General features: G+C 68.3%; 109 protein-coding genes (2 of these 109 running past the window's edge). 58 read left to right on the forward strand and 51 right to left on the reverse strand.

Features of this window, described 5'->3' with window-relative positions; all coding sequences use genetic code 11:
* A protein-coding gene (locus E0H75_RS00295; RefSeq protein ID WP_131511022.1) for an NAD(P)H-dependent oxidoreductase subunit E crosses the window boundary here: on the reverse strand, window positions 1-338 show its 5' portion. 157 nt of this gene lie to the left of the window's left edge; the window shows 338 of its 495 coding nt (coding positions 1-338); the start codon lies at window positions 336-338; its stop codon lies off the left edge, out of view.
* 125 nt (window positions 339-463) lie between these two features.
* On the opposite strand from E0H75_RS00295, the gene E0H75_RS00300 reads away from it, so the two are divergent.
* Window positions 464-964, forward strand: coding sequence for an SRPBCC family protein (locus tag E0H75_RS00300; protein ID WP_131511023.1), 501 nt, complete (start codon window positions 464-466; stop codon window positions 962-964).
* Window positions 965-970: 6 nt separating this feature from the next.
* Here E0H75_RS00300 and E0H75_RS00305 read toward each other — a convergent pair whose 3' ends face one another.
* The 3 genes from E0H75_RS00305 to E0H75_RS00315 all read right to left on the reverse strand — a co-directional run bounded on the left by E0H75_RS00305 (window position 971) and on the right by E0H75_RS00315 (window position 3656).
* A complete protein-coding gene (locus E0H75_RS00305; RefSeq protein WP_165553337.1) occupies window positions 971-2014 on the reverse strand; it encodes a TRAP transporter substrate-binding protein in 1044 nt (347 codons plus the stop codon).
* 102 nt (window positions 2015-2116) lie between these two features.
* Window positions 2117-2539, reverse strand: a complete 423-nt coding sequence (locus E0H75_RS00310) for a MerR family transcriptional regulator (protein WP_131511025.1) — start codon at window positions 2537-2539, stop codon at window positions 2117-2119.
* A gap of 64 nt (window positions 2540-2603) precedes the next feature.
* Complete coding sequence (locus tag E0H75_RS00315) at window positions 2604-3656, reverse strand: aminotransferase class V-fold PLP-dependent enzyme (protein WP_238162732.1); 1053 nt, start codon at window positions 3654-3656, stop codon at window positions 2604-2606.
* A gap of 108 nt (window positions 3657-3764) precedes the next feature.
* On the opposite strand from E0H75_RS00315, the gene E0H75_RS00320 reads away from it, so the two are divergent.
* A complete protein-coding gene (locus tag E0H75_RS00320) occupies window positions 3765-4808 on the forward strand; it encodes an aldo/keto reductase (RefSeq protein ID WP_131511027.1) in 1044 nt (347 codons plus the stop codon).
* Between the two features lie 22 nt (window positions 4809-4830).
* Here the strand turns inward: E0H75_RS00320 and E0H75_RS00325 are convergent, their stop codons facing one another.
* Window positions 4831-5262 carry a MarR family winged helix-turn-helix transcriptional regulator gene (locus E0H75_RS00325; protein WP_165553339.1) on the reverse strand — a complete coding sequence of 144 codons (432 nt, stop codon included), beginning with the start codon at window positions 5260-5262 and terminating at the stop codon, window positions 4831-4833.
* Window positions 5263-5323: 61 nt separating this feature from the next.
* On the opposite strand from E0H75_RS00325, the gene E0H75_RS00330 reads away from it, so the two are divergent.
* From E0H75_RS00330 to E0H75_RS00370, 9 genes are all read left to right on the forward strand, one after another.
* The gene (locus E0H75_RS00330) at window positions 5324-5728 is read left to right on the forward strand and encodes a VOC family protein (RefSeq protein WP_131511029.1); all 405 of its coding nucleotides are present in this window, start codon (window positions 5324-5326) and stop codon (window positions 5726-5728) included.
* A 66-nt stretch (window positions 5729-5794) separates the two neighbouring features.
* The gene (locus E0H75_RS00335; protein ID WP_131511030.1) at window positions 5795-6001 is read left to right on the forward strand and encodes a hypothetical protein; all 207 of its coding nucleotides are present in this window, start codon (window positions 5795-5797) and stop codon (window positions 5999-6001) included.
* A 62-nt stretch (window positions 6002-6063) separates the two neighbouring features.
* Window positions 6064-6264, forward strand: a complete 201-nt coding sequence (locus E0H75_RS00340; protein ID WP_131511031.1) for a hypothetical protein — start codon at window positions 6064-6066, stop codon at window positions 6262-6264.
* 62 nt (window positions 6265-6326) lie between these two features.
* Complete coding sequence (locus E0H75_RS00345) at window positions 6327-7337, forward strand: LacI family DNA-binding transcriptional regulator (RefSeq protein ID WP_238162733.1); 1011 nt, start codon at window positions 6327-6329, stop codon at window positions 7335-7337.
* A 73-nt stretch (window positions 7338-7410) separates the two neighbouring features.
* A complete protein-coding gene (locus E0H75_RS00350; protein WP_131511032.1) occupies window positions 7411-8697 on the forward strand; it encodes an extracellular solute-binding protein in 1287 nt (428 codons plus the stop codon).
* Between the two features lie 15 nt (window positions 8698-8712).
* Window positions 8713-9657, forward strand: a complete 945-nt coding sequence (locus E0H75_RS00355) for a carbohydrate ABC transporter permease (RefSeq protein ID WP_131511033.1) — start codon at window positions 8713-8715, stop codon at window positions 9655-9657.
* Window positions 9654-10481, forward strand: a complete 828-nt coding sequence (locus E0H75_RS00360) for a carbohydrate ABC transporter permease (protein ID WP_131511034.1) — start codon at window positions 9654-9656, stop codon at window positions 10479-10481. Before E0H75_RS00355 ends, E0H75_RS00360 begins: the two co-directional genes overlap by 4 nt.
* Before the next feature lie 28 nt (window positions 10482-10509).
* Window positions 10510-12009 carry an arabinosylfuranosidase ArfA gene (arfA, locus tag E0H75_RS00365; RefSeq protein ID WP_131511035.1) on the forward strand — a complete coding sequence of 500 codons (1500 nt, stop codon included), beginning with the start codon at window positions 10510-10512 and terminating at the stop codon, window positions 12007-12009.
* A 25-nt stretch (window positions 12010-12034) separates the two neighbouring features.
* Complete coding sequence (locus E0H75_RS00370) at window positions 12035-12664, forward strand: TMEM175 family protein (RefSeq protein WP_165553341.1); 630 nt, start codon at window positions 12035-12037, stop codon at window positions 12662-12664.
* Here E0H75_RS00370 and E0H75_RS43465 read toward each other — a convergent pair.
* The 3 genes from E0H75_RS43465 to E0H75_RS00390 form a co-directional block, all read right to left on the reverse strand.
* Complete coding sequence (locus E0H75_RS43465) at window positions 12650-13309, reverse strand: helix-turn-helix domain-containing protein (protein WP_202872784.1); 660 nt, start codon at window positions 13307-13309, stop codon at window positions 12650-12652. The two genes, E0H75_RS00370 and E0H75_RS43465, sit on opposite strands and share 15 nt — an antisense overlap.
* Window positions 13310-13556: 247 nt before the next feature.
* Window positions 13557-14195, reverse strand: coding sequence for a response regulator (locus E0H75_RS00385; RefSeq protein WP_131511038.1), 639 nt, complete (start codon window positions 14193-14195; stop codon window positions 13557-13559).
* Window positions 14192-15340 carry a sensor histidine kinase gene (locus E0H75_RS00390; RefSeq protein ID WP_165553343.1) on the reverse strand — a complete coding sequence of 383 codons (1149 nt, stop codon included), beginning with the start codon at window positions 15338-15340 and terminating at the stop codon, window positions 14192-14194. The genes E0H75_RS00385 and E0H75_RS00390 overlap by 4 nt, the downstream gene beginning before the upstream one ends.
* A 349-nt stretch (window positions 15341-15689) precedes the next feature.
* Between E0H75_RS00390 and E0H75_RS00395 the strand changes: the two genes are divergently transcribed.
* Both E0H75_RS00395 and E0H75_RS00400 read left to right on the forward strand, forming a co-directional pair.
* Window positions 15690-17447 (forward strand): ABC transporter ATP-binding protein, encoded by a 1758-nt coding sequence (locus E0H75_RS00395; protein ID WP_131511040.1) that lies wholly within the window; start codon window positions 15690-15692, stop codon window positions 17445-17447.
* A gap of 195 nt (window positions 17448-17642) precedes the next feature.
* Entirely contained in the window at window positions 17643-18485 is an 843-nt protein-coding gene (locus E0H75_RS00400) for a serine/threonine-protein kinase (RefSeq protein ID WP_131511041.1), read from the forward strand.
* Here E0H75_RS00400 and E0H75_RS00405 read toward each other — a convergent pair.
* Both E0H75_RS00405 and E0H75_RS00410 read right to left on the reverse strand, forming a co-directional pair.
* The gene (locus tag E0H75_RS00405; protein WP_131511042.1) at window positions 18433-18912 is read right to left on the reverse strand and encodes a GNAT family N-acetyltransferase; all 480 of its coding nucleotides are present in this window, start codon (window positions 18910-18912) and stop codon (window positions 18433-18435) included. The genes E0H75_RS00400 and E0H75_RS00405 overlap by 53 nt on opposite strands.
* A 10-nt stretch (window positions 18913-18922) precedes the next feature.
* Window positions 18923-19255 (reverse strand): SIP domain-containing protein, encoded by a 333-nt coding sequence (locus E0H75_RS00410; protein ID WP_165553345.1) that lies wholly within the window; start codon window positions 19253-19255, stop codon window positions 18923-18925.
* An 88-nt stretch (window positions 19256-19343) separates the two neighbouring features.
* On the opposite strand from E0H75_RS00410, the gene E0H75_RS00415 reads away from it, so the two are divergent.
* A complete protein-coding gene (locus E0H75_RS00415) occupies window positions 19344-21938 on the forward strand; it encodes a GNAT family N-acetyltransferase (protein ID WP_131511044.1) in 2595 nt (864 codons plus the stop codon).
* Between the two features lie 37 nt (window positions 21939-21975).
* Window positions 21976-22224, forward strand: a complete 249-nt coding sequence (locus E0H75_RS00420) for a hypothetical protein (protein ID WP_131511045.1) — start codon at window positions 21976-21978, stop codon at window positions 22222-22224.
* Window positions 22225-22246: 22 nt separating this feature from the next.
* Here E0H75_RS00420 and E0H75_RS00425 read toward each other — a convergent pair whose 3' ends face one another.
* Window positions 22247-23065, reverse strand: a complete 819-nt coding sequence (locus tag E0H75_RS00425) for an SAM-dependent methyltransferase (RefSeq protein WP_131511046.1) — start codon at window positions 23063-23065, stop codon at window positions 22247-22249.
* 251 nt (window positions 23066-23316) lie between these two features.
* On the opposite strand from E0H75_RS00425, the gene E0H75_RS42830 reads away from it, so the two are divergent.
* A complete protein-coding gene (locus E0H75_RS42830; protein WP_165553347.1) occupies window positions 23317-23490 on the forward strand; it encodes a hypothetical protein in 174 nt (57 codons plus the stop codon).
* Between the two features lie 38 nt (window positions 23491-23528).
* Here the strand turns inward: E0H75_RS42830 and E0H75_RS00435 are convergent, their stop codons facing one another.
* From E0H75_RS00435 to glgX, 4 genes are all read right to left on the reverse strand, one after another.
* Window positions 23529-23726 (reverse strand): hypothetical protein, encoded by a 198-nt coding sequence (locus tag E0H75_RS00435; protein WP_131511047.1) that lies wholly within the window; start codon window positions 23724-23726, stop codon window positions 23529-23531.
* 157 nt (window positions 23727-23883) lie between these two features.
* Window positions 23884-25611, reverse strand: coding sequence for a malto-oligosyltrehalose trehalohydrolase (gene treZ, locus E0H75_RS00440; protein WP_131511048.1), 1728 nt, complete (start codon window positions 25609-25611; stop codon window positions 23884-23886).
* Window positions 25612-28008 carry a malto-oligosyltrehalose synthase gene (treY, locus tag E0H75_RS00445; RefSeq protein ID WP_131511049.1) on the reverse strand — a complete coding sequence of 799 codons (2397 nt, stop codon included), beginning with the start codon at window positions 28006-28008 and terminating at the stop codon, window positions 25612-25614.
* Complete coding sequence (gene glgX / locus E0H75_RS00450) at window positions 28005-30122, reverse strand: glycogen debranching protein GlgX (protein WP_131511050.1); 2118 nt, start codon at window positions 30120-30122, stop codon at window positions 28005-28007. Before glgX ends, treY begins: the two co-directional genes overlap by 4 nt.
* Window positions 30123-30579: 457 nt before the next feature.
* Between glgX and E0H75_RS00455 the strand changes: the two genes are divergently transcribed.
* The 3 genes from E0H75_RS00455 to E0H75_RS00465 all read left to right on the forward strand — a co-directional run bounded on the left by E0H75_RS00455 (window position 30580) and on the right by E0H75_RS00465 (window position 33902).
* Window positions 30580-31551, forward strand: coding sequence for a S1 family peptidase (locus E0H75_RS00455; protein WP_238162734.1), 972 nt, complete (start codon window positions 30580-30582; stop codon window positions 31549-31551).
* A gap of 114 nt (window positions 31552-31665) precedes the next feature.
* Window positions 31666-33249 (forward strand): flavin monoamine oxidase family protein, encoded by a 1584-nt coding sequence (locus E0H75_RS00460; protein WP_131511051.1) that lies wholly within the window; start codon window positions 31666-31668, stop codon window positions 33247-33249.
* The gene (locus E0H75_RS00465; protein WP_131511052.1) at window positions 33246-33902 is read left to right on the forward strand and encodes a Rid family hydrolase; all 657 of its coding nucleotides are present in this window, start codon (window positions 33246-33248) and stop codon (window positions 33900-33902) included. Before E0H75_RS00460 ends, E0H75_RS00465 begins: the two co-directional genes overlap by 4 nt.
* Window positions 33903-33950: 48 nt before the next feature.
* On the opposite strand, the gene E0H75_RS00470 is transcribed toward E0H75_RS00465, so the two are convergent.
* Entirely contained in the window at window positions 33951-34175 is a 225-nt protein-coding gene (locus tag E0H75_RS00470; RefSeq protein WP_131511053.1) for a hypothetical protein, read from the reverse strand.
* 104 nt (window positions 34176-34279) lie between these two features.
* On the opposite strand from E0H75_RS00470, the gene E0H75_RS00475 reads away from it, so the two are divergent.
* Window positions 34280-34654, forward strand: coding sequence for a cupin domain-containing protein (locus tag E0H75_RS00475; protein ID WP_131511054.1), 375 nt, complete (start codon window positions 34280-34282; stop codon window positions 34652-34654).
* A gap of 296 nt (window positions 34655-34950) precedes the next feature.
* Here the strand turns inward: E0H75_RS00475 and aceB are convergent, their stop codons facing one another.
* Genes aceB through E0H75_RS00505 form a run of 6 tightly spaced genes read right to left on the reverse strand, consistent with a single transcriptional unit; the run spans window position 34951 to window position 43113 of the window.
* Window positions 34951-36516, reverse strand: coding sequence for a malate synthase A (gene aceB, locus E0H75_RS00480; protein WP_131511055.1), 1566 nt, complete (start codon window positions 36514-36516; stop codon window positions 34951-34953).
* Between the two features lie 4 nt (window positions 36517-36520).
* Window positions 36521-38587, reverse strand: coding sequence for an alpha-amylase family protein (locus E0H75_RS00485; protein WP_131511056.1), 2067 nt, complete (start codon window positions 38585-38587; stop codon window positions 36521-36523).
* The gene (locus tag E0H75_RS00490; protein WP_131511057.1) at window positions 38584-40047 is read right to left on the reverse strand and encodes an alpha-amylase family protein; all 1464 of its coding nucleotides are present in this window, start codon (window positions 40045-40047) and stop codon (window positions 38584-38586) included. The genes E0H75_RS00485 and E0H75_RS00490 overlap by 4 nt, the downstream gene beginning before the upstream one ends.
* On the reverse strand, window positions 40044-40859 hold the full coding sequence (locus tag E0H75_RS00495) for a carbohydrate ABC transporter permease (RefSeq protein ID WP_131511058.1): 816 nt from the start codon (window positions 40857-40859) through the stop codon (window positions 40044-40046). The genes E0H75_RS00490 and E0H75_RS00495 overlap by 4 nt, the downstream gene beginning before the upstream one ends.
* The gene (locus tag E0H75_RS00500; RefSeq protein ID WP_238162735.1) at window positions 40856-41773 is read right to left on the reverse strand and encodes a carbohydrate ABC transporter permease; all 918 of its coding nucleotides are present in this window, start codon (window positions 41771-41773) and stop codon (window positions 40856-40858) included. The genes E0H75_RS00495 and E0H75_RS00500 overlap by 4 nt, the downstream gene beginning before the upstream one ends.
* A 35-nt stretch (window positions 41774-41808) precedes the next feature.
* Window positions 41809-43113 carry an ABC transporter substrate-binding protein gene (locus E0H75_RS00505; protein WP_131511060.1) on the reverse strand — a complete coding sequence of 435 codons (1305 nt, stop codon included), beginning with the start codon at window positions 43111-43113 and terminating at the stop codon, window positions 41809-41811.
* Window positions 43114-43247: 134 nt separating this feature from the next.
* On the opposite strand from E0H75_RS00505, the gene E0H75_RS00510 reads away from it, so the two are divergent.
* On the forward strand, window positions 43248-44279 hold the full coding sequence (locus E0H75_RS00510; protein ID WP_131511061.1) for a LacI family DNA-binding transcriptional regulator: 1032 nt from the start codon (window positions 43248-43250) through the stop codon (window positions 44277-44279).
* Here E0H75_RS00510 and E0H75_RS00515 read toward each other — a convergent pair.
* Both E0H75_RS00515 and E0H75_RS00520 read right to left on the reverse strand, forming a co-directional pair.
* On the reverse strand, window positions 44272-45129 hold the full coding sequence (locus E0H75_RS00515; protein WP_131511062.1) for an LLM class F420-dependent oxidoreductase: 858 nt from the start codon (window positions 45127-45129) through the stop codon (window positions 44272-44274). The genes E0H75_RS00510 and E0H75_RS00515 overlap by 8 nt on opposite strands.
* Window positions 45126-45689, reverse strand: a complete 564-nt coding sequence (locus tag E0H75_RS00520) for a TetR/AcrR family transcriptional regulator (protein WP_131511063.1) — start codon at window positions 45687-45689, stop codon at window positions 45126-45128. Before E0H75_RS00520 ends, E0H75_RS00515 begins: the two co-directional genes overlap by 4 nt.
* A 501-nt stretch (window positions 45690-46190) precedes the next feature.
* Between E0H75_RS00520 and E0H75_RS00525 the strand changes: the two genes are divergently transcribed.
* Together E0H75_RS00525 and E0H75_RS43865 are read left to right on the forward strand one after the other, a co-directional pair.
* Entirely contained in the window at window positions 46191-47252 is a 1062-nt protein-coding gene (locus E0H75_RS00525; protein WP_131511064.1) for a glycosyltransferase family 2 protein, read from the forward strand.
* Window positions 47236-48402 carry a hypothetical protein gene (locus E0H75_RS43865; RefSeq protein ID WP_238162919.1) on the forward strand — a complete coding sequence of 389 codons (1167 nt, stop codon included), beginning with the start codon at window positions 47236-47238 and terminating at the stop codon, window positions 48400-48402. The genes E0H75_RS00525 and E0H75_RS43865 overlap by 17 nt, the downstream gene beginning before the upstream one ends.
* Here E0H75_RS43865 and E0H75_RS00535 read toward each other — a convergent pair.
* The gene (locus E0H75_RS00535; RefSeq protein ID WP_131511065.1) at window positions 48373-48942 is read right to left on the reverse strand and encodes a TIGR03086 family metal-binding protein; all 570 of its coding nucleotides are present in this window, start codon (window positions 48940-48942) and stop codon (window positions 48373-48375) included. The two genes, E0H75_RS43865 and E0H75_RS00535, sit on opposite strands and share 30 nt — an antisense overlap.
* A gap of 74 nt (window positions 48943-49016) precedes the next feature.
* Between E0H75_RS00535 and E0H75_RS00540 the strand changes: the two genes are divergently transcribed.
* Both E0H75_RS00540 and E0H75_RS00545 read left to right on the forward strand, forming a co-directional pair.
* Window positions 49017-49970 carry an aldo/keto reductase gene (locus E0H75_RS00540; protein WP_131511066.1) on the forward strand — a complete coding sequence of 318 codons (954 nt, stop codon included), beginning with the start codon at window positions 49017-49019 and terminating at the stop codon, window positions 49968-49970.
* Window positions 49967-50311 carry a YciI family protein gene (locus E0H75_RS00545; RefSeq protein WP_131361628.1) on the forward strand — a complete coding sequence of 115 codons (345 nt, stop codon included), beginning with the start codon at window positions 49967-49969 and terminating at the stop codon, window positions 50309-50311. Before E0H75_RS00540 ends, E0H75_RS00545 begins: the two co-directional genes overlap by 4 nt.
* Before the next feature lie 119 nt (window positions 50312-50430).
* Here E0H75_RS00545 and E0H75_RS00550 read toward each other — a convergent pair whose 3' ends face one another.
* From E0H75_RS00550 to E0H75_RS00585, 8 genes are all read right to left on the reverse strand, one after another.
* Window positions 50431-50715 carry an antibiotic biosynthesis monooxygenase gene (locus E0H75_RS00550; RefSeq protein WP_131511067.1) on the reverse strand — a complete coding sequence of 95 codons (285 nt, stop codon included), beginning with the start codon at window positions 50713-50715 and terminating at the stop codon, window positions 50431-50433.
* A 12-nt stretch (window positions 50716-50727) separates the two neighbouring features.
* Complete coding sequence (locus E0H75_RS00555) at window positions 50728-51876, reverse strand: VWA domain-containing protein (protein ID WP_131511068.1); 1149 nt, start codon at window positions 51874-51876, stop codon at window positions 50728-50730.
* A complete protein-coding gene (locus E0H75_RS00560) occupies window positions 51873-54053 on the reverse strand; it encodes a DUF5682 family protein (protein WP_131511069.1) in 2181 nt (726 codons plus the stop codon). Before E0H75_RS00560 ends, E0H75_RS00555 begins: the two co-directional genes overlap by 4 nt.
* Window positions 54050-55132, reverse strand: coding sequence for an ATP-binding protein (locus E0H75_RS00565; RefSeq protein WP_131511070.1), 1083 nt, complete (start codon window positions 55130-55132; stop codon window positions 54050-54052). Before E0H75_RS00565 ends, E0H75_RS00560 begins: the two co-directional genes overlap by 4 nt.
* On the reverse strand, window positions 55129-56532 hold the full coding sequence (locus tag E0H75_RS00570; RefSeq protein WP_131511071.1) for a DUF5691 domain-containing protein: 1404 nt from the start codon (window positions 56530-56532) through the stop codon (window positions 55129-55131). Before E0H75_RS00570 ends, E0H75_RS00565 begins: the two co-directional genes overlap by 4 nt.
* Window positions 56529-57827 carry an SWIM zinc finger family protein gene (locus E0H75_RS00575; protein WP_131511072.1) on the reverse strand — a complete coding sequence of 433 codons (1299 nt, stop codon included), beginning with the start codon at window positions 57825-57827 and terminating at the stop codon, window positions 56529-56531. Before E0H75_RS00575 ends, E0H75_RS00570 begins: the two co-directional genes overlap by 4 nt.
* Window positions 57828-58045: 218 nt before the next feature.
* Window positions 58046-60325 carry an MFS transporter gene (locus E0H75_RS00580; RefSeq protein ID WP_238162736.1) on the reverse strand — a complete coding sequence of 760 codons (2280 nt, stop codon included), beginning with the start codon at window positions 60323-60325 and terminating at the stop codon, window positions 58046-58048.
* Between the two features lie 311 nt (window positions 60326-60636).
* A complete protein-coding gene (locus E0H75_RS00585) occupies window positions 60637-61488 on the reverse strand; it encodes a LysR family transcriptional regulator (RefSeq protein ID WP_165553349.1) in 852 nt (283 codons plus the stop codon).
* A gap of 88 nt (window positions 61489-61576) precedes the next feature.
* On the opposite strand from E0H75_RS00585, the gene E0H75_RS00590 reads away from it, so the two are divergent.
* Window positions 61577-62488: a TIGR03564 family F420-dependent LLM class oxidoreductase gene (locus E0H75_RS00590; protein ID WP_131511074.1), complete on the forward strand. Its 912-nt coding sequence runs from the start codon at window positions 61577-61579 to the stop codon at window positions 62486-62488.
* Here E0H75_RS00590 and E0H75_RS00595 read toward each other — a convergent pair.
* From E0H75_RS00595 to E0H75_RS00610, 4 genes are all read right to left on the reverse strand, one after another.
* Window positions 62451-63374, reverse strand: a complete 924-nt coding sequence (locus E0H75_RS00595) for an amidohydrolase family protein (protein ID WP_165553351.1) — start codon at window positions 63372-63374, stop codon at window positions 62451-62453. The two genes, E0H75_RS00590 and E0H75_RS00595, sit on opposite strands and share 38 nt — an antisense overlap.
* Window positions 63375-63608: 234 nt before the next feature.
* Window positions 63609-64499: an SDR family oxidoreductase gene (locus E0H75_RS00600; RefSeq protein ID WP_131511076.1), complete on the reverse strand. Its 891-nt coding sequence runs from the start codon at window positions 64497-64499 to the stop codon at window positions 63609-63611.
* A 27-nt stretch (window positions 64500-64526) separates the two neighbouring features.
* A complete protein-coding gene (locus E0H75_RS00605; RefSeq protein ID WP_131511077.1) occupies window positions 64527-65273 on the reverse strand; it encodes an SDR family oxidoreductase in 747 nt (248 codons plus the stop codon).
* Between the two features lie 101 nt (window positions 65274-65374).
* Window positions 65375-66301, reverse strand: coding sequence for a LysR family transcriptional regulator (locus tag E0H75_RS00610; RefSeq protein ID WP_131511078.1), 927 nt, complete (start codon window positions 66299-66301; stop codon window positions 65375-65377).
* An 88-nt stretch (window positions 66302-66389) separates the two neighbouring features.
* Here E0H75_RS00610 and E0H75_RS00615 point away from each other — a divergent pair, with 88 nt between their 5' ends.
* Window positions 66390-67484 (forward strand): serine hydrolase domain-containing protein, encoded by a 1095-nt coding sequence (locus E0H75_RS00615; protein WP_131511079.1) that lies wholly within the window; start codon window positions 66390-66392, stop codon window positions 67482-67484.
* A 58-nt stretch (window positions 67485-67542) separates the two neighbouring features.
* Here E0H75_RS00615 and E0H75_RS00620 read toward each other — a convergent pair whose 3' ends face one another.
* The gene (locus tag E0H75_RS00620; protein ID WP_238162737.1) at window positions 67543-67719 is read right to left on the reverse strand and encodes a hypothetical protein; all 177 of its coding nucleotides are present in this window, start codon (window positions 67717-67719) and stop codon (window positions 67543-67545) included.
* 224 nt (window positions 67720-67943) lie between these two features.
* Window positions 67944-68318, reverse strand: a complete 375-nt coding sequence (locus E0H75_RS00625; RefSeq protein ID WP_131511081.1) for a glyoxalase superfamily protein — start codon at window positions 68316-68318, stop codon at window positions 67944-67946.
* Between the two features lie 126 nt (window positions 68319-68444).
* On the opposite strand from E0H75_RS00625, the gene E0H75_RS00630 reads away from it, so the two are divergent.
* Both E0H75_RS00630 and E0H75_RS00635 read left to right on the forward strand, forming a co-directional pair.
* Window positions 68445-69263 (forward strand): sigma-70 family RNA polymerase sigma factor, encoded by an 819-nt coding sequence (locus E0H75_RS00630; RefSeq protein ID WP_131511082.1) that lies wholly within the window; start codon window positions 68445-68447, stop codon window positions 69261-69263.
* Entirely contained in the window at window positions 69260-69754 is a 495-nt protein-coding gene (locus E0H75_RS00635) for a DNA polymerase ligase N-terminal domain-containing protein (RefSeq protein ID WP_131511083.1), read from the forward strand. Before E0H75_RS00630 ends, E0H75_RS00635 begins: the two co-directional genes overlap by 4 nt.
* Before the next feature lie 19 nt (window positions 69755-69773).
* Here E0H75_RS00635 and E0H75_RS00640 read toward each other — a convergent pair whose 3' ends face one another.
* Both E0H75_RS00640 and E0H75_RS00645 read right to left on the reverse strand, forming a co-directional pair.
* Window positions 69774-70418 carry a nitroreductase family protein gene (locus E0H75_RS00640; RefSeq protein ID WP_131511084.1) on the reverse strand — a complete coding sequence of 215 codons (645 nt, stop codon included), beginning with the start codon at window positions 70416-70418 and terminating at the stop codon, window positions 69774-69776.
* A 12-nt stretch (window positions 70419-70430) separates the two neighbouring features.
* Window positions 70431-71393, reverse strand: coding sequence for a penicillin-insensitive murein endopeptidase (locus tag E0H75_RS00645; RefSeq protein ID WP_202872785.1), 963 nt, complete (start codon window positions 71391-71393; stop codon window positions 70431-70433).
* A gap of 115 nt (window positions 71394-71508) precedes the next feature.
* Between E0H75_RS00645 and E0H75_RS00650 the strand changes: the two genes are divergently transcribed.
* A complete protein-coding gene (locus E0H75_RS00650; RefSeq protein WP_238162738.1) occupies window positions 71509-72186 on the forward strand; it encodes a nitroreductase family protein in 678 nt (225 codons plus the stop codon).
* 3 nt (window positions 72187-72189) lie between these two features.
* Here E0H75_RS00650 and E0H75_RS00655 read toward each other — a convergent pair whose 3' ends face one another.
* Both E0H75_RS00655 and E0H75_RS00660 read right to left on the reverse strand, forming a co-directional pair.
* Entirely contained in the window at window positions 72190-72807 is a 618-nt protein-coding gene (locus E0H75_RS00655; protein ID WP_131511086.1) for an L-threonylcarbamoyladenylate synthase, read from the reverse strand.
* Window positions 72808-72818: 11 nt separating this feature from the next.
* Entirely contained in the window at window positions 72819-74018 is a 1200-nt protein-coding gene (locus E0H75_RS00660; protein ID WP_131511087.1) for an ROK family transcriptional regulator, read from the reverse strand.
* Between the two features lie 130 nt (window positions 74019-74148).
* On the opposite strand from E0H75_RS00660, the gene E0H75_RS00665 reads away from it, so the two are divergent.
* Genes E0H75_RS00665 through E0H75_RS00695 form a run of 7 tightly spaced genes read left to right on the forward strand, consistent with a single transcriptional unit; the run spans window position 74149 to window position 80753 of the window.
* Window positions 74149-75531: an ABC transporter substrate-binding protein gene (locus E0H75_RS00665; RefSeq protein ID WP_131511088.1), complete on the forward strand. Its 1383-nt coding sequence runs from the start codon at window positions 74149-74151 to the stop codon at window positions 75529-75531.
* On the forward strand, window positions 75531-76427 hold the full coding sequence (locus tag E0H75_RS00670; protein ID WP_202872786.1) for a carbohydrate ABC transporter permease: 897 nt from the start codon (window positions 75531-75533) through the stop codon (window positions 76425-76427). The genes E0H75_RS00665 and E0H75_RS00670 overlap by 1 nt, the downstream gene beginning before the upstream one ends.
* Window positions 76424-77317, forward strand: coding sequence for a carbohydrate ABC transporter permease (locus E0H75_RS00675; protein ID WP_131511089.1), 894 nt, complete (start codon window positions 76424-76426; stop codon window positions 77315-77317). The genes E0H75_RS00670 and E0H75_RS00675 overlap by 4 nt, the downstream gene beginning before the upstream one ends.
* Before the next feature lies 1 nt (window position 77318).
* Window positions 77319-77636 (forward strand): EthD family reductase, encoded by a 318-nt coding sequence (locus tag E0H75_RS00680; RefSeq protein ID WP_131511090.1) that lies wholly within the window; start codon window positions 77319-77321, stop codon window positions 77634-77636.
* A complete protein-coding gene (locus E0H75_RS00685) occupies window positions 77633-78718 on the forward strand; it encodes a Gfo/Idh/MocA family protein (RefSeq protein ID WP_131511091.1) in 1086 nt (361 codons plus the stop codon). Before E0H75_RS00680 ends, E0H75_RS00685 begins: the two co-directional genes overlap by 4 nt.
* A complete protein-coding gene (locus E0H75_RS00690) occupies window positions 78718-79929 on the forward strand; it encodes a Tm-1-like ATP-binding domain-containing protein (RefSeq protein WP_131511092.1) in 1212 nt (403 codons plus the stop codon). The genes E0H75_RS00685 and E0H75_RS00690 overlap by 1 nt, the downstream gene beginning before the upstream one ends.
* Window positions 79926-80753: a phosphoenolpyruvate hydrolase family protein gene (locus E0H75_RS00695; RefSeq protein ID WP_238162739.1), complete on the forward strand. Its 828-nt coding sequence runs from the start codon at window positions 79926-79928 to the stop codon at window positions 80751-80753. The genes E0H75_RS00690 and E0H75_RS00695 overlap by 4 nt, the downstream gene beginning before the upstream one ends.
* Here the strand turns inward: E0H75_RS00695 and E0H75_RS00700 are convergent.
* Complete coding sequence (locus E0H75_RS00700) at window positions 80746-82215, reverse strand: aminotransferase-like domain-containing protein (RefSeq protein ID WP_131511093.1); 1470 nt, start codon at window positions 82213-82215, stop codon at window positions 80746-80748. The genes E0H75_RS00695 and E0H75_RS00700 overlap by 8 nt on opposite strands.
* Before the next feature lie 110 nt (window positions 82216-82325).
* Here E0H75_RS00700 and E0H75_RS00705 point away from each other — a divergent pair, with 110 nt between their 5' ends.
* The 7 genes from E0H75_RS00705 to E0H75_RS00735 are packed head-to-tail and all read left to right on the forward strand — an operon-like array spanning window position 82326 to window position 88817.
* A complete protein-coding gene (locus E0H75_RS00705; protein ID WP_131511094.1) occupies window positions 82326-83615 on the forward strand; it encodes an ABC transporter substrate-binding protein in 1290 nt (429 codons plus the stop codon).
* A complete protein-coding gene (locus E0H75_RS00710; protein WP_131511095.1) occupies window positions 83612-84499 on the forward strand; it encodes a carbohydrate ABC transporter permease in 888 nt (295 codons plus the stop codon). The genes E0H75_RS00705 and E0H75_RS00710 overlap by 4 nt, the downstream gene beginning before the upstream one ends.
* A 5-nt stretch (window positions 84500-84504) precedes the next feature.
* Entirely contained in the window at window positions 84505-85329 is an 825-nt protein-coding gene (locus E0H75_RS00715) for a carbohydrate ABC transporter permease (RefSeq protein WP_131361598.1), read from the forward strand.
* A complete protein-coding gene (locus E0H75_RS00720; protein WP_131511096.1) occupies window positions 85326-86411 on the forward strand; it encodes a Gfo/Idh/MocA family protein in 1086 nt (361 codons plus the stop codon). Before E0H75_RS00715 ends, E0H75_RS00720 begins: the two co-directional genes overlap by 4 nt.
* A 3-nt stretch (window positions 86412-86414) precedes the next feature.
* Window positions 86415-86768, forward strand: a complete 354-nt coding sequence (locus E0H75_RS00725; RefSeq protein WP_131511097.1) for a cupin domain-containing protein — start codon at window positions 86415-86417, stop codon at window positions 86766-86768.
* Window position 86769: 1 nt separating this feature from the next.
* A complete protein-coding gene (locus tag E0H75_RS00730; protein ID WP_131511098.1) occupies window positions 86770-87987 on the forward strand; it encodes a Tm-1-like ATP-binding domain-containing protein in 1218 nt (405 codons plus the stop codon).
* Window positions 87988-87989: 2 nt separating this feature from the next.
* A complete protein-coding gene (locus E0H75_RS00735; RefSeq protein ID WP_131511099.1) occupies window positions 87990-88817 on the forward strand; it encodes a phosphoenolpyruvate hydrolase family protein in 828 nt (275 codons plus the stop codon).
* Here the strand turns inward: E0H75_RS00735 and E0H75_RS00740 are convergent, their stop codons facing one another.
* Both E0H75_RS00740 and E0H75_RS00745 read right to left on the reverse strand, forming a co-directional pair.
* Entirely contained in the window at window positions 88818-89477 is a 660-nt protein-coding gene (locus tag E0H75_RS00740) for a class F sortase (protein ID WP_238162740.1), read from the reverse strand.
* Window positions 89478-89515: 38 nt separating this feature from the next.
* A complete protein-coding gene (locus E0H75_RS00745; protein ID WP_238162741.1) occupies window positions 89516-90334 on the reverse strand; it encodes a DUF4397 domain-containing protein in 819 nt (272 codons plus the stop codon).
* A 254-nt stretch (window positions 90335-90588) separates the two neighbouring features.
* On the opposite strand from E0H75_RS00745, the gene E0H75_RS00750 reads away from it, so the two are divergent.
* Both E0H75_RS00750 and E0H75_RS00755 read left to right on the forward strand, forming a co-directional pair.
* On the forward strand, window positions 90589-91344 hold the full coding sequence (locus tag E0H75_RS00750; RefSeq protein ID WP_238162742.1) for a hypothetical protein: 756 nt from the start codon (window positions 90589-90591) through the stop codon (window positions 91342-91344).
* A 31-nt stretch (window positions 91345-91375) separates the two neighbouring features.
* Window positions 91376-92845 (forward strand): MFS transporter, encoded by a 1470-nt coding sequence (locus E0H75_RS00755; RefSeq protein ID WP_131511101.1) that lies wholly within the window; start codon window positions 91376-91378, stop codon window positions 92843-92845.
* 49 nt (window positions 92846-92894) lie between these two features.
* Here the strand turns inward: E0H75_RS00755 and E0H75_RS00760 are convergent, their stop codons facing one another.
* From E0H75_RS00760 to E0H75_RS00770, 3 genes are all read right to left on the reverse strand, one after another.
* Window positions 92895-93698: a M23 family metallopeptidase gene (locus E0H75_RS00760; protein ID WP_202872787.1), complete on the reverse strand. Its 804-nt coding sequence runs from the start codon at window positions 93696-93698 to the stop codon at window positions 92895-92897.
* Window positions 93699-93782: 84 nt separating this feature from the next.
* Complete coding sequence (locus E0H75_RS00765; RefSeq protein WP_131511102.1) at window positions 93783-94511, reverse strand: DNA alkylation repair protein; 729 nt, start codon at window positions 94509-94511, stop codon at window positions 93783-93785.
* Window positions 94508-95251 (reverse strand): SDR family oxidoreductase, encoded by a 744-nt coding sequence (locus E0H75_RS00770; protein ID WP_131511103.1) that lies wholly within the window; start codon window positions 95249-95251, stop codon window positions 94508-94510. Before E0H75_RS00770 ends, E0H75_RS00765 begins: the two co-directional genes overlap by 4 nt.
* A 311-nt stretch (window positions 95252-95562) precedes the next feature.
* Here E0H75_RS00770 and E0H75_RS00775 point away from each other — a divergent pair, with 311 nt between their 5' ends.
* From E0H75_RS00775 to E0H75_RS00830, 12 genes are all read left to right on the forward strand, one after another.
* Window positions 95563-95913 carry an STAS domain-containing protein gene (locus tag E0H75_RS00775; protein ID WP_131511104.1) on the forward strand — a complete coding sequence of 117 codons (351 nt, stop codon included), beginning with the start codon at window positions 95563-95565 and terminating at the stop codon, window positions 95911-95913.
* Between the two features lie 69 nt (window positions 95914-95982).
* Window positions 95983-97725, forward strand: coding sequence for an MBL fold metallo-hydrolase (locus E0H75_RS00780; RefSeq protein ID WP_131511105.1), 1743 nt, complete (start codon window positions 95983-95985; stop codon window positions 97723-97725).
* Between the two features lie 10 nt (window positions 97726-97735).
* On the forward strand, window positions 97736-99418 hold the full coding sequence (locus tag E0H75_RS00785) for an alpha-amylase family protein (protein ID WP_131511106.1): 1683 nt from the start codon (window positions 97736-97738) through the stop codon (window positions 99416-99418).
* Between the two features lie 10 nt (window positions 99419-99428).
* Complete coding sequence (locus tag E0H75_RS00790; RefSeq protein ID WP_131511107.1) at window positions 99429-100493, forward strand: LacI family DNA-binding transcriptional regulator; 1065 nt, start codon at window positions 99429-99431, stop codon at window positions 100491-100493.
* A gap of 164 nt (window positions 100494-100657) precedes the next feature.
* Window positions 100658-102028: a type 2 periplasmic-binding domain-containing protein gene (locus E0H75_RS00795; RefSeq protein WP_131511108.1), complete on the forward strand. Its 1371-nt coding sequence runs from the start codon at window positions 100658-100660 to the stop codon at window positions 102026-102028.
* A 1-nt stretch (window position 102029) separates the two neighbouring features.
* Window positions 102030-103001, forward strand: a complete 972-nt coding sequence (locus E0H75_RS00800) for a carbohydrate ABC transporter permease (RefSeq protein ID WP_131511109.1) — start codon at window positions 102030-102032, stop codon at window positions 102999-103001.
* Window positions 103001-103831, forward strand: a complete 831-nt coding sequence (locus E0H75_RS00805; protein ID WP_131511110.1) for a carbohydrate ABC transporter permease — start codon at window positions 103001-103003, stop codon at window positions 103829-103831. Before E0H75_RS00800 ends, E0H75_RS00805 begins: the two co-directional genes overlap by 1 nt.
* Before the next feature lie 2 nt (window positions 103832-103833).
* The gene (locus E0H75_RS00810) at window positions 103834-104814 is read left to right on the forward strand and encodes an ROK family protein (protein WP_131511111.1); all 981 of its coding nucleotides are present in this window, start codon (window positions 103834-103836) and stop codon (window positions 104812-104814) included.
* The gene (locus E0H75_RS00815; RefSeq protein WP_238162743.1) at window positions 104811-105404 is read left to right on the forward strand and encodes a D-sedoheptulose-7-phosphate isomerase; all 594 of its coding nucleotides are present in this window, start codon (window positions 104811-104813) and stop codon (window positions 105402-105404) included. Before E0H75_RS00810 ends, E0H75_RS00815 begins: the two co-directional genes overlap by 4 nt.
* Window positions 105401-107863 carry an alpha-mannosidase gene (locus E0H75_RS00820; protein WP_131511112.1) on the forward strand — a complete coding sequence of 821 codons (2463 nt, stop codon included), beginning with the start codon at window positions 105401-105403 and terminating at the stop codon, window positions 107861-107863. Before E0H75_RS00815 ends, E0H75_RS00820 begins: the two co-directional genes overlap by 4 nt.
* Window position 107864: 1 nt before the next feature.
* Window positions 107865-110321 carry a glycoside hydrolase family 2 protein gene (locus tag E0H75_RS00825; RefSeq protein ID WP_131511113.1) on the forward strand — a complete coding sequence of 819 codons (2457 nt, stop codon included), beginning with the start codon at window positions 107865-107867 and terminating at the stop codon, window positions 110319-110321.
* A complete protein-coding gene (locus E0H75_RS00830; RefSeq protein WP_131511114.1) occupies window positions 110312-112135 on the forward strand; it encodes a hypothetical protein in 1824 nt (607 codons plus the stop codon). Before E0H75_RS00825 ends, E0H75_RS00830 begins: the two co-directional genes overlap by 10 nt.
* A gap of 35 nt (window positions 112136-112170) precedes the next feature.
* Here the strand turns inward: E0H75_RS00830 and E0H75_RS00835 are convergent, their stop codons facing one another.
* Window positions 112171-113022, reverse strand: coding sequence for a hypothetical protein (locus E0H75_RS00835; RefSeq protein WP_131511115.1), 852 nt, complete (start codon window positions 113020-113022; stop codon window positions 112171-112173).
* Between the two features lie 10 nt (window positions 113023-113032).
* Window positions 113033-114306, reverse strand: the 3' portion of a protein-coding gene (locus tag E0H75_RS00840; RefSeq protein ID WP_165553353.1) for an FGGY-family carbohydrate kinase. The gene runs 79 nt beyond the window's last position; only the last 1274 of its 1353 coding nucleotides appear in the window; its start codon lies beyond the right edge, outside the window; its stop codon occupies window positions 113033-113035.

Genomic DNA, 114306 nt, shown 5'->3' on the forward strand with positions numbered 1-114306 from the left:
CAGCCGATACTGCGCTTGGCATGCTCAGCCAGGTCAGCCGCACCGACCGATCGGCAGGCCTCCGCCTGACAGATCGCGACCGTCGTCCGCCCGGCCGGTGCCCGGCGGAAGTCCTTGTAGAAGGTGACCACGCCGTGCACCTCGGCGACGGCGATGTTCAGTACGTCGGCGATGACCGGGATGTCGGTCTGGTCGACGTACTCCAACTCCTCCTGGACGGCGTGCAGGATCGGGATCAGCGCCCCCCGGAGCCCTCGCAGTTCGGTGGCTATCTCGCGTACTCGCTGGGCACGCCCGGGGACCGGGACGGGGGCTGCGGCCACGACCTCACTCGTCATGTATACAACATTCCGTCGCCAGCATCGCAGGGTCAAAGCAAAGCTGCCTATCACCTGATAGCCGGCGTCTATCAAGGCCGCTGGCGAAATGTCGAGGCCGACTGGCCGGGTACGACGTCCGGGGCATGAACGAACACGGAGTGACCGGTGCAAGCACCGAAGTCCAGGTGGTGTTGAGGGTTCCCGTCGAGCAGGTGTGGGCGGGAATCACGGCCGTCGATCGGTACGGCGAGTGGAGTCCGGAGTGCTACTACGGTGCCTGGCTCGACGACGACCGGCTCGCGGCCGGAGCGCGGTTCGAGGCCCGGAACAGGTTCGCGGACGGGTTCGAGACATACGTCACGTGCGTGGTCACGGTCGCCGACGAGCTGACCAGGTTCGGCTGGGACGTGTACGGCGACGAGGACGAGCCGTTAGCCCATTGGGAGTACGACCTGCGGCCGCAGGGTTCGCAGACGTTGGTGCACCAGACCTTCACCCACGGTCCTGGTGACAGCGGCCTGCGGGCGGGTGTCCGCAACGACCCCACCCAAGCGGCGCACGTCATCCAGGGCCGGCTCGATCAGCTCGCCGGCAACATGCGCAAAACCCTCACCGCGATGGAGGCTGCGCTCCTCCCTGGCTGACCCAGGTCACGGACACGGATCTGCCAGGTCCTGGGCGGGGACCTTGACGGACTGCTTCAGGGTGCGGATGCGCTCGATCTGCGCCTGGGTTTTGGCATCCTTCGCCAGTTCGGCGTACACGGGCTGGACGGCCTTGGTCAGCGCCGCGAGATCCGCGGTGCTGGCCGTGACGATCTTTCCCCCGAGGTTGCAGAACGCCACGGCATTGGCCGTCTCGGTGGTCCGGTTCGCGAGCACCCAGACCTGCAGGGCCTTCACCGAGTTCTGCAGGGCCGTCCGGTTGGCCTCCGACAACCCGGCGTACACCTCGGGGTTGATGACGAGGGTGTTCACCTTCTCGTTGAAGACGACGTTCCCGGCCGCGGTGGACGACGCCGGGAAGCCGCGGGCCAGCAGGAATCCCGCCTCGACGCCGGCCATCGACCCGTCCTGGACACCCTGGACGAAGGTGCTGTCGGTGACGTCGACCGGCTTTCCGCCGAGTGCCCGGAGGGTCGCCTCGGTGAGCACGGAATGAGGTGTCCGGATGGTCTGGAGGTTGTAGTCCTCGACCCGCACCAGCGCGTGCTTGAATCCGAACGTGTGCCGCGGACTCTCCGGCAGCAGCGTCAACCCCGTGACACCGGCCTTCTCGAGATCCGACATGAGCTCGGTGGACAGGTCGGAACTGGTGACGATCTTGTCGGCCAGCGCATCCGACGTGACCAGGAACGGAGCGTTGAGAGCACGGAAGGTGCTCACGCCTTCGGTGTCCCAGGCTCTGGCCGGGACCATCCCCATCCCGAGTTGCTTCTCCTTGACCATCCGGGCGATCTTCTGGTCCCACTCGACGGATTCCGGTCCGGACGCCTGCCAGACCGGATAGAGCAGCAGGTTCCCCTCGGAGCCTGTTCGGACCAGTTCGACCAGCTTCATGATCGCGATCCCACCAGGACTGTCCGGATCGTCGTCGGCCGTCCCGATCTGGATCGTCACCGGGCCGGCATCGGCCTCGGCGGCCTTGGTTTCAGGTGCATCGTCGCTGCAGGCCGCCCCCGCTCCCACCAGCATGAGTACCAGCGTGAAAATCCCCAGACGTCGCCTCGGATTCATGGCTCCCCCCACGAACCACAGTGGCACGGCGCAGGCCGATCCGCCAGGCTGTGCTGGGGCTCAGGAGGCGGCTGAGGTATCGGTGGGGCCAGGCGCTACCCAGAGGCAGTCGGCGGTGCCCTCGTCGAGACTCTCGGTATAGATGTCGACCTTGTGAGTGATCACGTTCAGGCACTCGTTGAGTTCCTGGATCTGCGCGCTGACGTAGTCCTGGTGGCTGCGAAGCAACGCCAACCGGTCCTGCTCGTTGCCCGGCCCCTGGCGCACGAGATCGGTGTACTTGCGGATCGTGTCGAGCGGCATACCGGACGAGCGGAACTTGATGCACATGTCCAGCCAGTCGACGTCGTCCTCGGTGTAGACGCGCCGCCCGTTCGACTCTCGCCGGACCGGGTCCGCGAGCAGCCCCTCCCGCTCGTAGAACCGCAGCGCGTGCACGCTCAGCCCGGTCCGCTCCGCCACCTGCCCGATGCTCAGACCCATGGGCCGCACCCTAACCCGGCGCCTGGACCCACCTCTAGGTCGTGGATGGATTGCCGGACACGGCCTAGCTGTTAAGCAAGGGCTTCAAGGCTGTGAGGGCCTGATGTACGTCGGCCCGTGTGGAATAGATGTGGAAGGACGCGCGGAGCTTGCCGTCGCGGACGGCGGCACGGATGCCGGCGGCCGCGAAGGCGTCCTCGGCTCCGGGGAGGTTGGTGCTGACGATCGCGCTGATCGACGGCGGCAGACCGAGGCCGGCGCGGAACTCGTTGGCCAGATCGACGTTGTGGCGGTTGATCGTCTCGATGCCGATCTCCTCGACCAACTCGAGTGCCGGAGCGGCACCGACGAAACAGAACCAGGCCGGCGACTGGTCGAACCTGCGCGCGCCGTCGGCGAGGTCCATCCGGGTCCCGTAGTACGAGCCGTGCACGTCCTGACCGGCGTACCACCCGGCGGCCATCGGGCGGCACCGCTCCTGGAGTCGCGGCGAGAGGTAGCCGAGCGTGGCGCCACGCGGCGACATCAGCCATTTGTAGGTATGCGCGATCAACGCGTCGACGCCGTCAACGGTCAGCGGCAGCCAACCGAGCGCCTGGCTCGCGTCGATCACCACGAGCGCACCGATCTCCTTGCTCGCGGCAACCACCGCGGGCAGGTCGAGGACGACGCCGGTCGACGACTGGACCGCACTCACCGCAACCAGGTCGACACCCGGACGAATCGAGGCGACCAACTGATCTCCTGGTACGCCGACGACCTCGATGCCACGGTCCTCGTGCACTTTCCACGGGAACACGTTCGACGTGAACTCGACATCGTCGGTGAGAACCTTCGCGCCATCCGGCAGTGCGGCCGCGATCGGGACCAGCGCGGCCGAAACCGTGCTGCCGACGAAGACATCGCGTACGTCGGCTCCGACCATGCGCGCGAACGACTCCCGCGAGCGGGTCGTGGATTCGTCCCACGGTTCCCAACTCGTGGCGCCGACCCGCCAGTCGGACAGCACGGCCTGCAACGCTTCCCAGGCCGGCCGCGGCGGCAACCCGTAGGAGGCCGTGTTCAGCCAGCCCGGCTCCGGATCCCACAACCCCGCGAACTTGTCGACACCGCCCACGTGCACTCCTCAACTCGGCTCTCGCCCCACCTTATGCGGGCTTGACCTAGACAGCGGTCTAGCTCCTAGCGTCCGGACATCAGGTCACGACACAGGAGGAGTTCGTTCATGCGTTATCGCACGCTGGGTGGGACCGGGATCGAGGTCAGTGTGCACTGCCTCGGAACCATGATGTTCGGTGCCGTCGGCAACCCCGACCACGAGGACAGTGTCCGGATCATCCACGCCGCCCTGGACCAGGGCATCAACTTCGTCGACACCGCGGACATGTACTCCACCGGTGAGTCCGAGGAGATCGTCGGCAAGGCTCTGAAGGGACGCCGCGACGACGTCGTACTGGCGACCAAGGTGCACTTTCCGCTGCACGACGGGAGCCGCAACCAGAGCGGGAACTCGCGGCGGTGGATCACCCGTGCGGTCGAGGACAGCCTGCGCCGGCTCGACACCGACTGGATCGATCTGTACCAGGTGCACCGGCCGGATCACACCACGGACATCGAGGAAACACTGTGGGTGATGAGTGATCTCGTCTCCCAGGGGAAGATCCGCGCGTTCGGGTGCTCGGCGTTCCCGGCCGACGAGATGGTGGAGGCATACCACGTCGCGGAACGGCGTGGGTACGGGCGTTTCCGCACCGACCAACCGCCGTACTCGATGATCAGTCGCGGGATCGAGCGCTCGGTGCTGCCGACCTGCCGGCGACTGGGCATGGGCGTGCTCACGTACAGCCCGCTCGCGTGGGGCTTCCTGTCCGGCAAGATCCGCAAGGACCAGCCGATCGACCTCACCACCGGCCGCGCAGCCCTTGCGCCGCACCGTTTCGACCCGTCACTGCCCGCCAACGCCGCGAAGTACGACGCTGTCGAACGACTGATGGAAGTTGCCGAGGGCATCGGAGTGACGCTCCCCGAGCTGGCGCTGTCGTTCGTCACCACGCACCCGGCGGTCACCTCGGTGATCAACGGCCCGCGCACGATGGAGCAACTGGAGGGCTTGCTGAAGGCCGCCGACCTGATCCTGGACGACACGGTCCTCGACCAGATCGATGAGATCGTCCCACCCGGCACCGACCTCTACGAAGCCGACGCCGCCTGGCAACCCCAGTCGCTCGCGGACCTCGCCCAGCGCCGCCGGCCCGCCGCGGACCGGTGAGGTCCGGCCCGCTGGCGGTCCATTAGTCCTGAGCTGAGTGTGTGCGGATCTTCGTCACCAGGGCGTGCAGCGTCGCGCGTTCGGCTGCCGTCAGCGGCTGCAAGGTCGCCTTCTCTACGTCGCGGACTGTCCGCTGCGCTGTAGTCAGGGCAGTCCGGCCTCTGGTGGTGAGCGTGATCCGGTAGCGGCGGCGGTCGGCCGGGTCGCGCTCCCGCTGGACCAGCCGCTTCTCGATCAGCGCGTCCATCAGGCGGACCATGTCGGCGGGGTCCATCCCGAGCGCGGCCGCGAGCATGTTCTGCGCCGACGGGCCGAGCTCGGCCAGCTCCGCCAATGCGGCGTACTCCCACAACGTGAGGCCGGGGCGCTCGGCCAGCCGGTCGGCGATCGCGCGCCGGCCGGCCACCGCCACCTTGTGCAGTACGAAGGTGGTCGTCCCGCTGAGCGTCTCCATCGCGCTATTGTAGGCTCGAACCAACTGTTGGTTATGCCCAACTAATTGGAGATGCTCATCCATGGACGCGCTCTACCCACGGCTGCTGGTCCGCGACTTCCCCGCCGCCGTCGACTTCTACCGGCCGGCACTGACTGAGCTGTACGGCGTTCAGCCGGTCAAGGTGATCCCCGAGGCGCAGTACGCGAACTGGGATCTGGACGGCCAAACCGGTCTGGTGCTGTTCGGCCGGGCGATGATCGCGAGCACCATCGGCACGGACGCACTGCCGGCCGAGGCGGAATCCCAGGACGCGTCGATGCTGGTGCTGAAGGTCGACGCCGTGGACCCCGCGGCCGAGATCCTGGAGAAGCTCGGCGCCACTGTTCTGGCACCGGCCCAGGATCGCCCGCAGTGGGGTCCGAACCTCCGCACCGCCCACCTCCGCGCGCCCGACGGCACCCTGATCGAACTCCAGTCGTACTGACCGCACTTTTCAATCGTTGGAAATCGGGCACCGGGGTGGGGTAGATCGGAAGAAAGAGTGAGGTCGATGGCACCCCTGCCGCAGTCCATCCGCAACGCCGCGGAACCCTGGACAGCACAAGAACTCAGCAAGCTCAAGGCACTCGCCGCAGAGAACCTGCCACCGTCGGTGATCGGTCTCCGGCTCGGTCGGCCGGAGGGAGCGATCCTCACCAAGGCGCTCCAGACCGGCATCACGCTCACCCCGCTGAACCGCCCGCCATACGGCACCTGACCGCCGGCGTCCCTGCGGCAACGTACCGTGGTGCTGCACGAACGGATCCCAGGGAGGGTGCCATGAGTTTCGACAGGCCCGGTCTGCCGCACGCCGGCCACGAACTGCCCGCGGAGGTCGACGAGACGCTGGCCGAGGAGGGCGTCGAGCTGACCGGCCACGAGGCCGACATCCCGGATCACCCGGGCGGCCCGTCGGCCGGGCCGCAGCCGAACCCGCCCCGGCGCCCACCGCACAACGTGCCGCCGTCGACCGACGACTGAGCGGTCCGGGCTGTCCCGTGCATTACCGTGTGTGCCCATGACCGGTGGTAGGGGGTGATGCCGTGGCAGTGACGATGCGTGACGTGGCCCGGCATGCCGGGGTGTCGCCGAAGACGGTCTCGAACGTGATGAACGGGTATCCGTACATCCGCGAGGAGACGCGCACCAAGGTGCTCGCCGCGATCGATGCGCTCGGCTACCAGATGAACATCTCGGCGCGGAACCTCAAGTCCGGCCGGACCGGCATCATCGGTCTGGCCGTGCCCGAGCTCAGCCTGCCGTACTTCGGCGAGCTCGCCGACGCGGTGATCGAGGCCGCCGAGCAGCACGGACTGACCGTGATGATCGAGCAGACCGGCGCGGACCGCGACCGCGAGCTGACCGTGATCAACCGGCCGCGCGGCCACCTGGTCGACGGCCTGCTGTACAGCCCGCTCGGCCTCGGGCAGGAGGACATCGGGCAGCTCACCACGTCCGCACCGATGGTCCTGCTCGGCGAACGGATCTTCCACAGCCCGGTCGACCACGTGATGATCGACAACGTGGCCGGCACCAAGGCCGCGGTCGAGCACCTGCTGCAACTCGGCCGCCGCCGGATCGCCGTCCTCGGCGTCCATCCCGGCGAGAAGGTCGGCACCGCCGCCATCCGGTACGACGCCTATGCCGAGGCGCTGACCGAGCACGGCGTACCGGTGCCCGAGGAGCTCGCCTTCAGCGCGGGCAAGTGGCACCGCTCGACCGGCGCCGAGGCAACCCAGGCCCTGCTCGCCTCCGGGCGGAAGTTCGACGCCGTCCTCGCCCTCAACGACACCCTCGCGCTCGGTGCGATCCGCACCCTCACCAAGCACGGCCTGCGCATCCCGGACGACGTGGCCGTCGCCGGCTTCGACAACATCGACGAGGCCCAATACAGCACGCCGACCCTCACCACCGTGGACCCCGGCCGCACCCAGATCGCCCGCACCGCGGTCGATCTCCTCGTCCGCCGGATGACCGGCGACGACTCCGAACACGAGGAGATCGTCGCGCCGTACGAGCTCCACACCCGCGAATCCACTCTCGGCACAGCCTGAGCCCTTGACGGTCCCAAAGGGTCCGGGCATCATCTCTACACCGATGTAGTACACCGATGTAAAGTAGGCTCGCATGCTTGACGACCGCCCTCCTCGTCCACGGCGCAGAGCAGTACTAGGTGGCATGCTCGGCGCCCTCGCGCTCACCGGTTGCGGCAGCCTCGGATCCCGGCCGCGGGTCCGGGAATGGAACCTGTTCGGCGGCGGTGACGGCGCCCGGCTGCTGCAGATCCATCAGCAGTACGTCGCCGAGCACCCCGACGTCGACTTCGAGGCGCACACGCTCGCCTGGGGTCCGCCGTTCTACACCAAGCTCGCGATGTCCGCGGCCGGCGGCCGCGCGCCCGAGGTCGCGACCCTGCATCTGTCCCGGCTGAAGGGATTCAGCCCGACCACGATGCTCGATCCCATCCCGGTCGACCTGCTCGAGGAGGCCGGCGTCCGCGAGTCCGACTTCCTGCCGGCGACCTGGAACCGCTGCATCGTCGACGGCAAGCTGTACGCCGTACCGCTCGACCAGCATCCGTTCGTCCTCTACTACAACACCGACGTCTGCAAGAAGGCCGGACTGCTCGGCCCGGACGGCAAGATCAAGCCGGTCAAGGGCGTCACCGAGTTCCTCGACATGCTCAAGGCGGTCAAGGAGACCACCGGCAAGTACGCCGCCTCGGTCGAGACCACGAACCCGTGGCGGATCTGGTGGACGCTCTACGGCCAACTGGAAGGCAAGTTCTTCAGCGACGACGGCACGCGGCTCGTCCTCGACGACGCCAAGGCGCTGGAAGCCCTGGAACTGATGGCGAAACTCGCCACCGACGGGCTGACCCCGAAGTCGTCGAACTACGCCGCCCTGGTCGCCCAGTTCACCAACGGCGACGCGGGTCTGAGTTTCAACGGTGAGTGGGAGGTGACGACGTACCAGACCGCGAAGACGCCGTTCAGCATGGCGCCGTTCCCGGTCGTGTACGACGTACCGAGTTTCGCCGGGGACTCGCACACGTTCGTGCTGCCGCACCAGGCCAACCGGAACAAGGACGACACCAAGGCGACGATCGAGTACATCGCCTGGATCCTCAAGCACAGTGCGGACTGGGCCGCCGGCGGCCACATCCCGGCGTACCAGCCGGTGGCGAAGAGCCAGAAGTACCTGGATCTCAAGCCACAGGCGGAGTACCGCAGCGTCGCGCCGGACGTGCTCTACGACCCGGACGGCTGGTTCAGCGGTTCGGGAGCGCAACTGGAGAACGAGGCCGGCGCCGCGTTCAGCGGAGTGTTCTCCGGCCAGGCGACCCCCAAGGCGGCGCTCGCGCAGTTCAAGGCCGCCACCCAGAAGCTCCTCGACACCCCGTCCCCGGTCTGACAGGAGGTCACGTTCATGGCCGTACAGACACAACCTCAGGTCACCACGAGTACGCCGCGCACCGCGGCGAAGCCGGCGGCGGGACAGCCCTGGAAGGAACGCTGGGGCGGGCTGTTCTTCGTCGCGCCGTTCCTGCTGCTGTTCGCCGTCTTCATGATCTGGCCGATCATCTCCGGCCTGTGGAACAGCTTCTTCAACACCAGTCTCGCCGGGGTGAAGCAGGAGTTCCTCGGGCTGCAGAACTGGCGGGAGATGTTCGGCGATCCGGCCGTCTGGTCGTCGCTGAAGAACACCCTCGTCTTCACCGCGATGAGTACTCCACCGCTGGTCATCATCGCGCTCGTGATGGCATTGCTCGCCAACCGCAAAGGCCTGCTCGGCTGGCTGCTGCGCTTCTCGTACTTCGCTCCGTTCGTCCTCCCCGCGACAGTGGTCACCCTGATCTGGGTGTGGATCTACCAGCCCGGGTTCGGTCTCGTGAACGGGCTGCTGACGGCCGGTGGGTTCGCCGAGATCGACTGGCTCAACACGGAGAACCGGGCCATGCTCGCGGTGGTGATCACGACGGTCTGGTGGACAGTCGGATTCAACTTCCTGCTCTATCTCGCTGCCCTGCAAGGGATTCCAGCCCAGGTCTACGAAGCGGCTGCGATCGACGGTGCGAACGGCCGGCAGCAACTGTTCCGGATCACGCTCCCGCTGCTGAGCCGGACCACCGGGCTGATCGTCGTACTGCAACTGGTCGCTTCGTTGAAGATCTTCGACCAGATCTACCTGATGACCAACGGCGGGCCGAACTTCGCGACCCGGCCGATCATCCAGTACATCTACCAGAACGGCTTCACCAACTACCGGATCGGCTACGCCTCCGCGATCTCGTACATGTTCTTCGCGGTCATCGTCGTGGTTGCGGTGCTGCAGTTCAGACTGTTCTCCGGCCGGAAGGAGGCCGGCCAATGAGAACGACCTGGACCTTCCCGAAGGTGGCGACCATCGTCGGCGCAGTACTGCTGGCCGTGCTCTGGCTGGTTCCGTTGCTCTGGGCCCTCGACACCTCGCTCAAGCCGGAGCCGGAGACGACCCGCTCGCCGATCACGTGGTTGCCAGCGGCACCAACCATGGCCGCGTACAGCAGCGTGCTCGACCAGGGCGACCTGATCCGATGGTTCTTCAACAGCACCGTCGTCTCGGTGCTGGTCACCGGGCTGACCCTGGTCGTCTCGGTGCTGGCGGCGTTCGGGTTCTCCCGGACCAGGTTCCCCGGCCGGCGGGTGCTGTTCGGCCTGATCATCGCGGGCATCCTGGTCCCGCCGCAGGTGCTGATCGTGCCGTTGTTCCAGGAGATGACCGGGCTCGGCCTGGTCGACACCTACTGGGGCATCGTGCTGCCGCAGGTGGTCGCGCCGGTGATGGTGTTCGTACTGAAGAAGTTCTTCGACGGTATCTCCCGCGACTACGAGGACGCCGCCCGGGTGGACGGCGCGACCCGGTGGCGGATCGTCTGGAGCGTGATGGTGCCGATGTCGCGGCCGATCCTCGTTGCCGTCGGCATCTTTACGTTCATCGGGGCCTGGAACAACTTCCTCTGGCCCTTCATCGTGACCACCGACCCGTCGATGATGACGATCCCGGTCGGACTCGCCAACGTGCAGGGCTCGTACGGCCTGCGCTACGCCCAGATCATGGCGTCCGCCGTGCTGGGCGGCCTTCCCTTGCTGATCGTCTACGCCTTGTTCCAGCGCCATGTGGTGCGTGGGGTCGGCGACGCCGGCATCAAGGGATGACCTCACCTCTGACGACAGGAGCCACCTGGTGACCTCTGCCCGCATCATCATCGACCCCGTGTTCACGGTTGCCCCGGTCAACCGGCGTACGTTCGGCACGTTCGTCGAGCACATGGGCCGCTGCGTCTACACCGGTATCTACGAGCCGGGGCACGCGACCGCCGACGAGGACGGCTTCCGCAAGGACGTGCTCGAGCTGACCCGGGAGCTCGGGGTATCCGTGGTCCGCTACCCCGGCGGCAACTTCGTCTCCGGCTACCGCTGGGAGGACGGCGTCGGCCCCCGCGAGGGCCGGCCGCGGAGGCTCGACCTGGCCTGGCACAGCGTCGAGACGAACGAGTTCGGCCTGGACGAGTTCATCACCTGGTGCGCGAAGGCCGGGGTGGAGCCGATGATGGCGCTGAACCTCGGCACCCGCGGCGTCCAGGAGGCGCTCGACCTGCAGGAGTACTCGAACCACCGCGGCGGTACGGCGCTGTCCGACCTGCGCGAGCAGCACGGCGCGTCGCCGTACGGGATCAAGTTGTGGTGCCTGGGCAACGAGTTGGACGGGCCGTGGCAGATCGGGCACAAGACCGCGGCCGAGTACGGGCGGCTCGCGGCCGAGACGGCGCGGACGATGCGGATGATCGAGCCCGATCTCGAGCTGGTCGCGTGTGGCTCGTCGTCGTCGCAGATGCCGACGTTCGGCACCTGGGAGCGCGAGGTGCTGCGGGAGACGTACCAGTTCGTCGACTACATCTCGTGCCACGCGTACTACGGCAACGACGACGGCGACACGGCATCGTTCCTGGCCTCGGCGGTGAACATGGACCACTTCATCGATGCCGTCACAGCGACCGCGGACCACGTCGGCGCGGAGCTGAAGAGCAGCAAGAAGATCGGCATCTCGTTCGACGAGTGGAACGTCTGGTACAAGGACCGGTCCCGGCTCACCGACGGACCACACGACCAATGGGAGGTCGCCCCGCGCCGGATCGAGGACGAGTACAACGTCACCGACGCCGTTGTCGTCGGCAACCTCCTGATCTCGCTGCTGCGGCACAGCGACCGGGTCGCCGTCGCCTGCCTGGCACAGCTGGCGAACGTGATCGCGCCGATCATGACCGAGCCGAACGGCCCGGCCTGGCGGCAGCCCACGTTCCACCCGTTCGCGATCACGTCACGACTCGCGTCCGGCCAGGTGCTGCGGCTCGAGACCGATTCGCCGACAGTCAGCACCGCCAAGTACGGCGACGTACCGGCAGTCGACGCGGTCGCGACATACTCCGAGGGTGAGCTGGCCGTCTTCCTGGTCAACCGCTCGTCCGAGGACACGATCGACGTCACCGTCGACGTCAGTCGCTCCGGCGTCACCACGATCCAGGAAGGCGTCATGGTGCACGACGCCGATCCACTCGCCACCAACTCCGCCGAGCACCCCGACCGCATCACCCCCAAGCCGGCCGACTCCCGCCTGCAGGACGGCCAACTGACCGTCACCCTCCCGGCGATCAGCTGGGTCGCCCTAAGGTTGTCGACCGACTGAGTTCGCGGTGTCAGACTGGGTGACCGTGGCCACCCAGTCTGACCTTGCGGACACCTCGCGGATCGAGGCCTTCAGCGACGGCGTGTTCGCGATCGCGATCACCCTGCTCGTCCTCGAGTTGCACATTCCCGAACCCGAACCGGACGAGCGGCTGTGGCCGGCGTTGGTGCAGGAGTGGCCGCAGTTCGCGGCGTACCTGACCAGCTTCGCGGTCCTCGGCATCATGTGGGTCAACCACCACTCGATGTTCCGGCAGATCCGGCGGGCGGATCGCGGGCTGATGTTCCTCAATCTGCTGCTGTTGCTGTGGACCGCGCTGCTGCCGTTCCCGACGAACCTGTTCGCCGAGTACCTGCGCGACGACACGATCGATGCCCATGTCGCGGCCGCTGTCTACAGCACCAACCTGACGCTGGCGGCGATCGCGTTCAGCCTGATCTGGTGGCACGTACTGCGGTCACACCTGGTCGACCACAACCTCACCCCGTCGGAGCAGCGCGCATCGGTCCTGCGCTACTCGATCGGCACGTTGTTCTACGCGGCCTGTATCGGACTGTCGTTCATCTCGGCCCCGGTCACGTTGCTCGTCCAGTTCGTCCTTGCCTTGTACTACGGCTTCGAGCAACTGCGGACCCGGTCGTCAGCCGTGGCCTGATCCGTTGTCGCTACCGGACTTGCCCTTCCCGGAGTTGCCGGAGTCGCCACCCTTCTCGTCACCCGGCTCGGTGGTGTTCGAGCCCTTGGTGGTCGTCGACGGTGCGCGGGTGCGATCGCCGCCCTTGTCATCGCCGCGCTCGATCGTCTTCGTTGCCGACGGCGTACGGGTGCGGTCGCCGCCGTGGTCGTCGGGACTCGGTGTCGGCGTCGGATTGACTGTGGCGCTCTGCGGGTTCACGGTGACAGGCGGCGGCAGCCAGAGCTGGGCCGGTGACTCGTTGGGGGTGCCGGGGTCGAAGGCTGTCCAGACGGCGGTGCCGCCCGCGACCAAGCCGGCGGCCGCGGCCAGGCCGAGCAGTCCGGTGCCGACCCAGGCCAGGTAGCGGGCCGCGCGGCCTTCGGGTCCAGCGGCGATCCGCCGGCCATCACCTCGCGGATGCCGGCCAGGATCACCTCGGGCTCGCTGTGCTTGAGCAGATACCCCTCGGCGCCCGCCTGCAGCGCGTCCAGGATCCGCGTCTGGTCGCTGAACGACGTCAGCACCACAACCCGCACCGACGAGTCCGCAGCCACGATCCGCCCGGTCGCCGCGAAGGCCGGTCCGGACGATCGCGTGATCGTCGGCGATCAGCACCCGGATCATCAGACCGGCACCTCGACGCGTCCCCCGAACAGGAGGCCTGCGCCCCGGTCTCCACCGCCATGGACCTCTACAGCCTGGGATGCACTCTCGCCGAGTGCCTGAGCCCTGGCACGGGCAGGGTCTGGCAGGTCGTCAATCGCCTGACCTCGACGGACCCAGCCGCCCGCGGCACCCGCACCGAAGCGTTGCTCGATCTGGCCGACGCCGCCGGAGATCTTCGACCCTGGCCGCAGTGGCTGGACCGCTTCTATTCCGGTGGCGGGAGTGCGTGACCGGGATGCCGTTGAGCCCAGAGCGCGGCCTGGGTCCGATCGGAGACGCCGAGGCGATGGAAGATGCTCGTCACATGAGCCTTGACCGTCCGTTCGCTGATGCCGAGGCGCTGGGCGATCGCACGGTTCGGCAGGCCGGAACCGAGCATCTCGAGCACCTCCTGCTCACGGGTCGTGAAGATCACCTCCTGGGGCGCCTGGCGTCGGCTGGTCAGGAACTCCCTGGCCGCCTTCGGATCCAGCGGTGAGCCACCGGCCACCAGGTGACGGATGCCCGCGAGAATCGCCTCGGTGCTGCTGTTCTTGAGCAGGTAGCCCTCCGCCCCCGCGTCCAGTGCAGCCATGATGCGGTCGTGGTCGCTGAACGAGGTCAGTACGAGAACGTGGATGCCGGGGTCGGCCGCGACGATGCGCTCGGTGGCGGCGATGCCGTCGGTGCCTGGCATCGACAGGTCCATCAGGACCACGTCCGGACGCAGCCGGGCCGCCATCGCGATTCCCTCCTCGCCGTCGGCGGCACCGCCGACCGGGTCGAGGTCTTCGGTGCCGGACAGCAACTGGCACAACCCGGTCCGCACGATGTCGTGATCGTCCACCACCAGGACGCGGATCATCCGACCGGAACCTGGACCTTCACCCGGGTCCCTCGGCCCGGTGTGGCCCGGACCCACAGCACGCCGCCACAGGCGGTCATCAGATCGCTGGTCGACCGCAGACCGAAGTGCCCGGCGTCGCGCCGTTCCCGCAACAAGGCCTCGTCGAACCCCTGTCCGTCGTCCTCGACGAGCAGAGTTGCCTGCCCACCCCGGCGCCCGGCCCTGATCAGTACTTCGTGGGCGCCACTGTGGGTGGCCACGTTCCGGACGGCCTCCTGCGCCGCGCGGAAGATGAGCGCCGAGGTGACCGGTGGCAGGCGCTCCGCCTGCGAGACCTCGAGCTGGACCTCCATTCCGGCCCGCTCGAGTCTCTCGGCCAGACCGGTCAAGGCCGAGCAGAGCCCCTGGCCGCCCAGATCCGGCGGATAGCTGTCGATCAGCAAGGTCCGGAGCGTGCCGATGCTGCGCCGCAACGAGGCGGCGCTGTCGGCGACGACCTCGCCGCGCTGGTCCGGGGACACACACCCCAGTCGCAACCGCTCCAGCGCGTAGTTGACGCCGGCAAGATCCTGCACCACTCCGTCGTGCAACTCACCGATGAGGCGGCGCCGCTCGGCCTCGCGAGCCCGCTCTTCGTGCCGGCGCAGCCGCTCCCGCTGCAGGCGCTGGTTCCGCCTGAGCAGTACGTAGGTCAGCGGGGCCGATCCCAACGCGATGGCCAGCAGGCCGCCGAGTACCGACCTGGCCGGTGTGCCCAGGACGTTCCGGCTCGCATCCACCACCCGGCCGTACCTGAAGTAGGTCTGGAAGAGCAGCCACTCGCCGGTCCTTGCCCGTACCGGCACGTGCACCTCGATCAATCGGGGGCCGGTCGACTCGAACCGGCTCTCGGACCGATCGAGGCCGCCCACCCCGGACCGGTCGCGATTCCCGGCCCACAACGCCTCGAGCTCGTCGGCCCGGAGCGGGATCCGCGAGCCGATCAGCCTCGACTCGTCGGAGTAGACGATCCGGCCGGCGGCGTCCCAGAGCTTCAGCCGAACAAGGTCGCCGATGAGAACGTAGCGACGCATCGCCCGGTCGAACGCGGCCAGCGCCGACCGTTGGCCCTCGATCACCTCGGCGCCCAGCCGCGGTTCGACGACACCCCGGGCCGTCGCCACCGTTTCTCGCTGCGCCGATCCGGCGGCTTGCAGCTTTCCGGCCTGCTGGGCAACAAATACGGCCGCTGCAATTCCGACTACGAGAATGACGAGTACCACAATTGCGGCTCGGCAGAGCAGACCTACGACGGGCGACGCCATCGGATCTCTTCGCCTGATACGGCGCAACTCCCCCATTGTTCCCCCATAGTCCCCAATTCCGGATCATAGGCGCTTTCGCGCCGGGCGCGCAGGTCTCAGGCATTTCCGGCATTCGCAGTAGTTAGGGGTGCACGGCAAGCAACCGAATGTCAGGTGCTAGCCCAAAAGTGCAATAGCGCAACAGTGGTCGCGCCGCGATGGTGGAACCATGAAGGCGCCGCTGAGCCTCAGCGTCGCGGGCCCGTCGGTCCGTCAGCATTCCCCGGCGCTGGCCGCCGCGGCGACCCTCGTCGTGCTGCAGGTGGGCGTCACCCTGCTCCGTCCGTGGCCGTTGGCACTGGCGGTGGACCATGCCCTCGGCGGCAGACCCCTGACCGGCCGCCTCAGCTCCCTGGCGGGGATGGAGCCGGCCGAGCTGCTGATGCTGGCCGGAGCCGCCTCGATCGTTCTCACCGTGGTCGACGGCCTGCTCGAGCTGATGATCCTGCAAGTTGCCGAAGGGGCGGCCGAACGGATCGGCACCGAGCTCAGGGCGACGATGTTCGAGCGGGCCATGACCCGATCGCTGCGCTGGCACGACCGAATGCGCAGCGGTGAACTCGTCTCCCGGCTGACCACCGACGTGGGCCGGGTGCTGGACGGCGTGGTCGCGCTCACCACCTCCTTCCTGCCCGACGCGGTGACGCTGGTCGGCGTCCTCGTCCTGCTGCTGGCCTTCGATCCGAGTCTTCTGCTGATCGGTCTGACCGTCGTGCCGGTGCTGGCCGGGCTGGCCGTGCGGCAGCGAGCCCGGATCAGAGCCGCGCAACAGGCTGCGCGCACGGAGTCCGGCCGCCTGGCCGGGGCGACCACCGACCTGTTGCGCAACGTTCGCGCGGTCCAGGCGTTCGGCCGGATCGATCACGCCTGCGGCGAATTCGCGGATCGCAACCGCGCGGTCCTCGAGGCCGAACTCAAGGCGGTCAGGGTGGACGCCCGCTGGACTCCGGTGGCCGACATCCTGCTCGCGATCGGCTCCGCGCTGGTGCTGGTGGTCGGCGGCCTGTCCGTACTGGACGGCACGCTGACCGTCGGCGAACTCCTGGTGGTGAGCTCGTACCTGCGGAGCCTGTACGCCCCGGTGCGCGGACTGACCCGCCTGTCGGCCGTGCTGGCCAAGGCCGGAGCCAGCGCGACCAGGGTGCGCGAGGTCCTGGAGTGCCCCGAAGCCGTCACCGATCGCGCCGGCGCCTGGGTTGCACCACCACTGGCGCAGGACGTCCGTTTCGAGAAGGTCGGGTTCCGGTACGAGCCGGACCAGCCGGTGCTCGACAACTTCAACCTCCGGATCGCCGCCGGCGAGACGGTCTGCCTGATCGGTCCCAGCGGCATGGGCAAGAGCACGGTCCTGCACCTGCTGCTCCGGTTGTACGACGTCAACACCGGCAGGGTTCTCATCGACGGAGTGAACGTGCGCTACTGCCGGCAACTGACGGTCCGGAGCCGGTTCGCCTATGTACCGCAGGATCCTTGGCTACTGGACGCGACAGTGGCGGAGAACATTGCCTTCGGCAACCCGGCGGCCACACGCGCCGACGTACTCGAGGCCGGCCGGAACGCTCAGGTGGACGAGTTCATCGGCCGGTTGCCGCACGGGTACGACACCTCCCTGGGAGAGAGCGGGATCCGGTTGTCGGGCGGCCAGCGTCGCCGCATCGCCATCGCCCGGGCGGTGGTCTCCTACGCGCCGATGGTCCTGCTGGACGAGCCGACGGCCTCACTCGATCCTCGGTCCGCGGCCGCCGTGGTCAACGCGATCCAGACCGCCACAGCGCATCGCACCGTACTGCTTGTCACCCACGACCGGGACCTGGCCGCCATCGCGGACCGGGTCGTCAGCCTGGCCGGCCCGGAGCTCCGGGACCGGCCGGCGAAGCCACCGATCGTGACGGATCTCCGACAGACGACGGCAGGAGGAAGGGGGTGAACACCATGCCTCGGATCGCACCGACGATGTATCACAAGCGGCACCGACGGCACCGGAAGCACAGCCGCTCCTGGAGCCGCAGCTGTAGCCGTAGTCGCAGCCGTAGTCGTAGCCGCTGCTGAGGCCCGGAAGTCCACCGGCCACCGGGGTCCGCCCGGCGGCCGGTGGTCGGCATCCGGGCTGGGGAGGAGGGGTATGGAACTGGTCGTCGACGCCGAGGACGGTCTGGCCGTGTGGGAGTTCGCGGAGGGCTCCACGCTCCCGGGCGGGAACCTCGCGATCGAACGCCTCGGTGTCGGGGTGCGTTGTGAGACCTGGCTCGTCTGGAGTCCCGAGCTCTGGAGTCCGGCGGTGCTGAAGCTTGCTCGGCCGCACCAGGTCGCCCACCCGCGAGCGGTACTGACTCTGCGCCGGGAAACCGCCGCGCTGACCGGGAATCTGCATCCCGCCCTGCCGCGGATTCTGGCCGACGGCACCGGTGATCCGGTGCCACACATCATGATCGAGTACGTCGACGGCCCGGCGCTCGACGAGGAGATCGACCAGAACGGCGCGCTCGCGGCGGAGCAGGCCGCCGTACTCGGCGCCCAGCTCCTTCCGGCGGTCGCCTCGTTGCACCGCCGGGGTCTGGCTCACCTCGACCTCAAGCCTGAGAACGTCGTACTGCGCGATGCCCGCCCGGTCCTGCTGGACTTCGGGACGGCCCGGCCGATCGGGTCCACGCAGCCCGCCGGTCATCCGGTCGGCACCACTGGGTACGTCGCGCCCGAGCAGGAGACCTGCGAGCCGGTCTCGGCCGCGATGGACCTCTACGGGCTGGGAATGGTGCTCGCCGAAGCGGTGACCGGCGTACCGATGGCGAAGGGTGCCGAGATCCCACCGTCGCCGCTGGCTCCTGTCATCCGGCAACTGCTGGCCGAGCGCCCTGATCGGCGCGGCACAACGGCTGAGGTGCTGGTTGCCCTGGCGGAGGTCGCCGGCGAGCTCAGGCCGTGGCCGCAGTGGCTGGATCGCTACGCAGGCGATGGAAGTGCGTGAGCTGCACTCCGGGGGCGATCGTGGTGCGGGAGGTCTCGGCGTATCCGCGGGACTTGTAGAGGGTGACGGCCGGGGTGTTCGCGCTGCCGGTCGAGACCAGGCTGGTCGGCCGTCGCTCCTGCTGATCGAGGTGGTCGAGCAGGGCTCGTCCGTGCCCGCGGCGGGCGTACGACGGATCGACGATCAGGCGGGAGATCTCGACCGTGTCGTCGTCCGGGAACTCGTACGCCACCGCGCCGACCAGGACGTCGCCGTCGTACCGGCCGAGCCAGTGTTCGGTGGACGACATCAGACCGGCGAGGTCCTCCTGCAGTGGCGGGATGCCGTCGAAGCCGATCAGCTCGGCCTCGACGGCGTACGCGGCGTGCTGGATCGCCAGCAACCGTTCGACAAGCGTGCGGTCGCTGAGGTCGAGTGGGCTGATCACGCCGGCCAGGCTACGCGGCCTTCCAGTAGCCCAGTGCCTTCACCCGGTGCTTCGGTACAGCGAGATCCTTCAGGACGTACGTCGTGAGCGCGCGGGTGGTGGCCGTGTCACAGGCTATCCAGACGTACGCGTCCGAGGCGTCGCCGAGGAGCTTCGGCAGATCCGTCTTGACGCTCGCGACGAGTTCCGGCCGTGGGATCGGACGGAGCTCGTGCCGCTCGGGATCGATCCGGAACGGCAGCGAGTGGTCGGCGTCGTGCGAGGTGCCGGCACCCGTCACGGTGAGGACGAAGTCCTTCCCGCGGAACAGCTTGAGCACCACACCTTCCCAGCCGTGCCCCACGAGATCCTCCCCTAGAGTCGATGCCATTGCGGCCGAAGAATCTGACTTGTAAGTTAGCGCAGCCTAACTAACTGAAACGAGGCCAGGAGTGAATGCTCGGGTGTTCCGGGACGCGTACGGCGTACCGCATCTGCGGGCTGGAGACCCGCTGGCTCTCGTCTACCTGCAAGGCACCAACGCCGCGGCCGACCGCGCCTGGCAGCTCGAGCTCGAGCGCCGCCGGTTCCTCGGCACGAGCGCGGCCTTCCTCGGCCCCGAGGCGGCGGGCTGGGACGTGTTCGCACGGCAGGCCCGGCTCGCCGACACCGCGCAACGCTGCTTCGAGGCGCTCGACGAGCAGACCCGCGAGTGGATCACGGCGTACGTCGAGGGCGTCAACCACGCGCTTCCCGGTGGAGCGGCCCGCGCCCCCGAGTTCGCCGAGACCGGGCTCACGCTGCAGGAGTGGGAGCCGTGGGCGCCGCTCGGCATCTGGCTCGCGGTGCACATCCTGTTCGCCGGTTTCCCGAGCAAGCTCTGGCGCACCCACGTCGCGCGGACCCTCGGCGACGACAAGATCGACCTGTTCACCTCGGAGGGGCCGCGGACGGCAGGCAGCAACGGCTGGATGATCCCGGGGTCGCTGTCCAGCAGCGGCCAGGCGATCGTCGCCGGCGACCCGCACCGCTACATCGAGAGCCCCGGCGTCTACCAACAGCTCCGGTTGTCCTGCCCCGAGTACGACGTACTCGGGCTCGCCGTTCCCGGGATCCCCGGAGTCGCGCACTTCGGCCACACCGGGGAGGTCGCCTGGGCGATCACCAACGCGATGGCCGACTACCAGGACCTGTACGCCGAGCAGCTCCGGCCGGCCGGGCCGGGACTGGAAGCGCTCGGCCCGGACGGCTGGAAGCCGGCCCAGGTCCACACCGAGGTCGTCGAGGTGGCCGGCGCGGATCCGATCGAGGTCGAGGTGATCGAGACCGAACGTGGTCCGGTGATCGTCAACGACTCGGCCCAGACGATCAGCCTGCGATACCCGCCGCGCGTGACCGGGCGGCTCGGCTTCGAGGTCATCCCCAGGTTGCTCCAGGCAACTACCGTGGCGGACATCGATGCAGCCGTCGGCGACTGGGTGGAGCCGGTCAACGTGATCCTCGCGGCCGACACCGCGGGCGGGTTGCTCCATCGCACCGCCGGGCTGGTTCCGCGACGTCACGCCGACAACATGCTGCGCGTCGTACCAGCGTGGGAAGCCGAGCACCAGTGGGACGGCTGGCACGACCCGATGCCGCGGGCAACTGTTGACGGACCGGCCGTGATGGCGAACGCGCGGGAACTCGCGGCCCCGCTCGGCGTGGAGTTCGCCGCGCTCCATCGATCTCACCGGATCCGTGAGCTGGTGACGTCACAGTCGAACTGGTCGGTGGCGGAGATGCCGTCGATCCACAAGGACACCTATCTCGGGTCTGCGGGGTGTCTGTTGGCCCTGCTGGTCGGCATGGAGGATCTGTCACCGGAAGCAGTTGCCTTGCGCACTGAACTGCTCGGCTGGGACCGGCGGATGGACGCGACGAGCAGCACGGCTTCGTCGTACGCCGCGATCCGGAAGGCACTGGTGTCCCGGCTGGCCGACCACTTCGGCGTACTCGAAGATGCGCAGGTCCCCGAGGTGTTCGTGCCGTGGATGGACGTGCTCACGCATGTCTCGTACGCGGTGGAGAACCTGCTCACGACCGAGCTGATCCCGGACGTCAACGTGTCCTGGCTGGCGCGCGAGGCATTGGAAGAAGTTGCCGCACGCAAGCGCCGCCCGCCGTGGGGTGAGACGCATCAGCTGTCGCCGTTGCACGCGTTGCGCGGCCCGGTGTTCGCGCCGGGCGAGGAACCGTTCGACCTCGGTCTTTCCGGTGACCATCACTGTGTGAGGTGTACGTCGTCCCTGCCGGGACTCACCGATGTGTGCGTGCGCGGCTCGGCTGCGCGCTATGCCTGGGATCTCGCGGATCGGTCGGCCAGCCGATGGGTGGTGCCACTGGGTGCGTCCGGCGTACTCGGCGAGCCGCATCATCACGATCAGCTGCCGTTGTGGTTGCGTGGTGAGCTCGCGCCGATCGTCACCGACTGGGATGCGCTCGAGCGGGAGGACCGGAGTTTCACCCACGAGATCGAGGGTTTCGGCACGGTCCGCATCGTCGAGGCGGATCCGTCGCGGGACCTCGACCTCATCCACGGTTGGGTCACGGCCGAGCGCGCGAGCTTCTGGGGCATGGGCGGGTTGTCCCGGGACGCGATCGCGGCGACCTACGAGTTCCTGGACTCGGTGCCCACGCATCACGTGTACGTCGTGCAGTTGGACGGCGTACCGATCGGGTTGCTGCAGACCTACGATCCACAAGCCGATCCGGTCGGGGCGGCGTACGAGATCCAGGCCGGGGACATCGGGGCGCACCTGCTGGTTGCGCCGGGCGATCCACGCCCGGGCTTCACCGGGAACCTGTTGCGGGCACTGGGCCGGTTCGTGTTCGTCCACCTCGGACATCCGCGACTCGTCGCCGAGCCCGACACGCGCAACGAACGGGCGGTCGACCGCTTGTACCGGTCCGGTTTCACCATCGGCCCGGAGGTCAAGATCACCCTGCCGGACGGCACCACGAAAACCGCACAACTCGGCTTCCTCACGGCGGAACGGTTCCTGAACTGACTGGCAGGTTCAGGTCCCGGCGCCGGGTGGCCACACCATGAGCTGGGGAGTTCCGAGCACGGAGGCGTACATCAACGAGGAGGTCGTGCTCAAGGGCATTCACGACCTCCGAGCCAGGTCGGCCGGTGTGCAGATGGGCTGCGGCAGCGTCGGCGTTCCCGGCGAGGGTCGCATGCTGGTCGACGACCGGTTCCCGTGCAGTGCGGTCGGGCAGAAGATCCGGGTGACCGTCATCGGGCCGGAAGACACCTACACGTCGAACCTCTTCGTGGGGAAGTCGGTCTGATCAGTCCCTGACCCCTGACCCCTCAGTCCTTGACCGCGAGCACGGCGGCGATCAGCGGCTGGTAGTCGGTGAGGTCCTCGACCGGCTCGCGGTTGCGCCACCTGACCGCCGGGACCAGGCCGGGCTCGAGGACGGTGAACCCGTCGCCGTACAGCGCGAGGATCTGCTCGTCGGTGCGCCAGCGGCCCCGGCCGAGTGAGCCCTGCAGGACCTGTTCCAACTCCTGGCTGCGCGAGTCGTTCTCGCTGCGGAAGTGGCTGATGAAGACGTGGCTGCCGGGCGCGATCCGGTCGTACCAGAACCGGACCAGGCCGGCCGGGTCCTCGTCGTCGTTCACGTGGTGCAGCGTCGCACTGAAGATGATCCCGACCGGCTGGCCGAAGTCGATCAGCGCGTTGGTGTCCGGGTGCTCGTAGATCGCCTTCGGCTCACGCAGGTCGGCCTGGATCACGGTGGTGTTCTCGTTCTCGGCCAGCAGGGCGCGGCCGTGGGCGAGCACGATCGGGTCGTTGTCGACGTACACGACCTTCGCCTCGGGCACGTACCGCTGCGCGACCTGGTGAACATTGTCCGCGGTCGGCAGGCCGCTGCCCAGGTCGATGAACTGCCGGACCGGCGTGTGGGTGATCATCTGCTGGACCGCCCGCACCAGCGCCCCGCGGTTGTCGTGGGCGATCACCGACGAACCGGGCAACTCCGTGATGAACCGGTCCCCGAAGGCGCGGTCGACGGCGAAGTTGTCCTTGCCGCCGAGCAGGTAGTCGTAGGTGCGGGCGATGCTCGGCCTGCTCACATCGAACTCCGCGTACGAACGCTTCCCCTGCTGGTCTGCATCGGCCATCGCGGCGGGTCCTTCCGATCCGGTGGTGACCTCAGTCACTCTATGCGACGCCCGATCTGTCCCGCTCTCACCCCGGCCAGTCTTCGCGGGCCCTGTGCGATCAGGTCGAAGTACGACGTGAGCGGCGGACCTGCCGCGGGATCGAGCTGATGGTCGCCTCCGGCAACCATTCGGCCGGTGATCAGGAGCAGCCCGGACGGGCTGTAGTTCTCGAACCCGACGGTCTTGGAGAACCGCGACGCGAGTCCCGGGTGGGTTCGAGCGTCTCCACCTACGTCCCGGCGGCGTTCGCGACCGTCGCTCCGTCGGGCGCTTCGGGCAGCGCGGAGCCGATGGTCGGACCGGCTCCGGGACAGCCCGCAGCGGCCGTCGGGTTCCGGCACGACGGCCGCTGTGGTGACTTCCGGCTGCTGTCGGTGACCTGATCTGGCGGGCCCTGTCACCGGTGTGTCAGCCCGGTTTCTCAGGCGAGGGCGGTCGTGGTCTTCTCGTGGTCGCGGCCGGCCGGATGCCGTTCGCGGGGTGATTCGTGCGCCGCGTGGTCAGCGGTTCGTGGGGCCGGGCACACCGGGCCGCGGCGGATCGGTCCGCCTCCCAGCCGCCGGCTCTTCCACTGCTTCTCTTCGTAGTCGTAGTAAGTGTCGACGCCTCCGACTGTCATCCAGATCCTCCCGTCAACCCCCCGGCTACACCCCTGGCGGTTACACAGTCCGCCTCCAGCGCGCCGGAGGCAAGCGATCCCGGAAATCACCATCGACGAACAGGCTCGAACGCCGGGTTGTGTTGGATTGCGCCGGAAATCGGGCCGTTGGAAAGTCTCAGACGATGACGATCGCGACGCCGTGACCCGCCAACCGGACGCCCTCGCCGACCGGTTCGGCCGGCAGGAACGCCATCAGCTGGTACGCCGGAACGCCGTCGACCGGGACCACGGACTCGGTCGCGGCCAGATTCACCACGACCCGCAACCGGCCCCGCGTGACCACGATCCAGTCCCCGTCGGCGTCGTACGCGATGCCGACGGACTCCATCCGGTCGTCGCGCAGGTCCGGGGTGCGGGCACGGAGGGCCAGCAGGTCGCGGTACCAGGCCAGCAGTTCGCGGTGCGGCGGCTCGTCGACCTCCGTCCAGTCGAGGACCGAACTGCGCCACGTCGCCGGATCCTGCGGGTCCGGGATCTCGTCGGCGTTCCAGCCGTGCGCCGCGAACTCCCGCCGGCGACCGGTCCGGACGGCCTCGGCCAGCGCCGGCTCGTCGTGGTCGGTGAAGTAGCGCCACGGCGTCGACGCTCCCCACTCCTCACCCATGAACAGCATCGGCGTGTACGGCGACGTGATCACCAGAGCGGCGCCGATCGCAAGCTGGCCCGGCGTCAGCGCCGGCCGGTCGCCCAGCGCGCGGTTGCCGACCTGGTCGTGGTTCGACGTGTACGCGAGGAATTCACTGCCGCGGTGCTTGGCCGGGTCGACCGGGTGACCCCAGTCCTTCCCGCGGAACGTCGAGTACGACCCGTCGTGCAGGAACACCTGGGTGAGCGTCTTCGCGAACACACCCGGCTCAGCGAAGTCCACGTAGTACCCGGCTCGTTCGCCGGTCAGCAGCGTGTGCAGTGCATGGTGGAAGTCGTCGCTCCACTGTGCAGTCATCCCCAGACCGCCCTCGGCCACCGGCTCCACCATCCGCGGGTCGTTCAGGTCCGACTCCGCCACCAGACCGAGTGGCCGTCCGAGCTCCCGCGACAACTCCGCGGTCTCCGTCGACAACTGCGCCAGCAGGTGCGTCGGGCTCTCGTCAGCCAGCGCATGTACGGCGTCCAGCCGCAAAGCGTCGAGGTGGAACGACCGGAACCACCGCAGTGCGTTGTCGCAGATCCACCGCCGTACCTCGGTGCTCCCGGTGTCGTCCAGGTTGACCGCGCGGCCCCACGGCGTCGTATGCCGGTCGGTGAAGTACGGGCCGTACATGTCCAGGCGGTTCCCGCTCGGACCGAGGTGGTTGTAGACGACGTCGAGGCACACGGCCAGACCGACCTCGTGACACCGGTTGACGAACCGCTGCAGCGCCTCAGGCCCGCCGTACGGCTCGTGAACGGCGTAGAGGTCCACACCGTCGTACCCCCAGCCGTGACGGCCGGGGAAGGCGGCGACGGGCATCAGCGAGACCACCTCGACGCCCAGCGCCACCAGGTAGTCCAGATGGTCGGCGGCCGCGTCCAGCGTGCCTTCCAGGGTGAAGGTCCCGACGTGCAGCTCGTAGAACACCGAGCCGCGCACGCCCCGGCCGGTCCAGTCGCCGTCGGTCCAGCGGAACCGGTCTTCGTCGAACACCCGGCTGAAGCCGTGCACGCCATCGGGTTGCCAGGGGCTCCGCGGATCCGCGAGCGGCTCGCTGCCGTCGACGGCGAAGGCGTAGTCGGTGCCGTGATGTGCCTCGACCACATCCCGCGTCCACCAGCCGTCCGCTGCCCAGCGCAGGGGCAGTACGCCGTCGCGCAACACCAGGTCGACCGACGACGCACTCGGCGCCCAGACACGGAAGGTATGCATTCAGCTCCTCACGAGCAGGGCCACCGGGAGGTCCTCCAGCAGCTCGTGGATCCGGGCTGCACCACTACCCACCTCGCGCCCGGTCAACACGTTCTTCCACTGACCGCTCGGCAGCACCACTGTGCTGTCGCCCCAACCACCCAGGCGATGCAGAGCGGCCGGCAGCCGGGTTGCCACCGTGATCACCGCGTCTCCCCTCGCGAAAGCAACGGCGTGACCGTTGGAGGTGGGCAGTGGGGTGTAGCTGCCCGCGAAGGCCTCCGGGTACTGCCGGCGGATGCGGAGTGCTCGCGAGGTGACCAGCAGCTTCTCGTCGGACAGGTCGTCCGGCTTGCCGCCCTCGTCCAGCCGCAGCAAACGGGCGATCCGGTCCTCGTAGTCGACCGGCCGCCGGTTGTCCGGGTCCACCAGCGACAGGTCGACCACCTCGGTGCCTTGGTACACATCCGGTACGCCGGGCATCGTCAGCTGCACCAACTTCTGGCCGAGCGTCGCCGCCCGGACGAATCCGGATTGCTTGGCGGCAAACCGTCGTACCGAGTCCAGCACTGCGGAGTCGGCCAGGATCGCCGTGGCGAAGGCGGCGACGGCCTGCTCGTACTCCTCGTCCGGTGAGGTCCAGGTGGTGTGGCGCTTCGCTTCGCGGATCGCCTTGAGCAGATAGGCCTGTACGCGATCCTCGGGCAGCGGTCCGTCGTCCCAGGTGCCGAAGAGGGTCTGCCAGAACAGGTACTCCGTGCTGCCGTCGAGCAGCGGGCTCCGGTGGTCCTCAGACAGCCGCCGCCACTCGCGCACCGCCTCCGACCAGGCTGCCGGCTGCTCGGACAGCACACCGAGCCGCGCACGCACGTCCTCGGACCGCTTGGTGTCGTGGGTGGACAGTGTGGTCATCGTCTTCGGCCAGTGCTGGTTCAGCCGGGCCGCGAACGCGTGGAACTCCTCCGGGGTCACGCCGAAGTGCTCGGGGTCCCCACCGACCTCGTTCAGCGACGTCAGCCGGAACCACCGGTAGAACGCGGTGTCCTCGACGCCCTTCGCCATCACCGGACCACAGGTCTGCTGGAACCGGACGATCAGCTCGTGCCGCGCATGCTCGTCGATCCGGCTCGTCTCGCGACCCAGCAGCAGATGCAGGACGACATCCAGCGTCTCCCGCCGGTCGTCGTCGAGATTCTCCCGCGCCTTCTCGGCCGCCCGCTCCAACGCCTGCACCGCGGTCGGCGAGGGCGGCTCCCCTGGGATGACGTACGCCCGATAGATATCGAAGTGGACCAGCAGTTCGACGACCACCTCATGGAACGCACGCCTCGTGTGGTCACGCAGCCGTACGTCGTCCTGGCAGATGCGAGCCAGCAACTCGACCAGCCGGTGCACCTCGGCGTACTGCCCGTGCTGGACGATCTCGCGCTTCGCCTGCTCCACAACGGGTGCGAAGTCGGCAGGCTCACCGGTCAGCTCGGAGTGGAGGGCAGACAGCGGCGCTGCACCCGCCGGGTCGACGAAGAGACCGCCGACGCGGAGCAGGGCGTCGTACCCGGTGGTGCCCGCGCAGGGCCAGTCGCGTGGCAGCTCCTCGTCGCCTTCGAGGATCTTCTCCACCACGACCCACGCGCCACCGGTCCGCTCGGCCAGCCGGCGCAGATACCCGCGCGGGTCGGCCAGCCCGTCCGGATGGTCGATGCGGAAGCCGTTGAGCTCGCCGTCGTGCAGCAACTCCAGCAGCAGCTCGTGCGTGGCTTCGAAGACCTCCTGCGTCTCCACGCGGACGGCGGCGAGCGTGTCCACGTCGAAGAAGCGCCGGTAGTTCAGCTCCTCGTCCGCGACCCGCCAGTGCGCGAGGCGGTACCACTGCTCCGTCACCAGCTCCGCGAGCGGCAGATCCTCAGTGCCCGGCCGCAGTGGGTACTCATGGTCGTAGTACCGCAGTACGTCGCCGTCGATCGACAACTCGCCGTCCGCGAGCACCCTGCCGATCCGCTGACCCAGCACAGCCATCAGCAACGGCTGGTTCCCCGAACCCCAGTCGACGTCGAACCACTCCGCGTACGGCGACCCCGGTCCGTCCCGCAGCACCGACCACAGCGCCTTGTTGAGCCGCGCAGGCGTCGGCACCGCGACATGATTCGGTACGACGTCCGCCACCGCGCCCATGCGATGGTCGCGCAGCCGTGCGGCCAGCCTGTCGAACGCGGCACGGCCACCGGCCGCGTCCGACAGCCGGCTGTGATCCACTACGTCGTACCCATGGGTGGAGCCGGGCGCGGCCTGAAGGATCGGGGACAGGTACGCGTGGGAGATCCCGAGGCTGTGCAGGTACGGGACCACCGTGGCGGCATCGTCGAACCCGAAACCGGCGTACAGCTGCAACCGGTAGGTGGCCTGCGGGGCCGCTGTCATCCCGCAGCCTGCCTCGGGCGGGTCAGGACGAGCGTGCTGCGCGCCTCCAGCCGCATTGTGCTGCCGGCGGCATGCGGCTCGTCGCCCGCGCCGCCCTGCGCGGTCGTCGTGTCCACGACCACCGTCCAGTTCTCGCCGTACTCCTTGGGTGGGAGCAGGAAGTCCTGCGGTTCGTAGTCGCTGTTCAGCAGGACCAGGAACGAGTCGTCCACCACCGGCTCACCGCGCTGGTCCGGCTCGGAGATCGCGTCGCCGTTCAGGAACACGGCGATCGCGCGGGCGTCGTCGCGCTGCCAGTCGCCGTTCTGCATCTCGGTGCCCATCGGGGTGAACCAGACCAGGTCGCCGAGTCCGTCGACACCGGTGTCGCCGTGGAAGAAGCGGCGACGACGCAGTACCGGGTGGTTGTTGCGCAGCTTGACCAGCAGGCTGGTGAACTCCAGCAGGTCCTTCTGCGGATCGGACAGCTCCCAGTCGACCCAGGCGATCTCGTTGTCCTGGCAGTAGACGTTGTTGTTGCCGCGCTGGGTCCGGCCGAGCTCGTCGCCGTGGGCGATCATCGGCACGCCCTGCGAGATCAGCAGCGTGGTCAGGAAGTTGCGCTGCTGCCTGCCCCGCAGCTCGAGGACTTCGGCATCCTCGGTCTCGCCCTCGACACCGCAGTTCCAGGAGCGGTTGTGGCTCTCGCCGTCCTTGCCGCCCTCGCCGTTCGCCTCGTTGTGCTTGTCGTTGTAGGAGACCAGGTCGCGCAGCGTGAAGCCGTCGTGCGCGGTGATGAAGTTGATGCTCGCCAGTGGCCGGCGGCTGTCGTCCTGGTACAGGTCCGACGAGCCGGTCAGCCGGGAGGCGAACTCGGCCAGCGTGTACTTCTCGCCGCGCCAGAAGTCCCGCACGGTGTCGCGGAACTTGCCGTTCCACTCGGTCCACAGCGGTGGGAAGTTGCCCACCTGGTAGCCGCCGTCGCCGACGTCCCACGGCTCGGCGATCAGCTTGACCTGACTCACCACCGGGTCCTGCTGGACCAGGTCGAAGAACGCCGACAGCCGGTCGACTTCGTGGAACTGGCGGGCCAGGGTGGCGGCCAGGTCGAAGCGGAACCCGTCGACGTGCATCTCGGTGACCCAGTAGCGCAGCGAGTCCATGATCAGCTGCAGCACGTGCGGGTGCCGCATCAGCAGGCTGTTCCCGGTGCCGGTGGTGTCGTAGTAGTGCCGCTTGTCGGCATCCACCAGCCGGTAGTACGCCGCGTTGTCGATGCCCTTGAACGACAGGGTCGGACCGAACTCGTTGCCCTCCGCGGTGTGGTTGTAGACCACGTCGAGGATGACCTCGATGTCCGCCTCGTGCAGGGCCTTCACCATCGTCTTGAACTCGGTCACCTGCTGACCGCGGGTGCCGCCGGCCGCGTAGTCGTTGTGCGGCGCGAAGAAGCCGATCGTGTTGTAGCCCCAGTAGTTCGACAGGCCGAGCTCCTGCAGGTGGCCGTCCTGGGCGAACTGGTGGATCGGCATCAGCTCGATCGCCGACACCCCGAGCTCCTTGAGGTGCTCGACGATCGCCGGGTGCCCGATCCCGGCGTACGTGCCGCGGATGTCCTCCGGCAGCGCCGGGTGGGTCTTGGTCAGGCCCTTGACGTGTGCCTCATAGATCACCGTCTGGTGGTAGGCGTGCTCGGGCGGCCGGTCGTTGCCCCAGTCGAAGAACGGGTTCGTCACCACCGACAGCATCGTGTGCTCGCGGTTGTCCATCGTGTTCAGCTCGTCCGGGTTGCCGAACCGGTAGCTGAACAGCGACTCGTCACCGTCGATCTGCCCGTCGATGGCCTTCGCGTACGGATCGAGCAGCAGCTTGGAGGGGTTGCACCGGTGGCCATCGGCCGGGTTGTACGGGCCGTGCACCCGGAACCCGTACCGCTGACCTGGCTGGACCGCCGGCAGGAACGCGTGCCAGACGAACCCGTCCACCTCGGTCAGCTGCACCAGTTGCTCGGTCCCGTCGTCGGCGACCAGGGCCAGGTCCACTCGTTCCGCTACCTCCGAGAACACCGCGAAGTTGGTCCCGGCGCCGTCGTACGTGGCACCGAGAGGGTAAGGACGACCAGGCCATTTCTGCACCCGACGACAGTAGCCACCCCCACCCCCGGACACGCCATGCCGGGGTCCCTCGATCACCGGTAGCTCTCCGACGCACCCCCTGCAACTAGTCGTAGTTTTCTCACCAGGCCTTGCCGACTCCGGGATGGCGCGCTTGTGAAACCCGAGCCTGTACGCTCCCGCGAGCACTGAAGGTTTTCCCTAGACCGCGGGAGATTCGCCGGCGATCGCTTCCGGAGAAGGGACCTGGTGCGGAGGATGCCGAGCAACCGGCCGCCCGCCCAGTGGCCCGACCCGGAGGAACGCGCCGCCCGGGAATGCCACGGCCAAGGGCGGCCACGGCCCGGACACCCGGGACATCTCCGCTGCCGAGCAGAAGGCGATCGAAGCCAGGACCGCACAGATCCTGAAGGCCCGTGGCACCGCAGTACCGAAGGGTGCCCTGGCCGCGGCGACCGTACCGGTCTACGTGAACGTGATGCGTGACGCGGCCGGCAACGGCGACGTGACCAACTCCCAGATCTCGCGGCAGATCGCCGTTCTGAACAAGACGTTCGGCGGTCAGGAGTCGTCACAGGCGGCCACCGACGTGGCCACCCCGGCACGCGTGGTCGGGGTGGCCACCTTCCGCTGTCGACTGCTTACCTGGAGTAAGTTCGTCGGCATGTTGCGACGGGCTGCTGTGCTGGCGGTGATTCTCGTGGTGGTGTCGGCGGGAGCGGTGTCGGCGTCCACGGGGAAGAAGTTGATTGTCGGGGGGACGCTGGCGAGTGTCAGTGAGGCTCCGTGGGCGGTGGCGCTGACCAACACCGCGTCCGTGCGGCCGACCGGACGGTATTGCAGTGGGGTGCTGGTGCGGCCGGACAAGGTGCTGACCGCCGCGCATTGCATGGGCCGGGCGGTGGCGTCGTACACGGCGATCCAGGGACGGGCCGATCTGCGGGACGACTCGGTCGGCCGGGTGTCCGGGATCAGCAAGGTGTGGATTCATCCGGAGTACAGCGCGAAGACGAACCGCAACGACTTCGCCGTCCTGACCCTGGCCAAGCCGTTCACCGGTGTGCCGATGATGCGACTCGAGACGAACCCGAAGGCCGACCGGCGGGGCGTTGTACCGACTGTCTACGGCTGGGGCGACACCGCGGGGACGGGACCCGAAGACACGCTGCAGAAGCTGGCCGTGCCCGACCTCGGCGACGACGTCTGCCTGGCGAACAGGGAGTACGTCGCCGGCGGTTACGCGGCCGCGTCGAACGTCTGCGCCGGCTACCTCAACGGCACCGGCGACGCCTGCCAGGGCGACTCCGGCGGACCGCTCGTCCTCAACGGCCGCTTGCTCGGTCTCGTCTCCTGGGGCAGCGGCTGCGCCGAGCCCAACTACCCAGGGGTGTACGCCGAGATCGCGCCGGTCGTGAAGGCTTTACGGCCCCAGCTCCAACAGGTTCGTTAATCCGAAACATACCTTTCAGTATCGGTCTCAGGTCGTCACCGCCCGGACACAGAGCGAAAACATCAAGTCTTTACCTTTCTGGTCAGCTACCCCGTTGCCCAGTGAGGAGAAGGCATGGCGCAGACCAGACGTCAGTTCCTGCAGCAGGTCGGTATCACCGGTGGGGCCGGTGTCCTGTACTCCACGATGTCGGCGCTCGGCCTCACGAGCGTCGCCGAGACCCCCGCGTACGCCGCTCCGTCGCGCGTCGAGCTGAACGGCCGCAACACCAAGCACATCGTCGTCCTCGGTGCCGGGATCGCCGGCCTGACCTCGGCGTACGAACTGCTCAAGGCCGGTTACAAGGTCACGCTGCTGGAAGCCCGCAATCGCCCGGGCGGCCGCAACTGGACGGTCCGCGGCGGCACCACGGAGACCGATCTGGTCGGCAACACCCAACGGGCGACGTTCTCCCCCGGCCAGTACATGAACGCCGGGCCGGGCCGTCTCCCCCAGCACCACCTGACGCTCGAGTACTGCCGTGAACTCGGCGTCGCGATCGAGCCGTTCGTCAACCAGAACGCCGACGCGTACCTGTACCGCGAAGGCTCCACTGCCCTTTCCGGCAAAGCGATCCGGCACCGCACCGCCAAGGCCGACGTGTACGGATACGTCTCCGAACTGCTCGCCACGGCAACCGACCAGGGCGCCCTCGACAGCCTGCTGACGGCGACCGACAAGGAGGCGCTGATCGGATTCCTCAGCAGCTTCGGTGCGATCGGGAACAAGGCGGCCGGCTTCGCCTACACCGGCACCGACGGCCGACGCGGCTACGAAGTCGAACCGGGCGCCGGGATGGAAGGCGGTACGACGGCCGCGCCCTACCCGTTGAGCGATGTCTTCGCCAGTGGCGTCGGCAACTACTTCTCGTTCGAGTTCGGCTGGGACCAGGCGATGATGATGTTCCAGCCGGTCGGCGGGATGGACCGGATCCCGTACGCGTTCGAGAAGGCGATCGGCAAGGACAAGATCCGGTACGGCGCCGAGGTGACCGCGCTGCGCAACACCGGCGCGGGCGTCGAGGTCACCTACAAGACCGGAACGTGGAGCCGGGTGCTCACGGCGGACTACGCGATCTGCACGCTGCCGCCGCACCTGGCAGCGAAGGTCCCGTCCAACCTGCCGGCCCCGATCCTCGAGGCCCTGAAGTACGCCCGGCCCACGAACGCGGGCAAGATCGGCATCGAGTACGGCCGCCGCTGGTGGGAGGAGGACCACCGGATCTACGGCGGCATCACCAACAGCAGCCTCGACACGGTCAACACCTGGTACCCGTCGACGGGCTTCCACGGCGAGCGCGGCACAGTCATCGGCTACTACAACACCGGCGCCAACGCCACCGCGTACGGCGCTCTGACGCCGGCCGCCCGGCTGGAACGCGCGCTGATGCAGGGCGCCAAGATCCACGGAGACGTGTACACCAAGAACGTCAAGGCGGCGTTCTCGGTGAACTGGATGGGCACGAAGTACTCCGAGGCGTCCTGGGTCAGCTGGCCGTCCCAGACCGACGGGATCTACGCCCGGCTCCTCGATGCCACCGGCAACATCTACTTCGCCGGCGACCACCTGTCGCACACCATCGCCTGGCAGCACGGTGCGATCGTCTCCGCCCGCGCGACCGTGACCGCCCTGCACGACCGCGTCGTGGCGGGCCGATGAAGACCCGCGTGATCGCCGGCCTGGTCGCCCTTGTCGTGTCCTTCACCGCCGGAGCGTCCACCGCCGCGGGCTGGTGGGACAGACCGAAGCCGCCGAAGCCGGGCACCGTCGTTCCCGCGCTCCCGGCCGGCCAGTCCAACCCGATGATCGCCACCGGTGTCAGCATCGGGGCCAACACTCCCGTCTACAAGACCAGCGGCATCGGTCCGACCGCCCTGAACACGGACGCTCCCGCCGGGTCGGAAGCGTCGTACGTCGACACCACCGTCTTCCCCGGCGGCGCCCTGCCCGCCGGGGTCACCATCACCGAGGCCCAAGGCATCAACGTGCTCCGCCGCATCGGCGAGAACCTCCAGGCCGCGGGTCTGTCGTACGCGGACGTCTACACGATGCGCGTCTTCCTGCAGAACCCGGCCGGCGCCACCACCGCCGACTTCGCCGGCTGGAACCGCGCCTACCGCCAGTACTTCGCCAACACCGACCTCACCACAGGTCGGTACGTCCCGGTCCCACTCGGTACGGCGCCACCCGCCAAGCCGTTCGTCGTCAACAAGTCCCGGCCCTCCCGCTTCGCCCTCGAGATCGAGAACCTCCCAGTGACCGGCTGGCTTGTCGAGGTCGAAGTCGACGCCGCCTATCCCGGCAAGCGCTGAACGGATCCGGATGCCCTGGCGAGCCGGCGCCAGGGCATCACTCCGCGGTTACAGGACCGCACCCCGCGGCGCGACCTCGATCGCGGCGACTCCGCGCGCGTACAGCACGATGTCCCGGTCGCCATGCCGGCAGCGCAGGACGCCGGGATCACCCGCGAGTTCGGCGATGGCGTGTTCGACGACCTCGTTGTCGTCGGCCGCGGCAGCCTTCTCGTAGGTGACATCCAGCTGATCACCGCTGGTCAGCCGGACCCGCAACACGATGCTTGCCATGCTTCGCAGCCTAGGCGCATCACGCGTGGTTGACCGCGCGCCCGGCGGGTTGCATCTGCCGGCCCCCGGTGGCGAGTGCGCCCGGGGGACGTCAGACTGCTGGTATGAGCGAACCTGTTCGCGTCATCAAGGCAGGCGACCTGGTGGCCGCCGACCCGACCTCCGGCATGCTGCGGATGCGGGCGTTCGAGCTGCCGATCCTCTGGGCCGGGAAGGTCATCACCGACCCCGGAGCGATCTCCGGCTGGCATCACCACGACAAGAACGAGAGCAGCCTCTACATCGTCTCCGGCGTACTGCGGCTGGAGTTCGAGGGCACCGACGAGTACCTCGACGCGGTCGCCGGCGACTTCGTCCACGTGCCCGCGTTCACGGTGCATCGCGAGAGCAACCCGAGTAGCGAGCCGTCCCTGGCGATCATCGCCCGGGCGGGCGGCGGCATCCCCACAGTGAATGTCGACCCGCCCACCCGCAACTAGCCCGTTCGGGGAGTGCAACCCTCCGGATCCGGTGCGCTGCGCGCTCCCCATACCCATCACTCCCGTCGCCCGGCAGCTCAGTCGAACCGCTCGCACGCCGGCGACGTTTCGGGAGTTATCCCTTGAAATGAACGGTTATGCCCCGAAAATTTGACCGTACAACCGTGCAGCTCAACGGATCACCAGCTGACTTGGACCAACCGCCGTACCCGCGAGCATCTCCACGGGCAGCCCAGCTGGGGCGGGCGTAGCGCCCGCGCCGACCTGTGTCTCAGGTGTCAGCCAAGGGGCTGGCCTCAGTCGAACCGTTCGTAGGCGGGCAGCGTCAGGAAGTCGACGTACTCTTCTGAGTTCGCAACCTCCAGGAACAGAGCCCGGGCGGACTGGTAGCGCAGGTACTGGTCGAGCTTCAGGATCTCTTCGTCGGCGATCCGCTCGACCAGCTCGGTCGTGACGGTCTCCCCGGTGTCCAGTACGACGCCGTTGAGGCGCCACTGCCAGATCTGCGACCGGGAGATCTCGGCCGTCGCCGCGTCCTCCATCAGGTTGAAGATCCCGACCGCGCCGGTCCCTTCAAGCCACGCCGCCAGATACTGGATCGCGACGCTGACGTTGTTCCGCAGGCCGGCCTCGGTCACCGCACCCGGCGTCGACGCGACGTCGAGCAACTGCTCGGCCGTCACCTGGACGTCCTCGCGGAGCTTGTCCAGCTGGTTGGGCTTGTCCCCGAGCACCGAGTCGAAAACGGTCCGGCAGGTCTCGACCATCCCGGGGTGCGCCACCCACGAGCCGTCGAACCCGTCGCCGGCCTCGCGCGTCTTGTCCGCCTCGACCTTGGTGAACGCCTGCTCGTTCACCGCCGGGTCCTTGCTCGGGATGAACGCCGCCATCCCGCCGATCGCGTGTGCGCCACGCTTGTGGCAGGTCCGCACCAGCAGCTCGGTGTACGCCCGCATGAACGGAACTGTCATCGTGACGCTGTTGCGGTCGGGCAGCTGGAAGTCGGCGCCCCGGGTCCGGTGCGTCTTGATCACGCTGAACATGTAGTCCCAGCGCCCCGCGTTCAGACCGGCCGAGTGCTCGCGCAGCTCGTAGAGGATCTCCTCCATCTCGAACGCGGCCGGGTACGTCTCGATCAGCACGGTGGCCCGGATCGTCCCGCGGGGGATGCCGAGCTCTTCCTGCGCGGTCACGAACACGTCGTTCCAGAGCCGCGCCTCCAGGTGCGACTCCATCTTCGGCAGGTAGAAGTACGGACCCTGCCCACGATCGATCTGCAGCTGCCCGGAGGCGGCGAGGTAGAGCGCGAAGTCGACCAGCGCCCCCGACGTCTGCTCGCCGTCGATCAGGAGGTGCTTCTCCGGCAGGTGCCAGCCCCGCGGCCGGACGACGATGGTGGCCAGTTCGTCGTCCGGCTTCAGCGTGTAGCTCTTGGCATCGGTGCTGAAGTCGATCTGCCGGGTGATCGCGTCGAGCAGGTTCAGCTGGCCGCCGACCACGTTGTCCCAGGTCGGCGTGTTCGCGTCCTCCTGGTCGGCCAGCCACACCTTGGCGCCCGAGTTCAGGGCGTTGATCGTCATCTTCCGGTCGGTCGGCCCGGTGATCTCCACCCGCCGGTCGACCAGCCCCGGCGCGGCCGCGGCGACCCGCCAGTCCGGTTCGTCGCGGACGTCCTTGGTCTCCGCCAGGAATCCCAGCGATGCGCCGGCGGCGATCTCGGCGACCCGCTCGCGGCGACGGTCGAGCAGCTCGCGCCGCCGCCCGTCGTACTCGCGGTGCAACCGCTCGATCAGGCCGAGCGCCCGCTCGGTCAGGATCTCGTCGTACCGCGCGCGTCGTGCACCGATGACCTCGACTGCCACGAACTCACTCCCTCTCAGTCACAACCACGACCTCGTGATCGGCGATCCTCGCCACCTCGACCGTAATCCAGCCGTCGTCGGTCTTCACCTCCGCCTCCCCGCCCGCGACCAGGAAGCGGGCCCGGTCGCCGGTCCCCCGGATCCGGACGGTGAACGGCCCGGCCGGCGTCAGCTCCTCCAGCCGCCCGCGCCACGCACCACCTTGATCGAGGTTGACCAGGTGCAGCACGAGCGCGTCGTCCTGCCGGTAGACCTGGCAGTCGAGTACGCCGGCTCCTTCCACCTGCAACGGGATGTCGTCCCGGGCGGCCCACCGGACCAGGTTCGCCAGCAGCCGACCGTGATCCGGATGGTGGTACTGCGCGTACATCCGGTCGAGGTCCGCCGCCAGGTACGCCGTCCGCTCGCCGAGCACCACCACGGGTACGTCGGTCCGCGGCTCGGACATCCACGACTTCTCGGGCGGATAGATCGGGAACGGCGGAACGTAGGTCACCGCTGCCCCGGATGCCGCGACCATTTCCAACTGCCCGCCGAACGGCAACACATCGGTGTCGTCGAAGCCGTCCGCGATCACCCGGTCCTCGATCCGCAGGTACGAATGCGCGGCGTACGTCTCCCAGTCGACCGTGCCGGCCTCGAGCGACTTGCCCTCGTGATGGACGCCGAGCAGGTCGGCCAGCGCGAAGTCGTCGCGCCGATCGCCCCACTCGTCGTACAGGCTCGACTCACCGGTGACCACGAGCCGCCCGCCACCATCGACGTACTCGCGTAGCGCGACGCACTGCTCGTCGGTCAGGACTCCGACGTTCGGTACGACGATCACCGCGAACCGCTGGTCGACCTCGTGCACCGGCAGGTACGGGATCCGGGCCCGGACCAGTGCGTCGACCCAGCCGCGGTACGGCAACCAGCTGGTCGTCTCCGGATCGGCCTTGCCATGGAAGTCCACGCTGCGCTGACTCCACAGCAGCCCGACCGTGGCGACCGGCTCGCGGTTCACCAAATACCGATCGTTCTCCTCGTGCCACCGGAACAACGGCTCGGCGGTCGCGTACTGCCGCCGATCCTCGTGCACCGAACCGATGTGGTGCCACCACGGCTGGATGCCGCCGGCGAATCCCTCGACCGCCCACATCCGGGCCTCCGGCGCGGGCTTGCTCCCGAGCCGGAACGTCGGCGTCCCCGCGTCGTACATCGCTGTGCTCTCCGGGATCAGCGTGTCCCAGCCGAGCAGGCCGTGCAGCCGCTTGCCGCTGTCGGAGTTGGCCTGGAAGCCGGACTCGTCGTGGCGCCACTGCGAGTCGAGCATGAAGATCGAAGCGCGCTTGCAGATCTCCACGTCGTCACGCAGCCGCTTGCTCTGGGCAACGACCTCGCCGCCGTTCATGCCGATCCACAGGCAGTCCGGACCGCCGGCGCGGCGGGTCACCTCGTTGTTCAGGTCCCACACCGCCAGCCGCCGGTCGTAACTCCACCGGATCCACTGCCGGTAGGTCGGGTCGGCCCAGTCCACCCTGGTGGGGAGGTCCTGGCCGAAGCTGTCCCGGCAGTTCGGGCAGTAGCAGATCGTGTCCCGGCCCAGACCGCTCCAGCTGTTGTCGGTGATCCCGTCCGGCGCGGTCCGTTCGATGATCTCCTCGAGGATCCCGGTCAGGAACTCCCGGTAGTACGGCCCGGTGACACAGGCGACGTACAGCTCCCCGGCCCGGTGAGGGTTGCCGTCGGCATCGACCGCGAACCAGTCCGGATGGGCGTCGTACAAGGGCTGGTGGGCCCGGTTGGAGTCCATCCGTGCGAGCACGGTCAGCCCGTCCTCCTTGGCCAGCTCGACGATCTCGCCGTACAGGTCGCGATCGCCGAGGAACTCGGCCCGGTGCTGCAGCTCGAACTTGCTCGGGTAGTACGCGACGATCCCGCCCGCGTTGACGATCACGCCCTGCACCCGGGTACGACGCCAGTGCTCGCGCCACCAGTCGGCGTCGTACCGGGCCGGGTCCTTCTCGGTCAGGTTGGTCTGCGCCCACCGGAGTGTGCGCTGATACCAAGGCTGTGTCACCGGCTGGGTCACTTGAGACTCCGGATCGCGTCGCCGGCGCCGGACAGGTTCTCCAGCAGCATCTCGGAGTACTTGCGACTCAGTACGACGCCCTCTGCGCCTCCCTCGAACGCGGCCAGGGTCGCGTCCCGCACCGACTCTCGGGTGCAGGCGGTCAGCTCGCCCTCGTTGTCGTCCCAGTTGATCTTGGTGCCGACGTCACGCGGCTTCTCCAGCCCGCGCTGCTTGGCGACGCCGACCGGGATGTCGATGTCGATGCCCGGGTAGATCGCGCTCTGCCCGCCGACTCCGGCCACGGCGCGCTCGGTCTCGCGGCGTACGTAGTCCGCGGTGAAGCCCGTCTGCGGCAGCTTCTCGTACGCGCCTTCGTCGAGCTGCAGCAGCTTCATCATCAACGGGTAGACGTCCTCGGGCTCCGCGTCGGCGAACAGCGAGCCGCAGATGCTCTTCACCCAGGTGAAGAAGCGCGGGCCGGCGCAGTTGTTGTAGATGACCACCTTGATGAAATCGGAGAACTTCGCCATCTCGGTGTAGTCCTGATCGGCGCGATAGAACGGGCTGAACGAGATGTTGTGGTAGACGTGCCAGCCGACCTGGACCTCGGGCGAGATCGCCTTGGTGACGCCGTAGATGTCGCGGTACAGCTGTCGCTGGCTCTCGGTCCACAGGTTCTGCCAGGACAGCACCTCGGGGAAGTTCAGCAGGATCCGCCAGAACGTGACGAACGCGCCGTCGACCGGACGCTCACCGGCACCGACCCGCTGGTTCCACTCGACCAGCTCACGGTAGCCGCGCATCGCGCGGTCGACGTCGATGCCGCGGTCGCGAGCGATCTGCTGGCAGTGCCGGCAGAAGCAGCCGATCTCGGCCACCTCGACGGTGCCCTGCATCAGCATGTTCAGCGGGCCGGGCCGCTCCGAACACCACGCCAGACCGTCGAGCTCATAGCTCTGCACGTAGTCCTCGACGAACCCGAGGTGCCAGTTGCGGTAGTCCGGGTTGTTGAAACACGGCCGGCGGCCCGGACGGCCCCACGCGTCCACCTCGAGCACCTTGGCGAAGTTCGGGTAGGTCCGCAGTTCGCGGGCGCCACCGCTCTCCTCCATCCAGGCGAACGACTTGATCCCGCGCTCACGCGCCTTCGGGATGACCTCGCCGAGCAGGTCGAGCTCGGGGTGTTCGGGCGCCCGGCCGACCGAGCCGAGCGCGGTGTTGGCGTAGTACTGCGGATGCGGCGTCGCGTAGTTGCCGCCGACCCAGCCGAGGTCGTACTCGGAGACGCCGTGGTCGGGAATCGGGTGCCCGGGGATCTGGCGGCCGCCGGTGCCCCGGGTCCAGGTCGGTGTGGCCAGGAAGAGCGCGTTGACCGCGCCCCGGTCGGCCAGGATGTCGAGTGTCTGGTCGACGCCTTCGTCGACGAACGAAACCGCTCCGATCTGCATGGCAACGAGCCGCTCCGGCACGGTGCTCACCCCTTCATTCCTGTCATCGTGATGCCTTGGATGAAATAGCGCTGCGCAAAGAGGAAGACGACGATGACGGGGACCACCGAGACGGTTGCCCCGCACATCAGCAGACTGATCTGGGTGAAGTACTCGCCCTGGAACTGGGCCAGCGCCACCGGCAGCGTCTGCAGGTTCTCGGAATTGATGTAGATCAGCGGACCGAACAGGTCGTTCCACGACTCGAGGAACGTGAACACCCCGATCGCGGCCAGCGCCGGCTTGGTCTGCGGCAGCATGATCCGCCAGTAGATGCCGAACGTGGACGCCCCGTCGATCTTGCCCGCGTCCTCGAGTTCCTGCGGGATGGTCAGGAAGGACTGCCGCATCAGGAACGTCGCGAACACCGGTGTGAGCACCTTCGGCACCCACAGCGGGTACTGCGTGTCCACCCAGCCGATCTGGCGGAACACGATGTACTGCGGGATCAGGTAGGCGATGCCCGGGATGATCGAGGTCGCCAGTAGCACCATGAACGCCGCGTCCCGGCCGGCGAACCGCAACCGCGCGAACGCGTAGCCCGCCATCGACGCGACGATCAGGATGCCGACCACGTTCAGCCCGGCGAGTTTCACGCTGTTCCAGAGGAACACCGGGATCAGCTCGAAGACCTGCCGGTAGTTGTCCCACTGCGCGTCGGTGGGCAGGAACTGCGGCGGCACCGACAGCACCTTCGCCTCCGGCCGCAGCGACGCGCTGACCATCCAGACCAACGGCGCCAGGAAGATCACCGCGAACAGCGACATCACGACGTACTGCGAGGTCTTGCTCACCAGTCTCATGAGTAGAACACCCACCTCTTCTGGAACTTCCACTGCAGGAACGTGACGGCCGCGATCACCGCGAAGAGGATCCACGCCATCGCCGAGGCGTAGCCGACCTTCCCGAAGCCGAACGCGTTCTGGTAGATGTTGAAGATGTAGACGCTGGTGGCGTGGCCGGGCCCGCCCTTGGTCATCACGTAGATCAGGCCGAACACCTGGAACGACGTGATGAACTGCGTGATCAGCAGGAACAGGAAGTGCGGTGTCAGCAGCGGCAGCGTGATGAACCGCAACCGCTGGAACGCTCCGGCGCCGTCGATCTTCGCGGATTCGAAGTACTCCGCCGGCAGCCCTTGCAGACCGGCGAGCAGGATGATCATCGGGTACCCGATGCCCTGCCAGACGCTGACCATGATCACCGCCGGCATCGCCCAGGTGGAACTGGACAACCATTGCGGTCCGGGGATGCCGACCTGGTCGAGCAGCCCGTTCACCACACCGTTGTCAGGCTGGAAGAACCAGAACCAGACGAACCCGATCGCGACCACGTTCGTCACGTACGGCGCGAAGTACGCCGTCCGGAAGAACGCCACCCCGCGGATCGGCCGGGCACACAGCAGTGCCAGCACCAGGCCGATCCCGATCGTCAGCGGAATGCTCGCCAGCGTGAAGTAGATCGTGTTCTTGAACGTCTGGATGAACAGCGGGTCGTTGCCGAACAGCTCGGTGAAGTTGCGGAGCCCGACGAACTTCGGCGCCGAGATGCCGTTCCAGTCGGTCAGCGAGGCCCCGATCGAGACCAGGATCGGGAAGAACTGGAAGGCCACCACTCCGACCACGATCGGACTGATGAACAACCACCCGACCAGGTTCGCCTTCCGGCGGGCCCTGCGGATCTCGGGCTGGTGATTCGGTATCGGGGCCTCGGCCACCGGGGTCCTTGTTGGTGTTGTCGTTGCCATCGACATCAACCCTTCAAGGCGTTCTCCACCTGTGGTTTGATCTGACTCAGCACGTCGCCGACAGGCTTCTCACAGTTGTAGGCCTGGTCCAGCGCGGGCCGGTACAGTTCGCGGGCGCCGAGCGTGTTCTTGGTCTGGTTGGTCGCGGTCAGGTGCTTGGCCGCCTCGGCGAACAGCCCGATGTGCTCGGGCATCTTCCCGTTCGGCGCCAGCTCGGCCGCGGCCTTGTTGTTGATCGGCGTGAACGCCCCGCCCTGCAGCAGGGTCTTCCCGCCTTCCTCACTGGCCAGGTACTTGAGCAGCTCCCACGCCTGGTCCGGGTTCTTCGCCTTCTTCGGGATGCAGAACACGATCACGCTGGACTCGGTCTTCTGCTCGATGTCGGCCGGCGGTGCCGCCACATCCCAGGTGAAGTCCTTGACCGTGGTCCGCAGGTACGGCACGGTGCCGAAGGTCGCGAACATCATCGCGAGCTTGCCCTGCGCGAACATCTGCGTCTCCGCGTTGTCCTGCTGCAGTGCCGACCACGGCGGCTGCACCTTGTCCTTGCAGGTCAGATCCGTTGCCCACTGCAACGCTTCGACCTCCTTGGCGTCCGGCAGGGTGAACTTCGTCCCGTCCTGGGAGAAGATGCCGGTCTGGCTGCCGTGGTTGACCGTGAAGGTCTGCTCGTAGCCGGTGTCCAGATAGACCAGAGCGCCGTACTGCTTCTTGCCCGGGTCGGTCAGTTTCTTCGCTCTGTCACCGAAATCGGCCCAGGTCCAGCCGTCCGGTGACCAGGTCGTCGGCGGCAGCGGTACGCCGGCCTGCTTGAAGAGATCGGCGTTGTAGAAGATCAGCCGGGGTTCGTAGCCGAGCACCCAGGCGGTGTGTGAACCGTCCGGCTGCTTGGGGAACTCGTAGGTCTCCTTGGCGAACGCCGACGTGTCGAGTTTGTCCTTCTCGATGTACGGGTTCAGGTCCAGCAGCGCTCCCTGGGTGGAGAAACCGCGGACGAAGTCGTCGTTGATCCGCATCACGTCCGGCGGGCTGCCACCCGCGATCAGCGTGCGCATCTTGGTGTCGTACTCGGTAGTGACGGCGGGCTGGATCGTGACCTTCGTCCCCGACTCCTTCTCGAAGGCCTGGATGGCCTGCTCGAGCGGATTGCCCTTGACCTGCTCCCAGTTCAGGAAGGTCAGGCCGTTCTTGCCTCCACCACCACCTGCGTTGCCGTTGCCACCACAGCCGGCGAGTACCCCACCGGCAGCGAGTCCCGTCAGTCCGGCGAGAAACCTGCGGCGGCTCAGGTTGGAGAGTTGTGTCTGCACCGGAATCTCCCATCCACGAGGGATGAATACGTATACAATGAATACGTATACACAGTGCTGAACCAGAGGTCAACGGCGAGTGGCGACACTCTTGAGTAGGGTTCAGCATTTGGACTACGAGGGGAGGCGGGGTCATGACGCGACCACCGACGAGCAGGGATCTGGCCCGCCTGGCAGGGGTGTCCCAGGCGACAGTTTCACGGGTGCTGACCAACAATCCGAAGGTCAACCCGGAGACCAGGGCGCGAGTGTTGCAAGTACTGAAGGACGCGAACTACACGCCGAACGCGTTGGCCCGCGCGATGAAGACCGGGCGGACCGACACGATCGGCGTCTTCATGACCCGGGTGACCAGCCCGTTCCACGCCGAACTGCTGGACGAGATCGGACGGGTGCTCAGCTCGGTCGGGCTGCACATGATCCTGTGGAACATCGAGCACGACCCTGAGGAGACGATCGCCGACGTCCTGCACCAGCGGCTGGTCGACGGCTTCCTGCTCACGTCGGCGACGTACGACTCGAAGCTGCACACGATGGCACTCGCCTCGGGGACACCGACCGTGCTGCTCCACCGCGGCATCGACGGCCTCGACTGTGATCAAGTGGTCGGCGACAACTGGCAGGGCGCGTACGACGCCGGCCGGTACCTGGTCGAGGCGGGCCACACCGACATTGGTCTGGTCACCCTGACCCACACCGGGAACACCTCACGGGATCGCGACCTCGGCTTCCGCGCCGCGCTGACCGACGCAGGCGTCAAGATCAAGCCCAGCAACGTCGTCTCGGTCGGCGTTCCCCATGCGGACGGCCACGCGGCTGCGCGCAAGCTGCTGTCGAAGCGCAAGCCGCCGACCGCGATCTACACCGTCACCGACCTGCTCGCGTTCGGCATCCTGGACGGTGCGCGGGCGATCGGCGCGAACGTGCCCGACGACGTCTGGCTGATCGGCTACGACAACACCGAGCTGGCCGCGTGGGAGTCGTTCGACCTGACCTCGGTCGAGCAGCCGGTGCACGCGATCGTCCAGACCGGGATCGACCTGCTCCGCAAGAGGATCGCCGAACCGGACCGGCCGACCGAGATCATCAGCCTTCCCTGCCCACTGGTGATCCGCGGCTCGACCGCGAACACTCCCTGGGCTAGTGCCCCGCGTCGCACTAGCTGAGCCTCGGCAGGACGCCGGCCAGGACCTCGGCGTGGTCTTCCGGCTTCGACAGGCCCATGTTCATCGTGTTGACGGTCAGGTGAGTCGCACCGAGCTCGCGCCAACTGTCGACGTACGTCCGCCAGTCCTGCTCGGGCACGTTGCCGAGCGTGAGCCTGGCCTCGAAGCCGATCTGCGCGGGGTCGCGACCTGCCTCCACAGCCGCTGCCCGGATCGTCTCCAACTGCGCACGCGCCTTGTCGTCCGGCGGGCCCTGCGGCATCCATCCGTCCCCGATCCGCCCGGTACGACGCAGTACGGCGTCCGCACTGCCGCCGAACCAGATCGGGATCTGCCGGCGCGGCAGCGGATTGAGCCCCGCTTCCACGATCTGGTGGAACTTCCCGTCGTACGAGATCACCGGCTCGGACCACAGCTTGCGCAGTACGTCGACCTGCTCCTCGAGCAAGGCGCCCCGCTGCTTGAAGGGCACACCGAGGGCTTGGTACTCGACCTGGTTCCAGCCGATGCCGACACCGAGCCGCAACCGGCCGCCGCTCAGGACGTCCACCTCGGCCGCCTGCTTCGCGGCCAGCGCGGTCTGCCGCTGCGGGAGCACCAGCACGCCGGCGACGAGCTCGAGCTCGGTGGTGATCGCCGCGAAGTACCCGAACAGCACGAAAACCTCATGGAACAAGGACTTGTCGGTGTATCCGGTCCAGCCCGGCCTGTTCGCCGGATCCGCGCCGAGCACGTGGTCGTAGGCGAGCACATGGCTGTACCCGGCCCGCTCCACCGTCGTCACCCAGTCGCGCACCACCGTCGGGTCCGCGCCGATCTCGAGCTGAGGGAACACCGCACCGATCTTCACTTCGTAGCCTCCGGCAACAGGTTGATCAGGCCCTTCACCGCCAGCTCGAACGGCTCCACGGAACCCGCCGCCCGGGCCAGCACATAACCACCCTGCAGTACGGCGGCGATGGTGGCGGCCGTCTGCTCGGGGTCCAGTGAGCCAGGGTACTCGCCGTTGCGCTTGCCCTCAGCAACAATCTCGGCGAGGCGGGCGCGCAGCCAGGTGAAGGTCTCGTCGATCGGCTGGCGCAACTCAGGGTCCGCCATCACGTCCGGGTCCGAGGTCAACCGCCCGATCCGGCATCCCCGCAGTACCTCACGATCCCGCTCGAGGTAGTCAGTGATCCGCTCGGTTGCCGTACCGCTGCCACTGAGCTGATCCTCGGCTGCCTCACGCAACTCGGCGCCCGAACGCTCGATCGCCGCGCGGGCCAACTGAGCCTTCCCGGTGAAGTGGTGATACATGCTCCCCTGCCCCGCATCAGCAGCCCGCTGAATCGCCTTGGGACTGGTCCCGACGTACCCCCGCTCCCACAACAATTCCTGAGTACTACGAATCAACCGCTCCACCGTCTCCACCCCACCAACTGTACTTCCAGGTACAGCTGGTCTGAGAAACCCCACGCGTCCGCTACGCGATCTACTCCGTCGCGTGCTACGCAGCCGCTCCCACCCACCCGGGATTGCGCGCTGCCGCGCTTCACCGACTACAGCGTGGCGTCGCCAGCGCGGCGTCGCGTTCCTCGTCCAGGACGAGGTCATTCAGCACGCCGCGGCACATGATCGCCTCGAAGCTACCCAGGGCTCGACCGGGTCGGTGATCAACGCGTCGTAGGCATCGGCATGGAGGTCGTAGAAGGGTCGCTCCGTGGTGATCCTGGCCGATCGAGAAGTCACCGGAGCAGTGTGTCATCGATCGACCAGTAGGTCAGTCGTATTAATGATTCTCGCCCATGAGCGCCGGGATCGGAGGGTTCACGAGTGCACTCTGCGTGACAGTGGTTCGCGGGGTGTGGTTTACGTGTTTCACACGCTGGTTGGATGGTGGTGGGTTGGTGGGGACCGATAGTCTCGGGCGCCATGAGCACCAGCGTCGCCATTGCGGTAATCACCTTCAGGCGACCCGCTCTGTTGCACGCGCTGCTGACCAGCCTGCAGGCCCAGGAAATTCCGGCGGAGTCCGATTACGGGATCCGGATCGTGGTGGTCGACAACGACGCGGACGGGTCGGCTGCTCGGGTGCTCGAGGAGTTCGGCGAGGGGACGCCGTACCCGATCGAATCGGTGGTTGAGCCGGAGCCGGGGATCCCCTTCGCCCGGGAGCGGTCGGTGGAGTTGTGCTGGAACGACGACGCGCTGATTTTCGTGGACGACGACGAGGTCGCGCCGCCGGGGTGGCTGGCGTCGCTCCTGCGCGCCTGGGAGGCCACTGGCGCCGACGTCGTCACCGGTCCGGTCAAGGGCAACCTCCCGGACGGCGCGCCGCCGTGGAACCACTACAGCGACGTACACGACTCGACGGGCCGGCATACGACCGGTGAGGAACTGCGCAAGGCGTACACGAACAACACCCTGGTCAGCCGGCGGGTCTACCACACGGTGACCCCCGGCTTCCATCCAGCGTTCCGCTACACCGGCTCCAGCGACCTGCACTTCTTCCTCCGCGTCCATCGTGCCGGCTTCCGCATCGTCTGGTGTGAGGAGGCGGTGATCTCCGAGGACGTGCCCGTCGGCCGGACCACTCTGCGCTGGCTGGTACGCCGTGCGTTCCGGTCCGGCAGCGGCGACACGATCAGCAGGCTCCTGATCCGCCCGGGTGCGATCAGCTACGTGCTGGTGCTGGCCTATGCTTCAGCCCGGGTGATCTCGGCGATCGGGTTCGCCCTCGCCGGGCTGCTGCTCGGCCGGAAGACGCACCTGCTGAAGGCGGTCCGCCGGTTCTTCTCGGGCGTCGGCAGTCTCGCGGGCATAGTGGGGATCAACCATGACGAGTACCGGGAACGGCACGGCGCCGGGCGTGGGTCCGACGGTGGCGAGTCTGTGCCGGGCGATCTGGCAGATGGAGCGGGACCTGAGTCTGCTCGAGTGGCGGATCAAGGGCGCGCACCCGTGGCCGATCATCCGGATGCGCGTCTTCCATGAGCTGACCCGTCGCAGCGGCATCCACGGAGCACCTCATCCGGTACGGCGGTCGTCGTACGACAAGGCCCGTCTCGTCGCGAAGCACATGACCGGACTGGTCACCCGTAGCCCGTTCGTCGGGCACTACGACTCGCTCGTCGTACCGCACCCGCGGAAACCGAACGGTGTCGAGATCTACACCGACGAACTGCGCGCCGCGCTCGGCCCGTCGGCGCTGATCCTGGACTCGGGCATCAACGGAACACCCCTGCCCGGCAGCCGGAACCTCGACTTCTTCACCTCCGCCGCGGGAGCACTGCACGGGCGATCGGCCGACGACCGGGGCGTCACCGAAGCGCTCCGCGACCTGACAGGCATCTCAGTGCCAGTGAGCTCTCTCGTGGCCCGCGAGGTCCCCAAGCATCTCCGACTGCGAGCCCTCTACCGCACCTTGTTGCGGCGGCATCGGATCCAGACCGTGTACGTCGTGGTCGCGTACTTCCACCAGCACATCGTCGGCGCCGCGCGGGATCTCGGGATCCGGGTGGTCGAGTTGCAGCACGGCGCGATCAGCCCGTTCCATCTCGGCTACAGCTACCCCGGCCGGCCAGCGGTTGCCGATCAGCCGGACGAGCTCTGGTGCTTCGGGTCGTACTGGACCACCGTCGCCGATCTGCCCGCCGGCATGAGGACTGAGGTCGTCGGAACGTCGTACCTGCCGCCGGCGACGGACAAGAACCCCAACCGGGTCGTGTTCCTGTCGCAGGGCACGGTCGGCGCGGAGCTGCTGCATGTGGCCGAGTCGGTCGTCAAGGAGCACCCGGAGCTGGAGGTGCTGTTCCGGCCCCATCCCAGTGAGCATGCGTCGGACTACACCGTCCCGGCCGGCGTGCAGTTGTCGACCGGCGGCAGCACGTTGGATCTGTTGGCCTCTGCGACGTACCAGGTGGGTGTGTCGACGACAGCGCTGTTCGAGGGGATGGCGCTCGGCTGCCGGACTGCCGTGGCCGACCTGCCGGGCCACGAGTACCTCGAGCCGGCCATCGCGCAGGGACACGCACTGCTCATGTCGCACCCCAGACAGCTCCTCAGCGCGCCGCTGTGCACGACTCCGGAGGTCTACTACGCCCCGAGCGACCTGCTACGGCTGACGGCCGATCAGAGCCAGTAGACGGTCCTGGAGCGGCGCGTCGACGGAGACCTCGACCTCCGGGCCGAACACCTCGATCCCCTCCCCGAAGGCGCCCGGCGTACGGAACTGCTCCATCACCTCGGCCGGGATAGCCGCCGTACTGGCCCAGATCCGCTCCACGTCGACGGGATCCATGGTCTCGTCCTGACCGGTGGACCGGGCCAGGTCCCAGCCGTGCAGGACCAGGTCGTCGGAAACCACCTGGTCGACGTGCCGCTCGGCGGTCATCCGGCCGCTCGGGGTGTCGGTCTCGGTGAGCGCGAGGACCGGGTCCTCCAGGACGTCCTCGACCGCCGCCCGCGCCTCCTGGAACGCCGTCAACGGGTCGTCGGACGGCTCGAGCTTGCGGGCGACCGGGATCAGCATCACCCCGTGCATCGTGACGATGTGGTCGACCACGTCCTTGGCCGTCCACAGCTCGCACGGCGACGGGTTGTCCCACTGTTCCGGCCGTACCGCCGCGACCTTCCGCTCGAACGCCTCGGCGCGCCGCCGGTACCGCTCCGCGATCTCACCCATCTCCGCATGGTGCCGTGCGGACCGGCCACGGGGAAGACCCGGTTCTGTCGGCGGCCGCTCCTAGGGTCATCGGCATGCGGAGTGTGGAGCTGGGGCGGACGGGGTTGATGGTGAGCAGGCTGGGGCTGGGGCTCGCCTCCATCGGCGGGATGTTCGCCGCGGTTCCGGAGTCGCAGGCGGTCGCGACCATCGACTGTGCCTGGGAGCTCGGCGTCCGGCTCTTCGACACCGCGCCTGTGTACGGGTACGGCGTCTCGGAGCAGCGGGCCGGACTTGCGCTCCGCGGACGGCCGCGGGACGACTTCGTGCTCTGCAGCAAGGTGGGCCGGCTGATCGAGCCCGGAGGCCCGGACATCCAGCCGATCTGGGCGGATCCACCGCCAGGTCTCGGTCCGCGACTGGACTATTCGTACGGCGCGGTGATGCGCTCGTTCGAGGCGAGTCTGGAGCGGATGGGGATCGACCGGATCGACGTCCTGCACATTCACGACCCGGACCTCGACTACCTGACCGCGTCGACCGAGTCGGTGCGGGCGCTGGCCGAGCTACGTGGGCGTGGCACGATCCGCGCGATCTCGCTCGGGGTGAACCACGCGGACGTCGCAGCCCGGTTCCTCAGCGAGACGGGCGCGGACGGCGCAGACTGCATCCTGCTGGCCGGTCGGTACACACTGCTCGACCAGTCCGGCGCCAACGAACTGCTGCCGCTGTGCGAGAAGTACGGCGTGAGTGTGCTCGCGGCCGGCGTGTTCCAGGGCGGCGTACTGGCCGACACGGCGGACGGTGCACCACACGGGTACGCCCGAGTGCCACCTGCGTTGCTGGAGCGGATCGCACGGCTCCGGGACCTGTGCCGTGAGTACGACGTACCGCTGCTGGCCGCTGCGGTCCAGTTCCCGCTGACGCACCCCGCCGTGCCGGCGGTCGTGGTCGGGGCGCGGAGCCCGCGGGAGATCACGGAGGTCGCAGGGTGGATGGAGCATGAGATCCCGCCGGCGTTCTGGACGGCACTAAGGTCTGCCGTATGAGGTACATGCTGCTTCACAAGACCAACGACAACCTCGAGGCCGGGAACCCGCCGGACCCGGAGATGCTGGCCCGGGCGGACGCGGTTCTCGAGGAGATGCGCCAGGCCGGCGTACTGCTCGTCGCCGAGGGGCTGATGCCGAGCGCCCGCGGTGCCCGGGTGACGTTCCCTCGCCCCGGCGAGCCGCGCGTCATGGACGGGCCGTTCACCGAGACCAAGGAGCTCGTCGCCGGCGTCTCGATCATCCGCGTCGACTCCAAGCAGGAGGCGGTCCAGTGGGCCCTCCGCTTCGCCGAGGCCGACCCGAACACCCCGATCGACATCCTTGAACTAGCTGGCTAGTTTCATGTGCAGGATCGGGTACGGCTTGTTCGTCGTGTCGTGCTTGCTCCTGGACCCTGCCCGCGGTACGCCGGGTCCAGGAGCAGCATCTCGACGTTCCCCTCGCACTGTCAGGTGGATTACGCGAGCGTGCCTTCCTCGGCGGTGACCAGTGAGTCGATCGCGGCGAAGAAGCGGGCGATGCCGGGCAGGTTGCCGCCCTTGTCCCGCGACGCGGCGAAGTCCTCCGGGCTCGCCCACTCGACGATGTCGAGCCACTCGTTGTCCGGGAGTTGCACGAGGCGCGCACCAAGGAACCCGGCGCGATCGGCCGTGAAGTCCGCCAGCATGTCCGCGCGGGCGGCGAGCAGTTCCTCGGTCTTCTCGGGCCGGACCCGGAAGCGAGTCAGCTCGACACTCGTCATAAGGCGTTCCTTTCAGGACAGGTTGGTGGCAGCCCACGTGGTGATGTCTTCGTGGCGGATGGCGGCGGCCATCAGGTCAGGGAAGCGGTCCGGAGTACAGGCGAAGGTCGGGATGCCGAGGGCGGTCTGCGCGGCCGCGTTCTCCGGGTCGTACGACGGCGTACCCGAGTCGGCCAACGCCAGCAGGGCAATCACCTGGACGCCAGACTCGGTCAGGGTGCGAGCGCGACGAAGCATCTCCTCGCGTACGCCGCCCTCGTACAGATCCGAGATCAGCACCAGCACGGTCTCGGCCGGCTTGGTGACCAGCTCCTCGCAGTACGCGAGCGCACGGTTGATGTCGGTCCCGCCGCCGAGCTGAGTCCCGAACAGTACGTCGACCGGGTCCTCAAGCTGATCGGTCAGATCGACCACTGCAGTGTCGAAGACGACCAGACTGGTCCGCAGCGTGCGGATCGACCCGAGCACCGCACCGAACAGCGACGCGTACACCACGGACTCCGCCATCGAGCCCGACTGGTCGATCGCCAGCACGATGTCGCGCTGAACGCTGTGGTTGCGCCGCGCGTACCCGACCAGCCGGTCGGGCACGATCGTGCCGAGCGCCGGCGAGAAGTGCTTGAGGTTCGCGCGGATGGTCCGGTCCCAGTCGATGTCCGAGTGCCGCGGCCGACCGGTCCGCCCGGCCCGGTCCAGCGCACCGGAAATCGCGGCCCGGGTCCGCTCGGCCAAGCGTGCCTCCAACTCGGCGACGACCCGCCCGACCACCTCGCGCGCAGTCTGCTTCGTCTCCTCCGGCATCACCTCGTTGAGCGCGAGCAACGTGCTGACCAGGTGCACGTCCGGCTCGACCGCACCGAGCAGCTCCGGCTCCATCAACATCCGGGTGATGCCGAGCCGCTCGACGGCGTCCCGCTGCATCACCTGTACGACGGTGCTCGGGAAGTACTGCCGGATGTCCCCCAGCCACCGCGCGACCCGCGGCGCCGACGAACCGAGCCCGGCCGACCGCCCGGGCCCCTGCTCGCCGGGCTCCGCGTCGTACAGCGCGGCGAGCGCCGCGTCGACGGACCGGTCCTGCGTGGACAGCGTCGTACCCGTCTCCTCCTCGGCGTCAGTGCCCAGCACGAGTCGCCAGCGGCGCATCCTTTCGTCGTTCATGAAACCCCCAGCAGCTGCGCGACGACGGGCAGCACGGACGCGGCCAGCTCAGTGTCGAGATCGTTGTCGTCAGCAACAACCAATGCGGCCGGGTCGGCGAGGGCGCGCGCCCGCGTCCCGATCGACCGCCGCTCCGGCGACGCGAACGTCCCGAACGTACGGCGAAGCAGCGGCAACACCTCGACGAACGCGTCGTCCGGGATCTCGCCCAACCACGCGTCCACCAACGCCAGCAGCCGTTCGTCGTGCACCAGCAGCAGACCGCCACCCGCAAGGAACCCCTCGACATACCCGGCTGCACCGGCGGTCGGCGTACCTGGGGACAGCGCTCGCCCCAGCCGCAACGCGACCTCGTGATCCGGCAGCCGCGACGTGTCCAGCATCAGCCGGGTCAGCCGCCCACGGATCAGCGGCGGCACCGAGGTCCGGTCGCTCAACCCCTCCAGGGTGTTCAGCCACTCCGACCGCACGTCCTCGGCCAGCAAGGCAGTTGCGTCCTGCACGCCGTCGATCAACTCCTGCACGGCAGCAGCCGCATCGGGATCGAGACCATGAACGGTCCGCCCGAGACCGGCACAGATCCGCGAGACCATCCGCCCGGCAACAGCACCCAGCCCGGCCGTGTCAGTCCCGCGTACGTCGCCGTACCGCGAAGAACGCGCCAGCGCAGGCAACGCGGCCATCAGGTGACCGACATCGGCATCGGCCGCCGCCCGAGTGTCGACGCCGCGCAGCAGCTCGGGGAGCGCGTCCTCGAGGTCGGCCAACAGGGACTTCTCCAGGGCCGCGGTGACATCGGCCAACGTCGACGCGTCGCCCGCCACGCGCAGCATCACAGTGGTCGCGGCGCCGATCACCGTCGTACCGTGCGCACCCGCGGCGACCAACTCGACCTCGAGTCCGGGATCCCAGGTGAGCCGCCACATCTCGCGGAACGTACCCTGCGCGCGCCGCTCATCGATGGCCGGAACACCCCAGTGCACGCCGAGGATCCGCAAGCGGTGCAGCAATCGCGACTTGTCCAGGTCGTTCGGCTTCCGCAGGTCGAGCTCGATCACCCGCTCGGTCGCATCCCGCTTCATCCGCAACCGCCGCGCCTGTGCCGCAAGGTCCGCCGCCACCGGCGCCTGCGGAGTCTCCCCAGGCACCGACCCCAGCAACTCACCGACCACGGCTTCCCGGGTGACCAGATCAAGCAGTACGTCGTTCCCACCGCACAGCACCGCCCGTGTCCCCTCGGTGACCTCGCTCAACCCGGCCAGCGGACGTCCGCGCAAGGCCGCCAAGGTGTCAGCGAGCCGGACGGCCTCGATCACGTGAGCGCTGGAAACAGGCAGGTCCTCGTCCCGCAATACGCGAGCGACCTTCGACAGCCAGCGGGTGGTGATCTGGTCCGGCGCGGTGAACAAATGGTGGTACCAACCGGGTGACGTGATGCCGGCGCCGTACCCGCTCGCCGCCGACAGCCGGCCGTGCGTCCACGGCACCCAGGTGCACGCGACCTTCCGCTTCGGCAGGCCCTTCAGGATCCGCTGGTCATGAGTTGCTGGAGGCAACGGAATCTCCAGCGCGGGTACGTGCCAGGCTCCGCAGACCACGGCGATCCGTTCGTACCCCTCGCGCAACGCCTTGCGCAGCACAGTCCGCATGTAAGCCTCGCGTTGCGCCTCCCGGCCGGTCGCCTCCTCGCCGTGCCGCAACTCGCGCATCGCGTCGGCGATCACCGTGAACGGCTCAGCCCCCTCGCGCCGGGACTCGATCACGTCGTCCCACCAGCGCTCGGGATCGTCGTACCCACCCGCATTCGCCAACGTGGCCAGCGGATCGATCGACATCGCCCGCCGCCCGTCACCACCGGATGACGCGAACTGCTGCGCGGCGGGCAGGTCGCAGAACCGCACCGGAACACCGGCATCCAACCCGTACTTGATCGCCTGCCACTCGGGACTGAACACGGCGAACGGCCAGAACGCCGCCCGGGTCGAGTCGTCGACCGCGTAGGCCAGCAGCGCGACCGGCGGCTCCATCTCCTCCGACGCGGCGAGCTCCACCACCTTGTCGGCCTCTGGCGGTCCCTCGATCAGCACCACGTCCGGCTGGAGCTCGCCGAGCGCGGTCGCCACCGCCCGAGCCGACCCCGGCCCGTGATGCCGAATCCCCAGCAGGTGAACGGTCATCCGTTGATCTCTCGGCAGGCTCGGTAGAACGGTGCCCAGTCATCCCGCTCGCGCACGACGGTCTCGAGGTACTCCGACCAGACGACGCGGTCCGCCGACGGGTCCTTGATGACGGCTCCGAGGATGCCGCCGGCCACGTCGGTCGGCCGCAGCACGCCGTCCCCGAAGTGCGCGGCGAGCGCGAGACCACCGGTCACGACGCTGATCGCCTCGGCGGTGGACAGCGTGGCCGACGGGGACTTGACCGCGGTCCGGCCGTCCTCGGTCCGGCCCGATCGCAGCTCACGGAAGATCGTCACCACCCGGCGGATCTCGTCCAGCGCATCGTCGGGCTGCGGCAACTCCAGCGCCGACCCGAGCTGCGCGACCCGGCGGGAGACGATCTCCACCTCGTCGTCGGCCGAGTCCGGCAGCGGGAGTACGACGGTGTTGAACCGGCGCCGCAACGCACTGGACAGTTCGTTGACGCCCTTGTCGCGGTCGTTGGCGGTGGCGATCACGTTGAAACCCTTGCGGGCTTGGATTTCCGTGGCCAGTTCGGACACCGGCAGCGTCTTCTCGGACAGGATCGTGATCAGCGCGTCCTGGACGTCGGACGGCATCCGGGTCAGCTCCTCGATCCGGGCGATCTTCGCCTCGGTCATCGCCCGCTGCACCGGACTCGGCACCAGCGCCGCCTCACTGGGACCCTGGGCAATCAACTGCGCGTAGTTCCAGCCGTAGCGGATCGACTCCTCCGCCGTACCCGCCGTCCCCTGCACGAGCAGGGTCGAGTCACCGCTGATCGCCGCCGCGAGATGCTCGCTGACCCACGTCTTCGCCGTCCCCGGTACGCCGAGCAGCAGCAACGCACGGTCCGTCGCAAGTGTGGCCACCGCGACCTCGATCAGCCGGCGCGGACCGACGTACTTGGGTGAGATCTCCGTGTCGCCGGCCCGTCCACCGAGCAGATACGTGACCACCGCTGCCGGAGACAGCCGCCAGGCCGGCGGACGGGCGCGATCGTCCGCGGCTGCCAGTGCGGCTAGCTCGTCGGCATACTCCTCTTCCGCGTGCGGCCGCAGTACTTCAGTCGTCATGACAGCTCCTCGTGCATCTCACGTCGGAAGATCAGGGTCTCCACCAGCCGGCGGCGCCAGGTGTCTTCCTCGCCGGTCGGCTCCCGGGTGATCGGATGATTCAGTACGTCGGCCGGCGCGGCGCGGGCCGTGATGCTCGCCAACCGGGCCCACGCTCGGGCGGTGCCGACCTTGGCCAGTTGGTCCAGGATCATGGTCGCGAGAGACGACGGCCACGGCACAGGCAGCCCACCCACCAGTTCGGCGACGTCCACGGTGGTCCGGAGCGCCTCCACGGCCCGCGCCCACTCGTCCGGCGGCAGCAGTCGCAACAACTCGGCCGGACTCCGGCTGCCGGTCGATGCCTCGGACCGCAACAAACTCCGGGCCCAATCCGCCGAACTCTCCCGGATCGCGGCTTCCGTCCAAGCTGCCTGCAGTACGTCGGGCGAACAGCCCTCCACCGGTGTCTGCAACCAGCTGAGATCCATCACGGACAAGGGGGTGCTGGCAACGATCTGCAGAAACCACCACGCACGCTTGCCGACTCCCTCGGGGTTCTCCGAGGTGATCCCGTCGCGCTCCATCGAGGCGCTCAGCCGCCGCGGCAGGTCGACCGCGATCACACCCTGGCTGACGGTCAGATGCGACCACATCCGCTCCGCCATGCGTTCGCCATAGCGAGAACCCGGGACGCGCGCGAGCAGCCGGGACGCGCCCCGGCGTACCTCCTTGGAACGGTCGTCGAGCGCGGCCTCGAGGAATTCCTCGTCGTGCTTGGACAATCCATCCGCGAGCAGACCGAGGAAGTCCGCCCGAGTCGCGGCGGACTCGGTCGTCCAGACCTCGCTCAGCGCCTCGCGGGCGGCCTCAGGATCATGCTGCCGAAGACCACGCAACCAGCTGCGACGCTGGATCGCGTTGCCGTGCGTCCACAGCTCGGGATCGTTGCCCTCGACAACCGCTGCGTGCAGGAACCGCCACTCTGGATTCAGATCAGCCAACCACGCGGCTCGCCGACCCGCGGCGGCGATCACGAGCGGCCGGTACTCCGCTCTGTTCCGGGCGTAGTCGGCCAACGCGGGAAGGTGCTCCGGCGGCACGCCCCAACCGCGTGCGTCGGCGGCACGCAGCCACTCGCCGAGCGCCGTCGTCTGGAACCCACCAAGCATCGCGGCCAGCCGCCGGATCGCGACCGGTCGAGGTAGCGGCCTGTCCTCACCTGGTGCCGCAGGCAACGGTTCGAGCTCCTGCAACGGTTTGCGTCCCGCTCGCTTGTAGACAGTCGCCAGCGCTGCCGCGTCGAGGAGACCGCCATCGCCCAGCCGTTCCTGGATGTGCTCCGGCAACTCCTCGAAATGCACCGGCCGCCGGTCCGTACCCAGCAACGCCGAACTGACCAACCCGTCCCAACCCTTCACAGGATCACCGGCCGATCGCCGTGCCAGCAGGTCATCGGCCGGAAGCCGGCACGGTTCCACTCGCCGGCGACGGTGACCGGATCGCCAGCCGACACCGCCAGCAGCTTCCACGGATCCACGCCAGGCAAGATCTCCAGTCCGTCACCCGCATCGTCCACCAGCGCCCACCCCTCGCCGTACCGGGCCGGACGCACGTCTTGCAGGACCAACGGCCAGCGCTCGTTCCACGGGTCGGCGGCGACAGATTCGACGTACGACGCCAAGGCCTGGCGGATGGTGAATCCGGTCGGCTTCGGTGCGGGGAGGCGCGGCGCGGTCTGGGTGAGCAGGGCGCGCATCGGGAGAGCACCGGGGTAGAAGGACAGGGCTCCGGGGACATACTCGCCAGGTCGGGCCGGCAGCGGGTCGAGGGGGCGTCCGGCGGCGGCGAAGGTGAGGATCAGGCCGAGCCGTCCCGTTGTTGCCCCACGCAACCAGACACGTCGCACTGTGAGGCGATCGTCGGGTTCGATCACGCGGCCGAGTACGAGCCAGTCGTCCTCGACCTTCTCTCCTTCGACCAGCACGCGAGCCGTCTCGACGGTCCAGCCGATCCGCGACTGCACGGTGTCGGCCAGCGACGGCGGGAGGTCGGCGAGGCGGGCGTGAGCCGAGACGATCAGATGGATGAGGGACAGCTCCTCGAGCAGCTCACCCGGCCAGCCGTGACCACGGCCGACGACCCCGGCGGCTCGGCGTACCGCTCCTGCGACTCCTGGTGCCTGCGCGTCCACCATGCGCGCTGCCAACCGGCTCAGCTCGGTGTACGCACGTTGGTCGAATCCGCCCAGCCCCTGCCGGACCTGGTCGTCCAGCCAACTCGACAGCTCGGCCATGCCCGCCGATACGCGGTCGGCGCGTCTCGAGGCACGTTGTTGGGCAGCCAGAGGGTCGGCGACCTCGCCCGGCTTACGCTCCGGCCTCTCCGCCCGGGCTGCTCGCTGATCCACCCACGAGCTCACCCACTCCGGCTCGTCGCCGGCCTGGATCTCTCCGGTCGCCCACAGCAGCAGCAACCCGAGCGCATGCTTGCACGGAAACTTCCGGCTGGGACAGGAGCACCTGTACGCCGGCCCACCCGGATCAACAGTGGTCTGGTACGGCGCCTTGCCGCTGCCCTGGCACAGTCCCCACACGGCCCGGTCGGATGCCCCGGTCCCGGACCACTTCTCCGCCCGAGCCTGCGACTGGCCGGCCTTCGCGGACGCAGAATCAGGCGCCAGTCCCAGCACCTGCTCCACGTCCCACGGCCCCACGGCACTCCTCTCTCCAGGCTTCTCCCGGAAGCATGCCATCCGCATCCGACATCGACCGGGGGTGGTGGGTACCTAAGGACAGGAGGTAGTCGGCTCCGCGACCGGCGCCGCCGCCTGAGCCGCACCCCAGATCGCCGGCTGGAGGCCACTACCTCCTGTCGTTAGCTCACCGAAGGTCGCGGCTCACCGAAGGTCGCAGCTCACCCGAAGGTTGCCGCTCAGCCGAAGGCCTGGCGTTGCTGAACCTCTTCCTCCGGGTAGCCGTTGCCGGTGGGGCCCGGGGTCGGCGGCGGTGGCGGCGTGCTGGAGAGGCCGTCGCGGATGGTGCCGAGGAGGCGTTGTTCGACGGCTTCCAGTTCGGCGATCCGGGCTCGGACCTCCTGCTCTTCCGCGCGGGCCTCGGCAAGCACCTGGTCTGCCTCGGACTTCGCGGCCTCGCGGACCTGCTCGGCCTCGGTCTTCGCGGTTTCGCGGAGGTGATCGGCGGTGCGCTGGCTCGCGCTGAGCACGCTCAGTTCGTAGCGGCGCAGTTCGTCGACCAACTCGCCGGCCGGACGCTGGGAGTCGAGGATGGCGGCGGCCGGTTGGGGAACCGCGTCGGGAAGGGCGGACTCCAGGTCGGCGATCTGCTGGTCGACCCGGGTGAAGAGGTCGGCTACGTCGGTCCGCATCTGACGGATCACCGTGGAAGCCGCCTGAACCCGCTCGTTGGCCTCGCGCTCACGCTCGCGGGCGATCCGCTCGGCCGACGTGATCACATCGAGCGCCACCACAGCCGCCCGCTCCGCCGGATCATCCGGCACCGAGTCCGCCGTGCCGACCGCAGTCGGGCCATCCTCCTCCGAGGTCATGCCGACCGTCCGCCGCAGCGGCACCTCGCGGATGAACAGGACGGCGAGCAGGCTGACCACCGCCGAGCACGCCGCGATCACGAAGATCCGCCCGGTCGCATCGCCGTACGCGTGCCGCACGATCTCGGCGACCGGCGCCGGCAGCGAGTTGACGTCGAGCACACTCCCGCCGCCCCCACTCTGCGCTGCCGCGGCGGCCTCGGGCCCGAGGGCGCGCAGGTTCTCGGCGATCAGATCGGTGACCCGGGTCGCCAGCACCGCACCGAGCACCGACACACCAACCGCACCACCGAGGCTGCGGAAGAACGTGACGGTGGCACTCGACGCACCGACCTGGCTGACGTCGACGGTGTTCTGTACGGCGAGCACCAGGTTCTGCATCATCATGCCCATGCCGATGCCCATCGACAGCATGCCGCAGCCGACGTACCAGTACGGCGATGTGTGGTCGATGGTCCCGAGCACCGCAAGCCCCGCGGTGAGGAGCAAGCCACCGAGCACGAGGTACCGCTTCCACTTGCCGAACCGGGTGATCAGCTGCCCGGACCCGACCGACCCGAGGAACGAGCCGAACATCATCGGGATCGTCAGCAACCCGGCCTCGGTCGGGCTGTAGCCGCGGGCGACCTGGAAGTACTGCCCGAGGAAGACCGCGCTGCCGAACATCGCGATGCCGACCGCGAGGCTGGCCAGGATCGCCAGCGCCGTGGTGCGTTCGCGGACCACCTGCACCGGGACGAGCGGCTCCCGCGCGTGGGTCTCGACGATCACCGCCAGGATGGCCAGCAGCGCCGTACCACCCAGGTAGGCGCCGGTCTGCCAGGACCACCACGGGAAGTGCTCGCCCGCGAAGGACACCCAGATCAGCGGCAGGCTCGCCGCGCCCGCGATCAGGAAGGCGCCGAGGTAGTCCAGCTTCACCTTCCGCTTGACCACCGGCAGGTGCAGGTACCGCTGCAGCACGATCAACGAAAGTACGGCGAGTGGCACGCAGACGTAGAAGCACCAGCGCCAGCCGAGCCACGAGGTGTCGACGATGACGCCACCGACCAGCGGCCCGGAGACAGTCGCGACCGCCATCACGGCACCCATGTAGCCGGAGTACCGGCCTCGGCTGCGGGGTGGGATCGCGGCTCCGACGATCGCCTGCGCGAGAGCCATCAGGCCGCCCATCGCCAGCCCCTGCAGAACCCGTGCACCGATCAGGAACGGAACGCTGTGCGCCGCGCCGGCGAGCGCGGACCCGGCGACGAACATGATGATCGCGAGCTGGACGAGCAACTTCTTGCTCATCAGGTCGGACAGCTTGCCCCAGACCGGCGTCGACACGGTCATCGCGAGCAGGCTGGCGGTGACGACCCAGGTGTACTGCGTCTGCGTGCCGTGCAGGTCGGCGATGATCGTCGGCAGCGCGTTGCTGACGATGGTCGAGCTGAGCACCGCGGTGAACAGCGCCGCGAGCAGGCCGGCCAGGATTTCCAGGATCTCGCGATGCGTCAGCCCCGGATCCATGGTGGCGGCCGGTGGTGGGCTGGGCGGCGCCGGGCGGTCCTCGGCGTACATCGAGCGGTAGCGGGCTGTGGGGTGCTCGGGAGCGGCGGGATGGGCCGTCGCCGAGTCGATGGCCTCGGTCCGGGTGGCAGACATCGGGTTCCGTTCGTACGCGGGGTCGCTTCGGGGCCGGGGCAGCGGGTCAGCGCTGCTCCGGGGCGGAAACGGCCGGCACGTGTCCCGGCGTACTGCGCACGTCGGGACACCGGGTCCTCACCCAGGCCTGGTTATGGTTGCAAGAACCAACGATAAGCCCGCTCCGTCAGCGACCGCTCACCGGGCGCCACCATTCGCGCTCGTCTTTTCCTGAGACAACCCCTCCTCGGGAGAGGGTTTTCCGCATACGATCCGGGCTGTTGAGAGATCAACAGCTACCCCGGCGGTGCTGTCAGGGCCCGCCGGGGTTCTCAGCCGAAGGCCCGCACCAGTACGTCGAGGCAGACCGGCGCATCGCCCTCAGCGATCACCAGGTTGCCCGGCGCGGACAGCGCCGGCGCCAACGGCCCCATCCACAGCGCGCCCTCGGCCGGTCCACACGACGTGCCATACACGACGGTCCAGGCCGGCGCACCGGTCGACATCTCGACGACCGTGTCCTCCAGGTTGTCCACCGGACGACCCATCAGCGGTTCGAATCCGGCCTCCCGGCAGGCGCCGACGATGTGCTCGAGCAGCCAGGGATCAGGCGGCAACCGCAAGGGCAGACCCGCCAGATCGATGAGTTTCACGCCGTCGTCGGCCCGGTACGCCGATGGCGCCAGGACGGACAGCGGATCGCGCCAGAGCTCGACCACCTGGAGATCGGCAGCGGCCACCTCGCCTCGGACGAATGCGACGTCGAGTTCACCCGCGCGCAGCGCCTCGACGTGATCCGCGGCCGAGCCGGAGCTGAGCTTGATCTCGATCCCCGGAGTGTCCGACCGCAGCACGGCCAACCCACGCTCGAGTCGATCTCGCAGGCCCTGCGCGGTCCCGATCCGCAGTACGCCGCTCCGTCCGGACACCAGCTCCGCCGCGACCTCGGTGGCGCGGTCGGCGGCGGTGAGGATCGTCCGTGCCTCGCGCAGCATCCGCTCGCCGTCACCGGTCAGCCGGACATGGCGGGAGGACCGGTCGAGCAGCTTCAGGCCGAGCTCGCGTTCCAGCCGGGCCACCTGCTGGCTGACCGCGGGCTGCACGATGTTCAGCCGCTCGGCGGCCTTGCCGAAGTGGAGTTCCTCGGCGACCGTGACGAAGTACCGCAGCTGCCGCAGCTCCATCGGGGACCTCCAGCGATCACGAGTCGTTATCGCTGCCCAGCGTAATCGAGGCTTGGTCACCGGTCCCCGGGCTCGTTGACTGATGGACATGAGACTCGGACTTTGGATCGACGAAGAGAACCTGCGCATCGACCAGGTGGGCGCGGCCGCGAAGGCGGCTGAGGAGCACGGCATCGACCGGATCTGGTTCAGCCAGCGGCTCGGGTGGGACGCACTCACGCTGATCGCCGGGGCGGCACCGTTCACCTCGACCATCCAGTTCGCGGTCGGCATCGTGCCGGTCTATCCGCGGCACCCGCTCGCGCTGGCAGCGCAGGCGCTCAGCGTGCAGGCGGTGATCGGCAACCGGCTCACGCTCGGGGTCGGGTCGAGTCATCCGCAGATCATCGAGGGCATGTTCGGACTGTCGATGGAACAGCCGGCCCGCTTCATGCGCGAGTACGTCGAGGCTCTCGGCCCGCTGCTGTCCGGCGAACCGGTCGCGTACGAAGGCGAGAAGCTCACCGCCCGCGGACAGATCGAGATCCTCGGGACCGAGCCGCCGGAACTCATCCTCGCCGCGCTAGGTCCGAGGATGCTGAGGATCGCGGGTGAGCTGACCGCTGGTACGACGACCAGCTGGGTCGGACCGGAGGTGATCGAGAGCTTCATCCGGCCGACGATCGACCAGGCCGCGACGGCGGCGGGTCGCCCGCGGCCGCAGATCATCGCCGGCGCGTGCGTCGCGCTCACCGACGATCCGAACGCGACCCGCGAGTGGATTCGCGCCCGCTTCGGTCCGGCAGGCGACATGCCCTCCTACCGGGCGGTTCTGGATCGCGGCGGCAAGGCGGGGCCGGAGGACACCGCCGTACTGGGTGACGAGTCGGCCGTCGCGAAGGAGATCGAGCGGTTCGCGGAGGCCGGAGCGACCGAGTTCCTGCTCTGTCCGGTCGGCACCGATGAGGAGCGGGAGCGGACGATCAGGTTCGCGCACGACTATGCGCGCGGGCTGAAATGAGTTCGGATGCGTTGGTGTTCGCGTGCTCCCGCCAGCCGGGTACGGCGACGTCGAGACTGGCGATTTGGCGGGAGACCGCGTCCGTCGGGGTGAAGCAGTAGCCGCTACCGAACACGAGACGGTCGGCGCTGTCGGGCGGAGGTGCTCCGGCGGCGTCGTACCAGAGGGTGTGCAGCTGGGAGGCAACGCTGGGCAGACCGCCGGACGGGGGTGTGAACGTTGACTGGAAGAGATCGAGGCGGTCGGCGATCATCGGGAGAGCACCGGCGGGCGAGACGATGAAGCGGATGCCGAGGTAGCGAGCGAACACCCCGGTGAGCGCGAGGTCGGTGACCGCCCGGGCGCTGTCGAAGACGAACTCGATCATCGGTCGCGGCCGGTCCAGGGAGACCTGTCGCCACTGCGGCGGCGAGGTCGGGTGCAGCAAGACCACCGCCGACCTGTCGTTCAACGCCTGCCACAACGGTTCCCACGACGGCTCTCCCGGATACTGACCGCCCGCGTTGCTCATCAGTACGACGCCATCCGCGTGCAGTACGTCGTACGCGTAGTTCAGCTCGACCAGCGCACCCTCGACGTCCGGCAACGGCAGGCTGGCGAAGGATCCGAACCGTCCCGGGTGATCCCGGCCCAGCTCGGCTGCGGCCTCGTTCATCCGCCGGGCCAGCACCTGCGCCCGGAAGTCGTCGCCGAAGTGCACCCCCGGCGACGACACGGACAGCAGTGCGGTCGCGATCTCGTTCTGGTCCATCAGGTCGAGTTGCTTGCGGACGCTCCACTCCGGCCAGCCGGGCATCCCGTCTGGACGGAGATGCCCGGCGCGTTCCGCCGCTGCCACGTACTCCGGCAGCAGGAAGTGCGAGTGGACGTCGATCAGGCCGGTCATGGGGCCTCCCGGCCTGGACTGAGGAGCGGAGGGAGCGCAGCGACTGGAGGGACGAGGGAAGGCCAGGAGTCGAAGCCCCATGACCCGCCGCGCCGGAGGCGTGGCATCGATACGGTCATGGGGCCTCCCGGCCTGGACTGAGGAGCGGAGGGAGCGCAGCGACTGGAGGGACGAGGGAAGGCCGGGAGTCGAAGCCCCATGACCCGCCGCGCCGGAGGCGTGGCATCGATACGGTCATGCCACCGGGTGGAGGAGGTCGTCCAGATCGATCCGCCGGAGCAGTTCGGCGCGGACTCGGTCAGCCACCCCGTTCACCACCGCGGCGCCGTCGTCGGACGGGTCGATGTGCACCCGGAACGGCCGCCGGCCCTTCTCGGTACCGACCACGGTGACGATCTCCTTGGCCACCTCGGCGACATCCGCCCAGGACGGCTCGAGCTCGGCGAGCTTCTGGCTGACCTGCTCCATCAGACCGGCGTACTTCGTCTCGTACGCGGACACGATGTCCGTGTCGGCGGGCTTGCCGCTGTGGGCGAAGTGGTTGGTGCCGTGGGTGAAGGCACCCGGTACGACGATCGTGGTCTCGATCCCGAAGCGCGCGACCTCCAGCGCGTAGCTTTGCGCCAGCGCGTCCATCGCCGCCTTCGCCGCGAAGTACGGAGCCAGGTACGGCGGGGTCCCGCCGCGGGTGCTCGAACTACCAACCCACACCATCAGCCCGTCCTGCTGTCCACGCATCTGCGGGAGTGCGGCGCGGTTGAGTCGCTGCGTTCCCACCACGTTCGTGTCGTACAGGTCGGCCAACTGCTCCGGCGTGAATGCTTCGGCAGGGCCGGTGACCATGTGGCCGGCGTTGTGCACGAGTACGTCGAGCCGACCGGTCTCACTGACCACGGTGTTGACGGCCTGGCGGCTCGACTCGTCCGAGCTGATGTCCAGCTCGACGGGCCGGAGGTCGACGTTGTGCTCGGTCGCGTACTGCTTGGCGTCGGAGGCGGCGGGCGTGTTCCGGCCGTTGAGGTCGCGCATTCCGGCGTACACGATGTGGCCGGCGTCGGCGAGGGCGCGGGCAGTGAGGGCACCGAAGCCGCTCGACGCACCACTGATCAGGACTGTCGTGCTCATCACGGTTTTCCTTTCAGAATCAGGGGTTTACGCGGCCGAGCCGCCGTTGGCGTAGATGACCTGGCCGTTGATCCAGCGGGCCGGGCCGGCCAGGAAGGCGATGATCTCGGCGATGTCGGACGGCTCGCCCAGGCGCTCCAGCGGCGGCTCGGCGGCGATCCGGTCGATCAGTTCCTGGGGCTTGCCCTCGAAGAACAGCGGGGTCGCGGTCGGACCCGGGGCGACGGTGTTGACGGTGATGTCGCGGCCGCGCAATTCGCGGGCCAGGATCAGGGTGATGGCCTCGACACCGCCCTTGGTGGCCGAGTAGGCGGAGTACCCGGGCCGGGCCAGCTTGGTCAGCGAGCTGGAGATATTCACGATCGCGCCGCCGTTGCGCACCCGCCGGACTGCCTGCTGGTCGACCACAATGGTTCCTCGCAAGTTGGTCCGCACGACCCGGTCGAACACGTCCAGGTCGAGATCGGCCAGCGGCGACAGCGGCATGATCCCGGCCGCGTGCACGACCACGTCGACGCCGCCGAACTCCTGCTCGGTCCGGTCGAACAGCGCGGCTACCGCGGTCTCGTCGCCGACGTCGGCCTGGACCGCGATCCCGCGGCCGCCGGCCTGCTCGACCTCCTTGACGGCCTCTTCGCCCGCCGCCTGGTTGCCGCTGTACACGATCACCACCGCGTAGCCGTCGCGGCCCAGGCGGGCGGCCGCCTCGCGGCCGATGCCACTGGATCCGCCGGTCACGATCGCGACCCGCTCGGTGGTGGTGTTCTCGGTCATCGTCCTGCTCCTCGATCTCGGTGCCTGGTCTTGCTGACACCTCGATCGTGCTCCGCAGGATGGATCAAGTCCAACGACTCAAGTCGATGGGTGAATCAATTCTATTGATGTACGTCGGCGCCTGATTCGGTGCCCGACGGATGCCGCAGATGGGTGCTGACCAGACCGAGGAGGGCCCGCAGCGCAGCGGTCGGTTTCCGCTTCTTCAGCGTGGCCATGTACAGCGACCACTGAAACGATTCGCCGGTGATTGCCACGACCCGGATCGCCTGCTGATCCGCCACGGCGTACCCGGGCAGGATGCCGAGGCCGACGCCGTGCCGGACGAACTCGACGCCGTTCTCGATACCCAGCGCCTCGACCACCACATGCCGCCCGATCCCGGCCGCCTCGAAGGTCTGGTCGATCATCGCCCGGGTCCCGAACCCGGGCGGGAAGTCGACGAACGCCTCGTCGGCGAGGTCGGCCAGCGTCACCGAACGCCGGCGCGCGAGCCGGTGCCCGACCGGGACAGCGAGCACCTGCGGGACCCGGAGCAGTTCCCACGCGGTCAACTCGCGCGGCACACCGCCGGCCGCGATGCCGAGGAAGCCCACGTCGATGTCGCCGTTGCGCAGCGCGACGATCACGCCGGCCGATCCTTCGGCGTCGACCCGCAACTGGAGCTCGACGTTCGGGTACCTCCGGCGGAACTCGCCGGCCGCCGCGGGCAAATCGATCAGCCCGAGACCCGGCAGCAGACCGACCCGCACGGATCCGCGCATGCCCGCACCGAGTTCGTCGACGACGTCACGCGCGCCCTGGACCGCGTCCATCACCGCGAGCGCTTCCGGCAGGAACGCCGTACCCGCCTCCGTCAGCAGCACCCGCTGGGCGCTTCGCTCGAACAGCGTGACCTTGAGATCGCGTTCCAGCGCGGCGATCGCGGCACTCACTGCGCTCTGCACCACATGCAGCCGCCGAGCGGCCAGCGTGAAACTGCGCTCGTGCGCCACCGCCACGAAGTACTCCAGCTGCCGCAACTCCACAGCCGAAGTCTGCCGCACCGCATGTCAAGAACGCCGGGCCCGCTCCGACCTGGCAGTGACCGAACTCCGGAGCAGTAAGGATGGCAACGTGACGAATCTCCAGGAGCAGGTGCAGCAGCGCGTCGACGAGCTGGCCGGGACCGAGCTCGGACTGCAGGTGGCGGCGTACCAGAACGGCGTACTGGTCGTCGATGCCGTCGCGGGCGTCGCCGATCCCGCGACCGGCCGACCGGTCACCGCTGACACGCTGTTCTTCAGCGCCTCCACCGGCAAGGGCGCGTCCGCGACTGTCGCCAATGTGCTGGTCGATCGTGGCGTCCTCGAGTACGACGCTCCGATCGCGGACATCTGGCCCGAGTTCGCGACGCACGGCAAGGAGAAGGCGACACTGCGCCACGTCCTCACCCACTCGGTCGGCCTGCCCGCGCTGCCGCCGGACACCACAGCCGCGGACCTGGCCGACTGGACGAAGATCACGTCGTACCTCGCCGCGGCCCAGCCGTGGTGGGAGCCAGGCACGAAGACGGGCTACCACTCCGAGACGTTCGGCTTCCTGGTCGGCGAGATCGTCCGCCGCAGCACCGGCCGCACGATCTCCGACGTACTGCGGGAGATCGCCGAGCCGCTCGGGATCGCGGACCAGGTGTACTTCGCCGTCCCGCCGGACCAGCAGCACCGCGTCGCCACACTGGTCGAGCCGGACGGCGCAGAGGACACCTTCGCACGACTGGCCGACATGTTCGCCCAGGTCGAGCCGCCGGCCGTGATGCCTCGCGCGGCAGACGTCAACACCCCTGAGTATCTCGCCGCTGAGCTGCCGGCTCGCGGCATCCTGACCGCCCGCGGCATCGCCAAGCTGTACGCCGCTCTGATCGGTGAGGTCGACGGTGTCCGGCTGGTCCGGCCGGAGGCGGTCGCGGGGATCACCGGCCCTGCCCTGGTGGCGAACGACGAACTGCTCGGGAATCCGGCGACGTGGGCGCTGGGCTACCCGATCGGCCGGCTCGGATCGACAGCTGAGGAGAGCCCGGCGTCGTTCGGGATGCCGGGCATGGGTGGCAGCGTCGCCTGGGCCGATACGCGCTCAGGCGTGGCGTTCGCGTTGACCCGGACCTCATTCGACCCGGCGCAGTCGGCGTCCGCGATCGAGATCGGCAACCTGGTTGCGAAATCTCTCTGCTGAAATCCCTGTCGGGACCGCATTCCCTGGTAGGACTGCATTCCCTGCTGGGTAAGGGCTTTCAGGACCCGCGGACCGACTGCTGGTCGACCCAGACCAAGTGGCCGTGGTGGCTGACGAGAACCTCGTCAGACCCGGTCACACCGGTCCGGCGGCCCAGCTCCTGGCCGGCGATCCAGCGACCGCCAATGCGGACCTGGACTGCCACGGGCCGGGCCGGGGAAGTGGCTACTGGCATGGCACCTGACTTCTGGACAGGGGCGGAAGCGGTGGGGTGGCGTCGTACTGCTGTGGGGTGGTGCTGAAGTCCGGTCATCGTCGCCCTCGCAAGGACACACAACCATCATCTGGGGGGCTGGTTGCTCAGCCAAAGGCCACCCTACAACCGAGAGATGACCCGCCGTTAGCTGTAATTCGGATTGATCCGGAACCCCGGACCACCAGTCGGCGCGAGCCCGGAAACTAGTCGGCGCGACCGACGATCTGCTGCAGCGCCCAAGTGTTTCCGTCCGGGTCGCTGAAGAAGACGAAGCGGCCCCACGGCATCTCCTGGACATCCGAGACGTCCACGCCACGACCCGCCAGCTCGGCCCGGGCGGCGTCGGCGTCGGACACCACGATCTGCAGCCCGCGCACGGAGCCGGGCTCGGCCTGACCCATGCCGCTGCCGATCGCGATCGAGCAGGCCGACCCGGGCGGAGTGAGCTGAACGAACCTCAGTTCCTCGCTGACCTGATGGTCGTGATCGGCGACGAATCCGACCTTGTCCGTGTAGAACGCCTTGGCCCGGTCGACGTCCGACACCGGGACCGACACCAGCTCGAGCTTCCAGTCCATGGCGGCAACCTACTGCCTGCCGAGATGCATAACCCAGGGTCGGTGGGGTAGAAATGTGACCAGAAGTTCCTGACCGCGGTCCAGACATGTGCCGCGCCGTGACTCAGAGTCGCGAGGTCAGACATCATGAACACCGTTGCCAGCACCACCGCCGAAGCGCGCCAAGCCGATCGCAAGCAGCGCAGAGACGGCGAGACCAGGTCCCTGCTGAGCCGGCGAGCCGCCAGCACCGACGAGAATCTCCGGCAGGCCCTCCTCGATCAAGCGATCGAACTCCACCTCGGGATCGCGCACAGCATCGCGTCGCGGTTCCGTGGCCGCGGCGTCGAGGCCGACGATCTGGACCAGGTCGCGTACCTGGGCCTGGTCAAAGCTGCCCGCAGCTACAACCCGGACGCGGACACGCCGTTCCTGGCGTACGCCGTACCGACCATCCGGGGCGAGGTGAAACGGTACTTCCGGGACTGCTCCTGGACGGTCCGGATCCCGCGCCGCCTGCAGGAACTGCAAGGATCCATCGCCTCGGTCCGGCCGCGGCTGGTGCAGGAGCTGCACCGCGAGCCGACCCAGCAGGAGCTGGCCGACGAAATAGGGGCCCAGGTCAACGAAATCGAGGACGCCATCGCCGCCGACGGCTGCTTCTCGGTACTGTCCCTGGACCGACCGGTCGACGACGACTCGGCCGCGAACCTGGCCGACACGATCGCCGACTCCGACGACACCGCGTTCGAGCGGACCGAGGCGGTCGCCGTCCTCGGGCCGGTGCTGAGCGGGCTCGCGCCGCGCGAGCGTAAGATTTTGGAACTACGGTTCGTCGAGGGTCACACGCAGGCGGACATCGGTGCCGAGATCGGAGTGAGCCAGATGCAGGTGTCCCGGTTGCTCCGCGGCATCCTCGACCGGCTGCGCGACCGGATCGAGCCGCCTGCGGCAGCCGCCGCTTGACCGACAAGCCGATCTTCGTGGTGCAGCTGCACGACGCCCGGCGGCTGCACTACGACGTCCGGCTCGAGGTGGACGGCGTACTCAAGTCGTGGGCGGTCCCGCGTGGGCCGTCTCTGGATCCGGTGGTGAAGCGGCTGGCCGTCTTCACCACCGACCACGACCTGGAGTACGCCTCCTACGAAGGCGTGCACGCCGACGCTCAGTACGGCAGTGGTGCCGTGATCGTCTGGGACGCCGGGATCTACACCAACCTGACCCGGGACGACCGGCACCAGGTGGTGAACCCGGCCCAGGCGATCGAGCGCGGTCATTTCAAGGTCCAACTGCACGGCGTGAAACTCAACGGCGCCTGGGCCTTCACCCGCACCGGTGACGACTGGCTGCTGGTGAAGGTCCGCGACGCGGCGGCCGATCCCGCGGTCGATCTGACCGTGACCGAGCCGCGGTCGGTTCTCAGCGGTCTGACCATCCAGGAGATGGCCGCGTCCTGACCGTTGCCGTTAGCAACGCTTACCAGGTGTCGAGGTGCAGGATGCCGTCGAGCGGCTGCCGCGCCGCGGGCTTGAAGTCGGTGCCGATCGTGTACGCGGTCGGGATCAGCGCGGTCTGGCGGATATCCTCCGGCAGACCGAGCAGTTCGCCGACCTCCTGCTCGTAGTTCAGGTGCAGGGTCGTCCACGCCGTACCGAGTCCGCGGGCGCGTGCGGCCAGGCAGTAGCTCCACGCAGACGGCAGGATCGAGCCCCACAACCCGGCCTGGTTGCCCGCCGGCAGGTTCTTCGCCTCCAGGCACGGGATCACGAGGACGGGGACCTGCCCCATCCGCTCACCCAGATAGGCCACGCCATCGCCGATCCTGCGCTGGATCGGCCCGCGGACCGGGTCGTCGGCGTACAGCTTCCCGGCGGCGCCGGACCCGGCCAGGTACTTCTCGACCGCGAGCCGGTAGTACTCCCCGATCGCCGCCCGCTTCTCCGCGTCCGTGATCACCAGCCAGTGCCAGGTCTGCCGATTACTCCCCGACGGTGCCTGCAACGCAACCTCGATGCACTCCCGGATCAGCTCTGCCGGAACCGGCTTCTCCAGGTCCAGCCGCTTGCGCACCGTCCGGGTAGTGGTGAGCAGTTCGTCGGGCGAAAGGTCCAGTGTCGTCACCCGTCCACTATGTCAGCAGGTGTACAGCGAGCTGGGGTGGACCTTCTCGCAGAAGCGGACGTGAAGGTGGTTGTCGTGCGCCGGCCACTCAGTGGTGAGGCCCTCGCTGATCAGAGTCGGGTCGTTGAAGAAGATGAGCCGGACGTGGCCCGGAGCGGCGGCGTGGATCGCCTGGATGAGTTGGCGGGTCGCGGCCCGGTCGTACGTCGCCGACTGCCAGGTGATGCGGCCCGCGGTGCACTGGGCGCTGTCGGTCCGGATCGGCCAGATGTCGATGTCCAGCCCGACGTCGTGACTGCCGTGGCCGGGGATGTCACCACCGTGCTCGAAACCGGCGTCGCCGTACGGGAGCTGGCCTTGGTTCGTGCTCGCGAAGGATCGGGCCGCCTGCTCGAGTTGGGCGACGGCCGCGGACGTCGCCCAGTTGGCCGCCGTACCGTTGCCGTCGGGGTCCTGGTCGCAGAGGTTGGCGGTGAAGTCCGGGTAGTCGTAGTGCCAGGCGAGGTTGCGCCAGGTGACCGGACCGACGATGCCGTCCGCGCCGATCCCGGCATGCGACTGGAACGCGGTCACCGCGTCGCGGACCGCCGTACTGAACACGCCGTCGACCGGGAGACTCAACCGCCGCTTGGCGTTCAGCTCGACCTGCAACGCCTTCACCGCGGCGTTGCTGTCACCTGACCGGATCGTCGGCGCCAGCGCGGTCCAGGTCTGCGGGCCGACGATCCCGTCCACACCGAGACCCTTTGCTGTCTGGAACGCCTTGGCAGCCGCGACAGTCGTCGTACCGAACACTCCGTCGGCAGTCACCGACTGCCCGTTGTGCTGCAGCAAATACTGGACGGCCAGTACGTCGGCCCCCCGATTCCCACTGCTCTGCGTCGGAAAGAACGCATTCGCATAAGCCTGCGCCGACCCAGGCAGCAACCCGGTCAAAAGCAGCACAGCCAAGGCAAGCACCACAACACGCTTCATGTTCCCTCCGGGGCGGAAGAGGTAACTGACTAACGTCTCCCCGCCACCATCCGGCATCCGTTTCCCACCCGCAAGACCCGGCGCAGTACTATGCTTGCAGATAATCCTGAAACGGATGATCTTTTACCGGAAGGGTCGCGCTCTGATGTCACTGAACCTGTCGGCCGACGAGGTGTTGTCCACAACGCGTGCCGTGCGCAAACGCCTCGATCTCACCCGCCCGGTGCCACGCGAGCTGATCGAGGAGTGCGTCGATCTCGCCACTCAGGCGCCGACCGGCCGCAACCGGCAGCGCTGGCACTTCCTGATCGTCACCGAGGAGGGGCAGCGGCAGGCCGTGGCTGACGTGTTCAGGCGTGCGCTGCCACTGGCGACCGGCCACCCGCTGACCGGCCGCGACGTGTCGCGGATGAACTACCACGCAGCCTCGACCGAGCGTGTCTTCGACAGCCTGCGCTACCTGGTGGACAACATCCACCGGGTGCCGGCCTTCGTCATCCCGGCCGTCGAGGGCCGCACCGACCGAGCCACGGTCGACGTGCAGTCGGGGGTCTGGGGATCGATTCTGCCTGCCGTGTGGAGCTTCATGCTCGCCGCCCGCGAGCGTGGTCTCGGGACAGTCTGGACAACCGCGCAGGCACCGCTCGAATGTGAGCTTGCCGAGATCCTCGGCGTCCCGTACGACGACGTGATGCTGGCGGCGTTCATCCCGCTCGCGTTCACGCTCGGTACCGACTTCCGGCCGGCCAAGCGGGTCCCGCGCGACCAGGTCCTGCACTGGAACAACTGGTAGTTCCTACTCGAACAGCTTGGGGTCTCCGGCGCCGACTCGGACTATTTCGGGGAAGTCTTCGGAGAAGTCGATGACTGTGGTGGGTTCGGTGCCGGCTTCGCCGTCGACGACGGCGTCTACCTGGTGGTCGAGTTCTTCCTTGATCTCCCAGCCTTGCGTCATCGGCTCCTCGTGATCGGGCAGGAGGAGGGTGCTGGAGACCAGTGGTTCACCGAGCTCGGTGACCAAGGCCTGCGCCACGACGTGGTCGGGGATGCGTACGCCGACCGTCTTCTTCTTCGGGTGCAGCAACCGGCGCGGCACCTCCTTGGTGGCCGGCAGGATGAACGTGTAGCTGCCCGGCGTCGCCGCCTTGATCGAGCGGAACACCGCGTTGCTGATGTGCACGAACTGCCCGAGTTGGGCGAAGTCCTGGCAGACCAGCGTGAAGTGGTGCTTGTCGTCGAGGTGCCTGATGGCCCGGATCCGGTCGATCCCGTCCCGGTTACCGAGCTGGCAGCCGAGCGCGAAGCAGGAGTCCGTCGGGTACGCGATCAGCCCGCCCTCACGGACGAGGTCCACCACCTGACCGACCGCCCGCCGCTGGGGATTCTCCGGATGTACGTCGAAATACCTGGCCATGACCGCCGAGCCTAGCGCTGAAGAGCAAGCAGGTACCCGTCGACCGCAGCTGGTTGGAGGGCATGCTCGACGACCATCATGGCCGCGCCGTACAAACCGGCGTCCGGCCCCATGGTCGCGGGCTCGATCCGTACGTCGCCCGCTGGGCCGGACTGCGCCGACTTGGCGATGCTCTCGCGGATGCCGGCGATCAGCTGCTCCTCGGCTTCGGCGAGGTATCCCCACAAGCTGATCACTCCAGGGTTGAGCAGATTGACCACACCGGCCAGGACTTCGCCGATGTCGCGACCTGCGATCCGAACCGCGTGCCCCGCCTCGACATGCGCGGACCGGGCCAGGGTTGCGACGGCGCGAGCGTTCGGCGCATCCACCCCCTCGGCCCGCAACCGACGAGCGAGGGCGCCACCACTCGCGACGGCGTTCAGGCAGCCGAGATTGCCGCAGCTGCAGGGCACTTCGGACGCACCGACCCGGGTGTGACCGATCTCCCCGGCCAAGCCGGAGACACCTTGGATGACCTTGCCATTGACAACGACCCCGCACCCGATCACCGTGCCGACCTTCACGCAGACCAGCACCTCGGGCTCGTCAGTACGCGCGCAGTGCTCGCCGAACGCGAGCAGGTTGACGTCATGGTCGACGAAGATCGGCACGTCCATCCAGCGATTCAGCACCTCACACACCGACTCTGCCGTCCAGTCCGCGCCGCCACCCTGCGACGCCAGCTCGACCCGCGCCGGCATCCCGAAGCCGATGCCGTGCACCCGGGCCGGATCCGCGTCCAGTTGCTCGAGCATCCCGTCGTACGTCCGGGTGACCTCGGACAGCACCGCCTCCGGGCCGTCGGCCAGGTCGATGTCGATCATCGTGCTGGTGAGGATCTCGCCGGCCAGGTCCGTCGCGGCCAGGCGGATGCCCGAGATACCCAGCTGCGCGGCCAGCGTGAGACCAGCCCGCGGGCTGAAGCTCAGCGTCGCCGCAGGACGTCCGCGGGATCCGTCCGCGGCCGGTCCGTCCAGGGACAGCAGCCCAGCGGCCAGCAGTACGTCGACCCGGTCGTTCACGGTGGACCGCGCGATGCCGAGCTCGTCGGCCAGCTGACCGGTCGTGTTCGCCCGGCCGTGCCGGACCAGCTCGAGGATCTCGCCGGACCGCGCGATCCGGGACTGGGATGCCGGACGGCGGCGGGAGCGTAGTGGCGCGGTGGTCATCGTGATCCCCCTCGTGGTCCGACGCTGCTCACACAGTATCAATTAGAACTTCGGTCGACATCTTTCTGTTGACGGTCGACATTAAAGACCATACGCTCGCCGAAAAGCCTCCCGGGACCAAGGAGTTCGCATGACCAGTTCAGGACTGACCCGGAGACAGTTGCTCCGGACCGGCGGGGTGGCCGTCGCTGCCGCCGGACTGGGGCCGGCCGTGCTGGCCGGGTGCGGCGGCTCGGACGACGCCGGCGGGACCGGCGGCCCGCTCAGCTTCATGTACTGGGGATCGGCCTTCGAGAAGAAGGCGATCGACGAGATGCTGAAGAAGTACGGCAAGGAGCACGACGGCGCGAAGGTCGACCCGATGTACGTGCCGGTGTCGAACTACCCGACCAAGGTGTCCAGCCTGGTCGCCGCGAACACCCCGCCCGACCTGGCCTACCTCGGCACCGGGCAGATGTACGACCTGGCCCAGAAGGACCTGATCCTCAACCTGTTCCCGTACCTGGACAAGTACCCCGAGCTGAAGGACCGGCTGCCGAGCAGCTACTTCTGGTACGGCAAGGACAAGCTCGCCGCGAACCAGTTGGCGATGGGCGTGCAGATCCTCTACTACAACACCGACGCGTTCAAGGCGGCCGGTATCGACCCGGCGCCGTTCACCGCCGACACCGCCTGGAGCTGGGACGACTTCGTCCAGGCGGCCGACAAACTGACCGTCGACCAGAACGGCAAGCACCCGTCCGAGGACGGCTTCGACTCCGGCAAGGTGAAGCAGTTCGGCACCATCGCGCCGATCGGCGGTGCCCCGCTCTACAGCCTGCTGCGCTCCAACGGCGGCGACATGGTGAACGAGGACGGTACGAAGTTCGCGCTCGACTCGGCGGCAGCGATCGACGTACTCAAGAAGGTCCAGGACCTGATCTACGTGCACCGGGTGGCGCCGAGTCCGGCTCAGCTGGGCAAGAACGCGCCGACCACGTCGGTGCAACTGCAGACCAAGCGGGTCGGGATGATCATCGACGGCAACTGGACGCTGCTCGACCTGATGGAGAGCAAGGTGCCGTTCGGCGTCGCCGTACTGCCGAAGTTCAAGGAGCCGCTGACGATGACCGGCGGTGCGGCCGGCGCGATCTTCGCCAAGACCAAGCACCCGGAGGAGGCGATCGAGCTCTACCTGTACTACAACGACCCCGAACATGTGGACCTGTTCAAGGACGGGCTCTGGGCGCCGCTGCAGAAGAAGTACTACACGGACCAGGCCGAGATCGACAAGTGGGTGCTGAAGGACAAGTACCCGGCCAACTTCAAGACCGCGGTGGTCGACACGACGCTGAAGAACGGCGTCACCGACTGGGGCCAGCAGATCAAGAACGCGGACCGGATCCACCAGGTCCTCGACCCGGCGCTCGAGCAGATCAGTCTGAACAAGGGCGCGCCGGTCGACATCGTCAAGGCGCTGAAGCCGAAGATGCAGGCGCTGCTGCAGGGCAAGTGGCCCCTCCAGGAGCTGTGATGGCTTCGTCTCCGATGAAGCAGGAGGCACGCTGGGGCGTGCTGCTGGCGCTGCCCGCGATCATCGGCTTCGTCGCGTTCACGTTCCTGCCGATGATCGCCTCGGCGGTGATCAGCCTGACCGACTGGACCATCGGCGCGGCACCGAAGTTCGTCGGTTTCGCCAACTACACAAGGATGTTCACGGCCGATGACAGCTTCTTCAAGTCGCTGTGGGCCACGCTGTACTACACGCTGGGCGCCGTACCGCTGCTGCTGATCGTCGCGTTCGCGGTCGCGCTGCTGCTCAACCAGCCGGTCCGCGGGCAGGGCGTTTTCCGGGTGATCTACTACCTGCCGGCGATCGTGCCGATCGTGGCCAACTCGATGCTGTGGATCTGGCTGTTCAACCCGGACTTCGGGCTGCTGAACACGCTGACCGAGAAGGCCGGGTTGCCCCGGTCGCAGTGGATCTTCGACGAGAGTACGGCGATCCCGTCGCTGATCCTGATGTCGGTGTGGGGCTTCGGCAACGTCGCTGTCATCTTCCTGGCGGGACTGCAGGGCGTGCCACGGCAGCTCTACGAGGCGATCGCGGTGGACGGCGGCGGGGCGTGGCGGAAGTTCCGGCACATCACGTTGCCGATGATGACACCGACGATCTTCTACAGCCTGGTGACGAGTGTGATCGGTGCGTTGCAGGTGTTCGTCCAGGCCGCCGTGATGACCGAGGGCGGCCCGAACGACTCGACCCTGTTCTACATCTACTACCTGTACCGGACCGCGTTCACCAACAACGAGATGGGATACGCCAGCGCGTTGGCCTGGGTGCTGTTCCTGGTGATCATGGCGGTCACCGTGGTGCTGTTCCGCAACTCCAGCCGCTGGGTCTACTACGAGGCCGGGAGTACCCGATGACGGCCGTACTGGAGAAACCCGAGGTGGCGGCGACCGCGCCACCGGCATCGCGGCCGCTCGCGCCGCGGGGCGTGGGGAAGAAGCTTCTCGTCTACCTGTTGCTGATCGCCGGTGCGATCCCGACGCTGCTGCCGTTGGTCTGGCTGGTCCGCAGTGCGTTGATGGACTCGGGGCAGATCTTCGTCTCGCCGCCGCAGTGGATCCCGAAACCCTTTGCCTGGGACAACTTCTCCGGCGCGCTCACGCAGGTGCCGTTCGCACGGTACTTCCTGAACACACTCATCATCGAGGCCGGCGTACTGGTCGGGACTGTGCTGTCCTGCTCGCTGGCGGCGTTCTCCTTCGCCCGGCTGCGCTGGAAGCACAAGAACCTGGTGTTCGGCATCCTGATGTCCGGGGTGATGCTGCCGTACGCCGTGACGCTGATCCCGACGTTCCTGTTCTGGCAGAAGCTCGGCCTGGTGAACACCTACGTGCCGCTGATCCTGCCGCACTGGTTCGGTACCGGGGTGTTCAACATCTTCCTGCTCCGCCAGTTCTTCCTGTCCATCCCGTACGAGCTGGACGAGTCGGCGTACATCGACGGAGCGACGCCGCTGCAGGTGTACTGGCGGATCATCCTGCCACTGTCGAAGCCGGCCCTGGCCGTGGTCAGTGTGTTCACATTCCTCGGGGTCTGGAACGACTACCTCGGTCCCCTGATCTACTTGAACGACTCGGACAAGTACACGCTGGCAATGGGGCTGGCGTCGTTCCAGGGCACCTACACCGCACAGTGGGGGTACCTGATGGCCGCGGCCGCCGTGGTGCTGCTGCCGATCGTGCTGTTGTTCGCCTTCGCACAGAAGTACTTCGTCGAGGGCATCGCGCTGACCGGACTGAAAGGCTGACATGTACAAGGTGACCGTGCTCTACGGGCCGCCGGACTCGACCGAGGAGTTCGACCGGTACTACGACCAGACGCACATCCCGCTGGCCCAGGAAATGACCGGACTCAAGCGGTGGACCGTGTGCCGCTTCGAGCCCGCGCCGGACGGGACGCCGCCGGAGTACCACTACCAGGCCGAGCTGTACACCGACAGTCGCGCCGACCTCGAGCTCGTGCTGGAGTCCCAAGCGGGCAAGGCGGCCAACGAGGACGTCGCGAACTTCGCCAGCGGCGGCGCGGTGTTCCTCTTCGGTGAGGAGCGGGAGGTGCCGGTCCGATGAGCATCGATGTGATCGTGGTCGGCCTCGGCTTCGGCGCCGACTTCGCCCCCATCTACCAGGCCCATCCCGACGTCGGCCGCGTCGCGGTCGTCGACGCGGATCCCGTCCGTACGACGGCCGTCGCGGACCGGCTCGGGATCACCGACAGGTTCCCGAGTTTGGACGAGGCGCTGGCCGCACCCGGCTGGGACGCGGTGCACTTGCTGACGCCAGTTCGCTTCCATGCCGAGCAGGTCCAGCAGGTGCTGAAGTCCGGCCGGCACTGTGCGTCGGCGGTGCCGATGGCAACGACCCTGGAGGACCTGGACGCACTGATCGCGGCCCAGGACGATGCCCAGCGCAACTACATGATGATGGAGACCGCGGTGTACTCCCGCGAGTTCTTCCACGCGCGGAGCCTTCTGGACAGTGGCAAGCTCGGACGGCTCGCCTACTTCAAGGGCGACCACTTGCAGAACCTCGACGGGTTTCCGGACTACTGGCTTGGCTACCCACCGATGCACTACGTCACGCACGCCCTCTCACCCGCCCTCGCGCTCGCGAACACCCGGGTCGAGTCCGTCCGCTGCCTCGGCTCCAGCAAGCTCACGCCGGACCACATCGGTGTCGCGGGCGCAGGGTTCGGCACCGAGGCGGCGCTCTTCAAGCTGGCCGGCGACGATCTGGTCGCGAACGTGACGATGTCGTTCTTCCAGCTGGGCCGCAGCTATCTCGAAGGCTTCTCTGTGTACGGCGACGAGGGCGCGCTCGAGTGGCCGCAGCTCGAAGGCGGTCCGATGAAGGAGTTCAAACTCGAGCAACTCCCCGACGGGCGCCGGGGCCGGCCGGTGACCGAGGCCGACGTCCGGCCGCCCGGCGCACCCGAACTGTTGCCCGAGGCACTGAAGCGCTTCGCCGATGGCGGGCATGGCGGCTCGCATCCGCATCTCGTCCATGAGTTCGTGTCCAGCATTGTCGAGAACCGCAAGCCGAGGGTCGACGCCCGGACCGCGGCGACCTGGACCGCACCCGGGATCTGCGCCCACCAGTCCGCCCTGCAGGGCGGCGCCGAGATCCAGGTGCCGGACTACGGGGCTCGCTGATGGCCGTCATCGCGCTCGTCGGTGCCCTCGACACGAAGGGAGCGGAGTACGCCTTCCTGGCCGATCGGGTCGCTGCACTCGGTGCCACGCCGCTCCTGATCGACGTCGGGGTGCTCGGCGTACCGGCGCTGACGGCACGGATCGGTCGTGACCTGATCGCGGAGCTCGGCGGTGGTTCGCTCACCGAGCTGCGTGGTCGCGGCGACCGGAATGCGGCGATGACGGTGATGGCGCGTGGTGCAGCGTCGGCCTTGTCGGATCTCGTTGCGTCCGGCGATGTTGACGGCGTACTGGCGGTGGGCGGGTCCAATGCGGCGTACGTGATGGCGGAGATCTGCGGGCGACTGCCGTTCGGCTTCCCGAAGGTCCTGGTCTCGACCATCGCGGCCGGCGACACCCGGTCGTACGTCCGCGAGACCGACCTGACCCTGATGTACCCGGTCGTCGACATCAACGGCCTGAACCGGCTCAGCCGGCCCGTCCTCGCCAACGCCGCACAGGCCTGCGTCGGGATGGCAACGAGCCCGTACGCCGAACCCTTCCGCAGCGCACCGTTGGTCGGAGTGACCATGTTCGGGGTGACGACCGGCTGCGGGTCGTCCGTCGTCCGTGGCATCGAGGACCGTGGCTTCGAGGCATTGACGTTCCACTGCACCGGCGTTGGCGGCCGCACCTTGGAGGCGCTCATCCGCGGCGGCACGATCCAAGGTGTCGCCGACCTGACCACCACCGAGCTCGCCGACGACCTGGTCGGCGGGGTCTGCTCGGCCGGTCCCGACCGCCTCACCGCCGCCGCCGAGGCCGGCGTACCTCAGGTCGTCAGCGTCGGCGCGCTCGACATGGTCAACTTCTACGAGACCGTGCCGCCGGAGTTCTCCGGACGGCTGCTCCACCCGCACAACCCGGCCGTGACGCTGATGCGCACCACGGCCGCCGAGTGCGCCGAGCTCGGCCGAGGGATCGCGGCCCGGCTCAATCCCTCCATCGCACCTGCTGCCGTCCTGTTCCCGCACCGCGGACTGTCCCAGCTGTCCACGCCCGGCGGGGTCTTCCACGACCCGGCCGCGGACGACGCGCTGTACCAGGCCTTGCGGGACGGGCTGCGGCCCGGCATCGACCTGCACGACTTCGACACCGACATCAACGACCCGGCGGTGTCTGCCACCGCTGTGGATCTGCTGGCCACCTGGCTGGAGAAGGAGACACCGTGAACACTTTGACCCGCGCCGAACTGCTGGCCGGCTTCCGCCGCAAGGTCGCCGAGGGCCGCCCGATCATCGGCGGTGGCGCCGGCACCGGGCTGTCGGCCAAGTGCGCCGAGGCCGCCGGCCTCGACTTCGTGGTGATCTACAACTCCGGCCGCTACCGGATGGCCGGCCGTTCCTCCATGGCCGGCTTGATGCCGTACGGCGACGCGAACGCGATCGTGATGGAGATGGGCACCGAGGTCCTGCCGGTGACCGACAAGCTGCCAGTCATGGCCGGAGTGTGCGGGACCGACCCGTTTCGCGACATCCCGCGGTTCCTGGACCAGGTGAAAGCGGCCGGGTTCGCGGGGATCCAGAACTACCCGACCGTGTGCCTGTTCGACGGGATCATCCGGGCAAACCTGGAGGAGACCGGCCTGGGTTTCTACCGCGAGGTCGACCTGGTCCGGGCCGCCCGGGAGCGCGACCTGGTGACGCTGGCCTACGTACACAGCGAAGCGGAAGCGGCCGCGATGACGGAGGCCGGCGCGGACGTCCTGGTCCCGCACATGGGGCTGACCACGTCCGGGATGATCGGTGCGCAGACAAGCCTGAGCCTGGACGACTCTGTCGACCTGGTGTCCCGGCTCCGCGACGCGATCTTCGCCGTCAATCCCGATGCGCTGGTGATCTGCCATGGCGGACCGATCGCGACCCCTGAGGACGCCAAGCACATCTTGTCGAAGGTCGACGGCGTGGTCGGCTTCCTCGGTGCCTCCAGCATGGAACGGCTGCCGACCGAGGTCGCCATGGTCGATCACATGCGGAGCTTCCACGCGATCAGGTGACCGCCGAGGTGAGGGTGACGTCGACGGTCGCGCGGTTCAGGTAGTCGGTCCAGGCCTGGGCCAGCCGGGTGACGCCTTGACTCATGGTGGTTGTGGGCAACGAGTACGGCAGCCGGGTGTGGTCGTCGGTGCTGCCGTCGGCCGAGAAGACCGCACCCGGCAGCAGCGCAACGCCGTACCGCAAGGCGATCTGGGCGAAGTGGGTCGCGTCGCCTTGCGGCAGCCGGACCCACAGCGAGGCACCGGCCTCCGGTTCGCGCCAGGTCCAGTCCGGCAGGTGCCGGCCGAGCAGCTCGGTCAACGCGCGCAGTCCGGCCGGCAGCGCCGTACGTCGCTCGGCCTCGGCGGCATCACGGTGGTCCATCAACCGCAGTGCGACCTCCTGGGCGACGAGGGAGCTGCCGAGGTCGGTAATGCCACGGACCTGCGCGAACCGCGAAACCGCCTGCGGGACTGCACGAATCCAGCCCAGCCGCAGGCCACCCCAGAACAGCTTGCTCATCGACCCGATGGTGACGAGCCGGTCGTGGGTGGCCAGCGCGGGCGCGGTCGGTCGGCCGTCGAACGACGTACCGGACAGCGACGTGTCGTCGACGAGGACGACCTCGTGCTGGTCGAGCAGCCGCGCGAGCCGTTGCCTGCGGTCGTCGGACAGGACGACGCCGGTCGGATTGTGCGCGGCCGTCTGGACATAGACCAGCCGCGGCGACTCGGTGGCGAGGAGCTTCTCCAACGCGATGACGTCGAGCCCTTCGTCGTCGATCCGCACAGTCCGCAACCGACTGCCCGTCCGCCCGAAGGCCTCCAACGCGCCCCGGTACGTCGGTTGCTCGACGACCACGCCGTCACCTGGCTGCAGGCAACCACGGGCGACCAACTCCAAGGCTTGCTGGGCGCCGGAGGTGATCAGGATGTCCTCGGGTGCGGTCGGCATCCCCGCATCGCTGTACCAGCGAGCGATCCGCTCGCGCAGCGCCGGCAGGCCGCGCAGGTGGTAACCGTGATGCGTGCCGGTCAGGCGGAGGTAGTCGTCCCGGGTCAACCCTGCCGCGACGTCGGCGACCAGGTCGAGACTGGGCAGTGCCGCGGTCGCGAAGTCGATTGTTGCCAACGGCCCGTTCAGGAACTGGCTCGCCGCGTGATCGCCGGCCAATCCGGAAACGGTCTCCCGCGCCCGGTCGGCACTGACCCTGGTCCCGCTCCCCTGCCTGCGCTCCAGCAGCCTCTGCTCCCGGAGTGCCTGGTACGCCGCGACCACCGTCGTCCGACTCACGGTCAGCGCCTGCGCCAGTGCCCGCTCGGGCGGCAGCGCGGCACCCTGCGGCAGCTCGCCACGCTCGATCAGCTCCGTGAGGCTCTGGCTCAACTGGCGGTAGAGCGGACCGGACCGGGCGCCGGTGCCGACGAGCATCCGGGCGAGATCATCGGCCGAGAATCTGAGGCCATTGGCGTCCTGAATCACAAACAGAGTCCAATTTCGTCGATGTGGCTCTAGAGATCACCACTGTATGGAGGCCAATCTATCGGCCATTGAGCTTCGTGGGAACAAATTGGTCTGTGAGGTGAGGCGCAATGAAGTGGAAGCTTGGTGCCTTGCTGCTCGCCGCCACCACCGCGGTCGCGCTGCCGGGATGTGCCACGGTCGCCGCACCGGGCACCGGATCGCTGAACGCCGGCGGCCCGCAGGACACGTCCCGCTCGCTGCGCATCATGGGAGCCGACTTCCCCTACACCGATGCCACCGTCGCGGCGTTCGAGCAGCAGCATCCCGACATCAGCGTCGAGTACGTGAAAGGAGCGATCTCGTTCGAGGCGGGCAGTGTGCAGACGCTGCTGCGATCCGGCAGCGGACCGGACCTGTTACTGGTGAACTCAGGTCCGGGCCGGGTCGGCCTGCTCGCCGACGCCGGGCTGATCTGGCCGCTGGACGAGGTGTTCGCGACCAACGGCCTGGCCGGGCGGTTCGACCCCGAGGTGGTCCGGCAGACGAAGGCCGGCACCGACGGCAAGGTCTACGAGATCGTCGAGGGCCTGGACGTGTTCCAGGTCTATTACAACAAGAAACTCTTCGCCGCCCACGGTCTGCAGGTCCCGACCGACTGGCGGGGGTTCCTGGACACCTGCCAGACGTTGCACGACGCCGGGGTGAAGCCGATGCTGGCCGGCGCGCGCGACAACTTCGCCGGTGGCTGGCTGCTCGGCGCGCTGGTGCAGGCGTCGGCGGGCCGGGACAAGATGAGCGACATCATCAACGGCTCCGGCTCGTTCGATGATCCCGCCGTCGTCCAGGGCGGCCAGATGCTGGCCGACCTGATCCAGCGCGGCTGCCTCGACGGCGGGCAGGCGGCGGCTCTCGACGGTGGTCAGGCCGAGTCCGCGTTCTGGAAGGGTGGCGGCGGCATGATCGTCGTACCGCAGGGATCAATGGCGAACGCGCGGCAGGACGGTGTGGACGTGTCCGGGTTCGGCTCGTTCCCGATGCCGCCGCGGGAGCCAGGCGCCGAGGCACTTCCGACGTCCGGGCTGGCGCTGAGCTGGGTGGTGAACAACAGCACCAAGTCCCGCTCCGCGGTGATCGAGTGGCTGCGCTGGCTGGCGAGTCCGGAGTACCTGGCACTGACTGCCGCGAAGGGCCGCACGCTCGTCCCGGCCCAGGTCGTGCCGGCCGGGACCAAGCTCGACCCCGCGGTCGAGGACGGTTTGGAGAAGGTTGCCAAGGGCACCGGATTCAATCCGAGCGTGTACCTTCCCGACGCTGCCAAGGAAGCGTGGTACCAAGCCGTGCAGGGGATCCTGACCCGGCGACTGTCACCGGAGCGCGCGATGCAGGGCGTGCAGGACAAGCTGGCGGCGGGCCGATGACCAGCACACGTCGTACGGCGTTGATCGCCGTCATGCTGCTGCCGTCGCTGCTGCTGCTCGCGGTGTTCCTGTTCCTGCCGCTGCTGCGTGGGATCGAGCTCAGCTTCTACACCTGGAACGGCGTCGCGCCGGTCATGCACCGGGCCTGGCTGGACAACTACGCCCGGGTCTGGTCGGATCCCGCGTTCCTGAAGGCGTTGAGCCGGACGGTGATCTGGTGGGCCATGCATCTCGGTCTCGCTGTTGGCGGCGGTCTGGTGCTGGCCGCGCTGATCAGCGAGATCCGTTGGCGCCGCGCACAGACCCTGTTCCGCGGTCTGGTGTTCGTGCCGCACATCATGTCGCTGGCCGTCGTCGGCGTGATCTGGAGCCAGCTCTACCACCCGACCATCGGGCTGCTGAACGGGTTCCTCGACGCCATCGGCCTGGACAAGCTCGCCGAACCGTGGCTGGGCAGTACGGGGCTCGCCCTGCCGGCGGTCGGGGTCGCGAGTGCCTGGCAGGCGTACGGCTTCTACCTGGTGATCTTCCTGGCGGCGATCCAGGCGGTTGATCCCGCACTGCATGAGGCCGCCGCGATCGACGGCGCCGGCCCGTGGCAGCGGTTCCGCAACATCACCGTGCCGTCGCTGCACAATGCGATCAGCCTGGTCGTCGTACTCGCCTTCATCAACGCTCTCAAGGGATTCGGCACGGTCTGGTCGATGACCGAGGGCGGACCGGACCGATCCACCGAGCTCGTCGCGGTCTATGCGTACCGGCAGGCGTTCAGCCTCGGCGACATCGGTGCGGCGAGCGCGGCCGGCCTGAGCATCGCCGTGATCGCCGTCGTCATCACCGTCGGCTTCAACCGCTGGCGCGACCGCGCCGCAGTGGGGAGGTGAGCACGATGCGTACCGTCACCCGTTGGCACCACGCCCTGGTCGTACTGGTCGCCGTCATCGCCGGAGCCACGATGGTCCCGGTGGTGTGGGCCGTGTTCAGCGCGTTCAAGAACGACACCGAGATCTTCGGCGAACCGCTCGGCCTGCCGGGTCAGTGGCGGTGGGAGAACTTCCGCACCGTCTGGACCAGCGGCGACTTCAGCACGTACTTCGTCAACAGCGCGGTGATCGCGATCGCGGTCACCGCACTCACCGTCGCCGTCACCTGCCCGGCCGGCTACGTCTTCGGCAAGCTGGCTACCGGCCGGAGCAACGGCATCTTCTACGCCTACCTGCTCGTGATGACGCTGCCCGGCGAGGCGATCATGGTGCCGACCTTCTACCAACTGCGGGAGATGTCGCTGGTCGACAGCCGGGTCGGCCTCGGGCTGATCCTGGTCGCCGGCGGCGTACCGCTCGGTGTCTTCATCGCCCGGAACTTCTTCCGGGACCTGCCGAACGAGTTGATCGAGTCCGCCCGGGTCGACGGTGCCGGTGACTGGCGGATCTTCCGCAGTGTGATGCTGCCGCTGGCCAAGCCGGCCGTCCTGGCGGTCGGCGTGTTCAGCTTCCTCGGCGCCTGGAACGAGTACCAGCTGGCGCTGTTGCTGCTGTTCAGCCAGGAGAAGCGGACGATCCCGCTCGGGCTGGTGCAGTTCCAGGGGCAGTACAGCGCCGACTCAGGCGCGTTGTTCGCCGGCATCGTGCTGGCGATGATCCCATCCATCCTGGTGTATGTCGTGTTGCAGCGATCCTTCACCCGTGGCCTCGTGGCTGGAGCCTTGCGATGACCGTGACCTATCAGTTCGAGTACTCCGAGCGGCTGCGCTGTGCCTTCATCGGCGCGGGCGGGCACTCGTACCGCAACGTCTATCCCACCTTCCAGTACGCGCCGGTCGAGCTGGTTGCCGTCTGCGACGTCCAGCTCGAGCGCGCCCAGACCTACGCCCGGGGCTTCGGCGCACCCTCGGCGTACGACGATCACCACGAGATGCTTGCTCGGGAACGGCCAGACGCGGTCTTCATCGTCACCTCCTACACCGCGGAGGGCGACGTACAGGCGACTGCGCTCGCGGAGGACTGTCTGCGCGCCGGAGCGCATGTCTGGATGGAGAAGCCGACGGCAGCCGGGATCGCGCAGCTCGACCGCCTGCAGGCGGTGGCCGACGAGACCGGGCTGACGGTGATGACCGGGCTGAAGAAGATCTTCACGCCGGCGATGGAGAAGGTGAAGGCGATCCTGAGTACGCCGGAGTTCGGCACGGCGAGCTCGATCTCGGTGCGGTACCCCCAGTCGCTGCCCGCACCGGACGCCCGGTCCGACGACGTCGCGATGATCGGGTTCCTGGACCACATCTTCCATCCGGGCGCGATCCTGACCTACCTGATGGGACCGGTACGCCGCATCGGCTACGAATGGGAGCCGCGGACCGGGTCGAGCGTGTCGAGCCTGCTGTTCGAGTCAGGAGCCGTCGGGACACTGCACCTCGCGGCCGGCTCCGCGACCGGAGCACCACTCGAACGTGTCGAAGTGATCGGCAGCGGAGCCAACGTGGTGGTCGACAACGGCGTACGGATGACGTACTACCGAGCCGGTGCGGAGTCGCCGTACGGGCGATCAGCCTCATTCATCACCGGCGACGACGTGGCGCCGTTGCATTGGGAGCCCGAGTTCTCCCTCGGCCAGCTCTACAACAAGAACCTGTTCTACCTCGGCTACGTGCCCGAGGTGGTGCACTTCTGCGAGAGCGTGCTGGCCGGCAAGCCACCGGAGAAGGGCACACTCGCCGATGTCCGGGAGATTCTCAAGCTGTACGAGTTGTACCGCCGACTGCCGGCCGGCGAACCGGCAACGATCGAACCAAGGAGCTGACGGATGGGACAGATGACCCCGGCCGACGAGGTGCTGGTCGAGGACCAGCCGTGGGGACGACTGGAGTGGATGGTTTCCGGTGCCCTGGGCAACTCCACCACGATGACCATCGGCCGGTGCTACATCCGGCCCGGCGAGCAGAACCCACGGCACTACCACCCGAACTGCGACGAGGTGCTGCACATCCTGCAGGGCACCATCGAGCACAGCGTCGACGACGAGCGGGTGACGATGGGTCCGGGCGACACCATCAGCATCCCGTCGGGAGCGCTGCACAACGCCCGCAACATCGGCACCGACGAGGCGGTCTTCGTCATCTCGTTCTCGGCGCCCGACCGGCAGACGGTGGGTGAGTGAGATGCCGTCCGTGGTGCTGCTCGGCACGCTGGACACCAAGGGCGACGAGTACGCCTTCGTCCGCGACCGCCTGATCGCCGCCGGCCTCACGGTCGTCGTGGTCGACGCCGGCGTCCTGGGTACGCCGGGACTGACCGCCGACGTCACCCGGGACGAGGTGGCCGCCGCGGCCGACGTCGATCTGGCCGCGTTGCGTGACGCGGCCGATCGTGGTGCGGCCGTGAGCGCCATGGCGGCCGGTGCGGCTGACGTCGTACGGCGGTTGTACGACGAGGGCCGGTGTGATGGTGCACTGGCGCTTGGAGGGACCGGCGGTACGTCGATCGCGGCCGCGGCGTTCCGTGGTCTGCCGTTGGGCGTGCCGAAGGTGATCGTGTCGACCGCGGCGGCCGGCGCGACGTCGGCGTACCTGCGGGAAACCGATCTGGTCCTGATGCCGAGCGTGGTCGACGTGGCCGGGGTGAACCGCTTGTCCGCCCGGATCCTCGCCAACGCGGCTGCCGCGGTCGCGGGGATGGTGACCGCCGAACCGGTGCATGATGCTGCGGACCTTCCGTTGCTGGCGGCAAGTATGTTCGGAGTGACGACGCCGGCCGTGGACATGGCGCGCGGTCGGCTGGCAGACCTGGGCTACGAGGTCCTGGTGTTCCACATGACCGGGACCGGTGGGCGGACGCTGGAGTCGCTGGCTGGATCGGGCCAGCTGGCAGGGGTTCTCGATCTCACCACCACCGAACTGGCCGACGAGTTGGTCGGCGGGGTGTTCTCGGCCGGACCGGATCGGCTCACGGCAGCAGGTTGCGCCGGGATTCCGCAAGTGGTCTCGGTCGGGGCCCTGGACATGGTCAACTTCGGCCCGCGCGACACCGTGCCGCCGCAGTTCGCCGACCGGAACCTCTTCGTGCACAACCCGAGCGTCACGCTGATGCGGACGACGCCCTCCGAGTGCGCGGAGCTCGGCTGCCGCCTCGCCACCAGGCTGAACGGGTCGACCGGCCCAGTGGCGTTGCTCCTGCCGTTGCGCGGGATCTCGGCGATCGCGGTCGAGGGCGGCCCCTTCTACGACCCCGCGGCCGATGCCGCCCTGTTCGACGCGATCCGTGACACTGTGGACCGCTCGGTCGTCGAGGTGGTGGAGCTCGACGCCGCCATCAACGACGAGAGTTTCGCGCACGCGGCGGCCGATGCACTGAACGCCTTTCTACGGAAGGAAAGTTGAGGATGGAGCGCGACACGATCCTGGACCGGCTGCGGGCCAAGCGCGCGGCCGGTGAGCTGATCGTCGGCGGCGGTGCGGGCACCGGGCTGTCCGCCAAGTGCGAGGAGGCCGGCGGCATCGACCTGATCGTCATCTACAACTCCGGCCGCTACCGGATGGCGGGCCGCGGCTCGCTGGCCGGATTACTTGCCTACGGCAACGCCAACGACATCGTGCTGGACATGGGTCGCGAGGTGCTCCCGGTCGTCAAGCACACCCCGGTGCTCGCCGGGGTGAACGGCACGGACCCGTTCTACCAGCCGACCGAGTACCTGCGCCGCCTGATCGATCTCGGCTTCTCCGGGGTGCAGAACTTCCCCACGGTCGGCCTGATCGACGGCACCTTCCGGGCGAACCTGGAGGAGACCGGGATGGGGTACGCCGAGGAGGTCGCGATGATCGCCACCGCACACGAGCTCGGCCTGCTCACGACGCCGTACGTGTTCTCCGCCGAGGACGCGACCGCGATGACCGAGGCTGGTGCCGACATCGTCGTCGCCCACCTCGGCCTGACCACCGGCGGCGCGATCGGCGCCGGGACGGCGCGGACGCTCGAGGAGTGCGCCGTACTGATCGACGAGTGGACGGCCGCGGCGCGGGCGGTCCGGCCGGATGTGTTCGTGCTGTGTCATGGTGGCCCGATCGCCGAGCCGGCCGACGTACAGCGGATCCTCGAGTTGTGCCCGACGATCGACGGCTTCTACGGCGCTTCGTCGATGGAGCGGTTGCCGACCGAGCAGGCGATCACGGCCACCACGAACACGTTCGTGAACCTGCGACGCAGGTCGTAGCTACTTGGCCAGGCCGATCGCGGTGGCCATGACGACGAGGTTGTCGGCGTACCCGCCGCGGGAGGCGTTGTACGGACCGGTGCAGGTGATCAGCACCAGGCGGTGGTCGACCTTCTGGTCGAACGCGCCGCTCTCGGTGGCGAGCGCGTTCTTCGGCACCGACACGATCGAGCTGACCCGGTACGACGCCGCGTGGCCGGCACCGTGGAGTACGACGGTCTCACCCGGCTGGATGTGCCGCAGCCGGGCGAAGAAGCCGAGGCCCTCGGTCTTGGTGTCGACGTGGCCGGCCACGACCACCGAGCCGAACGGGTCTCCGGCCTCGGCACCGCCGTCCCACCAGCCGACATTTCGTGCCCCTTCGGGCACTATCAACTGCCCGGAAACCGTGCTGGCGGGCAGTACCGGAGCATGCGCACCACCCGGCAGCACGACCTGGGTCGGCACGAACCGGATCCGTTGACTCGGTGCGGGCGTGCCGATCCGGGCCGGCGGCGCGGAGGCCGCGCCGTCCGGACCGGAAGGAGTCGGGATCGTCGGTGTGATCACCGTCGAGAACCCGGGAACGCCCGGGAGGGACGACGGCGTCGACGCGCCGCCGTCCGACCCGGGGCCCGGCGATGCACCGTCGGCCTGCGCGGAGCACCCCTCCAGGCCCACGCAGAACATCAACAGCAGCAGTCCGGGCAGGAGCCTCCTCAGCGGCGGACCACCTTCCGGACCGTCACCACAGCGGCCAGCAGACCGACCAGCAGTGCAACGACCCAGAGACCGGACTCGTCAGCGGCAGAGCTTTGCGCCTGGTCAAGCCCTGCTGCCTGTCCGCCGGTCCCGGTGTTGACCAGACCCGGCTTGCCGGATCCCGTGCCCGGGAGTTTGATCGTCCCGGCCGCCACCGTCATCGTCTTCTGCGTCGGAGCACCGACCGCGAATACCCGGGTCAGATATCCGGCCTTGATCGGCAGATCCATCGGACCGAGAACAACAGGTGAACTCGCCCCGGCCGGCACGATGTCGACCTTGTAAGTCGCCGCCGGAACCACCGCTTCGAGCGATTCTCCGTTGGCCACGTTGGCGAACGCCACCTTGCCGTTCACCCGGATGTCGGCCGGGCCGACGGCCGCATCGTGCGCGACCCGCAGCCCACCCTTGTCGGCCGGCACCGCGTCCAGCTTGTTCGCGTACGTCGTGATCAGCGGCGCGCCCGTCGGCGACACCGGCTGATGGATGACGACGTCGATGCTGGCACCCGGGCCGACCGTCACCTCACGCTGGATGACCAGCTTTCCGCCTTGCTTGGCAGTGACCATCCGCTTGCCTGCAGCAACACCGAACGGCCCGACCAGCTTCGCGCCCGCCACCGCGCCGGCCACCGGCTTGCCGTCGATGCTGATGTCCAGCGACTTCCCCGGCAGTCCCTGGACGACGTACAGATTCCCCCCGGCGGCAGCATCGGCGGGTGCCGTCAGCACTGCCGGTGCGGCCGCGACCGTCACCGCCAGCAGCAACGGAATCACCCTTCGAATTACCGGACCCCGAATTCTCGAAAATATCCCTTGGGATACTGCCCGGAATTTTCCGGACACGCTCTGTTCCTGCATTCCGAACCCCCTCGAAGTGCGCCTGAAAAATACGGCAGTAATTGCCGCACCCCACTAATTTCGGCGTATCGTAAGCGCAAGTCCGATCCGGCGCCAGAGGAAGCGCCCGGATCCGTTGTGGGGGGCGGTGGCTCATGTCAGGACGGCGTTCTCCGAACACAGCACCGGCGGTGGGCCAGGAGTTCCTCCCGAGCGACGCATCGGGGGTGGAGGACCTCCGCCGACGGCACCCAGGGATACGGGGCCTGGTTGCGGTCGCGCTGACCCTCGGGCTCGGCGCGACCGCTGCATGTTCAGGCACCGGCGGCACACCGGTCGCCCCCAGTCCAGGGCTGACCGGATCCGTCAGCGTCAGCCCGGCCGACGGCGTACCGGTGACTCCCGGTCCCGGAGTGACCATGCCAGGGATCCGGCTGACCGCCGTACCGCGCAACGACGGGTCGTTCGACGTGACCGAGGACGTGATGTTGCCTGAGGCCACAGACATCGTCCAGCTGCAGCTGCCGGACTCCGGTGAGCACCTGCCCGGGTTGATGGCCAAAACGGAACCGCGGGCGACGAACCTGCAGGTCGTCGCCGACGGCGAGCAGGTGCCGGTGGAGCAGACCAGTCTCGCCGCACCCTTGGACCTTCCGTTGACCGTGGCCGCGTCCAAGCTCCGACTGAGCTACCGGCTGTCCGGCTCGTCCGTGCAGCGCACGCCGTCCACCTCCCGCCGCGCCGGCGCGGCGATCCGGCCACTCACCGCGGGCGCCGACGGCACCCTGCCGACCACTCTCACCGTCACCCAGGGACTACTGAACGCCGTCTGTCCGCTGCTGACCGAGACCCGATGCGCCGTCGGCAATCCCCCGAAACTCGGCATCCTGCCTGACATCCCGGCCAACAAGGCACTCGTCGTCCTGCAACTGGATCTGCCCAACTGATTCCGGACCACGCAAGGCCTACGCTGAGCTCATGACGGATGAGCGGATCGCGTTCGGCACCGCCCGGGCGCGGTGGGTGCTGGCGGCCACGGCCCTCGGATCCGGGATGGCGTTCCTGGACGGAACGGTGGTGAACGTCGCACTGCCGGCGATGGGCGAGGACCTGAACGCCGGCATGGGCGGGCTGCAGTGGATCGTCAACGGCTACATGCTGCTGCTCGCGTCGCTGATCCTGCTCAGTGGTTCGCTCGGCGACCGGCTCGGCCGGCGCCGGATGTTCGTCACCGGGGTGATCTGGTTCGCGCTCGCCTCGGTGATCTGTGCGGTCGCGCCGAACCTCGAGGTGATGATCGCCGGCCGCGTCCTGCAGGGCATCGGCGGCGCGCTGCTCACCCCGGGCAGCCTGGCGATCCTGCAGACCACGTTCCAGCACTCCGATCGCAGCAAGGCCGTCGGCACCTGGTCCGGCCTCACCTCGGTCGCCGCGGCGGTCGGCCCGTTCGTCGGCGGCAGCTTGGTCGACAGCGGCTCCTGGCGGCTGATCTTCGTGATCAACGTGCCGATCGCACTCGTCACCGTTCTGGTCACGGTGCGGCACGTCCCCGAGACCCGCGACGAGACCGCGGCCGGGAAGCTCGACCTGGCCGGCGCGGCAGTGGCGACGATCGGTCTGGCCGGCCTGACCTTCGGCCTGATCCAGGCCGGCGAGGACGGCCTCGGCAGCCCGCTCGTCCTGAGCACGCTGGCGATCGGCGTACTCGCCTTCGTCGCGTTCGTCGAGGTCGAGCGCCGCAGTTCGCACCCGATGCTGCCACCCGGCATCTTCAAGAACACCCAGTTCACCGGCGCCAACCTGGTCACGGTGGTGGTGTACGGCGGGTTCGGCACGGTGACGTTCCTGCTCGTCGTCTATCTCCAGACCGCGCTCGGGTACGACGCCCTCTGGGCCGGGGCCGCGCTGTTGCCGATGACCATCCTGATGCTCGCCCTGTCCGGGTACTCCGGTGCGCTCTCGGAGCGGATCGGCGCCCGGCTGCCGATGACCATCGGGCCGGCACTGATGGCGGTGGGCTTGCTGTTGATGCTGCGGATCGAGCCGGGTTCGTCGTACGTCGAAGCGGTCCTGCCGGCCGTCGTCGTCCTCGGATTCGGTCTGGTCGCGACGGTCGCGCCGCTGACGGCGACCGTGCTGTCGTCGGTCGAGGACCACCACGCCGGGATCGCCTCCGGCGTGAACAACGCGGTCGCCCGGTCGGCGCAGCTGATGGCGGTCGCCGCGATCCCGATGGCGGCCGGGATCACCGGCGACTCCTACCGCGACCCGAGCGCCTTCCAGGAGGGGTTCGATCGGGCGGTGTGGATCTCAGCGATCCTGACCGCCTCCGGCAGCGTGGTGGCCTGGTTCACGATCGGCGACCGGGCCGCGCAGCGGGTCCATCTGCACCACCACCGGCACTGCGCGGTGGAGGCCCCGCCGTACGCCCAGACCCGCGAAGGCTGATACCTGTTCCCAGTCTGTCTGTTGCCGGCCTGTCTGTTGCCGCCGGCAATCAGCAGGCCGGGATGTCGCGGCCGGAGTTGTCCTTGGCCTCGTCGTTGCCCCAGCGGGACAGGTAGTAGGCCGACACCCACTGGTTCGCCGGGCCGACGTCCAGGTCGGTCTTCAGCCACCAGTGGTTGAACGCCGTGCCCACGCGGACCTCCGGGCCCCAGACCCGGCAGAACACATAGTTGGTGCCCTTGTTCAGCGTGCCGGTCTGCGTACCGCCAGGGGTGCTGTAGCCGGGCGCGTTGGCGAACGTGTCGACCCAGAACTTGCCGTCGCCCGCGCCGCAGTTGGCGCTGGTCTCGTAGTGCTGGTTGTACGACCAGGTGAGCGGCACCGCATGACCGTTGAAGAACGCCTGCTGCACGACTCCGTTCAGCTTCTGCTCGAAGTGCAGGTGCGGTCCCGTGCTGTCGCCGGTACTGCCGACGATGCCGAGCTGCGTGCCCTGGCCCACTGTGTTGCCGACGGCAACATCACGCCGATCCATGTGCAGGTAGCGGGTCTGCCAGCCGCCGCCATGGTCGATGACGACCATGTTTCCGCCGGTGGAGGACAGCAGTGACGCACTGACCGTCCCGCCGGCCGACGCAAGGACCGGCGTACCGCGGGTGTGGCCGCCCGGGTCGACCATGTCGATCATCCACTGGCTGGCGTGACCGCTGTGGCTCGCGGTGGTCCAGCGCAGTCCGCACGGGATCGGCATCTGGAAGCCGGGCGCCGCCATCGCGGTCGTCGGTACGGCGATCAGCCCGGTGGCGACGAGTGTTGTCAGAACCAACGACATGAGGATGCGCTTGAGGTTCATCGGGGCGGCCCCTTCGCGAGCGGTTGGGCTCAGGGTAGGACCGCGTCCCCAGGTCCGGCACGCCTTTCGACCTGCACTGAAACGTCAGCGCAAGGCTCGGTAGCGCCGGCGAACGTCGGGAGCGAAATGCTCGGTCGCGTAGCTGAGCATGGTCCGCGGCATCGCCGCCGCGTACTCGTCCAGGAAGGCGCGCAACTCTTCGTCCGAGACCCGTTTGCCAGCTTCGCGCAGCATCCAGCCGGAGGCCTTGTGGATCAGGTCCTGCGGATCGTCGAGCACTTGCGGCGCAAGCGCGTAGATGTCCGCGCTGTCGCCTCGCCTGATGAACCATTGCGTCGCGACGAGCGCGATCCGCCGCTCCCATAACGACGACGACCGGATCAGGGTCTGCAGTTCGTCCCGCGGCTTGTCGGACAGGTACCCGCCGACGATGTCCGCCGCACTGCAGTCGACCAGATCCCAGTTGTTGATGTACGCCGTACTGCGCAGGTAGAGATCGTGGATCGCGGTGACTTCCGCGGGGTCCGCCGTACGCGGCTTGACAGCGCGAGCCGACCGATCGGCCAGCAGGCAAAGGATCGCCAGCCGGTGCTCGTGGACCGGGCTGGTCAGCGCCTGCTCGAGCTCGGGCAGCGGGAGGCCTGCGCGGAGGTACGGCTTGAGCAGTCCGCGGATCGTGGACAGCTTCACCCCGATCATTTGGTCGCCGTGGCCGTACCCACCGGGCTGCAACTTGAAGTACCGCGACAGCACCTCCGCCGCCGCGGGATCAGCCGCGGCGTCGATGTCGGCGAGCAGGTCTTTGGTACTCAAATGAGGAGGCCGCCGGTGGCACGGAGGTTCTGGCCGGTCATCCAGCGGCTGTCGGGGCCGGCCAGGAACGCGACCACGTCGGCGACCTCGGCCGGCTCGCCCATCCGGCCGAGTGCGGTGATCCCGACCAGCTTGTCCTTGGCCTCCGGCGGGTTCTCCCGGTGGAACATGTCGGTGTCGGTCGCACCCGGCGACACCGCGTTGACGGTGATCCGGCGGGCGCCGTACTCGCGAGCGGCGACCTTGACGAAGAGCTCCAGCGCCGCCTTGCTGCCGGCGTACAGGGAGATGCCCGGGCCGGGGACCGCGGTGTTCAGCGTGGACAGGGCGATGATCCGGCCGCCGTCGGGCAGCACCTGGCCGGCCCGCTGGATCGCGAAGAACGGACCCTTCAGGTTGGTCGCGACGGTCTCGTCGAAGTCGGCCTCGGTCACGTCCGCGATCCGCTGCACCTTCGCCTGCGCCGCGTTGCAGACGAAGATGTCGAGAGTGCCGGTCGGCTCTGCTGCCCGCTCGAAGAGCTCGTCCACACCAGTCAGGTCGGCCTGATCGGCTTGGACCGCAATCGCCTCACCGCCGGCCGCCTTCACCTCCGCGACCACGTCCGCGGCCGCGGCCTCGCTGCTCAGATAGGTGAACGTCACCACGGCACCGTCGGCGGCCAACCGCCGGACGATCGCCGCTCCGATTCCGCGCGAGCCGCCGGTGACCAGTGCCGCCTTGCCGTCGAGTACGCCCATGTCCGCTCCTTCAACCGTGTGTTTTCCTCCTGTCTACCACCGGCCCGGGGGCTGTCGGCTTCGTCGGGCGGACTGTCCGGATCGCCGCGCGGCTTGACGCTTCGGATAGGCACACCTACGTGCTGGCAGCGCTTACATCCGGTCAAGGTCACGCTCCGAGGTCATCCGCGTCAGACCCGTTGTGACGTTAAGCCGTTGGGGCATACGGTGAGAGCAGGGCAGTTCCATCCCGCCAGGACCGACCGGCGTTCGTGGCGCTACCCGGGGGAGAGACCGGCGTGACAAGCCACCCAGAGCCGCGGGACGGCGAGATGATCAGAACGACTTTCGACGCTGTGACCGTGGAGCTGGAAGCCGGCGTACTGCTGGTCCGGATGTCAGGTGAGATCGACATCGCCACCACCGACTTCGCCTCCGAGTCGATCCGGGCCGCGGTCGCACCGCCGGCCCGGCTGATTCTGATCGACGTGTCAGCCGTCACGTTCTGCAGCTCCGCCGGCCTCGGCAACCTGGTCGAAGCCCGCAACCTGGCCGGCCAGCACAACATCACGCTGGCCCTCGTCGGCGTCGGCCGTCCGGTCGACCGCCCGCTCGCCGTCACCGGCCTGGGCGGTCAGTTCCGGATCTACTCCACGGTCGCCGAGGCCCTCGCCGACATCTGATCCGGTCGCGGCCGGATCATCGGCAGGGGTGGAATCGATTCCAGTTCACCGTCTAGGGTGCTGCGTGTGATGCTCGGCGACGACCTCCACGCCATCGAGGACACCTGTGTGGTCTACCTGCTGGTGGACCACACCACCCGGTCCGCGGTGGCGATCGACGCGGGCAGCGGGCAATGGCTCGACCACTTGGCGTCGTACGGCGCCGACCGCGTGACCGACGTCCTCGTCACGCATCATCACCGCGATCAGGTCGAAGGACTGCCGCGGCTCGCGGCCGGCGGCACGCGCATCTGGGTGCCGGAGAACGAAGCGGACCTGATCGCGGACGTCGGCCGTCACTGGCAGCAGCGACGCGTAGTCAACAACTACGACCTGCACACGGACCGGTTCTCGCTGCTCGAGCCCGTCCCGATCGCCGGCGTGATGAAGGACTACAGCAGCAGTCGCATCGGTCACGTCGACATACGGACCCTGCCGTCACCCGGCCACACACCTGGCAGCGTGACGTACCTGGTGGACGGCTACGCCTTCACCGGCGACCTGCTGCACAGCCCGGGCAAGGTGTGGTCGGCCGCAGCGCTGCAGTGGTCGTACGTCGGCATGCAGGGAGCCGCCATGACCATGGCGTCGCTGATGCAACTGCTCGATCATCAACCGCGGGCCCTGCTGCCCAGCCACGGTTCGCCGATGACCGATCCGGCCGAGGCAGTCCGGCGTACGTGCGATGCACTCGGCGAACTGGTCACGGTCCGGATGGGCAATCCGACCGGTTTGCTGGACAAACTCGAGGATCCGTACGTCGAGCTCAGTCCGCACCTGTTGATGAACCGCACCAGCGAGTCCCGCAGCTATGTCCTGCTCAGCGATTCCGGTACGGCGCTGCTGATCGACTACGGCTACGACCTGACCACGGACATTCCGACCGGTGGTGGGCGGCACACGGTCCGTCCGTGGCTGCCGAGCCTGCGGGCATTGCAGCGCGACTACGGGATCGAGCGGGCCGAGGTTGCGATCCCGACGCACTACCACGACGACCACGTTGCCGCGTTCAACCTGATGCGCGATGTCCACGGCACCGAGGTGTGGGCCTCGGCGCCGGTGGCGCATGTCCTGGAGAACCCGACGCACTACGACCTGCCGTGTCTGTGGTACGAGCCGATCCCCTGCGCGCAGCACATTGCCGACGGCACCGGAGTCCGCTGGCGCGAGTACGAGATCGATCTGCACGCTCTGCCCGGTCACACGCTCTACGCGTCGGCCATCGGGTTCGAGGTGGACGGACGGCGCGTGCTGGCGACCGGTGACCAGCAGACCGGCTCCTGGGTGCCGGGCGAATCGGCGGAGATCCCGAACTTCCAGTACGCGAACGCCTTCAGTGCGGACGACTATGTCGCGTCGGCCGCGCTCTACCAACGGCTCCGGCCCGAGCTGATGATCTCGGGTCACTGGGACCCGCGGACCGTGTCGCAGGACTACCTGGACGAGCTCAGCCGCCTGGGCGACGAGGTCGCGCGAGTGCATCGCTCGGTGTTCCTGCCGGAGGATCCGGTGTTCACCGGCGCCGTGCGGATCACACCGTACCGGGTCTCTGCTGTGGACGGACGGCCGTTCGAGGTGCGGGTCAGTTGCTTGGGTGCACAGCTGGTGGTGCCGCCGGGCTGGGACTGCGAGCAGGCCGACGAGCACACCTTCGTCGTCGTGCCGCATGTGGATCAACCGGTACGGCGGGCGCGCATCGCGGCCGCTGTCACCCGGAACAGCCGGTACCTGGGCCAGTTGGCCGAGGCACTGGTCGACGTACGCCTTTCCTGAGAGGACCTTCGTGAAGATCGGCGACTACACAGTCGACATGCAGGACGCCAAGGCCTACGCAGCGGTGGAGGGCCTCGACGGGCGGCGCTGGTTCAGGCTCCGCCTGTTCGCCTCACTCGACACCACGAGCGGGTACGACGAGAGCTACGGCGACCTCGTCGTGGAGTCCGCTGAGGAAGACGGCGGGCTGGTGGTCACGGCGACGGCCCACAGCAGTGTGTGGGAAAGCCGGGTGACCACCACCCGGTTCCTGCCGGACCGGATCGAGACGCAGACGGTGGTGACCGGGCAGGGCCGGCTCACGGAGGTGCATCTGCTCGGCGGTCGGCGTACGCCGCGTGGGTTCCTGCCCAGCGGGTCGGAACTGCAGAAGGCGTACTCACCGAACCCGGATCATCCGACCCGGGTCATCCGGGACGCGCTCGAGCCGGCGACGATCAGTGTGTGCGGTGAGGGCGGCGAGCCGGGGATCCAGCGCTGGCTGTTCACTCCGGCGCCCTGGTGCTTCGCGGCGGCGGTCGACGGCCAGTGGGCCGGCTTCAGTGTCGTGGCGCCGATCGAGGAGCAGAACTTCACCAGCTATCACTACCTGCCCGTGACGGGCGGATTCAGTCTGCGGCTCGACTACGAAGGGCAGACCGTCGTCGACGGGACGTTCCGGACGCCACAGCTTGTCGTACACCTCGGTGGTGACGGGCCGGAGGACGTGCTGGTCCGACACCGGGAGCTGCTCGACGCGGCCGGCGTCGTACCGCTGCGGACTGCGGAGAAGGCGGAGTGGTGGTCGGGCACGATCTTCTGCGGATGGGGCGCACAGTGTGCCCTCGGCGTCCGGACGGACCAACCGCCGCAGCCGCTGGCGACCGAGGAGAACTACGACCTCTTCCTGGAGCGCCTCGCTGCGCAGGGGATCGTGCCGGAGACCGTGGTGATCGACGACAAGTGGCAGGAGTCGTACGCGACCTGCCGGCCGGACCCGGCGAAGTGGACCGACCTCAAGGCGTGGATCGCCGCACGACATGCGGCGGGTCAGCGGGTGCTGCTGTGGTGGAAGGCATGGGATCACGAAAGCGCACCAGTGGACGCCTGCGTCACGGATGCCGGAGGCGACCCGGTCGCACTGGATGCCCAGGCGCCGGCCTGCGTCGAGCTCATTACCGAAGCGGTCGAGTACATGCTGTCTGCCGACGGACTGGACGCTGACGGGTTCAAGGTCGACTTCAGCGCCCGTACGCCGTCCGGATCGTCGCTGCGGCACAGCGGGTCGCGTTGGGGCACCGCCTTGCTGCACGAGCAGTTGCGCCTCGTCCATGACACCGCCAAGCGGGTCAAGCCGGACGCTCTGGTGATCACCCACACCCCGAACCCGGCATTCCTCGACGTGACCGACGTGATCCGGCTGAACGACGTACTGCGCGACGACACCGCGGACCCCGGGTACGTCGCTCGCCACATGATGTACCGGGCCGGAGTCGTGCAGTCGGTCGTCCCCGAGCTCGGTGTGGACACGGACGGCTGGATGATGCCCAGCCATGCGGAGTGGCGCGAGTACCTGACCGTGCAGGACCGTCTCGGCGTACCTGCCTTGTACTACGTGGACGGAACGGACACGGACCGCTACGACTTCGGTCCGGAGGACTACGAGGCCGTCAGGGAGACGTGGAACCGGTACAGGTCTGCAGGCAACCTTTAGACTGCGGCCCATGAGTCCCCGGGCGCAGGCAGCAAGGGCGTCGGTACCTGCACCGACACCACAGCCGGCTGTACGACGTCCGACGGTGCAGGACGTGGCGCGGGAGGCCGGCGTCTCGCCGTCCACCGTGTCGCGCGCACTGCACACCCGTGGGTACGCCTCCCCCGCGGTCCGGGCCCGGGTGCGGGCAGCGGCCGAGCGGATCGGGTACGTGGCCGACCACAACGCCCGGAACCTGCGCAGTCGCACGTCCACCTCGATCGGTGTGCTGATCTCCGACCTCCGCAACCCGTTCTACGCCGACCTTGCGGCCGGGATCGAGGAGGAGCTGCGGGCAGCGGAGTACCAGATGGTGCTCGTCAACGACAACGCTGACCCTGCCGAGGAGATGCAGGCGGCGGAGACGCTGCTCGCGATGCGCGTACCCGGTGTGATCGTCACACCGGTGACGGCCAAGTGCCCACAGGTCCTGCAGGACAACGGTGTCCATGTGGTCTGCGCCGACCGCGAGCTCGGCCGCTCCAACGGTGACGTCGTCCTGAGCGACAACAAGGCCGGCGCGCGCGAGCTGACCGAGCACCTGCTCAACCTCGGCCACACCCGGATCGGACTGCTGATCGACGAGACCAAGTGGTCGACGGGTGCGGGCCGGCTGGCGGGCTTCCGCGCTGCCCACCTGGACAACTTCGTCGATCTCGACGAGGACCTGGTCGCCTACACCAGCTTCGACGCCGGCGCTGCCCGGCAGACGACCCGCAAGCTGCTGAACGACCACGAGGTCACCGCGATCATCTCCGCGAACAACGTGCTCGCCCAGGGCGCACTGACCGAGCTCAAGGAACGGCGGCTGAAGATCCCGCGCCAGATCAGCCTCGCCGCCTACGACGACGTGCCCTGGATGTCGCTGGTGCAGCCGGCACTGACGACCGTCGACCAGAGCACGGTCGAGATGGGCCGCAGCTGCGCGCGGTTGGTGCTGGCCCGGATCCGCGGCGAGCTCCCGCCGCGCCGGCGGATCGTCCGGGTGCCGGCCCGGCTGATCGTCCGCGGCTCCACCGGCCCGGCCCCGCGCTGATCCCTCCGCTGATCGTGCGCTGGTCGTCGCGCCGTTCGTCCACAGGGCACACCGCGACGCCTTGACGATCCCCGAGTCACGACCGTACGGTTCCTCCAACCTGGAAATGTGGCATCGATGCCACATTCCGGCACTCGTCCCCTGTCGAGGTTAGGAGCAACCCCATGAAGCACCTGCGCCTTCCCGTGGTGCTGGCCGCCGGCGCGCTGGCGCTCACCGCCTGTGCCGGCGTCGGGAACAAGGACGCCGGCGGTGGGAGCAGCGGTCAGGACTCCGCCGAGTCGACACCGTCCGGGACCCTGAGCGTGATGGGTTTCAGCGGTGAGGACGAGGTGGCGCAGTCCCGGATCGCCGCGTTCAAGGCGGCGTACCCGGGGGTGACAGTGAAGAACAACAAGGGCGACTTCGACGCCCAGCAGTTCCTCACCGCGGTCTCCAGCGGCAACGCGCCGGACGTCGTCTACATGGCCCGCAACCTGATCGGCACCTACGCGGCCAAGGGTGCGATCGTGCCGCTCGACGACTGCATCGCGACCGGTGGAATCGATACCACACAGTATCGGGACGCCGCGATGAACGAGGTGAAGTTGAAGGACAAGACCTACGGCATCCCGGAGTTCTACACGGTCTCGGCGAACCTGATCAGCGGCAAGGCGCTGACGTCGGCCGGAGTCGCGGTCAGCGACATCCAGACCGCCGACTGGGACAAGTTGGAAGCGACCGCCAAGAAGCTGTACGTCGCGAAGAACGGCCGGCCGGCCCGGATCGGCTACGACCCGAAGGTGTCGGACCTGTTCCCGCTCTGGGCGATGGCCAACGGCGCCGAGCTGGTCAAGCCCGGCGGCGAGCCGAACCTGAACGACCCGAAGGCGGTCGAGGCGCTGGAGTTCACGATCAAGCTGATCAACGACCAGGGCGGCTGGTCCAATTTCAAGACCTTCCGCGACACCTTCGACCTGTTCGGCGCGAAGAACCAGTTCACCAAGGACCAGCTGGCCGCGTTCCCGATCGAGAACTGGTACGTGAACGTCCTGCTCGACTCGCGCTCCAGCGGTCTGCAGCTGCAGTCGACGCCGTTCACCGACCGCCAGGGTCAGCCGATCAGCACCATCGGCGGCTCGGCCTGGGTGGTGCCGAAGGGCGCGAAGAACGCGAACGCCGCCTGCCAGTGGGCCAAGACGATGACCTCGCTGGAGACCTGGCACAAGGCGGCCGAGGCACGCATGCAGACCGTCACCAAAGACAAGAGCTTCTTCACCGGCCTGTTCACCGGCAACAAGAAGGCCGATGAGGAGATCAAGGCGAAGTACCTCAAGCCCACCGGTGACGCCGGCTTCGACCAGGCGATCAACAACTACTACGACGTGCTGGACAAGGCGAAGTCGATCAACCCGTCGGCGGCCGGTGCGGAGATCGACGCCGCCTGGAAAGCCGCGGTGGGCAAGGCCCTGGCGGGTTCGGCGACGCCGAAGGCCGCGCTCGACCAGGCGCAGAGCGAGGCCAAGGCGGCCTTCGACAAGGCTCCCCAGGGCTGATATGACGACGACCGTCGAGCGTGCGGCGGCACCCGGGCAGGCTGAGCCCGAGCGCCGCCGGCGCCGCCCGAAGCGGAGTCCGCTGACCCGGCGCGAGGACCGTGCCGGCTGGATGTTCATCGGGCCGTGGGTGCTCGGGTTCCTGATCTTCACCGCCGGCCCGATGATCGCCAGCCTGGTGCTGTCGTTCACCGACTACCAGATGATCCAGGCGCCGCGCGCGGTCGGCCTGGACAACTACCGGGAGCTGTTCGACGACCCGCGGGTGCTGAAGTCGCTCAGCAACACGTTCGTCTACGCCGCCATGTTCGTCCCGCTCGGCACGATCTTCGCGCTGGTCCTCGCGTTGATGCTGCAGCGGGTCGGCCGGGCCGGCGGGTTCTTCCGGACCGCGTTCTACCTCCCGGAGATGACGCCGGCGGTGGCCGCGGGTGCGATGTTCCTGCTACTGCTCAACGGCCAGCAGGGCCTGGTGAACAAGGTCCTCGGCTGGGTCGGCATCAACGGCCCGAACTGGACGGCCGACCCGAACTGGCTGAAGCCGTCCCTCGCGATCGTGAGCCTGTGGACGCTCGGTGGCACCGTGGTGATCTACCTGGCCGCGCTGAACGGCGTACCGCGGCAGCTGTACGAGGCGGCCGAGCTGGACGGTGCCGGGCCGGTGACGCGGTTCTTCCGGATCACGGTGCCGATGATCTCCGGTGCGCTGTTCTTCACCGTCATCACCAACACGATCGCGTCGATGCAGATGTTCGACCAGGCGTACACGATGTTCTACGGGCCGCAGCAGAAGGCGGCGGCCTCGGAGGAGTCGCTGGTGTACATGGTCTACCTGTTCCAGAACGCCTTCCAGTTCTTCAAGATGGGCTTCGCCTCGGCGATGGCGTGGCTGCTGTTCGTGATCATCCTGACGATCACCTTCCTGCAGGTGCGGATCGGCAACCGGTACGTCTACTACCACGGGGAGCGCTGATGACCATCCCTTGGCGGCGGCTGCCGTTCCTGTTCTTCCTGACGCTGGCGACGTTCGCGTTCGTCTATCCCCTGGTGTGGCTGGTCTCGGCGTCGCTGAAGCCGCGCGCTCAGGTGTTCGACAACCGGCTGATCCCTGAGGTGTTCCAGCCGTCGAACTACGCGCGGGTGTGGGACACAGCGCCCGTACTGCGCTGGCTGACCAACTCGCTGACGGTCGGGTTCATGGCCGCCGCGACCGTGACACTGTCGAGTGCGCTGGTGGCGTTCGGGTTCGCGTACTTCCGGTTCCGCGGCCGCAACATCGCCTTCGGCGTGCTGCTGTCGACGATGATGCTGCCTGGCGCGGTGACGATGATCCCGGTGTACCTGATCTGGAACAAGCTCGGCATGATCGACACCCAGATCCCGCTCTGGGCACAGAACATGTTCGGCTCCGCCTTCTACGTGTTCCTGCTGCGGCAGTTCTTCCTCGGCATCCCGCGGGAGCTGTTCGAAGCGGCCCGGGTCGACGGGTGCAGCTACTTCGGCATGTTCCGCCGGGTGGCGTTCCCGCTCTGCAAGCCGGCCCTGGTGATCGTGTTCGTCTTCGAGTTCAAGGCGAGCTGGTCGGACCTGATGAGACCCCTGATCTACCTGCAGACCCCGGAGTACTTCACGATGCCGCGCGGCCTGAAGCAGATCATCGACGCCTTCGCCCTGTCGGGCCACTACGAGTGGGAGATCGCGGTGGCCGCCAGCGTGATCGCCGTCGTGCCGATGATCATCCTGTTCGCCTTCGGCCAGCGGTACATCCTCGACGGCGTGGCGACGACCGCGCAGAAAGGCTGAGCGTGAGCTCGCATCCCCCATCGCAACCCGTCCTGGCCCTGGACGTCGGCGGCACCAAACTCGCCGCCGGCGTCGTCGCTCCGGACGGGATGCTGCGCTCGCTGTGCCAGGTCGAGACCGGCGTCGGCGAGGGGCCGGCCGCGGTCGTCAAACGCCTGATGGAGCTGGGCGAACAGGCGCTCGCCGAGTCGGGTGTGCAGACCGGGCCGTCCGGCGAACACGTGGTCGCTGTCGGGGTGGGGTGTGGTGGTCCCCTCGATCCGCGGACCGGGGTGATCCTCGGGCCGCCCGGGCTCCCGGGCTGGGACGAGGTCCCGCTGGGCCGGATGGTGGCCGAGCGCTTCGGACTACCGACGTACGTCGAGAACGACGCGACCGCGGCCGCCCTCGGTGAGTACCGCTGGAGCGGCTGGGACGTGCGGAGCCTGGTCTATCTCACCGTCTCGACCGGGTTCGGCGGCGGTGTCGTTGCTGACGGCAAGCTGTTCCGCGGCGCGGCCGCCCAGGGTGGCGAGCTCGGCCACGTCGTCGTCGACTGGCAGGGCCGCGCCTGCGGTTGCGGTGCCCGCGGCTGCGCCGAGGCCTACGTCTCCGGTACGTCGATCGCCCGGCGAGCCACCGAGGCCGTCGCGGATCGACCGGACTCGAGCCTCGCGAAGCTGACCGCGATCACGGCCAAGGACGTGGCCGACCATGCCCGCGCCGGCGACGATGTCGCCCGGGCGACCTGGGACGAGACGACCGCGATGCTCGGCCGGATGGTCGCCGTACTGATCAACGTCTGCGAGCCGGAGCTCGTCGTCCTCGGTGGAGGGGTGACGCGGGCCGGGAGCGAGCTGCTCGATCCGGTCCGCGAGGCCGCGCTGCGGCAGGCGATGCCGCCGGCCGCGAAGGCCTGCGACGTGGTGCTGAGTCGTCATGGCGACGCGGTCGGAGTGCTCGGCGCCGCCGCCATCGCCTACGAGCGTCTGGGGGCATTGTGACGACCGGACTCGGCGGACTGCTCGACGGGCAACTGGAGCGGCATTCCGAGGTGGCGGCGGCGATGCGGGAGCAACTGCCGAATGTCCAGGCGGTCGCTGACGAACTGATCCGCCGCCTCGCCGGCGGCGGTGTGCTGTACACGTTCGGCAACGGTGGGTCCGCCGCCGACGCCCAGCATCTGGCCGGTGAGCTGATCGGGCGCTACCTGCGCGAGCGGCGCCCGCTCCCAGCGGTCGCCCTGATCGGCGACTCCGCTGTGGTGAGCTGTATCGCCAACGACTACTCATACGACGACGTGTTCTCGCGGCAGGTCACCGCACTCGCGCGCCCGCAGGACATGGTGGTGGGGTTCAGTACGTCGGGGACCTCGCCTACGGTGGTGAACGGGCTCGCAGCGGCGCGGGCCAACGGAGCCTGCTCCGTCGCCTTCACCTCGACGCGTGGGAAAGACCTCGCGGCCGCGGCCGACCTGGCCGTCGTCGTACCGGCCGAGGAGACGGCCCGGATCCAGGAGATGCACGTCCTCGCCCTGCACCTGGTCAGCGAACTCGTGGACCGCTGGGCGTCCGACACCGGGGAGAACCGATGACACAGCCGGCGGCCAGAGGCCCGCTGCACATGATCGGCAACGCCCACATCGACGCGGTGTGGCTCTGGCAGTGGCAGGAGGGGTACCAGGAGGTGCGTGCCACGTTCCGCTCCGCACTGGACCGGATGGACGAGTATCCGGACTACGTCTTCACCGCGGATTCGGTCGCGTACTTCAGCTGGGTCGACGAACACGACCCTGAGTTGTTCGAGCGGATCCGCAAGCGGGTCTCCGAGGGCCGCTTCGAGATCGTCGGCGGCTGGTGGGTCGAGCCGGACTGCAACATTCCCGGCGGGGAGGCGTACGTCCGGCACGCGCTGTACTCGCAGCGCTGGCTCGCCGAGCACCTCGGCGTGATCGCGACGGTCGGGTGCAACGTCGACCCGTTCGGACACAACGCGGCGCTGCCGCAGTTGCTCAGCAAGGCGCGGCTGGACTCCTACGCGTTCCTCCGGCCGCAGCGCCACGAACGCGAGCTGCCCGGCCAGAAGTTCTGGTGGGAGGCTCCCGACGGTTCCCGGGTGCTGGCCTACCGCATCCCGCACGAGTACTGCTCGCCGGGCGGTGAGATCTCCGGCCACGTCACCAAGGCGGTCCAGCAGTTGCCGGTGACAACGGAACCGCTGATGGTGTTCTACGGTGTCGGCAACCACGGCGGCGGTCCGACGATCGAGAACATCGAGTCGATCAAGCAGCTCGCCGAGCGCGATCTGTTCCCCGAGATGTTCCCGTCCACGATGCGCCGCTTCTTCGACGAAGCCCGGAGCTTCGACGGCATCCCGGTGCACGCGACCGAGCTGCAGCCGCACGCGATCGGCTGCTACGCCGCGCACTCAGGGGTGAAGCGGCAGAACCGGTTGGCCGAGCAGGCGTTGCTGGCCGCGGAGAAGTGGTCGACTGTCGCGGCCGAGGTGAGTGGCATGCCGGACGCCACCGCGGAGCTCGCGCATGCGTGGAAGCAGGTGCTGTTCAACCAGTTCCACGACATCGCGGCCGGCACCGCGATCGAGCCGGCGTACGACGATGCCCGCGACCAGCTCGGTGAGGCGAAGTCGATCGCGGCGCGGCTCGCGAACCGGTCGATCCAGTCGATCGCGCGGCAGATCGACATCCCGGCCGAGACCGCGATGGTCCCGGTCGCGGTCTTCAACCCGCACGCGTGGCCCGTGACAGCGACGGTAGAGCTCGAGCTCGGGTACCCGGCGCCGCTGCGCGGTGCGATCGCGCTGTCGGAGGGACGCGACGGGCATCTGGTCGACGTCCAGGAGGTGCGGTCGGCCGCGACGGCGAACGGGCGTCGGCGGATCGCCTTCAAGGCAACGGTTCCACCACTCGGGTACCAGCTCTACACGATGCGTCCGGGCGACACGTCGTACCACCTGGGCCGGCCGTCGGGAGGCCGGCTGACGCTGGACAACGGCGTAGTCCGGGCGGAGATCGATCCGGCAACCGGCTGGCTCAAGGCGCTGGGGACGGCCACCGGGCCGAACCTGGTGGCGTCCGGAGTCGCGCATGCCCAGGTGATCGATGACGACACCGACACGTGGAGCCACGGCGTCCGGTCGCTGTGGAAGACGGCCGGTGCGTTCGAGGTCACTGGGGTGCGGCGTCTCGCCGATGGGCCGGTCCGACAGATGGTCCGGGTGGAATCGGCGTACCAGGACTCCCGGCTGGTGGAGGAGTTCGTGCTCGACGCGGAGTCGGACGCGATCGAGATGCGGGTGACGGTCGACTGGCGCGAGCGGTTGAAGGCACTGAAGTTGTGCTTCCCGTTCGCTCTGCGGCAGTCCGAGGCGACGCACGAGATCCCGTACGGGCACCTCGTCCGGGAGCAGAACCGGGAAGAGGTGCCGTCACACGCCTGGGTGGACGTGTCGGGTGACGGCGGTGGGGTCGCGGTGCTGAACGACGGCAAGTACTCGTTCGCGGTCGACGGCTCGTCGGCCGGACGGCCGGTGCTGGCGATGACTGTGGTGCGGTCGCCTGTCTACGCGTGGCACGATCCGCGCCGGTTGGACGACGACGGCGTCTACGAGTACCTCGACCAGGGCATCCAGCGGTTCACGTACCGCCTGCAGCCACACGAGGGCGACTGGCGCGCGGCCGGGGTGGTGCGCCGGGCGGCTGAGCTCAACCAGCCGGTGACGCCGCTGGTCGAGTGCTTCCATGCCGGACCGCTCCCGGTGTCGCAGTCCTATCTCGCGGTGACCGGGGCGGACCACGTGGTGTTCTCGGTCGTCAAGCGGGCGGAGGACAACGACGGGACCGTGATCCTGCGCGGGTACGAGACCGCTGGGCGACCGGCCGAGGTGACGGTGGACGTGCTGGGCCGCAGCTTCGACACCGCCTTCCGGCCGCATGAGGTGAAGACCCTCAGGCTGTCCCGCGAGACCGAGGCCGGACCGGTGGAGCTCGACCTGCTCGAGTGGGACCCGGCCGCTCCACCACCCATTCCTTGAGATGCGCATCCCGCTCGACCGCGCTGCCTGGAGAGTCCGAGGGTTCCTCGGCGACGAGTGGCAGCATCACCGTGTCTGGGGATCGCTCCGCGAACCGGACGCGTGGATGCAGGCCCGCGTCCCCGGGAGCGTCGTCGACGATCTGTGGAATGCCGGCGTCGTACCGGATCCGTACGTCGGGCTGAACACACGCGCGATCGAGTGGGTGCCGGATCGGCACTGGGTCTACCGGCACGAGTTCCGGATGTTCCCACCGACGGCTGATCGGCGGGCTTGGCTGTGCTTGGACGGAGTGGATCACAGCGGTGTCGTCTACCTGGACGGGCAGGAGCTCGGCCGGGTCGACGGGATGTTCGTGGCCGCACGCTTCGACGTCACCGAGTTGTTGCTCGCGTCAACGGATCACGTGCTGGTGGTCGTGGTGGAGCCGGTGCCGGTGAGTGAGCCCCAGGTCGGTCACACGGCGAAGGTGCGGGTGCACAAGTCGCGGATGACGTACGGCTGGGACTTCTGTCCACGGCTCGTGCATCAGGGGATCTGGCAGTCGGTGTACGTCGAGGTTACCGGTCCGGTCGTGCTCGGCGACATCGACGTACGAACCTCCTTCATCGACGGCGACGCGGTCGTGACCGTTCCCGGCGCTTCGGCGCTGGCCCTCCTCGAAGCCGACGGCGAAGTGGTTGCTTCAGGCAATCAGAGACTGACCGTGCCGGACCCGCGGCGCTGGTGGCCGAACGGATACGGTTCGCCGTACCTGTATCACCTGGTCGTCACCGCGTACGCCGACGGCACGGTCAGCGACCGGCGGGAGCTCGACATCGGGCTTCGTGAGTTGCGGTTCCATCGGGCCGAAGGGGCCGGCGAGGACGCGGCGCCGTACGGGATCGAGGTCAACGGGCAGCGGATCTTCGGCAAGGGCTGGAACTGGGTGCCGATAGACCTCAGCTACGGCGTACCGCGGCCTGATCGGTTGGAGCACCTGCTGGATCTCGCGGCCGACGCCGGGGTGAACCTGCTCCGGGTGTGGGGCGGCGGGCTGATCGAGACGCCCGAGTTCTATGCCGCCTGTGACCGGCGCGGGCTGCTGGTGTGGCAGGAGTTCGCACAGTCCAGCTCTGGGATCTCGTCCACGCCGGCGGATGACGACGCGTTCGTCTCGATGATGCGGGCGCAGGCCGAGCAGATCGTGCCGCGGTTGCGCTCCCATCCGTCGCTCGCGATCTGGGGTGGCGGCAACGAGTTGCAGGCGGGCGAGGGCGAACCGCTCGACGATCGCACGCCGGTGCTCGCCGCGCTGGCCGACGTCGTGCAGCGGCTCGATCCCGAACGACTCTGGCTGTCCACATCACCGACCGGACCGGCGTTCCTGAACCGGCTCGACCTGATCCAGCAAGCACCGGACGACCAGCACGACGTACACGGCCCGTGGGAGCACCAGGGACTACGGGACCACTACGCGTTGTACGACGCCGGGACGGCGCACCTGCTGAGTGAGTTCGGCGTCGAGGGCCTGACGATGCCACGCACCCTGGCCCAGGTCGTCCCCGAGCTCGAACGGCGGTTGCCGACCCGCGGTCGGCCGGTGTGGGATCACCTCGGCCGCTGGTGGAACAACGAGTCACTCGTGCAAGCCTCCTTCGGCGGCCGCGTCGCGGACCTCACCACGATGGGTCTGGCCAGCCAGTTCCTGCAGCGCGACGGCCTCTCGTACGCCGTCGAGGCCCATCGCCGCCGGGCCCCTCGCTGCGTCGGGACACTACCGTGGCAGTTCAACGAGCCCTATCCCAATGCCTGGTGCACGTCTGCCATCACTCACGCCGGCGAACCGAAGCCGGCGTACTTCGGTGTCGCGGCGGCGTACCGGCCCGTGCTCGTCGGCGCGATCTGCTCGCGCCAGAGCTGGGCGGGACATCCGGAAGTCCGGCTTCCGCTCTGGGCTCTGTCTGAGCGTCCGCTCGTCGACGCCACGCTCACTGCGCGCCTTGTGTCCTACTCCGGGGACGACCTGGCCGTCCTGACCGTGCAGGACATCTCGCTCGGACCGGTCGCGGCGGCAGTCGGCGAACTCCGGGCGCCGACACCTGCCGGCGCGTTCATCGTCGACCTCCGGCTGACGGCCGGCGAGGTCGACATCACCCGCCGCTACCTTCTGAGCGGCGCCGACGATCTGTCCGAACTCCTCGACGCACAGACCACGCTGGACGTCTCGTCGCACGGCTCTGATCTGACAATCCGCCACATGGCCGGCCCTGTCGCTCCCTTCATCCGCATTCGCGACGACCGACCGCTGCGCGACTCGCCCGGCTGGCTCCGTCCCTCGGACAGCGGCTTCATCCTTCTCCCAGGCGAAGAACGCGTCATCACCCTGGACTGGCCCAACGCCGACGGCGCGGAGAGCTGGGTCGCGGTCGACGGACTTGGACTCCACTCGACCGAAAGGCTCATCCGATGCAGGTGAACGTGTCCGTCGAAGGCGCCGTACTGATGGCTGGGGCCGACTGGGAATTCGAGACGGTCGAAGGCAAGGACGAGGTCAGGGTTCGGGTCCGGTACGACGGGACCGAGGCCGTGGACGCCCGGGTGCGGGTCGAGGTGCCTGTATCGGCCGGCGAGCATCCGCACTGGTTGATTCCGGGGTTGTTCTACGGCGACAACCGGGATCCTGAGTGTGCACGGCTGTACCCGCGCTACGCGCCCGGTGAGGTCGATGCCGCGACGCTGGTGTCAGATCATTGGGCGTTCCGGGCCGACCGCGCCGCGACTCCGGTTGTCTTCGCGTGGGGTCCGGAAGGTGGCGTCGCGCTCGAGGTCGAAGCGAACACCCCGCTGGGGCTCAGCGGGCTGGGCTTCGGCCCCGCGTCGGTTTGGGTCTCCTTGCCGTACCGCGAGGAGCCCTTCAGCTACGTCGGTCAGCCCGAGGCGGTCGCTGCACTGGCCGAGTCGTATCGCTGGTCGCCCGGCGAGGCCCACGAACTGCGTCTCGGCCTGTGGAAACTCCCATCCGATCGAACCAGCTACGTCCCGATCTTGCGGCGGCTGCGCGAACGCCACGCAGAGCCACCGGTCCAACCCTGGGTCGACCTGGCCGAGGCAGCCGAGCTCACGTCGTACGGGCTGTGGCGATGGCACTACCGCGAAGACCCAGCGGTTCTGATCGAGACAGCCCTCTTCGACCGCGAACTCGCCGGCGATCTCGGCCCGCGCGGCGATCGGCTGGCGATGCACGTCGCCTGGGTCAGCGGCATCCCGTACGCCCACGCCCTGCTTCGCCACGGCCGCCGCGTCAACAACCCGGCGTACGTGAGCGCAGGTACGGCGGTCATCGACACCATCACCGGCACTCTCACCCCCGCCGGCACGTTCTGGGGTTGCTGGTACGCCGAACACGGCTGGCGCGGATCCTGGACACCGGTCGAACGCGGTCTGCACGCCCGCACACTGGCCGAGGCGACGCTGTTCACCCTCCGGGCGATGGCGGCCGAGCCGGTCGAGCACCCGTCGTGGCGAGCCGCGGCGCTGAGCAATCTCGAGTTCGCCCTCGCAGCACAAGATGCCGAGGGCAACTTCGGCAGCATGTACCACCTCGACTCCGGCAAGGTCCTCTCACGCCGCGGCGCAGCCGGCCTCACCTGGGTTGCGGCGATGGCCGAGGCCTACGAACTACTCGGCGACGAGCGCTACCGCGACGCGGCCCGACGCGGCGGCGGGTACTACGCGTCGTTCGTCCACGAGGGCACGCTCTGCGGGGCTCCGGAAGACGTCGACCTGGCACCAACGTCCGAGGACGGGTACGCCGCGGTCATCTCGTACGTCGCCCTGCACCGCATCGATCCCCACTGGATCTCGACCGCCCGGGCGGCAGCCGACTGGATGCTCACCTTCCGCTACACCTACGACGTCCACTTCTCGCCGCAGACCCTCCTCGGCGCCTACAACTTCCGCACCCGCGGCGCGGACCAGGCAAGCCCCTCCAACCAGCATCTCCACAACTACGGCCTGATCTGCACGCCCGAACTCGTCGCCCTCTCCGCCCTCACGAACGACGAGACCTACGCCACCGCAGCCGTCGACCATCTCCGTTTCGCCCGCCAGTTCGTCGCCCGCGAAGACGGCGACTTCAACGCCCGCCGAGGAATGGTCACCGAACGCTACTACCACACCACCTGCTTCGGCCCACCCGGCGCAGTCCTCACCCTCTCCCACTCCTGGTGCACCGGCCTCCTCCTCCTAGCCTCCGAACAGGCCCTGACCCTCCCCTCGATCAACTGGTGAGGACCTGATTCACTCAGACAGATATCTGTTGCGACTCAGGTGGCTTCGGTCCAGGGGCGGGCGTGGTGGTGGACCGTGGCGGCGATCAGGGTCAGGCGGTCGCGGCAGGTTGTGGCGAGAGTTGGGTTGGGGTCGTCGGACTCGAGGGCTGGGGTCCAGAGGGCTCGGCCGGCCAGGGTGCCTGAGGCTCCGCCTCGGCAGGCCAGCTCCACGGCGCGGGGAAAGTCGTCGCGGGCTACCCCGTTGGAGAGGACGACCCAGGGGCTGTCGAGGGTGGTGGTGAGTTGTTCGCAGGTCTTGATGATGGCCGCGGGATCGCCCAGCCCGCGGCTCGGGACCTGGGCCTTGTACAGGTCGGGGCGGGTCGGGCCAAGCGCCTCGGCTGCGGCCACGATCGCCGCATCCAGGTCGAAGTCGTCCTCGCCAGGCGCGGGTTGGGCGACGGGCTCGAGTACGGACAGCAGACCGGCCTCCGCGCATCGATCGACGAACTGCGCGGACATCTCGAGGCGGCGCGCTTCCTGACCGTCGTGTTTCCAGATCACGAGGAGCTTGAGCGCAACCGCGCCGGCCTCGCGCGCGGCGAGAGGGTCCACGGTCTCGTCGATGTGCGTATCGGTGACCGGTCCCCCGCGCTGCTGCGTCAGCGCGTCGGCCGCGAGGATCCACCCGGGGCCGGGCGGGACGTCGTACCCCTGCTCGATCAGGAAACCGGATGCGAGCGGCCCGAGGTGCCGGCCGACAGCGGCCTTGAACGCGGTGATCGCCTCGGGTCCGTCCGGGCGGCCGTGGTCGGCGAGCATCGTGCGCAGGCTCTCGCGCTGGTCCATCGCGACCATCGCGAAGGTGCCGTCCGGGTACGCGAGGGCGTCGAGCGTCGGTCTCATCAGGGCCTCCTCAGGCGGTTCGCGACACCACCCTATGGAATCGATGCCAGAAATGGCTATCCCACGTCTCAGCAACCTGTGGACGAACCGCGATCGGCCTTGCCTGCAAAGGCTCCACCGGACGACCCGTGACCACCTCGGCCGCCATCAGGGCAGCGCCCTCCGCCGCAGTCGCCGCACCCCGCAGTACGGCGAAGTCCCGGCCGCCGGACGCGTACGCCTTCCGCTCCATCCACCCCGCGAGCCGAGTCGGACCGCCGAAAGCCACCGTGCTCCGCCATTCGATCCCGAGCAGCCGCGTCTGCTCCTCCGCCATCCACCGCGCGTGGAAGCTCAACCCGTCCACCAATGCCCGCATCTCCTCGCCGTGATCGTCCACAGGCCGGGTGACGTCGTACGTCGGCGTCGAGTCCGGCAATGGCGCCTGACGACCCTGTGGATAAGGGGCCACGTGCAGCTCGCTCGGCGCGCGAACCGCGTTCAGCGCCTCCGACAGCCACCCGTAGTCACGCCCGAGCGCGGCCAGCCGCTGCTCGACCAGACCGCCGGCAGCGCCGTGACCGGAGATCGCGCAGCCGTGCCGCCCATCGACGTACCAGCCAGTGCTGATGCCTTGCTGCCGCAGTACGTCGTCCATGACCGGGGAGTGGCTCGGTGTGATGACCGCCTCTGACGTCCCCAGGGAGTCCGCCACCTGACCGGGCTCCCTGACCCCCGCCGCCCAGGCGCCGACCAGATGGTCGTGGCCGCACAGCACCACCGGTACGCCGGCCGCAGTGGTTGCCGTCACAGTCATCGGTTCGGTCACCGGCGGAAGACGGTCCAGCCCGCCGAAGGTGAGGAGCTCCGGGTCCCACGCTCTGGTGTGGAGGTCCAGTGTTCCCAGGCGCTGCGCGTGGGTGAGGTGGGTGGCGTACGTGCCGGTCAACGCGGCGAGTGCGAGATCGGGCGCGCCGGCCCAGATCCGGGTGCGGGCGACCGTCGCGGGCTGGGTCTCACGGAGCCAGCGCCAGGTGACGACGGGGAGCTTCGGACTCAGGCGGAGACCGGTCCGGGCGAACACCCCGCACTCACCAACCTCGGCCCGCAGCCGCTCGGCCTGCGCGACCCCGGGCTGATCACGCCAGGTGATCAGCTTGGTGAGTGGCTGGAGTCCGCGATCCAGCGGCGCCCCCGTCTCGGCCATGCCTGCGATCCCGATGCCGTCGACCCGCTCCCCGTCCGACAGCTCGCCCACCAACCGCCGTACGGCGCCCTGCAGCGCGAGCGCATCATCCGGGGTCG

It is taken from the genome of Kribbella capetownensis (assembly GCF_004331485.1).
GTDB lineage: Bacteria > Actinomycetota > Actinomycetes > Propionibacteriales > Kribbellaceae > Kribbella > Kribbella capetownensis.

Bases quoted from the DNA above. Each gene is read 5' to 3' on its own strand.
- E0H75_RS00300 (WP_131511023.1), top strand. From the start codon at position 464: ATGAACGAACACGGAGTGACCGGTGCAAGCACCGAAGTCCAGGTGGTG.
- E0H75_RS00305 (WP_165553337.1), bottom strand. From the start codon at position 2,014: ATGCTGGTGGGAGCGGGGGCGGCCTGCAGCGACGATGCACCTGAAACC.
- E0H75_RS00310 (WP_131511025.1), bottom strand. From the start codon at position 2,539: ATGGGTCTGAGCATCGGGCAGGTGGCGGAGCGGACCGGGCTGAGCGTG.
- E0H75_RS00320 (WP_131511027.1), top strand. From the start codon at position 3,765: ATGCGTTATCGCACGCTGGGTGGGACCGGGATCGAGGTCAGTGTGCAC.
- E0H75_RS00325 (WP_165553339.1), bottom strand. From the start codon at position 5,262: ATGGAGACGCTCAGCGGGACGACCACCTTCGTACTGCACAAGGTGGCG.
- E0H75_RS00330 (WP_131511029.1), top strand. From the start codon at position 5,324: ATGGACGCGCTCTACCCACGGCTGCTGGTCCGCGACTTCCCCGCCGCC.
- E0H75_RS00335 (WP_131511030.1), top strand. From the start codon at position 5,795: ATGGCACCCCTGCCGCAGTCCATCCGCAACGCCGCGGAACCCTGGACA.
- E0H75_RS00340 (WP_131511031.1), top strand. From the start codon at position 6,064: ATGAGTTTCGACAGGCCCGGTCTGCCGCACGCCGGCCACGAACTGCCC.
- E0H75_RS00350 (WP_131511032.1), top strand. From the start codon at position 7,411: ATGCTTGACGACCGCCCTCCTCGTCCACGGCGCAGAGCAGTACTAGGT.
- E0H75_RS00355 (WP_131511033.1), top strand. From the start codon at position 8,713: ATGGCCGTACAGACACAACCTCAGGTCACCACGAGTACGCCGCGCACC.
- E0H75_RS00360 (WP_131511034.1), top strand. From the start codon at position 9,654: ATGAGAACGACCTGGACCTTCCCGAAGGTGGCGACCATCGTCGGCGCA.
- E0H75_RS43465 (WP_202872784.1), bottom strand. From the start codon at position 13,309: ATGATCCGGGTGCTGATCGCCGACGATCACGCGATCGTCCGGACCGGC.
- E0H75_RS00385 (WP_131511038.1), bottom strand. From the start codon at position 14,195: ATGATCCGCGTCCTGGTGGTGGACGATCACGACATCGTGCGGACCGGG.
- E0H75_RS00395 (WP_131511040.1), top strand. From the start codon at position 15,690: ATGAAGGCGCCGCTGAGCCTCAGCGTCGCGGGCCCGTCGGTCCGTCAG.
- E0H75_RS00400 (WP_131511041.1), top strand. From the start codon at position 17,643: ATGGAACTGGTCGTCGACGCCGAGGACGGTCTGGCCGTGTGGGAGTTC.
- E0H75_RS00420 (WP_131511045.1), top strand. From the start codon at position 21,976: ATGAGCTGGGGAGTTCCGAGCACGGAGGCGTACATCAACGAGGAGGTC.
- E0H75_RS00425 (WP_131511046.1), bottom strand. From the start codon at position 23,065: ATGGCCGATGCAGACCAGCAGGGGAAGCGTTCGTACGCGGAGTTCGAT.
- E0H75_RS00435 (WP_131511047.1), bottom strand. From the start codon at position 23,726: ATGACAGTCGGAGGCGTCGACACTTACTACGACTACGAAGAGAAGCAG.
- treZ (WP_131511048.1), bottom strand. From the start codon at position 25,611: ATGCATACCTTCCGTGTCTGGGCGCCGAGTGCGTCGTCGGTCGACCTG.
- treY (WP_131511049.1), bottom strand. From the start codon at position 28,008: ATGACAGCGGCCCCGCAGGCCACCTACCGGTTGCAGCTGTACGCCGGT.
- E0H75_RS00455 (WP_238162734.1), top strand. From the start codon at position 30,580: ATGCGTGACGCGGCCGGCAACGGCGACGTGACCAACTCCCAGATCTCG.
- E0H75_RS00460 (WP_131511051.1), top strand. From the start codon at position 31,666: ATGGCGCAGACCAGACGTCAGTTCCTGCAGCAGGTCGGTATCACCGGT.
- E0H75_RS00465 (WP_131511052.1), top strand. From the start codon at position 33,246: ATGAAGACCCGCGTGATCGCCGGCCTGGTCGCCCTTGTCGTGTCCTTC.
- E0H75_RS00470 (WP_131511053.1), bottom strand. From the start codon at position 34,175: ATGGCAAGCATCGTGTTGCGGGTCCGGCTGACCAGCGGTGATCAGCTG.
- E0H75_RS00475 (WP_131511054.1), top strand. From the start codon at position 34,280: ATGAGCGAACCTGTTCGCGTCATCAAGGCAGGCGACCTGGTGGCCGCC.
- E0H75_RS00495 (WP_131511058.1), bottom strand. From the start codon at position 40,859: ATGAGACTGGTGAGCAAGACCTCGCAGTACGTCGTGATGTCGCTGTTC.
- E0H75_RS00510 (WP_131511061.1), top strand. From the start codon at position 43,248: ATGACGCGACCACCGACGAGCAGGGATCTGGCCCGCCTGGCAGGGGTG.
- E0H75_RS00525 (WP_131511064.1), top strand. From the start codon at position 46,191: ATGAGCACCAGCGTCGCCATTGCGGTAATCACCTTCAGGCGACCCGCT.
- E0H75_RS43865 (WP_238162919.1), top strand. From the start codon at position 47,236: ATGCGCGTCTTCCATGAGCTGACCCGTCGCAGCGGCATCCACGGAGCA.
- E0H75_RS00535 (WP_131511065.1), bottom strand. From the start codon at position 48,942: ATGGGTGAGATCGCGGAGCGGTACCGGCGGCGCGCCGAGGCGTTCGAG.
- E0H75_RS00540 (WP_131511066.1), top strand. From the start codon at position 49,017: ATGCGGAGTGTGGAGCTGGGGCGGACGGGGTTGATGGTGAGCAGGCTG.
- E0H75_RS00545 (WP_131361628.1), top strand. From the start codon at position 49,967: ATGAGGTACATGCTGCTTCACAAGACCAACGACAACCTCGAGGCCGGG.
- E0H75_RS00550 (WP_131511067.1), bottom strand. From the start codon at position 50,715: ATGACGAGTGTCGAGCTGACTCGCTTCCGGGTCCGGCCCGAGAAGACC.
- E0H75_RS00555 (WP_131511068.1), bottom strand. From the start codon at position 51,876: ATGAACGACGAAAGGATGCGCCGCTGGCGACTCGTGCTGGGCACTGAC.
- E0H75_RS00560 (WP_131511069.1), bottom strand. From the start codon at position 54,053: ATGACCGTTCACCTGCTGGGGATTCGGCATCACGGGCCGGGGTCGGCT.
- E0H75_RS00565 (WP_131511070.1), bottom strand. From the start codon at position 55,132: ATGACGACTGAAGTACTGCGGCCGCACGCGGAAGAGGAGTATGCCGAC.
- E0H75_RS00580 (WP_238162736.1), bottom strand. From the start codon at position 60,325: ATGTCTGCCACCCGGACCGAGGCCATCGACTCGGCGACGGCCCATCCC.
- E0H75_RS00585 (WP_165553349.1), bottom strand. From the start codon at position 61,488: ATGGAGCTGCGGCAGCTGCGGTACTTCGTCACGGTCGCCGAGGAACTC.
- E0H75_RS00590 (WP_131511074.1), top strand. From the start codon at position 61,577: ATGAGACTCGGACTTTGGATCGACGAAGAGAACCTGCGCATCGACCAG.
- E0H75_RS00595 (WP_165553351.1), bottom strand. From the start codon at position 63,374: ATGACCGGCCTGATCGACGTCCACTCGCACTTCCTGCTGCCGGAGTAC.
- E0H75_RS00600 (WP_131511076.1), bottom strand. From the start codon at position 64,499: ATGAGCACGACAGTCCTGATCAGTGGTGCGTCGAGCGGCTTCGGTGCC.
- E0H75_RS00605 (WP_131511077.1), bottom strand. From the start codon at position 65,273: ATGACCGAGAACACCACCACCGAGCGGGTCGCGATCGTGACCGGCGGA.
- E0H75_RS00620 (WP_238162737.1), bottom strand. From the start codon at position 67,719: ATGCCAGTAGCCACTTCCCCGGCCCGGCCCGTGGCAGTCCAGGTCCGC.
- E0H75_RS00625 (WP_131511081.1), bottom strand. From the start codon at position 68,318: ATGGACTGGAAGCTCGAGCTGGTGTCGGTCCCGGTGTCGGACGTCGAC.
- E0H75_RS00630 (WP_131511082.1), top strand. From the start codon at position 68,445: ATGAACACCGTTGCCAGCACCACCGCCGAAGCGCGCCAAGCCGATCGC.
- E0H75_RS00645 (WP_202872785.1), bottom strand. From the start codon at position 71,393: ATGAAGCGTGTTGTGGTGCTTGCCTTGGCTGTGCTGCTTTTGACCGGG.
- E0H75_RS00650 (WP_238162738.1), top strand. From the start codon at position 71,509: ATGATCTTTTACCGGAAGGGTCGCGCTCTGATGTCACTGAACCTGTCG.
- E0H75_RS00655 (WP_131511086.1), bottom strand. From the start codon at position 72,807: ATGGCCAGGTATTTCGACGTACATCCGGAGAATCCCCAGCGGCGGGCG.
- E0H75_RS00660 (WP_131511087.1), bottom strand. From the start codon at position 74,018: ATGACCACCGCGCCACTACGCTCCCGCCGCCGTCCGGCATCCCAGTCC.
- E0H75_RS00665 (WP_131511088.1), top strand. From the start codon at position 74,149: ATGACCAGTTCAGGACTGACCCGGAGACAGTTGCTCCGGACCGGCGGG.
- E0H75_RS00670 (WP_202872786.1), top strand. From the start codon at position 75,531: ATGGCTTCGTCTCCGATGAAGCAGGAGGCACGCTGGGGCGTGCTGCTG.
- E0H75_RS00675 (WP_131511089.1), top strand. From the start codon at position 76,424: ATGACGGCCGTACTGGAGAAACCCGAGGTGGCGGCGACCGCGCCACCG.
- E0H75_RS00680 (WP_131511090.1), top strand. From the start codon at position 77,319: ATGTACAAGGTGACCGTGCTCTACGGGCCGCCGGACTCGACCGAGGAG.
- E0H75_RS00685 (WP_131511091.1), top strand. From the start codon at position 77,633: ATGAGCATCGATGTGATCGTGGTCGGCCTCGGCTTCGGCGCCGACTTC.
- E0H75_RS00690 (WP_131511092.1), top strand. From the start codon at position 78,718: ATGGCCGTCATCGCGCTCGTCGGTGCCCTCGACACGAAGGGAGCGGAG.
- E0H75_RS00705 (WP_131511094.1), top strand. From the start codon at position 82,326: ATGAAGTGGAAGCTTGGTGCCTTGCTGCTCGCCGCCACCACCGCGGTC.
- E0H75_RS00710 (WP_131511095.1), top strand. From the start codon at position 83,612: ATGACCAGCACACGTCGTACGGCGTTGATCGCCGTCATGCTGCTGCCG.
- E0H75_RS00715 (WP_131361598.1), top strand. From the start codon at position 84,505: ATGCGTACCGTCACCCGTTGGCACCACGCCCTGGTCGTACTGGTCGCC.
- E0H75_RS00720 (WP_131511096.1), top strand. From the start codon at position 85,326: ATGACCGTGACCTATCAGTTCGAGTACTCCGAGCGGCTGCGCTGTGCC.
- E0H75_RS00725 (WP_131511097.1), top strand. From the start codon at position 86,415: ATGGGACAGATGACCCCGGCCGACGAGGTGCTGGTCGAGGACCAGCCG.
- E0H75_RS00730 (WP_131511098.1), top strand. From the start codon at position 86,770: ATGCCGTCCGTGGTGCTGCTCGGCACGCTGGACACCAAGGGCGACGAG.
- E0H75_RS00735 (WP_131511099.1), top strand. From the start codon at position 87,990: ATGGAGCGCGACACGATCCTGGACCGGCTGCGGGCCAAGCGCGCGGCC.
- E0H75_RS00755 (WP_131511101.1), top strand. From the start codon at position 91,376: ATGACGGATGAGCGGATCGCGTTCGGCACCGCCCGGGCGCGGTGGGTG.
- E0H75_RS00760 (WP_202872787.1), bottom strand. From the start codon at position 93,698: ATGAACCTCAAGCGCATCCTCATGTCGTTGGTTCTGACAACACTCGTC.
- E0H75_RS00770 (WP_131511103.1), bottom strand. From the start codon at position 95,251: ATGGGCGTACTCGACGGCAAGGCGGCACTGGTCACCGGCGGCTCGCGC.
- E0H75_RS00775 (WP_131511104.1), top strand. From the start codon at position 95,563: ATGATCAGAACGACTTTCGACGCTGTGACCGTGGAGCTGGAAGCCGGC.
- E0H75_RS00780 (WP_131511105.1), top strand. From the start codon at position 95,983: ATGCTCGGCGACGACCTCCACGCCATCGAGGACACCTGTGTGGTCTAC.
- E0H75_RS00790 (WP_131511107.1), top strand. From the start codon at position 99,429: ATGAGTCCCCGGGCGCAGGCAGCAAGGGCGTCGGTACCTGCACCGACA.
- E0H75_RS00795 (WP_131511108.1), top strand. From the start codon at position 100,658: ATGAAGCACCTGCGCCTTCCCGTGGTGCTGGCCGCCGGCGCGCTGGCG.
- E0H75_RS00800 (WP_131511109.1), top strand. From the start codon at position 102,030: ATGACGACGACCGTCGAGCGTGCGGCGGCACCCGGGCAGGCTGAGCCC.
- E0H75_RS00805 (WP_131511110.1), top strand. From the start codon at position 103,001: ATGACCATCCCTTGGCGGCGGCTGCCGTTCCTGTTCTTCCTGACGCTG.
- E0H75_RS00820 (WP_131511112.1), top strand. From the start codon at position 105,401: ATGACACAGCCGGCGGCCAGAGGCCCGCTGCACATGATCGGCAACGCC.
- E0H75_RS00825 (WP_131511113.1), top strand. From the start codon at position 107,865: ATGCGCATCCCGCTCGACCGCGCTGCCTGGAGAGTCCGAGGGTTCCTC.
- E0H75_RS00830 (WP_131511114.1), top strand. From the start codon at position 110,312: ATGCAGGTGAACGTGTCCGTCGAAGGCGCCGTACTGATGGCTGGGGCC.
- E0H75_RS00835 (WP_131511115.1), bottom strand. From the start codon at position 113,022: ATGAGACCGACGCTCGACGCCCTCGCGTACCCGGACGGCACCTTCGCG.